General features: G+C 45.3%; 106 protein-coding genes, 2 tRNA genes and 1 pseudogene (1 of these 109 running past the window's edge). 74 read left to right on the top strand and 35 right to left on the bottom strand.

Annotation, left to right across the window (positions count from 1 at the left end):
* From V512_RS01610 to V512_RS01600, 3 genes are all read right to left on the bottom strand, one after another.
* On the bottom strand, window positions 1-254 hold the 5' end (the start) of the coding sequence (locus V512_RS01610) for an HAD-IC family P-type ATPase (RefSeq protein WP_099828710.1). It extends 2,422 nt beyond the left edge of the window; only the first 254 of its 2,676 coding nucleotides appear in the window; its start codon is at window positions 252-254; its stop codon lies beyond the left edge, outside the window.
* Window positions 255-320: 66 nt separating this feature from the next.
* Window positions 321-1,310: a GNAT family N-acetyltransferase gene (locus V512_RS01605; protein WP_165775320.1), complete on the bottom strand. Its 990-nt coding sequence runs from the start codon at window positions 1,308-1,310 to the stop codon at window positions 321-323.
* A gap of 179 nt (window positions 1,311-1,489) precedes the next feature.
* Window positions 1,490-1,894, bottom strand: a complete 405-nt coding sequence (locus V512_RS01600) for a DUF4332 domain-containing protein (RefSeq protein WP_099828708.1) — start codon at window positions 1,892-1,894, stop codon at window positions 1,490-1,492.
* A gap of 897 nt (window positions 1,895-2,791) precedes the next feature.
* Here V512_RS01600 and V512_RS14470 point away from each other — a divergent pair.
* The gene (locus V512_RS14470; protein ID WP_133117305.1) at window positions 2,792-3,133 is read left to right on the top strand and encodes a hypothetical protein; all 342 of its coding nucleotides are present in this window, start codon (window positions 2,792-2,794) and stop codon (window positions 3,131-3,133) included.
* Between the two features lie 12 nt (window positions 3,134-3,145).
* A pseudogene (locus tag V512_RS01595) lies at window positions 3,146-3,466 on the top strand (Pr6Pr family membrane protein); the annotation flags it as partial.
* Window positions 3,467-3,574: 108 nt separating this feature from the next.
* Here V512_RS01595 and V512_RS01590 read toward each other — a convergent pair.
* The 3 genes from V512_RS01590 to V512_RS01580 form a co-directional block, all read right to left on the bottom strand.
* Window positions 3,575-3,841 carry a hypothetical protein gene (locus tag V512_RS01590; protein WP_099828706.1) on the bottom strand — a complete coding sequence of 89 codons (267 nt, stop codon included), beginning with the start codon at window positions 3,839-3,841 and terminating at the stop codon, window positions 3,575-3,577.
* A gap of 884 nt (window positions 3,842-4,725) precedes the next feature.
* The gene (locus V512_RS01585; protein ID WP_099828705.1) at window positions 4,726-5,712 is read right to left on the bottom strand and encodes a hypothetical protein; all 987 of its coding nucleotides are present in this window, start codon (window positions 5,710-5,712) and stop codon (window positions 4,726-4,728) included.
* A 29-nt stretch (window positions 5,713-5,741) separates the two neighbouring features.
* Entirely contained in the window at window positions 5,742-6,674 is a 933-nt protein-coding gene (locus V512_RS01580; RefSeq protein WP_243392209.1) for a 6-bladed beta-propeller, read from the bottom strand.
* Window positions 6,675-7,018: 344 nt separating this feature from the next.
* Between V512_RS01580 and V512_RS01575 the strand changes: the two genes are divergently transcribed.
* From V512_RS01575 to V512_RS01555, 5 genes are all read left to right on the top strand, one after another.
* Entirely contained in the window at window positions 7,019-8,161 is a 1,143-nt protein-coding gene (locus tag V512_RS01575) for an alanine--glyoxylate aminotransferase family protein (RefSeq protein WP_099828704.1), read from the top strand.
* Window positions 8,161-9,084: a hydroxyacid dehydrogenase gene (locus tag V512_RS01570; protein ID WP_099828703.1), complete on the top strand. Its 924-nt coding sequence runs from the start codon at window positions 8,161-8,163 to the stop codon at window positions 9,082-9,084. The genes V512_RS01575 and V512_RS01570 overlap by 1 nt, the downstream gene beginning before the upstream one ends.
* 32 nt (window positions 9,085-9,116) lie before the next feature.
* A complete protein-coding gene (locus V512_RS01565) occupies window positions 9,117-9,296 on the top strand; it encodes a ferredoxin (protein WP_099828702.1) in 180 nt (59 codons plus the stop codon).
* A gap of 194 nt (window positions 9,297-9,490) precedes the next feature.
* Window positions 9,491-10,834, top strand: coding sequence for a chromosomal replication initiator protein DnaA (gene dnaA, locus V512_RS01560; protein WP_099828701.1), 1,344 nt, complete (start codon window positions 9,491-9,493; stop codon window positions 10,832-10,834).
* A gap of 145 nt (window positions 10,835-10,979) precedes the next feature.
* Window positions 10,980-11,354 carry an FMN-binding protein gene (locus V512_RS01555; RefSeq protein ID WP_099828700.1) on the top strand — a complete coding sequence of 125 codons (375 nt, stop codon included), beginning with the start codon at window positions 10,980-10,982 and terminating at the stop codon, window positions 11,352-11,354.
* 108 nt (window positions 11,355-11,462) lie between these two features.
* Here V512_RS01555 and V512_RS01550 read toward each other — a convergent pair whose 3' ends face one another.
* Window positions 11,463-11,942 (bottom strand): DUF4440 domain-containing protein, encoded by a 480-nt coding sequence (locus V512_RS01550; protein WP_099828699.1) that lies wholly within the window; start codon window positions 11,940-11,942, stop codon window positions 11,463-11,465.
* A gap of 181 nt (window positions 11,943-12,123) precedes the next feature.
* Between V512_RS01550 and V512_RS01545 the strand changes: the two genes are divergently transcribed.
* The 20 genes from V512_RS01545 (at window position 12,124) to V512_RS01450 (ending at window position 34,171) form a co-directional block, all read left to right on the top strand.
* The gene (locus tag V512_RS01545; protein ID WP_099828698.1) at window positions 12,124-13,113 is read left to right on the top strand and encodes a DUF1175 family protein; all 990 of its coding nucleotides are present in this window, start codon (window positions 12,124-12,126) and stop codon (window positions 13,111-13,113) included.
* 15 nt (window positions 13,114-13,128) lie between these two features.
* Complete coding sequence (locus V512_RS01540) at window positions 13,129-17,610, top strand: MG2 domain-containing protein (RefSeq protein ID WP_099828697.1); 4,482 nt, start codon at window positions 13,129-13,131, stop codon at window positions 17,608-17,610.
* The gene (locus V512_RS01535) at window positions 17,607-18,164 is read left to right on the top strand and encodes a hypothetical protein (protein WP_099828696.1); all 558 of its coding nucleotides are present in this window, start codon (window positions 17,607-17,609) and stop codon (window positions 18,162-18,164) included. The genes V512_RS01540 and V512_RS01535 overlap by 4 nt, the downstream gene beginning before the upstream one ends.
* The gene (locus V512_RS01530) at window positions 18,157-19,938 is read left to right on the top strand and encodes a M3 family oligoendopeptidase (protein ID WP_243392203.1); all 1,782 of its coding nucleotides are present in this window, start codon (window positions 18,157-18,159) and stop codon (window positions 19,936-19,938) included. Before V512_RS01535 ends, V512_RS01530 begins: the two co-directional genes overlap by 8 nt.
* A gap of 98 nt (window positions 19,939-20,036) precedes the next feature.
* Window positions 20,037-21,401 (top strand): MATE family efflux transporter, encoded by a 1,365-nt coding sequence (locus V512_RS01525; RefSeq protein WP_180977930.1) that lies wholly within the window; start codon window positions 20,037-20,039, stop codon window positions 21,399-21,401.
* Between the two features lie 136 nt (window positions 21,402-21,537).
* Window positions 21,538-22,995, top strand: a complete 1,458-nt coding sequence (dnaX, locus tag V512_RS01520; protein ID WP_099828739.1) for a DNA polymerase III subunit gamma/tau — start codon at window positions 21,538-21,540, stop codon at window positions 22,993-22,995.
* Window positions 22,996-22,997: 2 nt separating this feature from the next.
* Entirely contained in the window at window positions 22,998-23,363 is a 366-nt protein-coding gene (locus V512_RS01515) for a YbaB/EbfC family nucleoid-associated protein (protein WP_099828695.1), read from the top strand.
* A 12-nt stretch (window positions 23,364-23,375) separates the two neighbouring features.
* On the top strand, window positions 23,376-24,371 hold the full coding sequence (gene gap / locus V512_RS01510; RefSeq protein ID WP_099828694.1) for a type I glyceraldehyde-3-phosphate dehydrogenase: 996 nt from the start codon (window positions 23,376-23,378) through the stop codon (window positions 24,369-24,371).
* 60 nt (window positions 24,372-24,431) lie between these two features.
* Complete coding sequence (gene tpiA / locus V512_RS01505) at window positions 24,432-26,399, top strand: triose-phosphate isomerase (RefSeq protein WP_099828693.1); 1,968 nt, start codon at window positions 24,432-24,434, stop codon at window positions 26,397-26,399.
* Between the two features lie 92 nt (window positions 26,400-26,491).
* Window positions 26,492-26,728: a hypothetical protein gene (locus V512_RS01500; RefSeq protein WP_099828692.1), complete on the top strand. Its 237-nt coding sequence runs from the start codon at window positions 26,492-26,494 to the stop codon at window positions 26,726-26,728.
* An 11-nt stretch (window positions 26,729-26,739) separates the two neighbouring features.
* A complete protein-coding gene (locus V512_RS01495) occupies window positions 26,740-27,021 on the top strand; it encodes a cell division protein ZapA (RefSeq protein WP_099828691.1) in 282 nt (93 codons plus the stop codon).
* Window positions 27,011-27,838, top strand: a complete 828-nt coding sequence (gene murI / locus V512_RS01490) for a glutamate racemase (RefSeq protein ID WP_099828690.1) — start codon at window positions 27,011-27,013, stop codon at window positions 27,836-27,838. The genes V512_RS01495 and murI overlap by 11 nt, the downstream gene beginning before the upstream one ends.
* Window positions 27,835-28,797 carry a gluconeogenesis factor YvcK family protein gene (locus tag V512_RS01485; RefSeq protein ID WP_099828689.1) on the top strand — a complete coding sequence of 321 codons (963 nt, stop codon included), beginning with the start codon at window positions 27,835-27,837 and terminating at the stop codon, window positions 28,795-28,797. The genes murI and V512_RS01485 overlap by 4 nt, the downstream gene beginning before the upstream one ends.
* Window positions 28,794-29,720 carry a DNA-binding protein WhiA gene (whiA, locus tag V512_RS01480; RefSeq protein ID WP_099828688.1) on the top strand — a complete coding sequence of 309 codons (927 nt, stop codon included), beginning with the start codon at window positions 28,794-28,796 and terminating at the stop codon, window positions 29,718-29,720. Before V512_RS01485 ends, whiA begins: the two co-directional genes overlap by 4 nt.
* The gene (nrdR, locus tag V512_RS01475) at window positions 29,721-30,182 is read left to right on the top strand and encodes a transcriptional regulator NrdR (protein ID WP_099828687.1); all 462 of its coding nucleotides are present in this window, start codon (window positions 29,721-29,723) and stop codon (window positions 30,180-30,182) included. It begins immediately after the preceding gene.
* A 17-nt stretch (window positions 30,183-30,199) separates the two neighbouring features.
* Entirely contained in the window at window positions 30,200-30,673 is a 474-nt protein-coding gene (gene greA / locus V512_RS01470) for a transcription elongation factor GreA (protein WP_099828686.1), read from the top strand.
* A 12-nt stretch (window positions 30,674-30,685) separates the two neighbouring features.
* Window positions 30,686-32,191 carry a lysine--tRNA ligase gene (gene lysS / locus V512_RS01465; protein WP_099828685.1) on the top strand — a complete coding sequence of 502 codons (1,506 nt, stop codon included), beginning with the start codon at window positions 30,686-30,688 and terminating at the stop codon, window positions 32,189-32,191.
* 10 nt (window positions 32,192-32,201) lie between these two features.
* Window positions 32,202-32,663 (top strand): GatB/YqeY domain-containing protein, encoded by a 462-nt coding sequence (locus V512_RS01460; protein ID WP_099828684.1) that lies wholly within the window; start codon window positions 32,202-32,204, stop codon window positions 32,661-32,663.
* On the top strand, window positions 32,660-34,030 hold the full coding sequence (locus V512_RS01455; RefSeq protein ID WP_099828683.1) for a GlmL-related ornithine degradation protein: 1,371 nt from the start codon (window positions 32,660-32,662) through the stop codon (window positions 34,028-34,030). Before V512_RS01460 ends, V512_RS01455 begins: the two co-directional genes overlap by 4 nt.
* Before the next feature lie 65 nt (window positions 34,031-34,095).
* Window positions 34,096-34,171, top strand: a tRNA-Gly gene (locus tag V512_RS01450).
* 1 nt (window position 34,172) lies between these two features.
* On the opposite strand, the gene V512_RS01445 is transcribed toward V512_RS01450, so the two are convergent.
* Complete coding sequence (locus V512_RS01445; RefSeq protein WP_243392202.1) at window positions 34,173-34,682, bottom strand: dihydrofolate reductase family protein; 510 nt, start codon at window positions 34,680-34,682, stop codon at window positions 34,173-34,175.
* A 115-nt stretch (window positions 34,683-34,797) separates the two neighbouring features.
* Between V512_RS01445 and V512_RS01440 the strand changes: the two genes are divergently transcribed.
* The 6 genes from V512_RS01440 to disA all read left to right on the top strand — a co-directional run bounded on the left by V512_RS01440 (window position 34,798) and on the right by disA (window position 43,039).
* Window positions 34,798-36,732, top strand: coding sequence for a hypothetical protein (locus V512_RS01440; protein WP_243392201.1), 1,935 nt, complete (start codon window positions 34,798-34,800; stop codon window positions 36,730-36,732).
* Window positions 36,733-36,741: 9 nt separating this feature from the next.
* A complete protein-coding gene (locus V512_RS01435) occupies window positions 36,742-37,413 on the top strand; it encodes a methyltransferase (RefSeq protein ID WP_243392200.1) in 672 nt (223 codons plus the stop codon).
* Entirely contained in the window at window positions 37,410-38,048 is a 639-nt protein-coding gene (gene tmk / locus V512_RS01430; protein WP_180977931.1) for a dTMP kinase, read from the top strand. The genes V512_RS01435 and tmk overlap by 4 nt, the downstream gene beginning before the upstream one ends.
* Before the next feature lie 5 nt (window positions 38,049-38,053).
* Window positions 38,054-40,546 (top strand): ATP-dependent Clp protease ATP-binding subunit, encoded by a 2,493-nt coding sequence (locus V512_RS01425; protein ID WP_099828680.1) that lies wholly within the window; start codon window positions 38,054-38,056, stop codon window positions 40,544-40,546.
* 101 nt (window positions 40,547-40,647) lie between these two features.
* Window positions 40,648-41,973, top strand: a complete 1,326-nt coding sequence (gene radA / locus V512_RS01420) for a DNA repair protein RadA (RefSeq protein WP_099828737.1) — start codon at window positions 40,648-40,650, stop codon at window positions 41,971-41,973.
* Window positions 41,960-43,039 (top strand): DNA integrity scanning diadenylate cyclase DisA, encoded by a 1,080-nt coding sequence (gene disA / locus V512_RS01415; RefSeq protein WP_099828679.1) that lies wholly within the window; start codon window positions 41,960-41,962, stop codon window positions 43,037-43,039. The genes radA and disA overlap by 14 nt, the downstream gene beginning before the upstream one ends.
* On the opposite strand, the gene V512_RS01410 is transcribed toward disA, so the two are convergent.
* The 4 genes from V512_RS01410 to V512_RS01395 all read right to left on the bottom strand — a co-directional run bounded on the left by V512_RS01410 (window position 43,020) and on the right by V512_RS01395 (window position 46,009).
* Entirely contained in the window at window positions 43,020-44,306 is a 1,287-nt protein-coding gene (locus V512_RS01410) for an amidohydrolase (RefSeq protein ID WP_099828678.1), read from the bottom strand. The genes disA and V512_RS01410 overlap by 20 nt on opposite strands.
* A complete protein-coding gene (locus V512_RS01405; RefSeq protein ID WP_243392199.1) occupies window positions 44,303-45,049 on the bottom strand; it encodes a WecB/TagA/CpsF family glycosyltransferase in 747 nt (248 codons plus the stop codon). The genes V512_RS01410 and V512_RS01405 overlap by 4 nt, the downstream gene beginning before the upstream one ends.
* A 68-nt stretch (window positions 45,050-45,117) precedes the next feature.
* A tRNA-Leu gene (locus V512_RS01400) sits at window positions 45,118-45,207 on the bottom strand.
* Window positions 45,208-45,307: 100 nt separating this feature from the next.
* Window positions 45,308-46,009 carry a DUF3298 and DUF4163 domain-containing protein gene (locus V512_RS01395; RefSeq protein WP_099828676.1) on the bottom strand — a complete coding sequence of 234 codons (702 nt, stop codon included), beginning with the start codon at window positions 46,007-46,009 and terminating at the stop codon, window positions 45,308-45,310.
* 394 nt (window positions 46,010-46,403) lie between these two features.
* Between V512_RS01395 and glpX the strand changes: the two genes are divergently transcribed.
* The 11 genes from glpX to V512_RS01345 all read left to right on the top strand — a co-directional run bounded on the left by glpX (window position 46,404) and on the right by V512_RS01345 (window position 56,879).
* Window positions 46,404-47,417, top strand: a complete 1,014-nt coding sequence (gene glpX / locus V512_RS01390) for a class II fructose-bisphosphatase (RefSeq protein WP_099828675.1) — start codon at window positions 46,404-46,406, stop codon at window positions 47,415-47,417.
* A gap of 141 nt (window positions 47,418-47,558) precedes the next feature.
* Complete coding sequence (locus V512_RS01385; protein ID WP_099828674.1) at window positions 47,559-48,146, top strand: glutamine amidotransferase; 588 nt, start codon at window positions 47,559-47,561, stop codon at window positions 48,144-48,146.
* Window positions 48,147-48,167: 21 nt separating this feature from the next.
* On the top strand, window positions 48,168-48,998 hold the full coding sequence (gene proC / locus V512_RS01380; RefSeq protein WP_099828673.1) for a pyrroline-5-carboxylate reductase: 831 nt from the start codon (window positions 48,168-48,170) through the stop codon (window positions 48,996-48,998).
* Window positions 48,982-50,223: a glutamate-5-semialdehyde dehydrogenase gene (locus V512_RS01375; RefSeq protein WP_099828672.1), complete on the top strand. Its 1,242-nt coding sequence runs from the start codon at window positions 48,982-48,984 to the stop codon at window positions 50,221-50,223. Before proC ends, V512_RS01375 begins: the two co-directional genes overlap by 17 nt.
* Window positions 50,223-51,284: a glutamate 5-kinase gene (proB, locus tag V512_RS01370; RefSeq protein ID WP_099828671.1), complete on the top strand. Its 1,062-nt coding sequence runs from the start codon at window positions 50,223-50,225 to the stop codon at window positions 51,282-51,284. Before V512_RS01375 ends, proB begins: the two co-directional genes overlap by 1 nt.
* A 243-nt stretch (window positions 51,285-51,527) precedes the next feature.
* Window positions 51,528-52,868: a TldD/PmbA family protein gene (locus V512_RS01365; RefSeq protein ID WP_099828670.1), complete on the top strand. Its 1,341-nt coding sequence runs from the start codon at window positions 51,528-51,530 to the stop codon at window positions 52,866-52,868.
* A 12-nt stretch (window positions 52,869-52,880) separates the two neighbouring features.
* Window positions 52,881-54,116, top strand: coding sequence for a metallopeptidase TldD-related protein (locus V512_RS01360; protein WP_099828669.1), 1,236 nt, complete (start codon window positions 52,881-52,883; stop codon window positions 54,114-54,116).
* Between the two features lie 33 nt (window positions 54,117-54,149).
* Complete coding sequence (locus tag V512_RS14870; RefSeq protein WP_243392198.1) at window positions 54,150-54,536, top strand: Gfo/Idh/MocA family oxidoreductase; 387 nt, start codon at window positions 54,150-54,152, stop codon at window positions 54,534-54,536.
* Window positions 54,499-55,161, top strand: a complete 663-nt coding sequence (locus V512_RS01355) for a Gfo/Idh/MocA family oxidoreductase (RefSeq protein ID WP_243392197.1) — start codon at window positions 54,499-54,501, stop codon at window positions 55,159-55,161. Before V512_RS14870 ends, V512_RS01355 begins: the two co-directional genes overlap by 38 nt.
* A gap of 10 nt (window positions 55,162-55,171) precedes the next feature.
* Window positions 55,172-56,137: a Gfo/Idh/MocA family oxidoreductase gene (locus V512_RS01350; RefSeq protein WP_258394193.1), complete on the top strand. Its 966-nt coding sequence runs from the start codon at window positions 55,172-55,174 to the stop codon at window positions 56,135-56,137.
* A 79-nt stretch (window positions 56,138-56,216) separates the two neighbouring features.
* Window positions 56,217-56,879 (top strand): class I SAM-dependent methyltransferase, encoded by a 663-nt coding sequence (locus tag V512_RS01345; protein ID WP_099828667.1) that lies wholly within the window; start codon window positions 56,217-56,219, stop codon window positions 56,877-56,879.
* Between the two features lie 745 nt (window positions 56,880-57,624).
* Here the strand turns inward: V512_RS01345 and V512_RS01340 are convergent.
* Window positions 57,625-58,629, bottom strand: a complete 1,005-nt coding sequence (locus V512_RS01340; RefSeq protein ID WP_099828666.1) for an SIS domain-containing protein — start codon at window positions 58,627-58,629, stop codon at window positions 57,625-57,627.
* 137 nt (window positions 58,630-58,766) lie between these two features.
* Here V512_RS01340 and V512_RS01335 point away from each other — a divergent pair, with 137 nt between their 5' ends.
* From V512_RS01335 to V512_RS01280, 12 genes are all read left to right on the top strand, one after another.
* Window positions 58,767-59,576, top strand: a complete 810-nt coding sequence (locus V512_RS01335) for an alpha/beta hydrolase (RefSeq protein WP_099828665.1) — start codon at window positions 58,767-58,769, stop codon at window positions 59,574-59,576.
* Window positions 59,577-59,748: 172 nt separating this feature from the next.
* Window positions 59,749-60,771: a 3-oxoacyl-ACP synthase gene (locus tag V512_RS01330; protein WP_099828736.1), complete on the top strand. Its 1,023-nt coding sequence runs from the start codon at window positions 59,749-59,751 to the stop codon at window positions 60,769-60,771.
* Between the two features lie 11 nt (window positions 60,772-60,782).
* Entirely contained in the window at window positions 60,783-61,529 is a 747-nt protein-coding gene (gene fabG, locus V512_RS01325) for a 3-oxoacyl-[acyl-carrier-protein] reductase (RefSeq protein WP_099828664.1), read from the top strand.
* The gene (locus V512_RS01320; protein ID WP_099828663.1) at window positions 61,526-62,704 is read left to right on the top strand and encodes a TetR/AcrR family transcriptional regulator; all 1,179 of its coding nucleotides are present in this window, start codon (window positions 61,526-61,528) and stop codon (window positions 62,702-62,704) included. The genes fabG and V512_RS01320 overlap by 4 nt, the downstream gene beginning before the upstream one ends.
* Window positions 62,701-63,999 (top strand): acetyl-CoA hydrolase/transferase C-terminal domain-containing protein, encoded by a 1,299-nt coding sequence (locus V512_RS01315; protein WP_099828662.1) that lies wholly within the window; start codon window positions 62,701-62,703, stop codon window positions 63,997-63,999. Before V512_RS01320 ends, V512_RS01315 begins: the two co-directional genes overlap by 4 nt.
* A gap of 10 nt (window positions 64,000-64,009) precedes the next feature.
* On the top strand, window positions 64,010-65,209 hold the full coding sequence (locus V512_RS01310; protein ID WP_099828661.1) for an acetyl-CoA C-acetyltransferase: 1,200 nt from the start codon (window positions 64,010-64,012) through the stop codon (window positions 65,207-65,209).
* Between the two features lie 100 nt (window positions 65,210-65,309).
* A complete protein-coding gene (locus V512_RS01305; RefSeq protein WP_099828660.1) occupies window positions 65,310-66,545 on the top strand; it encodes an ABC transporter substrate-binding protein in 1,236 nt (411 codons plus the stop codon).
* A 70-nt stretch (window positions 66,546-66,615) separates the two neighbouring features.
* Window positions 66,616-67,545, top strand: coding sequence for a branched-chain amino acid ABC transporter permease (locus tag V512_RS01300; protein ID WP_099828659.1), 930 nt, complete (start codon window positions 66,616-66,618; stop codon window positions 67,543-67,545).
* Window positions 67,542-68,480 carry a branched-chain amino acid ABC transporter permease gene (locus V512_RS01295; protein ID WP_099828658.1) on the top strand — a complete coding sequence of 313 codons (939 nt, stop codon included), beginning with the start codon at window positions 67,542-67,544 and terminating at the stop codon, window positions 68,478-68,480. The genes V512_RS01300 and V512_RS01295 overlap by 4 nt, the downstream gene beginning before the upstream one ends.
* A gap of 1 nt (window position 68,481) precedes the next feature.
* Complete coding sequence (locus V512_RS01290) at window positions 68,482-69,198, top strand: ABC transporter ATP-binding protein (RefSeq protein WP_165775319.1); 717 nt, start codon at window positions 68,482-68,484, stop codon at window positions 69,196-69,198.
* Window positions 69,198-69,902 (top strand): ABC transporter ATP-binding protein, encoded by a 705-nt coding sequence (locus V512_RS01285; protein ID WP_099828656.1) that lies wholly within the window; start codon window positions 69,198-69,200, stop codon window positions 69,900-69,902. The genes V512_RS01290 and V512_RS01285 overlap by 1 nt, the downstream gene beginning before the upstream one ends.
* A 55-nt stretch (window positions 69,903-69,957) precedes the next feature.
* Entirely contained in the window at window positions 69,958-70,902 is a 945-nt protein-coding gene (locus V512_RS01280) for an alpha/beta hydrolase (protein ID WP_243392207.1), read from the top strand.
* Window positions 70,903-71,085: 183 nt separating this feature from the next.
* On the opposite strand, the gene V512_RS14865 is transcribed toward V512_RS01280, so the two are convergent.
* Complete coding sequence (locus tag V512_RS14865) at window positions 71,086-71,190, bottom strand: ArsR family transcriptional regulator (RefSeq protein ID WP_243392196.1); 105 nt, start codon at window positions 71,188-71,190, stop codon at window positions 71,086-71,088.
* A 705-nt stretch (window positions 71,191-71,895) separates the two neighbouring features.
* On the opposite strand from V512_RS14865, the gene V512_RS01270 reads away from it, so the two are divergent.
* From V512_RS01270 to V512_RS01250, 5 genes are all read left to right on the top strand, one after another.
* A complete protein-coding gene (locus V512_RS01270; RefSeq protein WP_243392206.1) occupies window positions 71,896-73,068 on the top strand; it encodes an ROK family transcriptional regulator in 1,173 nt (390 codons plus the stop codon).
* A 12-nt stretch (window positions 73,069-73,080) separates the two neighbouring features.
* A complete protein-coding gene (gene xylB / locus V512_RS01265) occupies window positions 73,081-74,556 on the top strand; it encodes a xylulokinase (protein WP_099828654.1) in 1,476 nt (491 codons plus the stop codon).
* Between the two features lie 14 nt (window positions 74,557-74,570).
* On the top strand, window positions 74,571-75,893 hold the full coding sequence (xylA, locus tag V512_RS01260; RefSeq protein ID WP_099828653.1) for a xylose isomerase: 1,323 nt from the start codon (window positions 74,571-74,573) through the stop codon (window positions 75,891-75,893).
* Window positions 75,894-76,461: 568 nt separating this feature from the next.
* Window positions 76,462-77,091: a YkgJ family cysteine cluster protein gene (locus tag V512_RS01255; RefSeq protein ID WP_165775318.1), complete on the top strand. Its 630-nt coding sequence runs from the start codon at window positions 76,462-76,464 to the stop codon at window positions 77,089-77,091.
* Between the two features lie 105 nt (window positions 77,092-77,196).
* Window positions 77,197-78,441, top strand: a complete 1,245-nt coding sequence (locus V512_RS01250) for a hypothetical protein (RefSeq protein ID WP_099828652.1) — start codon at window positions 77,197-77,199, stop codon at window positions 78,439-78,441.
* 83 nt (window positions 78,442-78,524) lie between these two features.
* Here the strand turns inward: V512_RS01250 and V512_RS01245 are convergent, their stop codons facing one another.
* Window positions 78,525-79,034: a winged helix-turn-helix domain-containing protein gene (locus tag V512_RS01245; protein ID WP_243392195.1), complete on the bottom strand. Its 510-nt coding sequence runs from the start codon at window positions 79,032-79,034 to the stop codon at window positions 78,525-78,527.
* A 160-nt stretch (window positions 79,035-79,194) separates the two neighbouring features.
* Between V512_RS01245 and V512_RS01240 the strand changes: the two genes are divergently transcribed.
* Window positions 79,195-79,974, top strand: a complete 780-nt coding sequence (locus V512_RS01240) for a hypothetical protein (protein WP_099828651.1) — start codon at window positions 79,195-79,197, stop codon at window positions 79,972-79,974.
* Window positions 79,975-80,056: 82 nt separating this feature from the next.
* On the top strand, window positions 80,057-81,715 hold the full coding sequence (gene hcp, locus V512_RS01235) for a hydroxylamine reductase (RefSeq protein ID WP_099828650.1): 1,659 nt from the start codon (window positions 80,057-80,059) through the stop codon (window positions 81,713-81,715).
* 189 nt (window positions 81,716-81,904) lie between these two features.
* Here the strand turns inward: hcp and V512_RS01230 are convergent, their stop codons facing one another.
* The gene (locus V512_RS01230) at window positions 81,905-84,019 is read right to left on the bottom strand and encodes a hypothetical protein (protein ID WP_099828649.1); all 2,115 of its coding nucleotides are present in this window, start codon (window positions 84,017-84,019) and stop codon (window positions 81,905-81,907) included.
* 347 nt (window positions 84,020-84,366) lie between these two features.
* Here V512_RS01230 and V512_RS01225 point away from each other — a divergent pair, with 347 nt between their 5' ends.
* The 3 genes from V512_RS01225 to V512_RS01215 all read left to right on the top strand — a co-directional run bounded on the left by V512_RS01225 (window position 84,367) and on the right by V512_RS01215 (window position 87,328).
* Window positions 84,367-85,404 (top strand): acyltransferase family protein, encoded by a 1,038-nt coding sequence (locus V512_RS01225; protein WP_243392194.1) that lies wholly within the window; start codon window positions 84,367-84,369, stop codon window positions 85,402-85,404.
* A gap of 488 nt (window positions 85,405-85,892) precedes the next feature.
* Entirely contained in the window at window positions 85,893-86,852 is a 960-nt protein-coding gene (locus V512_RS01220) for a hypothetical protein (protein WP_099828648.1), read from the top strand.
* A 59-nt stretch (window positions 86,853-86,911) separates the two neighbouring features.
* The gene (locus V512_RS01215; RefSeq protein WP_243392193.1) at window positions 86,912-87,328 is read left to right on the top strand and encodes a hypothetical protein; all 417 of its coding nucleotides are present in this window, start codon (window positions 86,912-86,914) and stop codon (window positions 87,326-87,328) included.
* Window positions 87,329-87,341: 13 nt separating this feature from the next.
* Here the strand turns inward: V512_RS01215 and V512_RS14860 are convergent, their stop codons facing one another.
* From V512_RS14860 to V512_RS01145, 15 genes are all read right to left on the bottom strand, one after another.
* Window positions 87,342-88,004 carry a metalloregulator ArsR/SmtB family transcription factor gene (locus tag V512_RS14860; protein ID WP_243392192.1) on the bottom strand — a complete coding sequence of 221 codons (663 nt, stop codon included), beginning with the start codon at window positions 88,002-88,004 and terminating at the stop codon, window positions 87,342-87,344.
* A gap of 213 nt (window positions 88,005-88,217) precedes the next feature.
* Window positions 88,218-88,421 (bottom strand): hypothetical protein, encoded by a 204-nt coding sequence (locus V512_RS14855; protein WP_243392191.1) that lies wholly within the window; start codon window positions 88,419-88,421, stop codon window positions 88,218-88,220.
* Window positions 88,422-88,554: 133 nt separating this feature from the next.
* Window positions 88,555-89,349, bottom strand: coding sequence for a zinc transporter ZupT (gene zupT / locus V512_RS01205; RefSeq protein WP_099828646.1), 795 nt, complete (start codon window positions 89,347-89,349; stop codon window positions 88,555-88,557).
* A 127-nt stretch (window positions 89,350-89,476) separates the two neighbouring features.
* Complete coding sequence (locus V512_RS01200; RefSeq protein WP_099828645.1) at window positions 89,477-90,016, bottom strand: 2-oxoacid:acceptor oxidoreductase family protein; 540 nt, start codon at window positions 90,014-90,016, stop codon at window positions 89,477-89,479.
* On the bottom strand, window positions 90,013-90,765 hold the full coding sequence (locus V512_RS01195; RefSeq protein WP_099828644.1) for a thiamine pyrophosphate-dependent enzyme: 753 nt from the start codon (window positions 90,763-90,765) through the stop codon (window positions 90,013-90,015). The genes V512_RS01200 and V512_RS01195 overlap by 4 nt, the downstream gene beginning before the upstream one ends.
* A gap of 9 nt (window positions 90,766-90,774) precedes the next feature.
* Window positions 90,775-91,833, bottom strand: a complete 1,059-nt coding sequence (locus V512_RS01190) for a 3-methyl-2-oxobutanoate dehydrogenase subunit VorB (RefSeq protein ID WP_099828643.1) — start codon at window positions 91,831-91,833, stop codon at window positions 90,775-90,777.
* Between the two features lie 13 nt (window positions 91,834-91,846).
* The gene (locus tag V512_RS01185; protein ID WP_099828642.1) at window positions 91,847-92,071 is read right to left on the bottom strand and encodes a ferredoxin family protein; all 225 of its coding nucleotides are present in this window, start codon (window positions 92,069-92,071) and stop codon (window positions 91,847-91,849) included.
* Window positions 92,064-92,738 carry a cobalamin biosynthesis protein CobQ gene (locus tag V512_RS01180; protein WP_099828641.1) on the bottom strand — a complete coding sequence of 225 codons (675 nt, stop codon included), beginning with the start codon at window positions 92,736-92,738 and terminating at the stop codon, window positions 92,064-92,066. The genes V512_RS01185 and V512_RS01180 overlap by 8 nt, the downstream gene beginning before the upstream one ends.
* Window positions 92,735-93,820: a butyrate kinase gene (gene buk / locus V512_RS01175; RefSeq protein WP_099828640.1), complete on the bottom strand. Its 1,086-nt coding sequence runs from the start codon at window positions 93,818-93,820 to the stop codon at window positions 92,735-92,737. The genes V512_RS01180 and buk (V512_RS01175) overlap by 4 nt, the downstream gene beginning before the upstream one ends.
* Window positions 93,820-94,719 (bottom strand): bifunctional enoyl-CoA hydratase/phosphate acetyltransferase, encoded by a 900-nt coding sequence (locus V512_RS01170; protein ID WP_099828639.1) that lies wholly within the window; start codon window positions 94,717-94,719, stop codon window positions 93,820-93,822. The genes buk (V512_RS01175) and V512_RS01170 overlap by 1 nt, the downstream gene beginning before the upstream one ends.
* Entirely contained in the window at window positions 94,716-95,771 is a 1,056-nt protein-coding gene (buk, locus tag V512_RS01165; protein ID WP_099828638.1) for a butyrate kinase, read from the bottom strand. The genes V512_RS01170 and buk (V512_RS01165) overlap by 4 nt, the downstream gene beginning before the upstream one ends.
* A 12-nt stretch (window positions 95,772-95,783) precedes the next feature.
* Entirely contained in the window at window positions 95,784-97,013 is a 1,230-nt protein-coding gene (locus V512_RS01160) for a PLP-dependent aminotransferase family protein (RefSeq protein ID WP_099828637.1), read from the bottom strand.
* 235 nt (window positions 97,014-97,248) lie between these two features.
* Window positions 97,249-98,472 (bottom strand): NADP-dependent malic enzyme, encoded by a 1,224-nt coding sequence (locus V512_RS01155; RefSeq protein ID WP_099828636.1) that lies wholly within the window; start codon window positions 98,470-98,472, stop codon window positions 97,249-97,251.
* A gap of 4 nt (window positions 98,473-98,476) precedes the next feature.
* Window positions 98,477-98,977, bottom strand: a complete 501-nt coding sequence (locus tag V512_RS01150) for a FumA C-terminus/TtdB family hydratase beta subunit (RefSeq protein ID WP_099828635.1) — start codon at window positions 98,975-98,977, stop codon at window positions 98,477-98,479.
* Entirely contained in the window at window positions 98,964-99,785 is an 822-nt protein-coding gene (locus tag V512_RS01145) for a fumarate hydratase (protein WP_207759727.1), read from the bottom strand. The genes V512_RS01150 and V512_RS01145 overlap by 14 nt, the downstream gene beginning before the upstream one ends.
* Window positions 99,786-100,151: 366 nt before the next feature.
* On the opposite strand from V512_RS01145, the gene V512_RS01140 reads away from it, so the two are divergent.
* From V512_RS01140 to V512_RS01125, 4 genes are read left to right on the top strand one after another with little or no spacing between them, the layout of a single operon-like run.
* On the top strand, window positions 100,152-100,631 hold the full coding sequence (locus tag V512_RS01140; RefSeq protein WP_099828634.1) for a glutathione peroxidase: 480 nt from the start codon (window positions 100,152-100,154) through the stop codon (window positions 100,629-100,631).
* Entirely contained in the window at window positions 100,628-101,113 is a 486-nt protein-coding gene (locus V512_RS01135) for a MarR family transcriptional regulator (RefSeq protein ID WP_279300408.1), read from the top strand. Before V512_RS01140 ends, V512_RS01135 begins: the two co-directional genes overlap by 4 nt.
* Before the next feature lie 12 nt (window positions 101,114-101,125).
* Window positions 101,126-101,857 carry a sulfite exporter TauE/SafE family protein gene (locus V512_RS01130; protein WP_099828633.1) on the top strand — a complete coding sequence of 244 codons (732 nt, stop codon included), beginning with the start codon at window positions 101,126-101,128 and terminating at the stop codon, window positions 101,855-101,857.
* A gap of 20 nt (window positions 101,858-101,877) precedes the next feature.
* Window positions 101,878-102,582, top strand: coding sequence for a methyltransferase (locus V512_RS01125; RefSeq protein ID WP_099828632.1), 705 nt, complete (start codon window positions 101,878-101,880; stop codon window positions 102,580-102,582).
* 1 nt (window position 102,583) lies between these two features.
* Here V512_RS01125 and V512_RS01120 read toward each other — a convergent pair whose 3' ends face one another.
* Together V512_RS01120 and V512_RS01115 are read right to left on the bottom strand one after the other, a co-directional pair.
* Window positions 102,584-103,645, bottom strand: a complete 1,062-nt coding sequence (locus V512_RS01120; RefSeq protein WP_243392190.1) for an amidohydrolase — start codon at window positions 103,643-103,645, stop codon at window positions 102,584-102,586.
* Window positions 103,646-104,054: 409 nt separating this feature from the next.
* On the bottom strand, window positions 104,055-104,618 hold the full coding sequence (locus V512_RS01115; RefSeq protein ID WP_099828630.1) for a hypothetical protein: 564 nt from the start codon (window positions 104,616-104,618) through the stop codon (window positions 104,055-104,057).
* Between the two features lie 100 nt (window positions 104,619-104,718).
* Between V512_RS01115 and V512_RS01110 the strand changes: the two genes are divergently transcribed.
* The 3 genes from V512_RS01110 to V512_RS01100 all read left to right on the top strand — a co-directional run bounded on the left by V512_RS01110 (window position 104,719) and on the right by V512_RS01100 (window position 107,298).
* Window positions 104,719-105,474, top strand: coding sequence for an SDR family oxidoreductase (locus V512_RS01110; RefSeq protein WP_243392189.1), 756 nt, complete (start codon window positions 104,719-104,721; stop codon window positions 105,472-105,474).
* A gap of 246 nt (window positions 105,475-105,720) precedes the next feature.
* On the top strand, window positions 105,721-106,284 hold the full coding sequence (locus V512_RS01105; protein ID WP_099828628.1) for a DUF2202 domain-containing protein: 564 nt from the start codon (window positions 105,721-105,723) through the stop codon (window positions 106,282-106,284).
* A 189-nt stretch (window positions 106,285-106,473) separates the two neighbouring features.
* Window positions 106,474-107,298, top strand: coding sequence for a DegV family protein (locus V512_RS01100; protein WP_099828627.1), 825 nt, complete (start codon window positions 106,474-106,476; stop codon window positions 107,296-107,298).
* A gap of 828 nt (window positions 107,299-108,126) precedes the next feature.
* On the opposite strand, the gene V512_RS01090 is transcribed toward V512_RS01100, so the two are convergent.
* Window positions 108,127-109,920 carry a S9 family peptidase gene (locus V512_RS01090; RefSeq protein WP_099828625.1) on the bottom strand — a complete coding sequence of 598 codons (1,794 nt, stop codon included), beginning with the start codon at window positions 109,918-109,920 and terminating at the stop codon, window positions 108,127-108,129.
* 904 nt (window positions 109,921-110,824) lie between these two features.
* Here V512_RS01090 and V512_RS01085 point away from each other — a divergent pair.
* Window positions 110,825-111,982 carry a DUF4097 family beta strand repeat-containing protein gene (locus V512_RS01085; RefSeq protein ID WP_243392188.1) on the top strand — a complete coding sequence of 386 codons (1,158 nt, stop codon included), beginning with the start codon at window positions 110,825-110,827 and terminating at the stop codon, window positions 111,980-111,982.
* 562 nt (window positions 111,983-112,544) lie between these two features.
* Here V512_RS01085 and V512_RS01080 read toward each other — a convergent pair.
* Complete coding sequence (locus V512_RS01080) at window positions 112,545-114,344, bottom strand: bifunctional 2',3'-cyclic-nucleotide 2'-phosphodiesterase/3'-nucleotidase (RefSeq protein WP_243392205.1); 1,800 nt, start codon at window positions 114,342-114,344, stop codon at window positions 112,545-112,547.
* Between the last annotated feature and the right edge of the window lie 999 nt (window positions 114,345-115,343).

Raw genomic sequence — 115,343 nt, 5'->3', positions numbered from 1 at the left:
TCATCGGGTTCACCAATTATCACGGAAATGAATCCGGCAATCAGGAGTATGTAGATCAAAGGGTCCTTGAACTGCGAGAGAATTATCTGGAGGATAGTGACGGGTTTTTTCTTCGGGAGTTCATTTGGACCGAATCTGTTTAACCTCTCTTTGACTTCTTCTGATGAGATTCCCTCCTTCGAGCTATCCAGATTCTGGAGAGTTTCCTCTACCGAAAGCTTATACCACTTTGTGTTTTCAATACTCTTCTGCATTGTTCCCCCCTGCATCAACAGGAATTCGAGTTTCCTGGTTTTGAGAAGGCCCTCAATGAACTGACCTCAATTGCTCTGGGTGATGAAATACTTCACCCAAGGTCTGCAATATCTAGAAGTATCCTTGAATCCAAATTTCCTGTAGAACTCAACAGTAGAATTCATGAATGATCTTTCAATGTCAAATGATTTCATTCTTCTAATGCCTTCCAAAAGTAGTTGAGTTGCAAAACCGAGATTTCTGTAGTCAACGTGTGTGCCGACCGGTTCAAAGTTTCCATATCGGTTTTCCAGATCGAGCCAAATCGTACAAAAGGAAACATGCTCGCCATTGGGACTTACAACAAAAAGGTCTAGCTCTCTACCGTAATCAGGAGCTTTCTGAATCTCTCTGAAAGCGTCTGCTGGAGGCCAATGTGAAGGTGGACAAAAACCATGAAAGGCCATCGCCTTTGCTCTTGATCTCTTGATCGGATCGTCTTCTTCAGCAATACTGAGTACTTTGTATCCTACCGGAAAGGAAGGAGTCTCTGCATCATCGTGAATCTCATAGACAATGTAGGGAATAGGTGTCTCCAGTCTGATGTAGCCTTTCTCCTCCACCACCGATTCAAGATCGTCAAGATCTTTGACATAGAGTTTCACGAACCCATATCCATTTGCCCAGTCTGCAAGGTTCTCTTCAATGTAATCGATAATCTCAGGACAAAGAAACCCGTAATTCGGATGGATTTGTGTCCAGGCTTCTCCGGGCTCTTCGTTTTCGGAATGTGCTACAGCAACTACTTCTCCATCGCCGGTTTCCCAGATTCCAATTCCGTTTTGCCATAGAGGAAGATCGTCTCTGTGGTCCACATGTGGTCTCGTCGGAACGCCGAAATAACTTGTTGAATAGTACTTATGGAGAGGTATGATGTGAAATCTACAGATATTCCACCTGTCAATGGTCCAGTTGAAAGGTCCTCCACAGAGTGGGAAAGTCTCTATTATCAGGTTTCTTATTCTCATGTAGTCACTCTCTGGGACATAGCTCCTCATGGTGACATCTTTCTTCAAAGAGATCCCTCCCTGAACATAGCATGAGACTTTCTGCACCGAATAATTGTGAATTATACCATAGCAGCAAATCCAACAACTCTCCCCAAGTCTCTCGCTACAGTACAACCAAAAGAAAGGGCCGGAATTCACCCGGCCACTTTTCATCAGTCTCGAGCTGCTGAGCTTATCTGAGGAGCTCAGTATTGAATCGCTCTAGGAAGCTTCTTGGCCTGCTCAATCCAATTCAGAATCTGTTTCTTGGATGGTAATTTGCGCACGAGTCTCTTTGCTGCATTTACTTCCACTACCTTTTCATAAAGGTTATCACCGTTTCTCTTAGAGAGTTCTGGCACTGTGTCGACTCCAGCTGCTTCAAGTAGTTCAGAGTATTCTCCCCCGATTCCCTTGATTCTCATCAAATCTGCGTGATTCACCCAGGTAAGGATGGTCTCTTCAAGAATATCGGTTTTCTTAGCAAGTTCGGCTCGTGCCTTCTTTGTTTCGCAGGTCTTCAGAAGCGCTTCGATTGAATTTACACCCGCATCCTTGAGCTTCTTTTCAAACACGGGTCCGATCCCTTCTACAATAGTGAGTTTCGCCATTGATCTTCCTCCCTTCTATATAGTGGTTTTGATTTCAAACTATCCCGCAACTGCTCTGCCACAACCACATGATTCACTTGGCCATTTCTTGAGCAAGTCCCCAACGGAGGAACTCTCGCAATCAACAACTTGCCCCTCTTTGCTCTTGTCAAGCAAATCGGATGACATCCTCTAAACATCTCCGCTGCTGCCCTATTTACAAAGCAATCACTTGTTGGCGCGGAATCAATATTTTCATCTTTTTTCTCCTTGTCAAGGACCACCAGAAGCAACTATGCCAGTTGCCTAAGAATGCCTGAAACACGATTGGGCTATAGTTTTGTCGGCTCCCAAGATTCTTCTTCATTTCATTTTCCACATAGTCCAGCTAACGCATCTCAGACTCTTTGGTCTTGTGAACGGCTGAGATGGATATACGGACATTCTCTGGAGTATCTTCCCGATGCTTCTTCAACCCCTTGCTGAGAGATTCAAAACCTGGCTCAGTCGAGGAGTAGAGCAAAAGCCCCTTTAGGAGCGTAGGGACACAGGTTAAGTGCGTTCTCTGACCTTCTCCGGAGTTGTATTAACGGATCGGGCTAGTTCCGAAGCGTCATCTTCTTCACAAAGCTGCTTCAGCTCGAGATCAAATAGTCTCACAAATGGCCTCCCTCCTTTGAAATTAGGTAACACCAATGTTATTATACTTCCTTGTTATAAAAAGAAAGGTACTTGGAGAGAGTCGACACTCGAGGAAATCAATACTCCTGGATTCAGTCCTTCCGAAATCTAGTAATACGGACTTTAAGACTTGCAGACTCTATAATTCAGTATGTTGGCTGTGAATCATTGGAGCTCAAAACTCTTCCGAGAGCTGAATTACGAGCGAACCGAATTCTTCGATACTAGGAGCTCAAAGTGAAAAGGAAAGTGAATCTGATTTCTCAATTATCGTTGTTCTGTATCTCTCTTTCTGGAATAGCCTTTCAACTGTTATTGTCCAGGAATCTTTCGGGAGCACTGATGCAATTGAGCTACTACGCTTTGCAGACGAATCTGATAGTCGCAATAGTCGCCCTCTTGAATGCAGTATTCTCCATAAGGACAGCAAAATCACAAATAACAGCAGGATTACTGAGCATTATCACGGGTGGTTCGGTGTTGTGGATAACAGTGACTATGACTATTTACCATCTCCTTCTTTCGGACCACTATTGGCCCAGAGGACAGGCTCTGTTCGCTAACAACCTTTTGCACTAAGTTACACCGCTTCTCGCGATAATCTTCTGGCTAATCTTTGAAGAAGGGAAATCATATAGGTTTTTCTATCCCTTACTCTGGGCGGTATATCCTCTTTCCTACGCGGTTGTTTCGGTGATTCGAGGAGCCATAACAGGTTTTTTCCCTTACTGGTTTCTAAAACCCGCTGCGGCCTATCCAAACGGAATTGGTTCATATCTAAATCTCTTCATCTTCACTCTTGTTGTCGGTTTGATTTTCATCGCGACCGGCTATCTAATGGTCTTCTTGAACCATCTACATCTTTCTGGCGGTCGCTTTACAAATCTATTCAAGAATAATAACCAAATTTGATTAGAAAACTGGCCTAAAAGTCAGTTTGCATTGATTCATATCTCTTGTCCTTATGTAAGTTAAGAAAAGGAGGGCTGGGCCCTCCTTAAGAGAACTAACAACTCGCTGTTAGCGTGTTCCCAAACCTTTGCGGTATCCTCTTCCTTCGCCGAAAGACTTCTCCGCTTCAGAACTACCATTTCTCAAGCGTTTCTGAAGCATCTCTCCGTCATTAGGACATGACTCTCCTACATTGGCTTCAGTTCTTTCAGCAAAACGCGGACACTCTTCGGAAGCAAGTCTAGCGCCCTTGTTTCCTCTGAGTTGCTGACCAACAGCATAGGTTAGAGTTGCCGCCAGGAAAAGTATAAGTACGATTATGACTACTTTCTTCATCCCTATGCACCTCCTTCATTCAAGCAGTACACAAGATATTACTATCCATTCCTTAGAGTTTCCTTAGATTCTCAACTTGGACTTATATTCTGCAGCAAACACTTGGACGGAGCGAATAGCATCACCTAATCAGCAAACAGATCGTGGAGTTCCAAGTAGATTTAATTATGCTGTTCATTGAATAATCGAGATTCGATATCACTGCTTTGACCGGATCCCTTCAAGAACAAAGAGGAAATACGAATTGAATTAAGTGATCTCTCCTTTCTTCCCTAGAGTAGTTGAGCATCTCTAGTTCCAGAACGTATGCTAGAACTCCCTCAATGCATTAGCATCTGTATTCCAAAGCTTTGTAGGTGATTGCATTTTCCAATTGTCGCTTTGCTAGAAGAGTTTTCGTAATAAACACTAGGGAGAGTTTGAAAGGATTTTCACTCGTTAACAATGTTCTGCTTGAAACGGAATCACTCAGGGCAAAGGCCATTCAGGAAGCCTCCACTCGTTAACAACGTTCTGCTTGAAACCCGTGAATCAATGTTCTGACATTCTGTGTTCTTGGGGACTCCTTGGAGCTCCTAGTAACCGCTTGGTCTTTCCTGCACTATCATTCTATGATTTCCCTAACGGTATTGTTCATCTCGTGAGGAATGAGAACCTCCAAGTAACCTTCTATAACATCCCTCCTTTATTGAAGGGTGACCTAAAACTACCCGCTAGCAAAGCCCCTTGAAAATCGTGACGCACTTATCTTTCGGTTCCACGATTCCACCGCTCAACAAAAACCTAGAAATAGAGTTTTGTCGATTTCATGCCGATTGTTTCGTAGATCTGTTCAGTTTGAAGGCGGAAAAGAAGAGGGCCCTGATGAGCCCTCTCTACAAAATTCAGTAGTAAATCAATTCAAGAAGCAGGTAGAAGGCATTTATGCTTTCATAGTATCCATCTATCTCCCAGTAATAGAGATCGTAGCTGCCATCGTCATATACTTCGAATTGGCAGTACACTTCTGCTGGAATCCCTCCAAGGTCGAAGGTTCCATAGAACTCTACAATATCGAGATCATCTGTTGATAGAAAGTAGTCCCAGTATGGATCGTAGAAGAAACTGTCAAAGGCTTCCCCTAGCGTCATCCAGTTGTAGTACACGTCGAAATATGAGTTCTTGACGTCCGTGATTTTCGATGCAAAGATTGAGTTCAACAACGTATTAATCAACGTATCGTCCTGAGTAACATCGTCAACTCCGAGGTAAGCGATCTCGAAGGTCCGTTCATCGACGTTTACTATGAACTGGAAGAGAGCTTCAACAAGCTCGTCGTTGCTGTAGAAGAAGCCCGAGAACTCTACAACGTCTAGATTGTCGGAAGTAAGGAAGTAATCCCAGTAACTATCGGCGAAAAAGCTGCTGAAAGACTCTCCTATTACCCTGTCGGGGAATTCGTAGAAGAAACCGTCTCTTACTATGGAGATTGCTACAGCAGCCCTATCGGGAAGAAAGATCCTCTCCAAAAAAGCGTACTGGCCGCTATTATCCTGAGGAACTCCATTGATCTCCCAATAGCTCAATGTGAAGGTAGAGTCCTCTTCTACAACCGAGAATCGCATCAGAACCGTTGAACTTCCCCTATATTCATCCGCGAAGCTGCCGCTGAACTCAACAATGTTTTGCGTTCCTTCCTTCAAATGCTTCCATCTTGACATCTCGAAGAATGAGTCAAAGGCTTCGCCTATGGGCACATCGGGGAAATTATTGAAAGTTCCGTCGGTTACAATACTGATGAACTTCGCACTGTCTTGTGACAATAACCGCTGGGAGAAAACGGAGCTGGCGATAAGGACTATCAAAATCAGCAAAACAGAAAACTTCTTCATAAACCAACCTCCTTTGTCCTATACCTTGATTAGTAATTGATCTTGAATCTTTGAATCCTATTTCCTAATTGCTCCAGTACAAACACATTGTCTTTACCGTCGACACATATATTGAAAGGCTTCGTAAATAAACCACTTGTAGTTCCTACACCTCCCCACTCAAAGAGGAAGTTTCCGTCCGGATCAAGAACTAGTATCATACTTGTCATTTTGTTTATAAAGAACAGATTTCCAAAACGATCTACCACAGACTCTCCAGGCTGGCCCCAGTTGCCTTCATAGGTTGAGGCCCAGTTTGAAATGTAGTTCCCTTGGGAATCAAACTTCTGGATTCTTCTCATTATGTCGTCCGATACGTAGATGTTTCCATTGCTGTCAACACTCAACCCCGATATTGAGGCGAGATTGCCGGGGTTCATTGCCTCGAACATGTTTACCTTTGCGCCTACTGTCAGCAGAAGAGTTCCTTCCCCATCGAAAACCTGAACTCTTTGATTGAAAGCATCGCCTACATATATTGTGTCTGCGCCATCGATTGCAATATACATAGGTCCGTCAAACTGACCGGGTTCTGCACCTTTACTTCCCCATGACTTCACAAACTTGTTCTCGTTATCGAACTTCTGAACTCTGCCATTCTGGGAATCAGCGACGTATATACTGCCTTTAGAATCTACAACAACATCATGCGGGAAAAGGAATTCACCTCGCTCGCTGCCAAACCTTCCGAAGGACATTTGGTGTTTTCCGGTGCTGTCGAAAACCTGAATTCTATGATTAAGTGTGTCGGCTACGTAAATGAAATCTTTCCCGTCTGAGGCAAGCCCCTGAGGGTCACTGAACTGTCCGTCCTTGTTTCCTTGAGACCCCCATGACTTTTCGAAAGTCACGGACAAACCTAGCAACGAAATAGAAGAAATAATCAGAACCGTAAGAATGGCAAACCACTTCAAAAAATCCACCCCTTTTGGCATCTCATTTTGCCTGTCTGATCTTATCATCCCTGATGCTCAAAACAGAACGATTTCATACACTCGTATCGGGTGATTCCGGGTCTTCGGTCGCAAATGAAAATGAAGGAGCGAGGAAGGCGCAAAACCAAGTATAAACGTGATGTGATGCTTCTACCAACAATCATTGTCTTTGTTTGAGGTTACCGGGCGTTGCCACATAAAGCTACGTGTTCTAAACTATAGATGAGATGTCGTTGATTATTCCTCATAATCGATGGTGATTCAATTTAGCAAGTATATACCCTCAAGATAGAATGAACACCAAAAACCAAATTGAATTGGAGGTGCCTCAATTGGCAAAGATGATTAAGAAGAATTACCTACTTGCTCCTGGGCCCACCCCGGTTCCTATCGATGTACTACTTGAAGGTGCTAGGGATACTATTCATCACAGAACTCCACAGTTCAAAAAAATCTTTGAAGATGCGGTAAGCGGCACTAAGAATGTCTTCAAGACGGAGAATGATCTATTCATTCTAGCTTCTTCAGGAACAGGTGCCATGGAAATGGCCGTCACGAATATTGTAAATCCCGGCGAGAAAGTCATAGTTTGCAGTGTTGGAAAGTTTGGCGAAAGATGGCTTGAGCTAGCAAAGACTTTCGGTGCAGATGTTGTCTTGTTGGAGAGGGAGTATGGAGATTTCTACACTCCGGAAATGGTTGAAGAATCCCTTAATGCCAACCCGGATGCGGTTGCAGTTCTGACGACTCTTAGTGAGACATCCACAGGTACTGTAATGGATATCGAAGGTATCAGCAAAGTTGTGAAGAAGGCCGGCAAGCTGATTGTGGTTGATGGTATAAGCGGTCTTGTTGCAGAGCCATTGCTAACGGATGAGTGGGGACTGGATATCGTTGTCTCCGGTTCTCAGAAGGGTTTCATGCTACCTCCTGGACTGGCCTTCATATCATTCAGCAAAGAAGCCGTTGAAAAGGCTAAGAACACGAAATCGACAAGCTACTATTTTAATCTGAAGAAATATCTCAAAGACCCTCTTCCATGGACGCCCGCAGTTAATTTGATCTATCAGCAGAGCCTTGCAGTAAAAATGCTCCTTGACGAAGGCATGGAGAATGTGTGGGCACGACACGAACTGATGGGAAAGGCAACAAGAGAAGCCATAAAAGCTATGGGGCTGGAGCTTTTTTCCAAGAGACCGGGAAACGTCCTCACTTCTGTCAAAGTACCTGAAGGAGTCGACGGCGGCAAAATCGTCTCTATTATGAGAGACGAATATGGCGTAACAATCGCAGGAGGACAGGGCGCGATGAAAGGAAACATCTTCAGAATTGCACACCTCGGCTATATGTCCGACTATGACGTAGTAATTGCCCTAACGGCTCTTGAGAAAGTCTTGCGAAGACTCGGCTTCAATGTCGAGTACGGGACCGGAGCGAAAGTCGCTATGGAAGTATTCGAAAAGGAGGGTGCGTGATGCTTCGACTTCATGCTAACGATCCTCTAGATAAAACTGCGATGAAGATACTCGAAGACAGCAATCTCTTCCAGATATCTGCAGAGCATCTCGATAAAGATCAGTTGCTTGAGATAATGCCTGAGGTTGAAGTGCTCGTTGTCAGGAGTGCGACGAAAGTCACATCAGAGATAATCGAGGCAGGGAAGAAACTCAAGCTAATCGCAAGAGCTGGAGTTGGGTTGGACAATGTAGATGTCGAGTCGGCAAGGAAGCACAATATCCTTGTCAGAAATACACCTGGCGCGAACGCGATATCGGTGGCTGAGCTGACTTTTGGATTGCTTCTTGGACTGGTCAGACATATTCCAAGAGGTACTTACGGAATTAAGGAAGGAAAGTGGGAGAAGAAGGAGCTCAAGGGTACCGAGATCTTTGGCAAGACTATAGGATTGATCGGGTTTGGAGCAATAGGCAGAGAAGTAGCAAAGAGAGCATTGGCATTTGGAATGAAAGTCTGTGCGTACGATCCTTTTGTTAAGGAAACCGATTTGGAAGTCGATCTGACGGACACCATTGACTCACTTATTGAGAGATCGGATATAATATCGCTCCACATACCCCTCACTCCCGAAACGAAACACATAATTGGTGAAAAAGAGATCTCCCTGATGAAAGACGGCGTTATTATTATCAATGCAAGCCGAGGTGGGACCATAGATGAACAGGCACTCTACAACGGATTGGTTTCAGGTAAGGTTTCTGGAGCAGCCCTTGATGTTTTTGAGGTAGAGCCGCCGTCCGACGAGTTGAGAAGGAAACTTATCGGACTGGGGAACGTCATTTGCGTTCCTCATGTAGGAGCAAGTACATCGGAGGGTCAGAAGAGAGTTGGCCTGGAGATGGCCAAGATAATCGTTAAAGAGTGTAAGGGCATGATATAATTCACAATGATTTTTCTGGTGGAGGTGTGAGTGTGAAAGTATATGTAGACAAAGATACTTGTATTGGCTGTGGCGTGTGCGAAGGAATATGCCCCGATGTCTTCAGAATGAATGATGATGGAAAGGCAGAGGTGATTGTTCCGGAGACAGAAGCGGCTTGTGCTCAGGATGCCGCTGATTCCTGTCCAGTTCAGTCAATAAAAGTAGAATAGTTTCCAATTCTTAACGATCACATGTAGGGGCAGACAAATGGTCTGCCCCTTTCTATAGTGGAACACAAAATTTGTCTATTTTTTCTGCGTGTTAAGTCTGGTATAGTAGTAATTGCTTCGGAGCTACATATTATTCGTTATTTCCTATTATGCGGTTCGCTTCAGGGTTACAGCTATTATCCGTGGAGGTCGTTGTGTCTAATTCTATAATAAGCACTCTTAAGAAGAAGGTCTCAAAGAAAACGTGGGACAACTGGTTCTCCACATTTGAATTGAAAGAAGTCGAAGATGAGAAAGTGGTTTTCTCTGTTGCCAATCTATTCATAAAGGATTGGCTCCAGACAAAATACGGAGGAGTCATTTCCGATTCAATATCAAGTATCCTTGGAAAGAAAATGCCTTTCGAAATAATCTACAAAAGCAAAGAGACCCCCTCTGAGGAGCAAAGCGATTCAAGAGTTTCCGGTTCTCTGTTGAAAAGAAAGCCGCTGATGATTTCCAACCTAAACCCGGAATACACATTCAGAAATTTCGTTGTTGGGAGCGAGAATAAGGCGCTCTACCAAGTTGCGCTTGATGTTGCCCAGAATCCGGGCAAATATAATCCCTTCTTCGTATACGGAGATGTTGGGCTGGGTAAGACACATCTCCTTCAGGCAATCGCTCAAGAGACGATGAACAGTTTTCCTGACAAGAAGGTGCTATACATAACAAGCGAGCAGTTTATGAACGACATGATTCAATCGATAAAAGAAAACAACATTCAGAAATTCAGAGACCACTACAGAAAGAAATCCGACATTCTTTTGATCGACGATATCCAGTTTCTAATTGGGAAGAAAGGAGTTCAAAACGAGTTCTTTCATTCATTTAATGAGCTTCACGATTCGGGAAAGCAGTTGATAATATGCTCTGACAGAAATCCTGAGGAGCTTGATACTTTCCACAGCAGGCTTAAATCAAGATTCCAGATGGGCATGCTTATGTCGATCCAGGAGCCCCAGCCTTCTACGAGATTTCATATTGCTAAACAGCTTGCTCAGAGAGAGTCCGTTTTACTTCCGGACGATGTGGCGAAAGTTTTGGCCGACAATATCGACGGAAACTTAAGAAGACTTAGAGGCGCAATCATAAAGTTGATAGTTCACAGCAGTGTTTTCAGATCACAGATAGACCTTTCTCTGGCAACTCAAATACTTCAGTCTTTTACGGGATCAGTAAATGTTCCAGTATCTCAGAGACCGATAGACCAGATCTATGCTGCTATTGAGAAGATTATGAAAGTTACCAGAAAGGAGATTGAATCGGGAAGTCGAAGTAAAGATATAGTTCTTGCCAGACAGCTGACAATGTACATTCTGAAAAATCACTTCGGCAAACAAGTAACGGAGATAGCAAGGGAAACCGGGAAGCAGCACTCAACAGTGATTCATTCTCTGAAGAAGATTGATAAAAGCGTCATGATGGGTAAGGGTGCCACAAAGCTCTTGTTTGATGACATTATCGGGATACTCTCTTCGAATTCCGCTGCCGTTTGACCTCTTGGACCTGAATCAGAAATGAGGTACGTGATTTTCGGAGAATAGCCGATAAAAGTAATCCGAATATTTCATTCAGGAAATCTCTCGGGTTGGGATGCGAGGGACAATTTCTTTATAAGCTTTTTATGGATGGGAGGTATCGATGAAATACACGATTAGCGTTTCGATTTTCTTGGCTCTCGCTATGGTGATAATCGGAGTAGTATTTAACTGGCAAGTCAATAGGCCTGAGAAGATTTCACAGATCAATTCACAACCATTTGGCAATCTGGAAGATGGAGTGTATGTTGGAAGAGAAGGTTACGTTGGACTTGAGGTTGAAATACTGGATGGGAGGATAATTGAGATAAGAATTGTTCAGAATCGTTCAGATAGGTATGCTAGAAGTGCAGAAGCCTTAACCGAAAGAATTGTTGAAGCTCAGAGTCTCGATGTAGATGTGATTACCGGAGCCACAGCAACAAGTGAGTCAATTGTTGCAGCGGTAAAGGCGGCAATAGGCGAAATCGAAGATTAGATCACCGTTCAAGAAGAACAGATAGATTCCAAAGCAAAAAGCCGATATCGTGCGCTGCATCGTCTTACGAGTTTTGTTAGAAATTAGAAATATGAATACATATTGCAATTACATACTAGCAGGCTCAAAGAAACTGATAATCGGATTGTTGAATTCTCCGGAAATCTTCCATTGACTATCAATTCCCGTCAAGAAGATCGTACTCTCGCCGCTCTTTGAATACTTCTCTTCCCCAGATGAATAGTCGAGAGTGAAGAACACAGTCATTGTTGCTTCTCGGGAGTCTCTTTCAACTCTTTCTACTTCAACAGTGTAACTAATGCCATCGTAGAGTTCGAAGAAGTCCGCATAGAAGGAGGCAACGGTGTCTTTTGGAAGCGTTCTTCCTAATGGACTTCCCGAAGTGGCGATCCAAATCTCTTCTGCGTAGAGCTCAAGAATTCTGTCTTCCCTGCCCCTGTTGATCTCACGCTCCAGCCTCGCAATCAAGCTGTCGGGTCTTGCCAGTATATATCCAACGCAACCAGAAGTGAGAATCATAGAGATAATCATCACCACTGTAGCAAAAAAGGCTCTTCTCCTTATCATATCGTCACCCCCGCTCATCTTCTTCTCTTAATAATAACAGATTTGCTTATCCAAGGATCTTTCAAAAGAATAAGTGAACCTACAAAGAGGGGGATCTTAACTATCTGCTTTTCCCGAACAAAAACCTCTATCCAAAGTCCTATCATTGAAGGAGTATGATGGTTTACAGAGGGGGATTGCATTGAAAAGAATCAGTCTTGTGTATTTCGTTCTGGCTCTCTTGATAACTACTTTCCTATCTGCGACATATTTGAGTTTTAGAGGTAGTTTTGAACGGATAGTTGTTAATAGAAACGGTATTAGACGTGGCGACGCTTTCACAGTTAAGGTTCCTGATTCGCTTTTCGGAAGGCCTTCCTTAACATACGTGAGAGGAGCAACCCTGGAAAGCTTGTCAGCCGATCGAGGGTATACTCAATACTCTTTCGTTGCTGACGATAGCGACGCGGTAGTTGTTATTTCGTTTCAAGGACTATTCAAAGCACGTAAGACTGTCTCTCTAGAGTTCGAGGATTTCATCGATATCAATTCAGATGGCTTCCCCGACAATCTAGTGCTTGATTTGGAAGATACAGAGAACTTCAGAACTTGGTTTGTGAATATTTCAGCTTATCAGGTTATTGAGTTTTCCAGCAGGTGGAGCTCTCAAGAGAGGGATTGCAGCGGGCTAATAAGATTCGCAGCTAGAGAGGCTCTCAAAAGGCATGATGAACAGTGGTTTCTTGATTCGGGTATTGACAAAGAGCTTTGGTACGAAAAGACAGGAATAGACTTGCAAGCGGTACCTGACGTTAAGAAGTACAACTACCCGGATATACCAATTCTGAAGAATAGAATCTTCATAAGTAACACCGGAGAATTCACTTATTTTGCCGATGCTTACAACCTGATTCGTAGTAGTATGGTATTTAAGGGCAGAGATCTCAGCGTTGCAAGACCTGGAGATATACTCTTTTTTCACCACCCCTCTCCATCAACTTTTCACTCGATGATATACACTGGCGATGGGTTGATCTATCATACCGGACCTCTTTCCGAAAGTGATTCAGGTGTTCTGAAGCTCTGGAGAATAGATGATTATTTACGAACGATGCCTTATCAATGGTTGCCAATATACAACAACGAAAACTATCTCGGGGTATATTCCTTCAAGTTTCTACCCCGCAAGTGATGGAGAGTGAAGGCAATGAGAAGAACCTTGGTGTTTCTTATTATTCTGTTATTCACAGGTTTAACGGCACTTGCTTTTCAGATTCAGCAGTATGGTTATGAGCTTAGATCATCTTTCGTAGAGTTGTACTCTATGGACTATCTACCTACAATATACACAGACGGCAAGGATAGTTACATCGATATCAAGATTTATGATTTGGACGAGCAGGATCTTACTGGGGCGATCACCATCGGGGATGTCGGAATCTCCGGCGATCCACTCTACGCTTTCAGGCAGACAGTAAAGGAGAAACAAAGGATATACTTGCCCGAGAAAGCTCTAATGGGCCTGAGACTGATTGTTGTTTCGTCGCAGTCAGGAAGTGCCAAATTGATGACAAGCTATCGTATGGTTGGAGCTCAGCTGCTTGCTTATGAAGATGGAGCGATGATGAGACTCTGGAAAAAGGAAGATTCCAGCTTCATTGATAGCTTCTCCCTTTACAGACTCATAGACGGGGAGTTATTGGGACGGACAGAAAATGGAGTGTTCGTTTTTGACTATCTTCCCACGACAGGAGATGCAATACTTGTTCAGTCTGCCAATGGATCGATCCTGTGGAGGCCGGGCGAGTATGATTACTATTTCTCGTCTCGAAACATCTCTCTGATATTTACTGATCGACCGGCATACAAAGCCGGTGAAGTTGTTAATTTCAGAGCTTTCATAAGGGAGATAACATCTTCGGGCTATCAAATACCTAGAACTAATTCTGTAGAAGTTGAAATAGTAGATCCATTAAACAGGAGCGTCTTCACTGAAGAGTTGAGCCCGGATAACCTTGGCTCTGTTAGTGGTACGTTCCGAACATACTCCGAAATCACCAGGGGATCCTACAGGATTATCATCCGGTGGGAAGGAAACGAGGACTACTATTACTTCCAGATTGCCGACTACAAAAAGCCTACGTTCTTCACAACAGCGGAATCTGCATCAAAGGCATTCAGAAAGGGAGAGGCAGTTACAATCAACGTTTTGTCCGAGTACTACTTCGGAGATCCCGTCTCGCTTGGCAAAGTAGACTACACGATATACAAGGGCAGTCAGTATATTGACAATGGATCTGCGAGACTTGATGGCCTGGGTAAAGCGGTGATTGGCTACTCTGAAGAGCTTGAGAGCGGTTCATACTACGCGGTTATTACTGTCTCAGACGATACCGGTATGCAGTCACGAAGTACGGTTGACTTCAAGGTAGTACAGGGAACATTCGATTTCAATGTTGACTACAGATTCACCGATAAAGAAGCACTCGTGAAAATCGAAACAAGATTGAACAACGATACTCTTGTTTCCAAGGCATTTGAGATGAAGGCGTGGTATGAAGAACCTGTAATTCTAATGGACGAAGGAAAACAGGTTGAGAAGAAGCTTAAGATCAACATTTTCAGGGAAGAACTTTCCACTGACAGTGGTGGAAGGGCAGAGATTCTGATCAGTCTTAGGGACGTCCCGCCGGATACGGTTGTGTATTTCGAGGCCAACGGGGCCCCTTCAAATGAACCGGAAGTGGTTAACAGATATTCAGTCTATACTAGTGGGTACTATGACTACTACGGGTCTATTCTGGTGGATTCAGTTGAGTCTGCTGCTCCTGGCTCCAAGGCAAGAGTATCATTCTATACATCATCTCCAATGGATCTTTGGGTCATTGGTGATTTTTCGGGTGAATTCAAGCAGTTTCCTTTCAGTTCTACGGAGGGCAAGAACACTATCGAAATAGAGATCCCCGAGAACTATGGTTACGAGAACTTCATGCTCTTTATCGTTGGATATAAGAACTATCAGATTATTCAGTCAAGAGTCATCGAAGTTGAGATTGCTTCAAGAGACCTTTCAATCAATGTGCTTACTCAGGATAGATATGAACCTGGCGATACCGTCAATATGAAGCTGCAGGTCCTCGATGATGAAGGGAATCCCGCCGTTGTAGGACTGACGGTTTCAGTAGTATCTCAGGCAATGCTTTCTCTCTTTGAAGGCGATTCCGATCGGTGGAAGGAATCACTGGGCAGTCCCTTCAACAGGGGTTTCAACACTGTAAGTATAAACGACCTGTATTATTCTGCCTACCCGTCAATAGCCAAGCTAGGAGATCTACTGGAATCTCAACCACCCGCGGCCGAATCTAAGGTAATTGGTGGTGCTACTTTCGGGATGGGCGATCGTGGTGGAAATGGCGAAAGCTTGACTTCGGACGTGAGAGCCAGGAAACTTTTCAGCGACAGCGCCTTCTGGTCTGTTGGAACTTTCACCGATGAGAGCGGCTTTGCGGAACTGTCGTTTGTTGTACCGGAAGATCTCGATACATGGACTGTCAGAACTCTTGCGGCCGACTTTTCGGGAGATTTCAGCTACGAGAAGTCTAGTTTCGAGACTTGGAAGCCCATGACCGTTAGCAGTTTCCTTCCGGAGTTTCTGATCGCTGGCGATACAGTGAATCTAGTCTTTTCCGTGAAGAATAATCTTGACACTCGTATGCCTGTCATCACCGGTTTCTATGTTGATGATGAAGTCATTGAAGAGAAGGGAGCAACTATTGACGCCTTCGGAAGTCTTTCCTTCAGCTATGAGATGGTTCTAAGAGATCTCTTGCCTTCGGAGAAGGATGAGAGTCTCAGAGTTAAGTTTGTTGTTGAAGGAAGTCGCGGCTCCGACGGTGTTGAATACGAAATTCCTTTGAAGCCAAGGTACTCATATATCCGATTTGGCGACCTTGACTTTCTTGAAGGGAATAGAGTAATTGAATTTATGGAAGACTCAATTGGTAGTGTTACCATCTCTTCCACAATTGATCCAATTCTTCTTGAAGCAATAAGGTATCTGGTAGATTATCCCTATGGCTGTGTGGAACAGACAATGAGTAGGCTTCTTCCAGCATTGGCGGCTTCTCAACTACTTGCAGGTGCCGATGAGTCTTTTGCAGACAAAGTCTCGGTTGTAGTTGGCGATGGTCTTGAACGCCTCTTTGGCTATCAGCACTACGACGGAGGTTGGGGTTGGTGGAAAGATGACCAGAGCACTCCATTCATGACGTCTTACGTGATGTTAGGTCTATATCTTGCCACAGAAAACGGTTACGATATAAATAGGGATGTAATCGCGATGGGGTACTCGGCATTGAAGAGTCTTAACAGAGACAAGCCGGATCCTTTCCTTCAGTATGTCATTACACTGTTCAGCAGGAAACTGCGAGACCCGATAAGCTCAATCGTAGATTATAAGAATGATGTTGCCTCGATCGTTTTGACCGCGCTGACATACGAGACTCTAAACATGGACGCCAAGGCGGTTGCATTTTTTGAGGAGGCCATGGAGTATGTCGACCTAGGCGCATCTGACGTTATCTCGGGTAGCAGTTTCAACTATTTCTTTGACGATACGGTTACTCTCTCTTTCCTTCTGAAAGCTGCGGTAGATCTAGATGTACCTTCCGCAACAGTTGCAGAAATTTCCAAAAGACTCCTGAAGATGGGAAACGGCAGTTATTGGTATAGAACATCATCGACCGCTATGGCTATTCTCTCGCTTTCATCAGTTAGCAGCTCGCTTTCAAAGGATGCGGAAGTTGAAGTGGTTTTTGAAGACGGGGATGTAGTCTTCGAAGGCGGGTTGGAGGATTCAATAACAATACCGATTACCGGAAAGACAATTGTTATTGAAAGCTCTGAAATGGTAGCGGTATCGATTAACGGCGAAACGGCAGTTAGGTCAGAGGAAATCAAAGCTGAAAACGCGGGTCTGATTGTCGAAAGGGTTCTGAGAAGAAAGGTAGCCGTGCCTATGGATGATACTCACGTTCTCACCACACCTCAGATAGACTCGCCCGCCGTAGTTACTTCGATCAGGACGCTGTCGGCTGACGAAGTAGGTTCTCTTGAAATAAGTGCCTCCAAGACTATTGAAGGGATGGTTGTTGCGATAGTAGACGGTGAGCTGAAGCTTTCAAACTTTGGACTCGGTCTCAAGATCTACGAAGGCGATGTTCTCGGTATTAGCAATGGCGAGATAATCGTCAGGTCGGTTGAATACAGTTACTACAATGACGCCACGATGGAGCTTTTCGCTGTTAAGCTTGGTGAACCCGGCCCGATAAGAGTCGGGGAGACGATAGTCTCCGAAGTGAGAATAAGGATTCCCGATACAGTTCCCTATGTTGTGGTCGAAGATATGTTGCCCTCCACAGGAATCTCCGTTGAGGAGAACATTGAGGGTGACACACTCGGATACACAAAATTCTACTATTTTGACTACTACTGGTGGGGATACACCTTCAAGGATTCAAGATACGACCGCATAGCCTTCTTCTTCAATGACGGAGGAGAGTTCGTGACGAAAAGCAGCTGGAGAATTCTCACCAGAGGGGAATTCATTATTCCTCCTGTACAGGCATGGGCAATGTACGATGCAGACTATCGGGCAAACACAGAATCGGTAATGCTGAACGTTGAATGAAAGCACTAGCTATTGTTGTCATTTTGCTACTTCAAGTGACGGTTTTTTGTTTCACAAGCGCGTATGTCTCATGGGAAATGCCAGAGCTTGAAGGCTATAGAAGCTTGCTTGAAAGACTAACGGGAAGATCCGTAAATGGTACCTATATTCTAATTATCGCTTCCTCGGCTGGAGAGTTCTCTGAACTCTCCGGCATAGCTTATTGGTTTCTCGCTGCAGCAACTGGAAACACGATTATTGTGCAGCCGCTTACTCTAGTTCAGAACCTGCCGCGAACGCTTGCACATGAGATGAGCCATCTCATTCTGAGGGATTACCAACTTCCCTATTGGCTAGAAGAAGGTATTGTCTGTTATATTACGGGTGAGTGGGTTGGTCGAGAAGAAATCATTCTTGACGAGGTGAAGACTCTTGATTACTCGAAGATGGATTTCATGACATATCGTTCGTACAGTTATACTTGTTGGGTAGAAGTATCCAGGCTTCTTCGCAATAGATCTTTTGGAGAATTGATTGCAGAATTTGGAGAAGGAGGTAAACGAAGAATTGAGTGAGGGGAAACTGGTTCAGTGGGATCTCACAAGATTGTACGGTTCGCCGGACGATCCCTCCCTGGAAGAAGACATACGAATTCTGATAAGTGAGAGTGATAAGCTTATTAAAGACTTCAAAGGGAGAATTCAGACCGAGAGTGTCAAGGCTAGCGAACTGAAGATAGCTATTGAAAGAGAAGAAGACCTTATGAACCGTTTTTTCAGATTATCGATGTTCTCGTTCTTGAGCCACTCAACAGACTCTAAGGAACCAGCTGTTCAGAAGCTCCTACGTAAGATAGATGATCTTGAATCGCAACTTGAAAGCAAGCTTCTCTTTCTGAAACTCGAACTTTCGAAAGTCTCCGAGGACTTCTTTAATAGTCTTATGAATTCTACCGAACTAGCAGATTACAGACATCATCTCGATCTCATTCGAACTCAAAGGAAGCACATGCTTTCTGAGCCGGAAGAAAGAATTATGGTTCTAAAAGAGATAACGGGCAAGAAGGCGATTCTGAATCTCTATGATGAATTCACATCGAGTTTTACGTATAGAATTACTACCGGTGCATCGGAAGAGACGCTCACAGAGAGTGAAGTGGAGACTTTAAGAAGAGATCATGATTCGGAGCTTAGAAAGAAGGCCTTTGAAAGCCTCTTTAGAAAGGCGAAGGAAAACAGTATTGTTCTGACCAATCTTTACAATTCTCTTTCCAGAGATTGGGACTTGGAAGCAGACAAGAGGGGATATGATTCCCCTATTTCAATGAGGAACGAACTGAACGAAGTCTCAGATGAGGCAGTGAATTGTATCATCGACGCCACCACTGATGGTTATTCTGTTGTTCACGACTATTACCGACTGAAGGCGACAATTATGGGGAGGGAAGCCCTTCTCCACAGCGATATATATGCTCCTGTTGGAACTTCAGACAGGACATTTGATTGGCAGGAAGCGAAGAAGATGATTCTGGAGGTTATGGGAAACTTTGATCCCCGGATTGAAAGTATAGTTGCTAGATTCTTCGATGAGGATTATATTCATGGATCGATCATGCCGGGAAAGCGAAGTGGAGCTTACTGCGCGTATGCCTCGCCAAGAATGCATCCGTATGTGCTTGTCAATTACAATGGCAAGATGAGTGACGTTTTGACACTAGCACACGAACTAGGCCACGGCCTTCACGGCGTTCTGGCGTCCAAACAGACCCTAGTTAACTATGATACGCCGCTTACAATGGCCGAAACAGCCTCTGTTTTTTCTGAAATGCTTATGACGGACTTTCTTTTGAAAAACATTGAAGAAAGAGAGGAGAAGATCTCTTTTCTGGTCAACAGGATTGAAGAGATATTTGCAACAACCGCAAGGCAGAACATGTTCACCAGGTTCGAGATCTCTGCCCACGAGAAAATGTCAGGCGAGTATCTGGCGTTTGAAGAACTATCCGAGCTTTACTCCAAGGAGCTCAAACTCATGTTTGGGGACACCGTTGATTTTCTCCCGGAAAGCGAGTTCGAATGGGCTCGCATCCCTCACTTCTTTCATACCCCTTTCTATTGTTATGCTTACAACTTCGCCCAGCTTCTCGTAATTTCTTTGTACAGGAAATACCTTGAGGACGGGGCTGTCTTCAGAAGAAAGTATATCGCTTTACTTGAAAGCGGTGGATCGGAATCTCCCAAATCTCTTCTGCAGAAAGTAGGCATAGATGTCTCAGATCCTGTCTTTTGGCAAAAGGGAATTAGTTTTATCAAGGAGAATTTCCTTGATACACTGAGGAAGATGATCTAGACCTGTTCCGATCTCTAGAAAGGGTGTATAATTCCTGTGTCCATTTTGGACTCGGGCATTCTTTCACATTTCTTCACAAGGTAAGCTAGGGGGCAAAAATGGCAAGGGATCTTACTCAAGGGAGCATTCTGAAGAATCTTCTTATAATGTCTGTGCCCACAATGATAGGGTTCAGCGCACAGATGGTTTACGACATTGTAGACATCTTCTGGATTGGGCGCATCTCAGGCGAAGCAATTGCAGGAGTTACGATTTTCACCACTCTTTTTTGGATTGTGGATATTCTGAATTCGATAATCGGGCAGAGCTCAATCTCCTTGATCTCTCAGGGCTTCGGAAAAAAGGACTTCGAAGGAACAAGTAAGGCGATAGAACAGACAATTACTTTCAAGTTCATTGTTGCTCTGATTTCCGCTGTTCTAGTTGCCTCCTTCCTAAAACCATCGCTAGGATTCTTTACTGACGATATGAAAGTAATGAGATCAGCTCTTGATTACGGCTATATCAGACTTTTCTTCCTGCCAATGATGTTTTCGTCTTACTCCGTCAACACGGCTCTCAGATGCATAGGGGACGCAAAGAGTCCAATGTACATAATGATGTTCACGAGTGTTCTCAATATTTCTCTCGACCCAATAATGATGTTCGAAAAGATTCCGGGGACATCGATTCCCGGATTTGGCCTGGGCGTTTTTGGTGCGGCCGTCGCTACGGTAATCGCTCAATCGGCAGCATTTCTACTGGGATTCTACATTCTTTTCTCAGGAAAGGAAGGCGTAAAACCAAGACTGTCCGGACTTTTCAGGCTTGATAGAGCTATAGACAAGAAGCTCTTGACTATAGGGCTTCCAACTGGGCTGGAGGGGTTCTTCAGGAACTTGTCAGCTGTAGTAGTTCTGAAATTCGTTGCCTTCTACGGGACCGCTGCGGTTGCGGCGGTAGGAGTAACGGGGAGGCTTTTTGGACTAGCGTTTATGCCTCTTGTAGGGCTTAGCATGGGCGGCTCTGCGATGGTCGGTCAAAACCTGGGAGCTGACAACGCCGACCGTGCAAGAGCCACAGCCAGAACCGCTGCCTTAATCGGGTTCTTTTTCATGTTTTTCTTTGCACTAATAGCCTTCTTTGCAGGCGAGCATGTTATCGCTGTGTTCAATAAGGATCCGGAGATAATTGCTTACGGTGCCAGTTTCCTGAAATACGGCTCACTCGGCATTTCTGTCTTGGCATACGGTTTTGGTCTCTCATCGGTCTTCGGAGGGTCCGGGTACAACTTCCCGTTTGTAGTGGGGAGCGTAGTATCCAGGTGGCTTATTCAAGTGCCAATATTGGTCATTGCAGTGTTCGTGTTGAAGGCCGGCATAGTTTGGGTCTGGCTTTCATATGTATTCTCGGATATTGCAGAGGCTGCGGTGATGGTCTTTTACTATTTAAAGGGTAAGTGGGTGAAGAGAAGGGTCTACTAGCGAAAGTCGAATTCATTCCCAAGTGCTGCAGATGGATGAGTTAGTTATGAATTTCACTAACTGTTTCACTTCGGTCATCTTTGCAGCAAACAAACTTTGGGTGATCTGCTATAATTCAGATGAACGGGTGATTAAGATGTCTGAGGTTTTGTATAGGAAATATAGGCCTAGAAAATTTAGTGAGCTGGTTGGGCAGGATCAAGTGAAAGAGATCCTGGGAAGAGCAATAGAGAAGGATTCGGTTTTTCATGCTTACATATTCTCTGGCTCTAGAGGTACCGGGAAGACAACTAGTGCAAGGATCGTCGCCAAAATGCTGAACTGTCTTGCAGAGGATTCTGAGAAGCCTTGCGGTATTTGCGATTCATGCAAAGCGATTGATGCTTCTTCACACATGGATGTCATTGAGCTGGATGCAGCTTCTTACAGAGGCATTGACGAGATCAGGAAAATCCGGGATGCAGTATCGTATAGACCTGTCATGGGCAGATTCAAAGTGTACATAATTGATGAATTCCATATGCTGACCAGGGAAGCTTTCAATGCACTTCTTAAGACTCTTGAAGAACCTCCCGATAAAGTGATTTTTATTCTTGCAACTACCAATCTTGAGAAGGTTCCTGAAACAATTCTTTCTCGATGTCAGATCTTCTATTTCAAACCACTCATCGAAAGAGACATAGCTACTTATCTGGAAAGAATCGCGAAATCTGAAGGTCTGGAATATGACGACAAAGCATTGAGGTTCATTTCGAAAGCCGCACACGGAGGCATGAGAGACGCGGTTAATCTTATGGAGAGAGTTGTCTCTTATTCGGGTGATGTTAGTGAAGAATCTGTTAGAGCTACTCTTGGTATTCTGCCCGAAGAAGTTGTTAAGGAGTTCATTACTGCATTTTCTTCGGGAGAGCCGGCTTCGATATTGAAAATCTCTGAAGAGATCCAGTCTGCAGGATATACTTACGAAGTCTTCCTTGAACAGGTGATCGATACTGTGAAGGATCAGCTGATCGCTGAATCAACTGATGAGCGTTTCAAGCTCTTGCTTTCTTTATGGGAGATCACTAAAGAGCTCAAATTTGCCGAGGATAAGAGAGGAACATTTGAAGTAATGGTCCTTCTGAAGAGTGGTTATGAGAAGTCGGCAATAGGGAGAATTGGTAACTCTGAAAACGTAAAAAGCGAAGTTTTTGAAACGAGTGATAAGACCGAGAAAGCTCCAAAAAGAGACACTACAGAAGAGAATAGTTTGTCCAAACTTATCGACCATCTTCGAAATAACAACTTCGTTCTGCTCTGGACTCTTCTAAGTCTTTCGAAGGTTACTAGAAGCGAATCTGGCGGGGTATTAACTCTGGAAGCGGACAGCGACTATTCTTACGATCTTCTGAAAGATAGACTTGAGTCGCTGAACGGGATTGCAGAAGATTTAATCGGGAAACGATTCCTTCTCTCCAATGAATCAGTTGGAGGCAATCTCTTTGAAGGTCTGGATAAAGATTCTGAGGAATACGTTAACTTTGTGATTTCGAACTTGGGGTTGAAGGACGACATAAATAAAGGAAAGATAAAGATAGAGCTTGAGGAGGACTAACAATGGCAAAGAAATTTAGAGGTCTCGGCGGTAAGAACTATGGAGGTTCCAGGAAGGGATCAAACATGAGTGAACTTCTGAAACGGGCTCAGAAAGCACAGGAAGAAATGGAGAGCCTGGAAGAAACCTTCAAGACTCTGGAGGTGACGGCTTCTGCCGGAGGAGGAGCGATAAACGTTGTTGCAACTTGCGACTATCGCATTAAGTCGATCGAGGTCGAGCCTGAGATAAGAGAAGAGGATTTTGAGATTGTTCAAGATTTGATAATTGCGGGGATAAACGAGGCGTTAGCAGAGGTAGCGAAGAGAAGAGATGAAGAAACGGCTAAGGTTACAGGATCGCTCAATCTACCTGACAATATACTTTAGGAGGTGTAAGAGATGTACAAAGTAGCAATCAACGGTTTTGGAAGAATTGGAAGACTTGTTTTTAGAGAGATGGTAAAACGCGGGGATTTCGATGTAGTTGCAATCAATGACCTAACCGATGCAGCTACCCTGGCTCATCTTCTCAAATATGATTCGGTTCACGGGAGATTCAAGGGTTCAGTGGAGGCTAAGGATGGAGCGATTGTTGTAAATGGCAAGGAGGTTAAAGTCTTCGCAGAGAAGAGTCCTGCAAACCTTCCCTGGAAAAACCTTGGCGTTGAACTGGTCATTGAGTCTACAGGCGTCTTCAGAAACAGAGAGAAGACAATGCCCCATATTGAAGCCGGGGCAAAAAAGGTATTGATTACTGCCCCTGCAAAGGGTGAAGTGGATGCGACAATTGTACTTGGTGTCAATGACGATATGCTGAGGCCGGAGATGAAGATTGTCTCTAATGCCTCCTGTACAACTAACTCTATTGCGCCAATAATAAAGATCTTGAACGATAGTTTCAAGATTCAGAAAGGTTATTTGACGACTGTCCATGCTTATACGAACGATCAGAGAATTCTTGATTTGCCTCACAGTGACTTGAGAAGAGCGAGGGCTGCTGCCGCCAATACGATTCCCACTTCAACAGGCGCCGCTAAGGCAGTAGGGCTTGTCATTCCTGAACTCAAAGGCAAGCTTGATGGAATAGCTATGAGAGTTCCTGTAACTGACGGTTCAATAACTGATCTAACCGTGGTTCTCGAAAAAGATACAACAGTGCAGGAAGTAAATGCGCTCGTGAAGAAAGCGGCGGAAAACGAACTGAAAGGAATAGTCGAATATACTGAAGAAGAACTCGTTTCCTCGGATATTGTCGGAACAACGGTGTCCTCAGTATTTGACAGCAAGCTTACAGCAGTGATGGGTAACCTGTTGAAAGTTTGCGCTTGGTATGACAATGAATATGGCTATTCTTGCAGGGTAGTCGATCTTGCTGAGAAAATGATGAAGATGTAATTCTCGATTTTTTCTGACGGGGCCTGGAGGCCCCGTTTTATTGAGGAAAGGAGGTAAGAGATGTCTGGAGTTCTAACACTAAGAGATGTTGATTTGAGTGGAAAGAGGGTGCTTGTAAGGGTCGATTTCAACGTTCCTCTAGATAAAGAGACTGGCGAAGTGAGTGACGATACTAGGATTGTGGCTGCAATACCAACGATAAAGTACGTAGCCGAAAATGGTGGAAAGACAATCCTTGTTTCCCATCTGGGGAGGCCCAAGGGCAAGAGAGACCCTAAGTACTCAATGGAAAAGGTTAGCAAAAGTCTGGAAAGGTTAATCGGCAAGCCCGTTGCCTTTGTTCCTGATTGCATCGGAGATGAAGTGGAGAAAGCTGTCTCAAAAATGAACAACGGAGATATTCTTCTTCTGGAGAATGTTAGGTTCTACCCTGAAGAAGAGAAGAATGATCCGGAGTTTTCGAAGAGGCTCTCTGCGATCGCAGACATTCACGTAAACGACGCTTTCGGAACAGCACATAGAGGTCATGCATCGAATGTGGGTGCTGCCCAGTACTTGACCAGTGTACCTGGTTTCCTTATGCAGAAGGAAATCGAAATGCTTGGCATGGCCGTTGAGAGTCCCAAGCACCCCTACGTAGTCATTTTAGGAGGAGCAAAGGTTTCCGATAAGATCGGAGTCATTACGAATCTTCTGGAGAAGGCCGATAGAATACTAATCGGCGGTGCGATGATGTTCACATTCCTTAAGGCTCTGGGGAAGCAAACTGGTGACTCCCTGGTTGAAGAGGACAAGATCGAGCTGGCAAAGGAGATAATGAGGAAAGCCGAAGAGAAGAAGGTTGAGCTCGTCCTCCCTGTTGACACGGTTGTGTCCAAGGAAATCGCTGCAGGTAGTGAATCGAAGACGGTTCTCATAGATGAAGGAGTCCCATCCGGCTGGAAGGGACTTGACATCGGGACATCAACTATTGAGCTATTCAGAAGCAAGCTGGTTGACGCCAAAACCGTTGTTTGGAACGGTCCAATGGGGGTCTTCGAGATCGATGATTTTGCGAAAGGAACCGAATCGATCGCGAAGACGCTGGCTTCGCTCAAGGGTGCAGTAACGATTATCGGAGGCGGAGACAGCGCAGCCGCTATCAACAAGTTTGGCTTGGCCGACAGAGTTTCTCACGTATCAACCGGTGGCGGGGCTTCTCTTGAGATGCTTGAGGGAAAAGAGATGCCTGGTATAAGGAGTCTAGCGACTAAGGAAGGTAAAAAAAAACGTAGAATAATGGTCGCCGGAAACTGGAAGATGAACAAGTCGCCTAATGAAGCGCGAATGTTCGCCGGTTTCCTTGCATCTTCAATCGGTAACGAGAAGGCCGTTGATGTTGTAGTATTTCCAACAAGCCTTTCAGTTGCCGGGGTGGCAGACATTCTCAAGGACACGTCGATTAAGGTCGGAGTCCAGAATGTCTATCCTGCAGATAGTGGAGCCTTTACAGGCGAGATTTCTGTGCCTATGCTTTCGGACCTTGCGGTGGAGTACGTTCTTGTTGGTCATTCAGAACGAAGGCACATATTCGGCGAGACAAGCGAGATGACTAACGAGAAAATCAAGGCAGTATTAAGAGAGGGCCTAGTTCCAATATTCTGTGTTGGGGAAACTCTTCAAGAACGGGAATCAGGCAGGACGGAGCAGGTTCTCGAAGAACAGATCAGAAAAGGTCTTGCCGGCCTTGACAAGAGTGAGGTTGAGCAAGTGATCATAGCGTATGAACCAGTATGGGCGATCGGAACTGGTGTTGTGGCTACTCCCGAACAGGCCGAGGCCACCATGAAGTACATAAGGAGTTTATTATCGTCGCTATACGAGTGCAGCGTGGCAGAGCGAACAAGAATTCTCTATGGTGGCAGTATCAAACCGGATAACTTTGATTCCCTAATCGCTATGGAAAATATTGACGGTGGTTTGGTGGGAGGGGCCAGCCTTCAAGAGAGCTTTGTCCAACTGGTAGCAATAGCAAAGATTTACGCTTAATCAGAGCGATATAGCAACCGCCCGTTCGGGCGGTTGCTCGCGTTTTCTTTCTCTGTTGAGGTGTTATAATCTCAAAATAGGGGGTGTTGTTCTTGGACAGTTATCAGGAGCTTGAACTAGTCGTAGACAAGATGGTTGAAGAATTCAACCGTCTCAGGAAGGAAAACGAACAGCTCTGGACGCAGCTCGAGACAGCACAGAAAAAAGTTGAGGAATCCGAGCTAAGAATCCGGGAACTTGAACTCCGCCTTGAAAGTGAGTCAAGGACAATTTCTTCATTAATAAAAAGGGTAAGAGGCAGCCTCGTCGAAGACAGCAAGAAGGTATAAGGAGTCGAACAATGAAGCGATCAGTCACTCTGGACCTCGGAGGAAGGAAGTACACTTTTCTTACAAGCGATCCTCAGGAACTCGTGGATCAGGTCTTTTCAAAGATTACGGAGATGTACAATTCAATAAGCAAGAACGAAGAGGAAGTCGGCTATGAGAAGTTGCTTGTGGGGATTTCGGTGAACCTTGCACACGACCTTGCAAGAAGTCAGAATGAACTGCTTAGGCTAAAGGCGAAATATGAAGAGGTTCTTTCGGAATACTTCCAGGGACGTGACGAGGTTGAAAAATAGTCTGAGGATCGGTGTCTTCGATTCTGGAATTGGTGGCCTCACAGTTGTTAAAAGACTATTGGAAGCCTTTCCCGAGGGAGTAAGCCTGCACTACTTTGCCGACACTGCGCGGGTACCCTATGGCTCAAAGCCAGTTGAGACACTGAGAAGGTATGTCAGAGAGATCTTCGACTTTTTTGCCCAGTTGGGTGTCGATGCAATCGTCACTGCCTGTAACACTTCCGATTCTATACTCTCTCAAAGGGAGAAGACGGAGCTGACTACTCCATACTTCAGCATCATCGATCCAACAGCGAAGTTTCTTGGGGAGACTGCACCCGACAAGTCGACAGTTGCAGTGATCGCAACTGAGAATACTGTGAAGAAGTCTCTCTATTTAAGAAGGCTGTTTCGTTATGAAAGCATCAGCAAAATCTTACAAAGGGCCTGCCCGCTTTTCGTTCCTTTGATAGAAGAGGGAATCTGGGAGGGTGAAATCGTTGATTCGATCGTCAAGTATTATTTGGCAGACCTCGCTAAGATTCAACCGGACTTCTTGATTCTTGGATGTACTCATTATCCGTTTATTAGGAGTTCGATCGAGTCGCTTTTGTCTCCCAGGACAAGGATCATAGACCCCGCGGAGTACATTGCCAAGAATGTTGCCGATTGGGCAACGATTTCCTCGCATCATTCATCTACTGTTGAGTATTATGTAAGCGGTAATATTCGCTTTTTCCAGGAGATTCTTGGAAGATATCTAGGAAAGGCGGAAAACGTCAGGGGCGTTGACCTTACGTCTTCAGGGATTGCTTTGAAGGAACGAGTTACATCATGAGCAAGACGGTTTTGATAGGTGGCGGAACTGGTCTCTCTACCTTTGCAAGGGTCCTAAAGCATTACGATAGTAGTTTAACGCTTGTAGTTGCAGTTACGGACGATGGTGGAAGCTCAGGATTTCTCAGGGAAGCCATGAGCATGCCCCCGCCAGGGGATGTAAGGAATAACGTGATTGCTTTGGCTGATGATGAGGAATTCCTAACAAAAGTCTTTTCGTACAGATTTGAGGCTCGCGCTATGAATGGTCATTCTCTTGGCAATATAATTATTGCAGGTCTTACTGAGATGTTTCAGAGCTTTCCAGAAGCGGTCCTCGCGGCCTCAAGAATGCTGAAAATCAAAGGGAGAGTCTTGCCCGTAGCCGACGATCTTGTGCATCTTGTGGCTGAGATTGATTATGGATCATTCATTAAGGGAGAGTCAAGGATATCGGCTGCCGGAAAGAGAATAGAAAGGGTATTTCTCGATAAGGCTGTGAAGGCACTTCCAGAGGTATTGGGCGCAATAGAATCTGCAAAGACGGTAATTGTGGGCCCCGGCAGCCTGTTTACAAGTGTTGTACCCAATTTCCTGGTTTCCGGGGTCAGAGAGGCCTTCGGGAAGTCCAAAGCAAATAAGGTTTACATATGTAACATTATGACCCAACCTGGTGAGTCTACAGGTTTTTCACTTGCCGATCACGTCAATGTCGTTGAAGACTATAGTGGGGTGACTTTTGACATGATCTTTTGGACTGAAGTGGGAGAAGTAGAGCCTGCCGTGCTGAATAGGTATTATGAAAGGGGCTCTATGCCGGTGAGAAACGATATGCTTACCGATACTCGGGTTAGGGTAGTTTCAGGCGGTACTGCAGAGCTGATTGATGACGGACGGAACCGTCTGGTCGTTCGTCATTCGAGAGACAGCATTCTGTCGATCCTGAAAGAGCTGAATCTATTGGGAGAGGAAAAGATGTGAGCTATGCCGACAAACTCAAAGAAGAGCTTTGTCATCTCCCGTTGGACGACCAAGACGAGTGCAGATCTGAATATCTGGGTTTTGTTAAGTCGAGAGGGACATTACGATTAAGAGGAAGTACCGCTTTCCTTGTTATCCCGCTTACATCTATAACGAGTCTTAAAAGGCTGTTTCAGATTTCGAAGAAGCTTTCCATGCCGATTCATGAAACACAGGTAATAGAAGAAATCAGATTAGGAAGAAAGAGAGGCGGAGAGCTTACTTTTCGCTTTGAAGAGGTAGAAGAGTTCCTCCGAAAGAATGGCATTTCAGTCAGAGATGACTCCATACCAAAACCCGTTAGAGATGATCCGGTCTACTTCGGTGCGTTCATCAGGGGACTGTATTTGGCTGGAGGTTCGATTGTTGATCCATCCAAGGAGTATCACCTGGAAATAACGCTTGATACTACTGAGGCTTTTGTTAGTTCACTGAAGGAGTACATATCAGACAATTTCAACATTAAGATCGGAATAGTAAGAGTAAGAGATAAGTTCAAAGCATATGTGAAGTCGTCGCTTGACCTAATAGAACTGCTTTCTCTGATGGGGGGAAAGAAGACGGTGACGAGACTTTCGAGCGCGATCGAAGTAAGAAAGATCAGGAGCGATGTAAGCAGGACTCTGAATTTCCTTACAGCAAATGCAAACAAGTCTGCTCAGGCAATGGCAAAGCATGTAAGAGCCATAAGAATCATCGATAAGAAGTACGGCATCGACAGATTGGATGAGGATCTTCGTCAAGTTGCAATCCTCAGGATTGAAAACGAGGATCTTAATCTGAGAGAGCTGGGCGAGATTATGAATCCGCCGATGAGCAAGTCAGCAGTATATAATAGGTTGAAGAAGCTCATGGCATTGGCGGAAGAGTTGGGAGATAGCTAGATGAAATGTCCTTTTTGTGGTGGAGATTCGACAAGAGTTCTTGATTCAAGGCCGACCGATGAAAGCACTTCCATTCGGAGAAGAAGAGAGTGCGAGAGTTGTGGTGCAAGATTTACTACCTACGAAAGGTATGAGAAACTTCCTTTCTTAGTTGTTAAGAAGGATGGAAGGAGAGAGAAGTTCAGCAGGGAGAAACTCCTAAACGGGCTACTCAGAGCCTGTGAAAAGAGGCCCATATCTGTAGACACAGTCAACAGGATAGTAAATTCAGTAGAAAACGAGGTAGTGAAATCGGGAAAATATGAAGTAATCTCAAGCGAGATTGGTGAAATGATAATGGCGGAACTTAAGTCCCTGGATAGGGTTGCCTACGTCAGATTTGCATCTGTTTACAAAGAATTTAGGGACATAGACCATTTCATGGATATAATTGAGGAACTCAGAGACGATAGAGATCGTTGAATGGAGGGATTCAGTTCGTGAAAAAGCAGGTTATCTACCTCACGCAGGAAGGTTTCGACAGAATGAAAGAGGAGCTCGAGAGCCTAAGGAAGAAGCTCATGTATGATATTGCGGAGCGGATTAAGGAGGCAAGGGAGCTCGGAGACCTTAGCGAAAATAGCGAATACGACGAGGCTAAGAACGAACAGGGAAGAATCGATAGCAGGATAAAGCAGCTTGAGGAAATTCTGAATAATGCCGAGATTATTGAAGATGACGGAGATACAAGCTCTGTGAAGCTCGGTTATGTAGTTGAGCTTCAGAATATAGAGACAGGCGAAAAATCTCAGTTCAGAATTGTTAACGCACAGGAAGCCAACATTTTCGAGGGAAAAATCAGTTCCGATTCTCCGATTGGACGGGGAATCCTGACTCACAAAGTGGATGAAGTGGTAAGGGTGAAAACCCCTGCAGGCTGGGCTAAGTACAAGATTCTTACCATCGGCAAGTGATGGGGGATATTTATGGGCGAAGAAGCACGAAGACAAAGAATAGAAGAGATTAATCAGATGCGCAATGAAGGAATCGAGCCGTTTCCGTATCGTTTCGACAAGACTCATTGGGCAGATCAAATCAAGAGAGAGTTTTCCTACCTCAAGGACTCCGAAACAAAGGAAGATACGACTGTAAGAATTGCGGGAAGAATCGTGGCGATGAGAAACCACGGAAAATCAGCCTTCTTTGTTATCCGAGATAATTCCGATAGGATCCAGGCCTATGTAAGGCTTGATGGGGTCGGTGCCGAGAACTTCGAAGTCTTCAAGAAATTTGTGAATATCGGAGATTTCGTCGGAGTAGTCGGTTTCCCATTCAAGACCCATACAGGTGAGATGTCGGTCTTCGTCAAGGAATTTGAAATACTCTCAAAGGCGATACGAACGATGCCCGAAAAATGGCACGGAGTGAGGGACAAGGAGATAATCTACAGGCAGAGATACGTCGAAATGCTTTCAAGCGATGATGCTCTCAGAAGGTTCAAGGTTCGTTCGGAACTGTTCAGGCTTGTTAGAGAGTTTCTTCAGTCTAAGGATTTCATCGAAGTGGATACACCAATGCTCCACTACTTGACGGGAGGGGCATCAGCAAGGCCTTTTAGGACTCACATAAACGTTTTTGAATCGGACATGTATCTTAGAATCGCCGAAGAGCTATTCCTCAAGAGGTATCTCGTTGGTGGATTTGAAAGGATATTTGAAATCGGAAAGAATTTCCGCAATGAGGGAGTATCCTACAAGCATCATCCTGAGTTCACTATGATGGAGCTGTATTGGGCTTATGCGGACTACAACGACATAATGGACATCACTGAAGAGATGATCAATTACGTCGTGCGCGAAATCACGGGTTCTGAAAAGATTACATATCAGGGAAAAGAAATCGACTTTTCCAGACCATGGCGAAGAGTGAGGATGGCAGATTTTATCAAGGAGAATCTAGGCGTAGATATTTTGAAAGACTCCGATGAAGAACTAATAGCCATTTTGAAAAAGAACAATACTGAACTCGAAATCAAGGAAAGGGGCCACTTGATTGAGAAGCTCTGGGATCTCGTGGAACATAATCTTGTGAATCCCACTTTTGTGACCGAGCATCCGGTGATAATCTCTCCATTGTCGAAAGTCCACAGAGAAGATTCTAGAGTGACCGAAAGATTCGAGTTGATAATCAGCTCAATGGAAATGGCCAACGCCTTTAGTGAACTGAACGATCCAATAGAGCAGTACAACCGTTTTCTTCACCAGGCTAGCTTGAGAGATATTGGAGATGAGGAAGCTCAGATGATGGATCAAGACTTCATAAGGGCTCTTGAATACGGAATGCCGCCTACTGGAGGCTTGGGGGTGGGTTGGGATAGAGTAATCATGCTTGTTACAGATTCGCCGTCAATAAGGGATATCATTCCGTTCCCGCTCGTGAGACCGATCTCTTTTGATGAAGAAGAGTCGCTAAGCGACATCGAGGATCTGTAGAGGTGATTTTATGAGTCTGTTCGATCGAATCCAACAAGAGATGAAAGAAGCCATGAAATCCAGGGATACCCTGAAAACCAACACACTTAGGGGAGTTATCGCTTCAGTGAAGACATATCTTGCGTCTTCTGAAGAAACAAGAGGCGCAGAAGTTACCGATGAGTTGCTGATAGATCTCATTGCGAAGGAAGCTAAGAAACGCGAAGAATCTATTGAGGCTTACGAGAAGGCCGGGAGAGACGATCTCGTTGCAAGCGAATCGGCAGAGCTGGAAATCCTTAAGCGATTTCTTCCTGAAGAAATGACCGTTGATGAAATTCGGAAACTTGCATTGAAGACGATTGATGATTTAAAGGCCAATAATCCGTCAGATCTGGGCAAGGTAATGAGAGAACTGATGGCCAGACTGAAGGGAAGAGCAGATGGCAAGCTGGCCAACAGGATCGTAAGGGAGCTCCTTGAAAGCAGATGAGAATTGAGTTCCTGACTGCTGAAATCGGGAGCACCACTACGGTGCTCTCTGCTTTTTCTTCTGACGCTTCTGGATCAATGAGGTTTCTTGGACAGGGTGAATCCTATACTACAGTTGATGAGCAAGATGTGACAATTGGGATAGAGAAGGCTTTGAGAGCTCTTAAGATATCTCTTCGCATTGACAGTCTTGAATGGGATGCATTCCTCGCATCTTCGAGTGCGGCCGGCGGACTCAGAATGACGGTTCATGGACTTGTTTATGATATGACAGTAAAAGCCGCCAGAGAAGCGGCGCTTGGGGCTGGCGGAGTTATAAAGTTGGTAACTGCTGGCAAGCTCTCAGAAAGAGACCTGAAGAGGATAATGGAAACAAGTCCTAAATTGATTCTTCTTGCGGGCGGGGTAGACTATGGGGAGAGAGAGACGGTAGTGCGCAACGCTGAAGTTCTGGGAAACATAGATCACGAAATCCCCATTGTCTATGCAGGCAATTCCGCGGCAGCCGATGAGGTGGAGGAGATAATCTCGCAGAAGGGGCGAGATGTTCACATTGTAGATAATGTGTACCCTCGTATAGATGAACTCAATGTCGAGCCTACCAGAGAAGTAATCAGAGAGGTTTTCTCGAAAAACATTGTAAAAGGACCTGGTATGGAGAAGATCTACTCAATGATCAACAGACCAATAGTTCCTACTCCAGCAGCGGTAATGCTTGCAACAGAGTTATTTTCCAGTTTTCATGGGGACGTTGTTGCTGTAGACATAGGAGGGGCTACAACGGATGTCGATTCCGTTACAGATGGAGACCCCAAAATCGCTTCAATGCTGGTTTCTCCTGAACCGAGATCCAAGAGAACAGTTGAAGGAGATCTGGGGATCTACGTTAATGCCCGTCACGTTGTTGAACACATAGGCAGGGACAAACTGAAAATCGAGTTTCCTCATCTAGATAAAATCGTGAGCAACCTTACTCCCTATCCCAAGGACGCTAATGATGAGGCGTTCTCTGCTCGTTTGGCAACGTATTGTTTCGAGACTTCAATCAGAAGACATGCCGGAGGCCTCAAGCAGTTCTTTGGGCCAACTGGAAGAATAGAAGTGGCTTACGGCAAGGATCTTACTGCCGTTAGGTCAGTAATTGGCACAGGAGGAATTCTCAGCAGGTCTCGGTTTGCCTCGAAGATTATGGAGAGTATAAGAAGTCTATCGGCGAAACATGAAAAGGAACTCCTTCCAAGAAAGGAAGTCAGTCTTTTCAGGGATAGAGACTATATTCTTGGAGCCATAGGTCTGATATCTACTGTAGACTCTTCGTCTGCTGCGGATCTTGCGAAAGCTTCTTTAGAAGAACTTGTAGACATTTGATTGGAGAACGATCCTTCTAGAGTGATTGACAAGCATTTCACCAGGGTGATAGAATCTCCATGAATGCGGGTGTAGCTCAGTTGGTAGAGCATCAGCTTCCCAAGCTGAGGGTCGCGGGTTCGAGTCCCGTCGCCCGCTCCATCTATTTCACATCATAGACCATAAGAGTTGCTTCACCGAGTTGACGGGACTCTCTGAGTTTCATTTCCATTTTGCGACTAAGGTTTTCTCCCAACCCTTTGATTCCCTTGCTCAAGATGGGTTCAAACGTGATATGGAGTTCGTTGATTAAACCTTGATTGGCGAATTGATCAAACGTTTCTGTTCCACCTATTAGGCATACCTCCTTGAAACCTCTCTTCTCAAGCTCTTCAAGTAGTTCAAGGATCGTAGTCGAAGTAAAGAGCAATTCCCTCGAGTTCCGGTATCTCTCCGGATGCCTAGTCAAAACTACATTAAACCTTCCGGATAGAGGTTTTCCGATTGCCTCGTGGGTTTTTCTACCCATAATGACTACTCCTATTCTTGATGTTAGAGATTTGAAGTACTTCTTATCTTCGCTGGATGTCCATTCGCTTCTGTCGTCATGAGACAGCGCAATTTTACCGTTTACCGTGCTTGCAAATACTGCAATAACTCGCAGGTTGAACACCTCCCGATCCGCATTTGGTTTCATTACTCGTTGATTGTATCTTTTTTCCCCAACTTCTGGCAACATTTCGAGAGTCAGTTTCAGAAAGATGTGTTATTCTTCTTAAGATGGGAGTGTGAAGGACATCAGGAAGATTAGGTGGCTATTTGTCGTTACGTTGTTGGTCGTAATACTTGGTGCCTGCAGTGACAGTACGAGTCACAGCTTGTCAATAGTGAACATCGAATGTGAAGGTACTATGTGTTATTTGAAGCTGGATGTGTCTTCTCCCGGCAGAGACCTTCCTTCGGTTCTGGTTACCGTCGGTCGATCGCCCCTTGACGGCAATGATGGAATGAAGTTCAAAGGCTCGGAGATCTCCTTTGAGCTGAAAGAGCATGGTACTCATTCGATTTATGTGACTCTGATCAAGGGAAAGAGATTCTTGACTACGCCGGCCTATGCGAAAGCAACCGTAAATCTTCAGCCACCTAACGCTCCGGTATTTCGATGGAATCTCGCACAAGGAGAGTTGACTCTGACTTTGGAGACAGAGACTAATGGTTCAGTTACCGACTACCTTATTCTCGTTAACGATACCGAATACGGTTCATCGGATGGGGTCTTTACTTTTCCTATTGAGAGGGACAACGAATACATAGTACAAGCATTCTCAAGATCTGGTTCCATCACTTCAAAACCCTCAGTAATTGATTTGAGACTTTCTGAGGATTTTCCTCCTGTCGTCGACCTGTCAATAGGACAACCGTATTTGGGAGGGTCATTTGGAGCAGCAATAAGCGACGATTGGGACAGCGTTGCCGATCTTTCGATTAGGGCCTATATTGAAGAAAGTGGAATCCCCCTTCTCTTTGACGGGACAAAGTTGATTCCGGAGATACCTCTTCCGGAAGGACAGAATACTCTTGTAGTTCAAGTGATAGACTCTTCCGGCAACAAGACCGAATGCAGAAGACAGATTCAAGTTATTCGCAAGACTTCGGTTGATCTTCCCGAGCTCTATATTGAAGAGGGTACAATCAGAAATGCGAGATGGAGTGCTTCAGAAGGTCCGGTCGAATTGCAGAGATACAGAGATGGCGAATGGATAACACTTTCTACTCATATGCCAAACGAAAGGTCTTCTGTGATAACCAAGGAAAGCATATCTGAGAATGGCGACTTGTACAGAATTGTTTTCGAGTCAGATAGAGAGAGATTCATGCCTTCAGTTCCGGTGTTCGCGAAAGAAAGTCTGTTCAGGAGATTCAGCACTGAGGTTATCTCGTCCTTCTTGGGAATGGACGCTCTACTAGTTGGAGGTAACGACTACAGATTCTACGGGAACATTGTTGTAAGAGACGGATCGGTGATGAGAGCCGAATCTGGCTCTTCTCTTACAATTCCTAAGGGTAACACCCTTTTGGTGAGCGGAGTTCTTGATCTAGAAGGACGGAAGGATCGAATTTCGGTGAACCCGGGAGGTTCAACCGGTACTATTGAAGTTGCAAATAATGGGGTTCTGATTGCGAGAAGCGTTGATTTCAACAACACCAGAATACTGGTTAAGGAAGCTGCTGTAGTTGTCTTTGAGAATTGCACCTTTTCCAGAGGGCTCGAGATAGAAGGAGCGCGTACTGTCCAGATATACGGGAGCAACGTTAAGGGCGAAGTTGTCGTTGAGAACGTTAGAGAAATGCTTATTCATATTAGCGACTTTTCGGGAACCGAAGTCACTTTCAGCAATCTCGGAATGGCAATGCTCTCCAGGAGCGATATGAAGTCTCAGACCCTTCGAGTTATCAATTCGCGGATCGAAGTGGTTGATTCTCTTATCGAATCGAAGAGTGTTCTGGTGAACAAGACCTCCCGATTCTCATTTATCGGAGGTCCGTTGATCGATACAGTAATTGAAGTCTCCGGTGCGTCTTCTCTTCATATTGATGAACCTCAAATAATCGGAAGTGTTACGATCGACATTAAAGAGCTGTCGCGTCTATCCGTTCAGAAGAAAGTGGAGGGTTTACTCGAGATTCTTTCAGATGAAAAGTCTGCAATCAAGGTGTTCTGAGCTATGGGAATGAGTTTTAGAGAATTCGATCCGCATGTTCTTGAGCGGTTGAAACTGGATTTCACTTCTCCACATGCTCGTGTAAACCACGGCACGGTATTATTATCCTGGTTTATTGATCCTCCAAAGGGTTCTAGGACTGTTCTTGAACTGGGTTCTGGGAGTGGAGCAATATCGATCTTTCTTGCGAAGACCTTCGGCCTGAAGGCTACCGGGCTGGAGATCGATAGAAATCTCCGCGATATTTCGGTCAAGAACTCATATTCGAACTGCGTGCAAGAACTCACAACTTTCATCAATTGCAATATAGAAGAATACTTGAGAGACAAAAGTGAAGAGGTCTACGATGTAGTGATCGCTAATCCGCCGCATTTCGTTCACTCAGGAGTGGAAAGCCCCGATGAAAGAAGAAACATTGCAAGAAGGACCGATCGTGAATCCGCGAGAATATTCGCCTTTGCCACAGGTAGACTCTTGAAGAACAGAGGCGCGTTCTTTTTTCTGCTGCATCCTAGAGATATGACGAAGTGGTTTCGTCTTCTGGAGGATCAAGGTCTTGGGATTCACAGAGTACGTTTTGCACATGGATCTCTCGACAAACAAGCTCAGCTAGTTCTTTTGAGCGGAAGAAAGGGTTCATCGTCTGAAGTCGTTGTAGAACCTCCAATAGAGATGAGGTGAAAGCTATGTTCGTTAGTATAGAAGGAATAGACGGATGTGGAAAGACTACTCAAATCAAACTCCTCGAAGAGTATTTGAGTCTATTAGATGTGGAGTTTGCAATTGTCAGAGAGCCTGGAGGAACTAGAGCTGGCGAGGAGATCAGGGAGATACTTCTCCACAAGGATTATCCTTTATGCGCCGAATCGGAATTGCTCCTATTCATGGCTGCCCGCGCTCAGATTGTCAGAGAGGTCATAAAGCCAGCTCTTGAGAGCGGTCGCATAGTCATCGCCGACAGGTTCATGGACTCATCAGTTGCTTATCAAGGAGTCGGAAGATGTCTTGGGCGTGAGATTGTACAGTTGATGAATTCTTTTGCTGTGGCAGACACATTACCTGACATTACCTTGTATATTGATGTACCGGCTGATGTTGCTATCTCGCGGATGAGAAAAGAAAGGAAAAATGATAAAATAGAAGTGGAGAGTTTAGAGTTTTTCGAAAGAGTAAGAAAAGGATACGAAGAATTGATGGCTGAGAATAGAGAGAGATTTGTTGTTATAGACGGAACAAACAGTGAAGAGAGAGTGCAACAAGACATCAGAAAGGCTTTATCAGTTTTCTTAGGAAAGAGGAAGCCAAATGGGAGGTGACGATAATGTACTTCGACAAGTTTTCTGAAGGCGCTGCTCAAGTATTTGTGACAGCCCAGGACGAGGCTAGAAGTCTCGGCCACCCTTACGTTGGAACTGAACACCTCCTCCTAGCGATCATCAAGGTTGATAATGAGCAAACAACTAGGATTCTGAGAAACTACTCGATTACATACGAGAGAATCTCCAGAGAAGTTACTTCGATGGTTGGAACGAATGTACATCAGTCTGTAGTTGGGGCTCCACAGATGACCCCGAGAGCAAGGAGAGTTATCGAGCTAGCAAATGACGAGTCGAAGATGCTCGGGCAAGACAAGATTGATGTGGAACACATTATGCTCGGAATCGTTCGCGAAGGAGAAGGAATCGCGGCCCACATTTTGAAGCAGATGGGAGTGAACTTGTCGCAGCTTAGGAGAGAGATCATTGAAAACATCACGGGCGACTGGGAAGAAGGAGGAAGTGAGCAGCCTGATAATGTTTTCGTTCAACAAAGTCCGACAATGAGTTCAGCGATTAAGCAGCTTGAGGGCTTTGGCACCGATCTTACTGCTATGGCCAAAGCGGGAAAACTAGATCCGATTGTTGGTAGAGAGATTGAAAGGCAGAGGCTAATGGAGGTTCTTTCCAGACGGAAGAAGAACAATCCTGTCTTGATTGGAGAACCTGGCGTCGGAAAGACTGCGATTGTTGAAGGACTTGCACAAATGATCGTTGATGAAGAGGTTCCCGAGACACTCAAGAATAAAGTCATTTTTGCACTGGATGTAGCTTCACTCATAGCCGGGACAAAGTACAGAGGTGAATTTGAGAAGAGACTGAAGAAACTCATCCATGTTGTGAAATCCAACGGAAACATCATTCTGTTCATAGATGAAGTCCATACGATAGTTGGCGCTGGTTCGGCTGAAGGTGCCGTAGATGCTGCAAATATCCTAAAGCCAGCTTTGGCCAGTGGGGAGATTAGATGTATAGGCTCGACAACTCCTGATGAATACAGGAAGTACATAGAAAAGGATGCAGCTCTGGAGCGGAGATTTCAGAAAATCTATGTGACCGAGCCGTCTCCCGAACAGTCTGTAGAGATTTTGAAAGGTATAAGACACAAGTATGAACTTCACCACAAAGTTCGTTATACAGATAAGGGCCTGGAGGCGGCGGTAAGTTTGTCACATAGGTACGTGTCTGACAGATTCCTTCCTGACAAGGCAATAGACATCATTGACGAGGCAGGTTCCAGGGCTAGACTGAAGAAACTCACAGTACCGAATGAGTTGAAGAACATGCAGGGAGAGATCGAGGTTCTTAAGATAAAGAGAGAGACAGCTGCAGCAGATCAAGAATATGAGAAGGCGGCTCAGCTTAAAGAGAAAGAACGTCTGATACAGCAGAAATATAGAGACGGTTATAACGAATGGAGAAGCAGGGTCGATTCCGAGATTGTAACTCTCGATGATGATGAAGTCGCCGAGATCGTATCCAATTGGACTGGGATTCCGCTCAGAAAACTTGAGGAGACCGATAGCGAGAAGTTGCTGACTCTTGAATCCGCGTTACACGAGAGGATAGTATCCCAGGACGAAGCAATTACCGCCGTTGCAAAGTCAATTAGGCGTGCTAGGAGCGGTCTTAAAGATCCTAGAAGACCGATTGGAGCCTTCCTATTCTTAGGTCCTACAGGAGTCGGAAAGACTGAACTAGCGAAGGCCTTAGCCGAGTACTTGTTTGGGGATGACAAGGCCCTTGTCAGGTTCGACATGTCGGAGTATATGGAAAGGTTCTCCGTTTCCAGGCTTATTGGAGCACCTCCAGGTTATGTTGGTTATGACGAAGGCGGAACCCTGACAGAACGAATAAGAAAGAGGCCTTTTTCGGTGATACTTTTTGATGAGATTGAGAAGGCACATACCGATATTTTCAACATTCTTCTACAGATAATGGACGATGGTAGACTTACCGATTCGCAGGGTAGACAGGTCGACTTCCGGAATACCATAGTTATAATGACGAGCAATTTAGGCGGGGAATTCATAAACAAAACGAAATCTTCGATAGGTTTTGTCGAGTCTATTCAGGAGGAAAAAGAATATGAGGCCATGAAAACTTCTGTCCTCGAAGAGGTAAAACGAACTTTTAGACCTGAGTTCCTTAACAGACTCGATGAGGTAGTAGTATTCCATCAACTAACCAAAGTTCAGATAAAGTCGATAATCGATATACTAATGAACGATATGAGAAAGAGACTTAAGGAGAAACGCTTGACATTGCTTCTTTCGGAAGCAGCTCAGGACTTTCTGGTCGATGAAGGGTTCAACCCTGTATATGGTGCTCGACCACTGAAGAGAGCTATCCAGAAGTACGTTGAAGATCCTCTTTCCGAAGAACTTCTCAGAGGAAGATTCCAAGAAGGGGATCTAATAACGGCTGAAGTTGACAACAGAGTTCTCGTCTTCAAGAAGAAGAAGGATGAGAAAACTGAAGTGAAAGCAGTTACCTAGAGCTCATTCCAGATAAGATAGAAAGGGGGGCAGTTTCTCGCCCCCCTTTCTGGAATCTAAGGATAGGGGGTGCAATAGCCGCAGCAAAGCGGTTGTAAATGATGAAGAAGAGAAGAAGTTACGTTTGCGAAGTCTGTGGTTATGATTCCCCTGCCTGGTTCGGCCGTTGCCCTTCCTGCGGCGAGTGGAATACCGCGGTGTCTTTTACTGCAGAAGGAAGCCGCGAAGAAGCTTCCTCGATTGCAGACCTAGAGGCTAGACCTCTCTCTGAAATCGACACTAGAGAATCCTTGAGAATAGACACTCACATCGAAGAGTTGAACAGATCTCTTGGCGGCGGTATAGTACCCGGTAGCGCAATTCTTGTCAGTGGAGAACCTGGAATTGGGAAGTCTACTCTGATGCTGCAACTATCAGACTTGGTGGCAGATGAGAGACCCGTTCTTTATTTATCTGGGGAGGAATCTGTCCATCAACTGAAGTTGAGGGGCGACAGACTTTGGCTACTAAACAAGGAACGAATAGAAGTTGTATCCACTAACGAAATAGACGCTCTCAGATCGCTTGAGATTGGAAAGTACGGTATGCTGGTGGTAGATTCATTGCAGACCATAAGGGTGTCCAGCGCTCCTTCATTACCCGGTTCTGTGGTGCAAGTCAAGGAGTGTGCAAACATGCTCGTTTCACTGGCGAAGACCTCTGAAATACCTGTTATGATAGTATCTCACATAACTAAAGGTGGGCAAATCGCTGGTCCAAAGCTTGTGGAGCATCTTGTCGACACAGTCCTTTATTTCGAATCAAGCAAGACGGGATACAGGTTCCTTAGAACCGTGAAGAATCGATTTGGTCCATCCGATGAAATCGCCGTCTTCGAAATGACTGCGGAAGGGCTGAAAGAGGTTCCTGACATAAGTAGCCTCTTTGTTGAGGATTACACAAGTGCTCCCGGCAACGTAGTATCGGTTGTCTACGAAGGCTCAAGATCCTTTCTGGTAGAAGTTCAGGCGCTCGTTTCGAAACCAGTATATGGAACCCCCAGGAGGCTATCAACCGGAGTGCCACTAGAAAGACTGCTTCTCGTAAGCGCCGTGCTGAATAAGAGGGCGGGTATTCCACTGGACAGTCTTGATCTATACCTTAACGTTGCAGGAGGGCTTCAGATAGAGGATACCGGTGTTGACTTAGCAATTGCAGCAGCTTTGATATCTTCGTACTCCGATACATCATTGTCTGAAGGTGTAGGCTTTTTTGGTGAGATCGGCCTCGACGGGACCATTCGCTCAGTATCTTCAACAGAGAAGAGGCTGGAGAGAGCTAGAAAATCATCTTTCTCAAGGATAGTCTCGCCAGAGGGAAGAAATGGTATAAAAGATGTGAAGCAACTCTTGAAAATCATCGGAGGTATGAAGAGTGGAAAGGAGTGAACTAATAGAGAAAATCAAGAAGATTGCGCCGGGGACTCCGTTAAGACATGCTCTCGATGATATACAGGATGCCAGCGTGGGAGGTCTGATTTTCTTTGTCGATGACTACAAGAAGTATGGTCAGCTTATGCAGATAGGGTTTCTTCTGAACTGCCAGTTCAATCCTAACAAGTTGTATGAGTTAGCCAAAATGGATGGTGCGATCGTGGTGGATGATGATCTCACAACGATAGTTGGAGCTAACGTTCAGCTGATTCCCGATCACACGATCCCGACCAATCAGACAGGCATGAGGCACAGGGCTGCCGAAAGAATGGCTAAAGAGACTGGCAAGATGCTTGTTGCAGTTTCAAAGAGAAGAAATACGATGACTATCTTTTTGGGCGATTACACTTATACCTTGAACAGTGTTGAGACGCTTACCTCCAAAATAACTCAGACAATAAGAACGGCAGAGAAGTACAAAGAGGCCTTCATTGAGGCGCTGCAGGGAATAGAATTCATGGAGCGAGCAGGTTCACTCACGCTCTTTGATGTTGTTAAGACAATACAAAAGGGACTGATGGTCCTTCAAATTTGCGAGGAAGCAGAGTTTACAATAGCCGAATTAGGTAACCACGGAAGATTTCCTGCATTGCAACTAGCAGAGATTTTGGTGAATGTTAATGAAGAAATCGAAAGTCTCGTCCTGGATTTCAGTGAACAGTTGCTTGATCAGGATAATCTTGAAGAGGCAATTGGAAAATTGAGGAATCTAAGCGAAAAAGAGATAAGCAGTTTCGGGGTAATATTGAGACATCTTGGATACGAAATTAACACTGCCTCTCAGGCTGTTGAGTATTTCATTAGATCAAGAGGAATACGTTTTGCTCGGCATATACCTAGAATTCCTCTTCAGGTCGCAATAAACCTGGGCAAGGAATTTGGGACGCTATCTAATCTTCTTGAGGGAACGGAAGACGAACTGATGGATGTCGACGGAATTGGCGAAAAGCGTGCCTCTGCAATAAGGCACGCAATTGAAGTTTACAAGAAGTCCGGCGAGATCACAATTCCAGGTTTCTGAGCTCCTTAGAGAGATCTTTAAGCTCTTTCTTCGAAATCCTCTGAGGGAAACCTTTGTCAAGAATCAATTCCCCTGAATTCCAAACCTTATCAAAACTCGTGTCAAAGGACGATTTCAGGACCAATTGAAGTGTTATAGGCAAATGAGGATCGAACTTTTCCAGGTCAAGGCAGGACCTCGACAACGCCAGGTCGGCCGAATAGCCTTCTTTAAGCACTCCCGTACTTTTTCCGAACAACCTCTGGAACAACCTGTGGTTGTTATCGAAGAGAGTCTTTCTTATCTCATAATCGATGACATAATTGTCGAAACCCCTGTGGTACCTTTCAGTAAGAATAACTTCCTTTGCCTCTCCAAACATATCCGAACCAATGAATCCTGTGCCCAAACAAACTTGCATCCCCCGACCGAGTAGGTCGGATATGTTTGACTGAAAGCTACCTGCGTACATTTCTGATCTAAGTGATTTCGTCACGAAGATTCTCCGGGAAGAGATAATATCCATGTCAGTTTCGCTTAGATTACCTCCGTAGATGACACCACATTCGGGTCCAAGGATACCGTTTTTCAGGAGTCTCTCTATAAGACTCTCTCCCCACCTGAGAAGACAAGTCTCATTCTCTCTCTTCATGTCGAAAATGAAGAGGTTCAGATTCATCCCTTTTTCGTACAGCTCCCTCAATTTTCTCAGGCTATCTTCGCTATAGGTGGCAAGCTCACTTACGTAGACTATTGGGCAGAACGTGGAATCGCGAGTAACGCTTTCCCAGCGCCCCGCGACGTTGTCAATTGTCTCCTCGGTCAATACAGGTCCGACAGCAAGGTAAACTCCGTACTTGGCTGCGACTTCCTTGTAGAATGTTGGATCGATTTCAGGATGATCGACTATTGGGCTGCTGATTGCGACAGAACCACTCCTGATTGCTTTCAATACGGCAACTTCCGCAGAAAGCCTTACTAAAGAAGGGTTAATCTCGCTTCTGACGGATTCCAGCAGATTGCTGAAAAAGCTTTTGTTAGTCTGATTATCTTTAAGAAGTTTCAATGGATATGGGGAGATGCTGGAATAGACGCTGTAATGTGCATTAAAAAACGAAGGCAAGAGAATTCCCTTTTCGCCGTCGATTATCTCTTCGTCTTCTTGGATGCTGTACTCTCTCCTCGGTCCGACAAAAGTGATCTTCCCATTCTCAAATCTAACCAAAGCATCATCCACAAGAGGGTTCTTTAGATCATTTGTGAATGCCAAAACATTAGTTACGATCATCTGGAACCACCTCTTCTTGATTTGAAATAGGATCTGATAACGTAACACTCAAAGCTGAATAATTTCGGGATAATCTTGAGTCGTTTTCCTGGTTCTTGAAATATCCTGTACAGCCACTCAAGGCCGGCTTTCTGCATGAACAAAGGAGCTCTCTTCAGATCGCCTGAGATAACATCAAACGATCCACCGACTCCCATCAAAAGCATGGCATTAAGTCTGTCAAGGTTCTTCGCAATCCAGATATCTTGTCTTGGAACACCCATACCGACAAAAACAATATCCGCTGATGAATTGTTTATTTTCGAAACGATTGTATCACTTTCCTCTCGTGTGAAAAAGCCGCTGTGATACCCAACGATGTCTATTAGTGGAAATCTTTGTTTTAGTTTTTCGGTAGTCTTTGTTACGATACTCTCTTTCGACCCCAGAAGGAATATCTTTTGACCCGCCTCGGATGAAAGTTCGCAGATTTTCAGCATTAGGTCTATTCCGGGTACTCTTTCAATTCTTTGTTTTGAAATCAGCTTGATCGCTTTCAGCACACCGCTGCCATCGGGAACTACATAATTGACTGTACTCAGAGCCTTCTTGTATTCTTCGTTGTTGATGTATTCATAAGCAATCAAGGCGTTGAGCGTAAGCACATGTGATCTCACTCCCAATTGCGTTCGCTGTATGAGCTCATCGGCTGCAGAAAAGAGGTCTTTTTCCTGGAGATCAAAATCAAGGAACTGCAAACACACACCTCCACACTTCATTAAAGCACAAATGAAAACCTTTTCAACGAAAAGAGGAAGGCTAAGCCTTCCTCTGGTGCCGAGGGCGGGAATCGAACCCGCACGGGGCTCTCAACCCCAGCGGATTTTGAGTCCGCCGCGTCTGCCAGTTCCACCACCTCGGCCAGCAATAAAACTTTACCATCAATGATTATTGGTGTCAACGAGCGTTCACTCAGAGATAAGCATAGAAATCACTTTGGAATGCAAGCTAGGTAAGAGTCATCAGTTGCCAAGCAACTCCTCAAGCGAAAAACAAAACTCAGGCATTCCAACTGCCCAGGGACCGATTTCGTACGGTTGGAAGTAAATGCAAAGCCTTCCTCCCTTAAGGTAGAAGCCCTGATCCGACGTGACTCCTTCAAAGTACTCAGGCCAGAGATCATCGCGGGCAGAGATTTCTTCCTTAATCAATCCGTTCAATTTCTCTTCAGTTTTTTTGCTTCCGAGAATGTTGTGCAAAGCAACAAGTCGGGACTTCTCCAGATCGATGTTATACGTTCTTCTCGATGCGTTTGGATGTGCGCCTCCGGTGAACTCACTGAAGACCATGTCTATGCTTAGAATTCCATCACTAAGATAAGCGGAGTAAACAACATAGACATCGAAAGTTCTGAATGGCCACTCAGAAGTCTTAGACTCTTCAAAAGCTTTCCGGGCCAATTCCTCGATTTCGCTTCTATACTGGGATATTTCACCCTCGATAGTAGAATTCAGAAACTGCTCGAAAGGTCTGTCTCTAAGTCCATTGACTGAAGGTATCTGTACATTTACGGCACAGATTTCGGAATCCTCAATTACATTCTCTCCAAGAACGGAGATCAGTTTCCCTTGAGAAACAAAGATCTGCTCAGGAAGATCGACCGTATAGGAGAAGACAACGGCCAGTGCAATAAATAGATAGCCTGCTATCAACAGCTTACGCATACAATTCCCTCCTTTTGATCACTTAAAAGACCGGTCCAGTATTCTTCACAACCGGAAGCGTTCTCCTGCGATCATCTAGAAAGATCATATCACTGAAAATCGGGATTAGTTGCCTATCAAGAAAGTGTGGGTCGTGATCATTGAGAGATCAATGGATACAGATATTGATTGCCGCAGAATCAGGAAAGATTCTAATCGTCCAAGCTCTGTTATCGTTTCTCACAACGGTCTTCTGTACAGAATGAGCAGTGATTTGCAGCAAATATCGGTTCCGAAAAAGCACAAACGCTTCGCAATGTTTCTGACAACTACAGAATTCGAAAACGGGCGCTGAAATCATTCAGCAAAAAAGCCTTATTCCGGTGCTATGATTATCACATGGGGGGTGATAGTCTTGATTGCAGAAATAACCCTAGATATGGTGAGGGTGACAGAGGCGGCGGCCCTTTTTTCTAGTGTTTATCTTGGCCGCGGTAACAAAGAAGCAGTAGATCAAAGAGCTGTAGATGCAATGAGAGGTATTTTAGATTTGCTCGACATGAAGGGAACCATAATCATTGGCGAAGGAGAAAAGGACGATGCACCAATGCTGGCTGCCGGAGAGCATGTTGGAAAGTGGAATGACGACGATCCGGAAGTCCTTATCGCTGTTGACCCGGTAGATGGAACCAGGTTGGTTGCGAATGGAAGATCTAATGCGTTAAGCGTGATTGCAGCAACCGAAGGAGGCAAGGTAGCTCCCTTACCAACCTACTATGTAGACAAATTGGCGGTTGGAAAGGAGCTTGCAGGAAACCTGGATATCGACGCAACTCCACGAGAAAACCTCCGTATCGCGGCAGCTATCCTTGGTGTCAAAGTATCGGAACTGACGGTGACAATGCTCGATCGAGAGAGAAACTACCCTCTCGTTGAAGCCGTTAGAGCTGTCGGTGCAAGAATCAGACTGATCAATGATGGAGACATTGCTGCGGCAATCGCGACTGCTCTTCCTGATGGAGGGACAGAAATCTACATGGGCGTTGGAGGCTCTCCAGAAGCAGTTCTGGCTGCAGCGGCACTTCAGTGTATGGGTGGTGAGATCCAGGTGAAGTGCTGGCCAAGAGATTCAGAAGAGATTGAAAAGGTAGAAAATTCTTCGTTTGAGCTTGATAGAGTCTATCGAACAAAGGATCTGATTGATGGTGAGGAGGTTGTCTTCAGCGCTACCGGAATAACTGACGGTTCATTCCTGAAGGGTGTTCGCTTCACCCATAACCAGGCTATAACCGATTCTATCGCCATGCGATCAAGCACCAGAACGGTTAGGAGAATAAGGGCTTATCACGAAATCGCCTATAAGACCATCACAACGAAATCGGGAGGTGAAGTCTTCATTTTCAACAGCTTGCTTGGTAAGAGAGGTTAGTAGTTTATCCGCAGTTCTTTACTTCCCTGAGTTTGAAGGTCTGAAGTCGTTTCAAATCATAAATGATCTGCTTTTCATTTTGCGGACAGCTACCACAAGATAAAGTGCTATAATTGCCGCAAAACAGAGGGGGGAGACTCTGTGATTTGCATCTTGGTGAACGACACCGATTTTGGGACATCTGTATCGCCTGTTGAAAGCGCTTTGGAGACAGCAGGCGTAGCATACAGAACCTGGAGGATATTTCTTGAGGGCTTTCCTGAAGATGGATCGGGATGTGATGGTCTGGTTCTGTCAGGAGGCTTCTCGATGAGCGAGTATTTCGATGGTGGTTCTCTTTCTTGGGGAGCCTCATTTGTTAAGGATTTTCATGGTCCTGTTCTGGGTATTTGTCTGGGAATGCAAATCTTGGCTCGGCTCTTTCAGGAATCCTTGGTAGCCTCGCGTGAGCTCGGAGTATCAAAGGTTAGGTTGGACACTTCGAATGAGCTGTTCATGGGAATGAAATCGGAAGTGAATGCCTATCAGCGTCACAACTATGGCCTTCCATACATTCCCGGTGGCTATTATCAAATTGCATGGGGGGAATCGACCTTCATACAAGGGATAGCTTCTCTTGACGGATCGCGATTCGGTGTGCAGTTCCATCCAGAGGAAATCGAACTTGGTTCTGAAGAAGAGTTGCTGAGAATCTTCTCCAATTTCTCGACTATAGTTAATTCTCGCTAGACAGCTATTCAGGAGGGGAAAATGAAAATAGGCATTATTGGTGTTGGCAACATAGGTGGTATTTTTGCGAACAGACTGCTTCACGAGCTGCATGACCTTGAGAAGCTTTACTTGCTGGACAGAAATCTCGACAGACTCTCCGGTCTTTCTGCCGAAAGTGAAAAAGTGGTAATCGCAAAGAGTCCAGATGAAGTTCTTTCCAATTGCACCCACGTGATCATTTCGGTGAAACCTCAAGACTGTGGGGAGCTATTCCTGGAGATAATTAACGGAAAGAACGACGGTCCGGTGGTTATCAGTACTATCACCGGGATAGAAATCAAGGTCATTTCGAAGAATACAGGACTGGAGAAGATTGCAAGGATCATGCCAAATGTTCCGAGCGCTATCGGACGAGGGATGACGGGATTCGTCTGCTCGACTTCTTTGACCGGAAGGGAGAAGAGAGAAGTGGAGAGAATTCTTCTTACGATGGGCGACATAGTTGAGGTCCGTGAAAAGGACCTCGCAGCTGTAACGGCTTTGAGTGGAAGCGGTCCTGCATTCGTCTTCGTGATAGTGGAATCGCTGATCGATGTTGGTTTGAAGATGGGCCTTTCCTATGATGTCGCTAGAGAGCTAATTTTAGGAACTCTCGGAGGGTCTGTTGAACTCCTCAAAGTTAAAGGCAATCACCCGGGCGAATTCAGACATCTAGTAACTTCCCCAGGAGGAACAACCATCGAGGGAATTTACTCCTTGGAAAGGGAAGGACTTAGGGGAACCATAATGAAAGCGTTGTTTGACACTTACCTAAGAGCAAGAGAGATAAATTCCGAACTGGAGGTGACCGAAGATGGATCTGCTAAGTAAGGGAGAGAGAGTTAGGAATGCCTCCAGAAAACTCAGGCTGATCACCACACAAGAGAAGAACGCTGCAATTTCCATGATTGCTAAAGAGATTGAATTGCATAAGGATGTGATTCTCAGAGCAAATGCTGTCGATGTCTCCAACGCCAGAGAGAAAGGAACGAAGGAATCGCTGATAGACAGGCTAGCGCTTTCTGAAAGTAGAATACAAGCCATGGTTCAGGCTTGTCGCGAAGTTATAGTGCTGCCTGACCCGGTAGGCGAAATAGAGAGTACGCGGCTACAGAAAGACGGCCTTCGAATTTCGAAGGAAAGAGTGCCGATAGGAGCCATCGGAATGATATTCGAGTCAAGGCCCAATGTAACTGTTGATGCATCGATCCTTGCCATAAAATCGGGAAATTCTATCCTTTTGAAGGGAGGAAGCGACGCTATTAACTCGAACAAGGCCATAGTACTGATAATGAAGAAAGCACTTTCTCTGGCCGGGCTTCCGGATGGTTCCATTGAGTTGGTTGAAGATACTTCACGCGAAGTAGTGAAAGAGATGTTGGAGATGAACCAGTACCTTTCTCTTATAATCCCAAGAGGTGGCGCTGCTCTCATCAAGTTCGTTGTTGACAATTCCAGAATCCCGGTTATAGAAACCGGTACTGGTAATTGTCACATCTTCGTCGATTATAGTGCTGATTTGGAAAAATCGGTTTCGATTGTCGATAATGCGAAGACTCAGAGGCCAGGCACCTGCAATGCAGTCGAGACATTACTTGTCCACAGAATGATTGCGGCCGAGTTTATTCCTCGGGTCGCCAGTGTTCTTACCGCAAAGGGAGTAGAGCTCAGAGGTTGCGCAGAATCGATAAAACACTGGAAAATGAATCCTGCGACCGAAGAGGACTACTTCGATGAGTTTCTCGATCTAATACTTGCAATAAAGGTCGTAGAGAACGTAGAAGAAGCTATACAGCACATTGAGAAGTACTCATCGGGACATTCGGAATCGATACTAACAAATGACTACTGCAACTCCAGGCAATTCCTTAGATGCGTAGATTCTGCTGTTGTCTACGTAAACGCTTCAACAAGATTTACGGACGGTGGAGAGTTTGGGTTCGGGAGTGAAATAGGTATCAGCACCCAGAAGCTACATGCACGCGGTCCGTTTGGCCTGAAGGAACTTACAAGCTACAAGTATACGATACTAGGGGATTACCAGGTGAGAAAGTAATGTCAAGAATCGTGTTGAAAGTCGGATCAAACCTCCTGGTAAAAAGAGATGGCGAGATCGACAAGAAGTACATAACAGAGCTAGCAAGGGAAATAGCTATTCTGAAGTCGTCAGGTAATCAGGTTGTTCTTGTCTCTTCAGGGGCTAAAGCAGCGGGCTTCGGTTATCTTGAAGGGAGAAGAACATCTAGCGATTTGTACATGAAGCAGGCTCTTTGTGCTGCGGGTCAGGTTCAGCTAATGAAACTATACGAAAACGTGTTTGATCTTTTTGGCGAGAGAATAGCTCAGATCCTGGTCAACAGAGACGATTTTGGAGACAGGAAGCGATTTCTTAACCTGCGGAATACTCTTATAGGGCTGATAGAATTGGGTCTGATCCCTGTAGTGAATGAGAACGACACAACATCTACCGAAGAGATAATGTTTGGAGACAATGACATTCTCGCCTCGATGTTTGCAATAGGATGGCAGGCCGATCTTCTGATACTGATGTCCACTGTAGAGGGAATCGTAGACGAAAACGGTGAAGTGATTTCGGTGTTTGATACATCTAGGAGACTAAAGAACATAGAGAACTCCTCGTGGGGTACAGGAGGCATTAAGACCAAAATAAGAGCTGGACGGGCCGCATCTGCAAGCGGTATTAGAAGCTGCATCTGTAATGGGAGAGACTTGAATAACATAGAGAGATTTGCAAAGGGTGATGACATTGGAACCGTATTTCCCTCGATAGAATCGCCAGGTGCCCGGAAAACGTGGATTGGATTTCTCTCTACTCCGAAAGGGAGTATTAAGATCAACCGAGGCGCAGAAGGCGCAATTGCAAGAGGAAAGAGTCTCTTGGCCATAGGCGTGGAAGAAGTATCTGGAGACTTTTCTGAAGGCGAGGTGGTTAGTATACTCTCGGTTGATGGGTCGGAAATTGCGAGGGGAATCTCTAACTTCACCTCGCTTGAAGTCGATAAGATAAGGGGAGTTAGAAGCGACAGGATATCATCGATTCTCGGTCACGACTGCGCAAAAGTTGTGGTCCATATTGATAATTCTTACCGTATCTGATAGCTCTGACTGAGCAAAGATTAGCTGCCTTCTACAGAGGGAAGGAAACCGGGATCAGCGAACTATCACTGTAATAGTAAACCGCCTCATGAAATGCTTGACGACAGCTTTCTAGCTTTGTTTTCCGGTCAAGCCGGTGAGAATCTGTGAGAGACGCTTATTTGGCGCTAAGCCGAGAGCAATTGACTTGTTTCTATTGACATCGTTATATACTCTTACTGAAATAGTCGCTGGAGGTGAGATATGTTTGATTTTCCCGAATATGTTTACTCTGATGTTAGGGTAGAGGAAGTCTCGAATAGCAATATAGTTGTTACTCTAGGAAGAACGGATAACATGAAGGAACAGAAATACGTTGCGGCTTTCATCAGGATTTTCGATGGAGAGAGGTGGTATTTCAGTTCTACTACGGACCTGAACTCTGTTCAAGGTGAGATCTACAGGCTAGCAGATCTTGCTAAAAAGAATCCCTCTATCGAAGCGAACCAGATAGTTCAGAAGTTTCAGGTAAACAAGGGTTCGTTTTTGAGATTCGAGAAATCATCGGATATCTCAACTATACCTCTTAAGGAGAAGCACGATATTCTTTCTACCTATTTTCCCATAGTCGAAGAAAGTGGTCTCGTGAGATTTTGGAGGGGCCAATACATAGACCAGAGAGTTGTCAAGAGCTTCTTCTCAAGCAAGGGAGCAGATTTGAAATTCGATTATCAAAGGGTGGGCTTCAGAATGCTCTATCAAATGGCCGATGGAGAAGAGCAGCTTATGGACAGATTCGACCTTGCCGGTAACGAGTTAGAATCGATCAAAGAACTTGCCGAGGACGTCAGGAAGTCAGTTGAAGCTTCTGAATACTTCATAAGAAACGCAAAGTCTGTGATCCCTGGAAGATATCCGGTGGTTCTTTCTCCAGAGGCGGCAGGTGTGTTTGCGCATGAGAGTTTTGGTCATAAGAGTGAATCAGACTTCATGCTCGGAGACGAGACGATGATGAAAGAGTGGAAAATAGGCAGAAAGGTTGGCAGCGAAATCCTTTCAATAGTAGATGATGGAAATAAACCTGGAGTAGGTAACGTTGTTTTCGATGACGAGGGAACAAAAGCTGAAGAAACTTACTTGATAAAAAACGGTTGTCTTTCAGGGAGGCTTCATAGTGCCGAGACTGCTGCCGCTCTAGACGAGGAGTTGACGGGAAACGCCAGGGCCGTGAGCTTTGAGTTCGAACCTGTGGTTAGAATGACGACTACCTACATCCTGCCGGGAAGGCTCTCCTTTGATGAATTACTTTCAGGTATCAAAGAAGGACTCTATGTCGATTCACTAAACCATGGTTCAGGAATGTCTACATTCACTCTCGCTCCCTGCAGAGCTTATATGATCAGAGATGGAAAGATCGCTGAGCCTGTGAAGATTTCTGTTGTGACGGGAAGTGTTTTCCAGACTCTTAACGAAATAGAGGGACTAACCGAGGAATTCAAGCTTCTGTCATTTGCGCTTGGAGGATGTGGAAAGATGGAACAGTACCCTCTTCCCGTTGGATTCGGCGGACCGTACGTGCGTGTACGTTCGTTGAATGCTCACTAGGAGGTGCTGACTATGACTAAAGAGAGACTTGTCGTTCATTATACAGAGAGTGCTGTGAAGATAGTTCAAACTCGGGTTACTTCAGTAAGAAAGAAAGACATTCTTCGAACTTCAATTCGTCTTTACGATGGTAAGTCAATGGGTGTTGCCGGTGCTTTTGGAAATTGCGATGAGCGAGAGCTCATAAAAAAAGCAAGAGAATCTCTCGAGCTTGGAATTCCTTATGCTTGCGAACCTTGCAAAGAACTAAAGAGAGAAGAACAGCACGAATCAGATCTTCAGAACGAGGCGGAGCTTCTGGAAGCTGCAGAAGATATCCTTGAGAGACTGAGAAGAGATCAGCCACAATTCAGTTTCAGTCATTTATTCAAGTCGGCTAAGGTAGAGTCTTTTCTGGAGAATGATCTCGGTCTTGATCTGAGATCGTCTCGAGAATCTCTCAGCATGGAACTAGTCATAAAGGACAAACAGTCATCTAACATTATCGATGCAATGACAGGATACGAAGGAAGAGAGTTCCGAAAGGATTCGTTTGTAGGACTGACTAATATGATTTGTGATGCATACAAGAACCAGCTCCACGACATAGAAGAAGGAGTATATCCGGTAGCTTTCATGTCGGGCGACATGACGTATTACAAGAAACTCTATGAGTCTTTGAATGGGATGCTGTTTGGTTCTGGCGGATCCCTTTTGTCAGGGAAAGTCGGTGAGAAGATCTTTTCCGATAGAGTCACTCTCTTGCAGACGCGTAACGTCGATGATGGTTTCTTCGAACCGTTTTTTGATCTAGAAGGGACTGTAAATCAGTTGGATAGATTTGCTCTTATTGAGAGCGGAGTGCTAAAGTCGCCATATACGGATAAGAAAACGGCTACAACTTTTAATCTACCTCATACTGGTTCTGCAGGTGGAGAGTACGATGGTTTGCCGGAGCTGGGGATACCGAAGCTTAAATTCGCTGAATCACAGGAAACTGCAAAACAGCTTCTCAAAGGTGAGAAGGCTATCTTCATTCTTATTGCCAGTGGAGGAGACTTCACACAGGACGGGCGCTTTGCAACCCCGGTTCAACTTGCCTTCCTGTTTGATGGAGAGAGGTTTGTCGGAAGGCTCCCCGAGCTGAGTTTGAGTTCTCATATGTATGATATGTTTGGCAAGGACTTTCGCGGGGTCTCAAACGACGATTTTCTGGGAGCGGAGAATTCGAAGATGACGATAATAGATATGAAGGTGAGCAAACTGTAGCGTTTTTCTTCCCAATAGTACTGGAGGTGTGATGTGCGCCCGACAGCAATAGTTGGAGCCGGAATGATGGGAAACGTTCATGCTCGGTCATATAGAACGATAGATGAAACGAGTCCCTTATCGATAGTCGATCCAGTTGGAAGCAGAGCGAAGGTTATCTCCGACAAATATCGAGCAATCGCTGCAAGTTTTGATGAAACCCTTGCAGATGACGAAATAGAAATAGTTGATATCTGCACGCCGACTTTCACCCACAGAGATCTTGTAGTCAGAGCTCTCGAGGCGGGCAAGCATGTCTTCTGTGAAAAGCCGGTAGCACTGAAGATTGAAGACGCCGTGGCAATGGACAAGGCGGCCAAAAAAAAGCGGCAGAGTATTTATGGTGGGCCACGTCGTACGCTTCTTTCCGCAGTATGTTAAGGTTAGAGAACTCGCTTCCTCAGGTGACGTTGGCGAAATCGTAATGGCTAGACTTTACAGAGGAGGATCCTTTCCCTCGCACGGTATAGATAACTGGTTTGCAGATATCACCAAAAGCGGCGGGGTCTTCATCGATCTCTCCATACACGATTTTGATTTTCTTAGAAAACTGCTTGGCCCGGTGAGAACCGTCGAAGCGAGGTCCGTAGAACTGAGCTCGACAGTGAAAAAGCCTTCTTTCGATCACGGCATGGCGATTCTGAGGTTCGAGTCCGGCGCACTGGCCCACATCGAAGGCAGCTGGGCCGAACCGGCCGACATGCCGGTTGGATTTGGAACATCTTACGAATTCATCGGCACTAAGGGAATGATCACGAACAGCTACGAGAGAGAAACTACGCTTCGCCTTCAAACCTCAATCGACGGCAAGCCCCTATACTCTCAAGAGAATCCGATCTTGAATGATCCATATACCGAGGAGCTGAAATCGTTCATACTATCGATAGAGGAAGGCAAAGAAGTCCCGGTGAGCTGTGAAGAGGCTACAGAATCGTTGAGAGTTGCACTGGCAGCCAACCTGTCGGCGAGACTGTTGAGACCGGTAGAACTCTCGGAGGTGTCGTGAGACGACGAGAATTTCGATTCTTGGAATAGCTCACATGCATGGCTACAGCTACGTAAAAGCGTTAAAGGGGAAAAGAGATGTTGAGATTGTTGGGATATATGACCACGACAGGTCAAGGATGGCAAGAGCGAGCACTACTCTTGAGGTTAAATCGTACGACCACCCCGAAGAGCTTGTAGCTGCAAGTGACGGAGTAATAGTTGCAAGCGAGAACTCAACTCACAGAGAGTTCGTGGAAATCGCTGCACGATGTGGAAAACATGTATTGTGCGAAAAGCCGATTGCCACATCTGTTGAAGATGCCGAGGCTATGATAGACATTTGTCATATAAATAACGTTAGGCTTCAGATGGCTTTTCCGGTGAGATATAGTGCCTCCGTAAGAAAGGCCAAAGAGTTGATCAAGAATGGTCTTTTGGGTGAAATCGTCAGCCTTGTTGGAACTAACCACGGGAGAATGCCTGGAGGCTGGTTCGTAGATCCCGAACTTAGCGGTGGCGGCGCTGTCATGGACCACACCGTTCACGTTGTTGACACCGTAAGATGGCTCCTCGACTGCGAGTTCAAACAGGTTTACGCCGTATATGACACCCTGATTCACGATACACGTGTCGAAGACTGCGGACTGGAGATGTTCAGACTTTCAACGGGCCAGTACATGACGCTTGACTGCAGCTGGTCGAGACCGAGAATCCATCCTTACTGGGGTGATGTGACTATACACATTGTGGGAACCAGAGGTACTCTCTTTCTGGATATCTTCAACTCTAAGATTGAAGTAAGTTCCAGCGAGAAAGGAAATCGCTGGGAAAACTACGGAGATGATCTCGATCTGCTTTTGACGAGAGAGTTTCTTGAAGTGATTCATTCTGGGAAGGAACCTTTTACTAATGGAGAAGACGGGTTGAGAGCTCTTGAAGTGGTCTCTGCTGCCTACAGGAGCTTTCGGGAAGGAAGGGAGATCGAGATTGTTTGATTCGATCTTCTTTTTTCGCCTTGCTTATTCATAAGGCGTATAATCTAGGTGATATGATAACAGTCATGAGGTGAGTTGTTTGGAGCAGCAGTATGACCGTAGAAAACTTGAACAGGAGTTTGACAGCCTTCCCGAAGCTTCGCCTATAGCAGATATCGACCCATTCAAGGGAGACATAATCGCAATGGTGGGAGCTCTTGCTCTTGATTTTCTTGAGCTTGGAGCGGATGACGTTCTGCTAGATATTGGAACCGGGCGAGGGAGGTGGGCCGTGGCAGCCAGTCCGTACTGCAAAAAAGTAATAGGTATAGACATAAGTAAAAGGATGCTCGAAGACGCAAGAATGAACGTTGCAAGCGCGGGAGCAGAGAACGTAGAGTTCTTTAGAGGATCTTTTGAGGACCCGTGTGAAGAGACTGATATTTCGCAAAAGAATGTGAACAAGATAGTCGCTATATACTCTCTTCACCATCTTACTGATTCTATGAAGGCCGAGGCAATCTCAAAGCTTTCAGCGATGCTTAAACGTCCTGGGCGGATTGTTGTCGGCGACATCATGTGGTTCGATGATCCTGGCAAGTACAGGGACGATTGGGATGAAGTCTATTTTGATGACAGCGAGACAGATCATCCGGCGAGCATCTCGTTCATGCGAGAGATCTTTGAAAAATCTGGTGCAGAAGAAATCGAGATTCTTCAAATTCATCCGTTGGTGGGGTTGATATGCGCCTCCTTTTCCTAGCGGTATCTTCAAGATAAGTATATTCTGAAAGTCTTAAAAAGCCTTGAACCGCGAAGCTTTTATGAAAACTGGAGCTTCGCTTTTTTGTGCCAAGTCGAAGAATTCATGCATAAGAGAAGTCTTGATCAATGAATCCGATTTAGGTGGTATCTTATACCCGGATTCTTACCTCATCGCTGCCCACATCATCATCTTTGGAGTTCAGTCACCTTATTCCTGAGTTCCTGAACTAGTAATCGTTATCAATAGACCTGATGTCGCATTTCTGCGCTATTGATTATAAGTCCCCGCAGAGCTTGAGAGACCGCTTGCGGCTCAAAGACCCGCTTGTCAATAAACGCTGCACGCTGAGCGCTGCGAAAAGCCAAGAAGCAAAAATAGAGACTGACCGGTTTCTGTGGTCTATACCATTCTTCGCCTCTTTTGTTCTGTCATTCTGCAGTGATACTATACAGGATCTGCTTTCTCTCCTTGCTTATGGCATCTCGAATATGGTTTTTCTCGAAACGAGCTCTCGGTGTTGGTCCCTCTTAGTCTTGCACTCGTTCCTTCAGAGACACCCTCCGCCAATGCGTAGTCCTCCCTCAAGGGAGGACTTAGGATCTCAGGATCATCAAGAGCCAAATACAGCATGTATTGTCGAGGGCGAAGGAGCATGATATGATTTCTCACTTACTCCCTAACCTATGGGTAGTGATGAGGACATCGTACGGGTGGAAACTTCTGCAACAAGTACTCTATATTTCTATTCCTTCGTCGTTACTTTCGTTCCGTAGACTCCTGCCCCAGGATCGAAACCCCGGTTTCTCGCTATCTCTTCAACGGACTTCTGAAGAACATTCATCATCGGAATTGGGGCAAGCACTTCGTCTAGACCTTCGGAAACATATATGGACTCTACACTCTCTTTCTTTAAATTCGTTAGCGTTATTAGGTCACACTTGTCTGAAATATCTCTGTGTAGCTCCTGCATCAGGTTTTGGGTTACACCTTCCGGATTCATAGTGAGTACAACCGGTCTGTCAATCAACAGATCAACAGGGCCATGCCTGAAGGCTGCTCCTGCGTAGAAAATCAAGCTAATCTTAGCGACTTCGGCAAACATAAGTCTTGCCATGCTGCCAACTCCGATGCCGTATCCTCTTGCGACAAGAATCTTCTCCCTCTTCTCAGAAAGAAGAGTGGCGAGCCAAGACAAATCAAGAGAAATCGCCTCTTCTATTCTTGAAGGCAGTTCAGAGAAATTCAACGATCTTCCCGTCTTTGAAGCAGCAATCAACAACATTAAGACTACGCTGTTTACGAAAGTCTTGGTAGCACCCATAGATCTTTCATTTCCGGCCTCGAGGAGGAAAACCCTTTCACCTGGAAAAAAATTAGCGGCACTGCTCTGTTCATTGTTCGTGATCAATACCATCACTGGAAGTAGTTCCGTGTTATCTTCAATGAACCTCAGCAGCTCAGCGCTTTCACCAGACTGACTGATCAGGAAGATGGTGGAATACAGTTTGAGGAGCTCCCTGGATGAGTAAGATATAAGTTCGGACATTTCAAGACTTGCGGCGTCTACCCCTGATGATTTTAGAAAGGAAGCTGCCGTCTCCGCCGCATGGAGTGAAGCTCCCATCCCTGTAAAAAGTACCCTCTCGAAATTAAGACTCTTCGCCTTCTTCGAGATAATGTCAGAAGAGGAAAGGAGTCTTCTAACGGCATCTGGTTGCTCTAGCATATCCTGCATGAATTTCGACATGTTTATCATCCTTTCATTGTGGGAATTCTCGATCCTAAAGGACTTGATAATAGCTCACCATTAAGAGTTTATCATCACGGAAGAGTGTTTTGACTAATCGGTGGTATTGGTGCCATAATTAGTGCGGAGGTGAAGCTATGTCGTTACTCACAACAAAAGATGGTACCCGGATATATTACGAAGAACATGGAGATGAGAACAGACCATCGCTTGTCATTCTTAACGGGATAATGATGTCCACGCATTCATGGGCAACTTTTCTGACAGATTTCTCCAAGCATTTCAGACTGATACTCATGGATTTCAGGGATCAGGGACGATCCGAAAGGAAGCAGTCACAATACCATATCTCTGTTCACGTGAATGATCTTGTCGATCTACTTGACTTTCTGAATATCTCTAAAGGAAATATAGTAGGTCTCTCTTATGGTGGACAGGTGGCGGAGATGTTTGCAATAAAGTATCCAGAAAGGGTCAAATCATTGGTCCTCGCGAACACCCCTGCAAGAATCACACCTTACCTTGCTGAGTTGGGCGAAGCGTGGAAGGAAGCCGCAATGCTATACGATGGGGAGAGGTTCTTCAAACTTGCAATTCCGTTTATATACTCCGACTTGTTCTATAACAGAAACCTGAACTGGCTGAAAGAAAGGCAGAAGACCTTTAAGTCAACTCTCAATCGGGAATGGTTTGAAGGTTTCATTAGGCTTGTCTCTTCAAATCCTGATTTCAACGTGCTGGATGAGCTTCACAAGATTGAGTGTCCAACGTTACTTCTTGGTGCTGATAAAGACATTATTACTCCAATTGAAGAGATAGAGATGATTCACGAAAACGTAAAAGGCTCCGAGTTTTTGGTTATTAAAGATGCGGGTCACGGAGCTTTCCTCGAAAAGTCAGGAGAATTCATTACGGCTGTAATAGGCTTTGTTCTAAAGAATTGTTAGTAAACAAGACAATGTAGAAGTTATTCATCTTACTTCGACAATAATCCTCGTTAAACGGCTCAAATCGAACTTAGAATCTCAAAGGGTTTAGTGTATTCTAAAAGTGAGAGATGATTCATCTTTCATTTATGAGAGATGAATCACGCCACGCAAAGTGTGAGGGGTGATCTTGGTGAGTTCAGTTCCGGTAATTGGCATAGCGGGAATCGGGACATACATACCCGACAGTTACATGACGCCCGACCAGATAGCTGAGGCGACTGGAATTCCTCGAGACGTGATAGAACTGAAGTTCGGGGTGAAGAGGAGATTGCTTCCAGGACCAGAAGACACAACGAGCAGCATGGGAATAAGAGCCGCAAAGAAAGCTCTCGAAAACTCCGGTACTCATCCCAAAGATGTCGATTTGATAATCTGGAATGGAGCTCAACACAAGGATTATCCTTGCTGGTTGGCCGGATTAAAGGTGGCCGACGAGATTGGGGCAACAAATGCCTGGTCGTTCGATATGGAAGCCATGTGCGGCTCGATGATGGCTGGCATGGATATCGCAAAGAGTATGATGATAGCGCGAGACGACGTGGAAACAGTGCTCCTTGTAAGCGGCTATAGGAATGTTGATCTGATGAATCTCTCCGAGCCCTCTACTTCTTTTATGCTGGATGTTGGAGCAAGCGGAGCGGCAGTAGTCATGAAGAAAGGGTATAACGAAAATGTCGTTCTCTCTTCCGCATTCAAAGGTGACGGCTCCTTTTCCGAACTTTGTGTCGTCCCGGTAGGCGGAACAAAAAAATGGCCGATGAGCAGAGAAGATGTGTCGGAATACCATTTTCGTGTCCAGGGAGACACGGCAGAATTCAAGAAGCGCCTTGGAGAGACGACAATGCCCAACTTCTATTGGGTTATCAGAGAGTCTCTAAGAAAGAGCGGTTATTCAGAAAGAGACATTGACTATCTGGCGATATTGCATTTCAAGAGATCAGCCCATTTTGCTGTTCTTGAGGAACTCGGACTCAAAGAAGAACAGAGCACATACCTCGATGACTATGGCCATCTTGGACAAAATGATCAAATTCTCTCAATTGAATTGGGTTTGAGAGAAGGAAAGATCAAAGACGGTGATGTGATCGTTATGGTCGGCGCCGGATTAGGCTTCGTCTGGGCCGCAACAACCGTAAAATGGGGCAAAGTTTAGGAGGCGCAAAGGTGAGAATGGAAGGTAAGGTTGTCATCATTACTGGTGGCGCAAGAGGTATTGGTAAAGCAGCAGTTGAGAGATTCACGAGAGAAGGGGCGATAGTCTATGCCTGCGATATGGATATTGAAGGTCTTGAAGGCTTGAAGAATGAATTCGCTGAGCTCCCGGGAAAGGTAATACCAAAGAAGCTGAATGTGACGGATAGAAAGGCAATAGCTGATTTGGTCAACGAAATCAAGAGTGAGTATGGTCACATTGATGGGCTTGTTAACAACGCCGGAATCACTAGGGATGCACTGATCCAGAGAATGACGGAAGAAGATTGGGATCTAGTTATCGACGTGAATCTGAAGGGTGTATTTAACATGACACAGGCCATTGCGCCTGTGATGCTTGATCAAGGTTATGGTGCAATTGTCAACACCTCTTCAGTTGTCGGAGTGTTTGGAAATATCGGTCAGTCAAACTACTCCGCCTCCAAAGGAGGAGTAATAGCCATGACAAAGACATGGGCAAAAGAGCTTTCTCGAAAAGGAGCCAAGATCAGAGTTAATGCTGTCGCTCCAGGTTTCATTAAGACTCCAATGACTGAGAAAATGCCCGAGAAGATAATGACAGCGCTCGAAGAGAGGATACCGTTGAAGAGAATGGGTCTTCCCGAGGAGATTGCAAATGTGTACTTCTTCCTGATTTCTGACGAAGCAAGTTACTTAACCGGTCAGGTTATCGGTGTCGACGGGGGACTCGTGATTTGAAGATCTCTCGAAGTGAGAGAACAAGATTACAGATAAAGCAGGCGGCTGAAGAGCTGTTCAGTCGTCTTGGTTTTGAGATGACGTCTGTTGCCAATATATGTAGGACCTGCGGATTGTCTAATGGAGCCTTTTACAGACATTACGCAGGAAAAGAACAGGTGTTTAAGGAAATTGTGCAGGACATTAAGGCTGAATTCGAGGCCGCAACAACCTCGATAACCGGTCGTGATTCCAGAGAAAGACTCTTCAATCTGTATAGAACTGTCTTCAATATTCTTTGGGGATCGAGGAAGAAATTTATCGCATTCCACGAAGCCGAGTATAGATTTCCCGATGTTGAGAGTTCGGTCGACAAGATCTATAAGGATTCTCTTCTTTCAACTGTCTCTATAGGCAAGTCCACACTTTCAATGCCCGAGTTGTGGTTTCTTGTTGGTAGTTCGAGATTTACTGCTATCTACTGGATTATCTACAACGGAACAAGGGTTCCTGATTCCACTGTAGAGTCGTTGGTTGATTTTACTCTGGGTGGATTTGTTAAATCTGAGCAATTTGACAGAGAAGCACTTGATTTCACTTTTGACAGAACAAAGGCAAGCGGAGGTACCAAGGCGAAAGAAGTCATTCTTCTTGCTGCGGAAAGGCTTATGGGCGAGAAAGGGTATTTCGAGACTTCGATTTACGATATCACGAGTAGGGCAGGTTACGGTCAAGGTACATTCTACTTGCATTTCGAAAGCAAAGAGAAACTCCTTCAGGAGCTTGTTTATCAGGCAAACAGGAATCTCAGGAGAACAATGAGAGACGCCGTTTCCGGCGTTGAAGGAAGACTAAACAGAGAGATCAGGTCTTACAAGGCGTTTCTTCTGTTCATGGATGTTCACAAGGAGCTCTACAACATCGTGAGAGAGTCGGAATTTGTGCAGCCGGAGACAGGCCGCTTCTACTATGAAAGACTCCTCACATCATACATAAGTTCGCTTGAAGAGGCCAGGTTCAAGAATGAGATTAGACAGATTGACTCGCGAGATCTTGGAGTCTTCTTGATGGGGATCGGACATTTCATGGGTCTGGATCTTCTCTTTAGGAATGAAAAGGAATACGAGAAATGGGACGAGCATCTGATAGAACTTGCTTCGCTAATGGCAAAAGGGTACGGAGGTGCTTTTAGTTGAATTGGAAGGATGAATATAAGAAGAAGAGAATTAGCATAGAAGAAGGCCTCAGGAACGTAAGATCTGGTACAAAAATCGTGACCAGCATGGCCGCTATGGAAGCTCGGGGTCTTCTTGAAAATCTCCACAGGGTTGATGGTGTCGAAAACGTAGCCGTAGCAACTTGTTTGAACATTGGCGAGTACCCCTTCTTTGTTAACAGAGAGTACGAAGGAAGATTCCTTAATGAATCATGGTTCCACTCGACGGGTGCTAGGAAGGCAGTTAGCAACGGACTGAGGACTGTAACCTACATTCCGAATAATCTACATACTGCTGGCGTGGAACGTATTATGGCCAACAAACCCGACATATTCTGGGGAGTCGCATCTCCCATGGACAAGAATGGTTACATGACAGTTTCCCTTTCTACCGTTTACGAGAGGGACATGGTTGAGAACGCGAAAATGGTGATCCTGGAAGTAAACGACAGGGCTCCAAGAACCCATGGGGACACACATGTTCACATAAGTGAAGTTGACTATGTGATAGAGAACAGTTTTGATATTCCTGAGCTTCCCGATACCGAACCCTCGGAGACGGAGATGCGAATTGGCGAGCATATATCGTCATTAGTTGTAGATGGCGCCACTCTGCAGATCGGAATCGGCGGTATTCCAAATGCCGTTGCCAAGTTGATGGAAGACAAGCATGAACTTGGAATACATACCGAAATGTTCACGGAGTCCATGATTCATCTCTTCGAAAAGGGAGCGATAACGAATTCGAGAAAGAGTCTCTGGAAAGGAAAGTTCATTGCTACTTTCGCCCTTGGAACGAAGAGAATGTACTCCTTTGTGGAAGACAATCCTGGGGTTCTTTTGCTTAGAGGGAGCTATGTGAACGATCCATACGTCGTTGCGCAAAACGATAACATGGTATCCATAAATACTGCCATATCCGTTGATCTAACAGGACAGGTGTGTTCGGAAGCAATCGGAACAAGGCACTATAGTGGCACAGGAGGACAGCTTGATACTCACAGAGGGGCCTCTATGGCGAAGAACGGAAAGGGGATAATTGCTCTGAGGTCCACCGCCAAGAAGGGAACCGTTTCCACAATCGTTCCTCTTCTCCCTCTGGGTTCTCCGGTAACTGTGCCTAGGCAGGATACTGATTATGTTGTCACTGAGTTTGGAATCGCGAGGTTGAAGGGTCTAAATGTCTTCCAGAGAGTAGAGTCTTTGCTTAACATCTCTCATCCCGATTTTAGATCTGAGTTAAGAAAACAGGCCAGCGAGGTTGGATTGATTTAGGAGGTTTTTGATGAAGAAGGTCTTCATAGTTGGTGCAAAGAGAACAGCAATAGGTACTTTCGGAGGGGCTTTGAAAGATGTTCCGGCGGTCGAGCTTGGTGTTACTGCATCAAAGGCTGCGATAGAACAATCAGAGGTAGACCCCAAGAACATCGAAGAAACCATAATGGGTTGCATATTGACTGCCAATCAAGGTATGGGACCGGGAAGGCAGGTCTCAATCGGAGCAGGCGTACCTATCGAGAGTCCCGGATATCTAGTGAACATGCTATGCGGATCCGGAATGAAATCGACGATGATCGGGGCCCAGGATATCCTTACGGGCGAAGCCGATCTGGTCTTGACAGGTGGTATGGAGAATATGTCTATAGCCCCTTACATGCTGGACAAGGCAAGGTTTGGTTACAGGATGGGCAGCGGCTCCATAACGGATCACATGATAAGAGATGGGCTAACGGATGTTTTTAACGATTATCACATGGGCGTTACTGCGGAAAATCTCGCAGCAAAATACAGCATAAGCAGACAGGAGCAAGACGAATTTGCACTTGAAAGCCAGAAGAGGGCAAAAGAAGCAATCTCCGCAGGAAAGTTCAAGGATGAAATCATTCCCGTTGTCATAAAGCATAGAAAGGGAGACATTGTATTTGATACCGATGAGCATCCTAGAGATACAAGCATGGAGATTTTGGCGAAGCTGAGACCTGCATTCAAGAAGGATGGTTCAGTAACGGCAGGGAATTCATCGGGAATCAATGACGGTGCAAGTGCAACCGTCCTGGCAAGTGAAGAAGCAGTAACGAAGTACGGGCTTAAACCGATTGCAGAGATAGTCTCATTTGCTCAGGCGGGAGTCGATCCAGCATATATGGGATACGGTCCTGTTCCAGCCGTTGAAAAGGCTCTCAATAAAGCTGCGATGACCATCAAGGATGTAGGGCTTATCGAGCTCAATGAGGCTTTCGCTTCTCAGGCGCTTTCCGTGATTAGAGGACTTATGGAGATCTACGGAGTCACAAAGGAATGGCTGATTGAAAGAACCAATGTTAATGGAGGTGCAATTGCTCTTGGTCATCCCATTGGAGCCTCAGGGAACAGAATCATCGTTACGCTCGTCCACGAAATGGAGAAGAGAGATCTCGAATTCGGGCTTGCTTCCCTTTGCATCGGCGGAGGAATGGGAACCGCAGTAGTTGTCAGGAGAGTCTAATTTCTGAATCACAGGTAATGCCGCTTTTTGGGAAAGAGTTTTCTTGTTCCAACGTTCTTTTGAAATCATCTGGAGTACAACCTACGTAGGAGGTGGGAAAGTGAAAAAGGTATTTTTGGTTCTACTTATGGCTGCTGTAACTTCACTAATCGTTTTTGCAGCTACTCCGATCAAGATCGGTGCTGTTCTTCCCTTGGGTGACATCACCGGAGATCAGGCTGCAAAGGCAATGAGACTTGCAGTAAGTGAAATCAACGCAGAAGGCGGTTTACTAGGACGACCTCTGGAGTTGATAGTAATTGATGACGAAATGACACCGGAGAAGGGTGCGGCAGCGATCTCCAGGCTTGCTACCGTTGATAGAGTGGACTTTTTTGTCGGTGGTATGAGCACTGGAGTTCACTTCGCGCAGATTCCTGTTATGAAGAGCTTTCAGAAGGTCACAATCTGGATAGGTGCTGCCGGTTCACAATGTGAGGTTGCAGTCGGTCCGGACGCAGACTGGTATTTCCATCTGCATCCATGGGATTATCAGCAGGGAGCCAGCTACGGCCAGGGTTGGACGGATCTAGCCGAAGCCTATCCTGATATTGAGATCAACAAAGTCTTCCTGGCGTATGAAGAAGGAGCTTTCGGCACCGGTTCTCATGAAGCATATTTGGTCCTTCAGGCACTGGCTGCAGAAGGCCAGGGAGCTTGGGCAGAAGTCATGAGCGACTACATGGGAGTTTCGTTCAAGAGTGCTGCACTTGGCGGAGGAGATTACCGAGCGATGCTTCAGCAGGCGAAGAAATATGACCCGGATCTTTTCGTTTGGGCGGGTTATGACGCGGATGCTCTTCCAATGCTCCAGCAGGCAAAGGAAGTCGGGTTCTCACCAAAGTTCTTTGTTGGAGCACCTCCAGGATGGCCGGCACATTTCGGCGACTCTCCCCTGGCAGAAGGAGTTACCCTATACGGAATGTGGGCTCCAACGATCAACAGAATCAGCCCCGTAGCCGAGCACTTCTGGAATGCCTACATTGAGATGTTCAAGGAAGAGCCGGCAACTTACTTTGCTCCTCTCGGTTACACGAACATTTACTTCCTTGCAGAAGGAATCAAGGCTGCTGGTACTATTGAGAAGTCTGCACTTATCAAGGCCCTAGAGCAGGTGGAATATGCGTCTCCAATCGGTGATGTCTTGAAGATTGCGCCAAGTAACGTCATAAAGCACCAGGGCTTCACTGCTCAGAAGATACTTCAGTGGCAGGGTGGCGAACAGCACGTAATATGGCCTCTAGAGTTAAAGACAGCTGAACCTGAATATCCATTCCCTTCCTGGGATGGGAGATAGTCTGATTTAGGTCGGGCAGCAATGCCCGACCTTATTATCTGAAAAAGTTGCTACCAGGGTGGTGAAAGACTTGGAAAAGATCTCTTTCTTGAGAAAGCATAGAGGCATTTTGATACTTGTCGCGATACTTGTGGTTGTCGCGATCTGGAGGCCGCTAGCCGCGATTTATGGCGTTCAGAGAGGTAGTCTTTATGCACTGATAGGGCTTCCTCTGGCTCTAACTCTCGGAGTAGTCGGAATAATGAACCTTGCCCACGGCGATTTGCTATCGCTGGGAACTTATATTGTTTATCTATTTGCAGTCAATACCGGTATGGATCCTCTTGTTTCGATAATCCCCGTGTTTTTCCTGCTATTCATTCTAGGAGTTGTTATCTATAAGCTTACGGTAACCAGGGTTCTTAAAGCAGGACACCTTAACCAGCTGCTTCTCACTTTCGGGATATCGATGATAGTTCTGGAACTCATGAAGGTTATCTGGACTACCCGGCCAAGAAGCGTCTATGTTGACTATTCTTCGTCCTCAACGACGATTGCCGGCGTTAGATTCGGTACTTACGAGTTGCTTTACGTTGTGTTAGCGTTTGCAGTGCTAATCGCTCTTCAACTCTTTCTAAAAAAGACAAGATTAGGGCAGGCTACCTTTGCAGTCGGTCAGAATCCTCGCGGAGCAAAGATTGTAGGGATAAACACCGATTTCGTCTATCTCTTTGTTTTTGGTTTATCGGTCGCCATACTTGGTATTGCAGCAGGGGTAATGGTGCCGAGATTTGCAATCTTTCCCTCTGTGGGCGCGGCATTCACTATGAAATCATTCAGTCTAGTTGCAATGGCAGGTCTCGGTAACCTAACCGGGATTCTGATAAGTGGTATTGTTCTAGGAGTGGGAGAGGCAATCGTTCAATCGATTCCCGGATATGCCGGTTGGTCTGACATCGTGTTCTTTGGAGTACTGATAGCAGTTATCATGATTAGATCCTTAAGGAGGCAATCACTATGAAGATTATTAAACCGATTCTCCTTCTGATTGTTCTCGCAGCGGCTGTGATGCTGCCACTGCTCACGGAAGCATACTTCATAAGTGTTGCCATAACGATACTTACGTTCATGACTCTTGCATTAAGCTGGGACATGATGTTACGAACGGGTCAATTGTCATTTGGCACAGCAGGCTTCTTTGGTCTGGGAGGATACGCAGGAATCATCGCTGCAGCTGATCTTGGAGTAGATCCTATCACAGGAATCATAATCGGTGGACTTGTCGCCGGAGTTGTATCGCTGGTTCTGGGTATGGCAATCCTCAGACTTAGAGGTCTTTACTTCGCTATTACTACAATGGCTCTAGCGAGCGTTTTTATGGTCATCATCAGGAACCTTCACAAGATCTCGGGTGGTCCGAGCGGTAAAGTCGTTTTGAGCACCCTCTTCAACTACGATTCGAACAAGGTCTACTGGTTTATGCTGGGTGTTGCCTTGATTACAATAGTAATTTCAGAAGTATTCCAAAGAACCAGAATACACTTCGCCATTGACTCTATCAGGGCGGATGAGACCGTTGCTAAATCTCACGGAGTGAACATATACAAGTATTTGATATTCGTCTTTGTTGTAACTTCGATGATTCAGGGTGTGGTCGGCGCGACATACGCTCTGCAGTATGGCTTCGTTTTCCCCGAGAGCAGCTTTTCGGCTCATTATCTTCTCTTGCCGATAGCGATGGCCCTGGTTGGGGGAATCTACTCAACAATAGGTTCAGTAATTGGAGCGATAATTCTTGGGCTATCCTCTGAGTATCTTAAACTGATCATGCCGTACGGCCACCTGATAATCTACGGTGTGATTATTGTTGTGGTAGTCCTCTTCTTACCCAACGGTGTATATGGCGCAATCAAAGATGTTCTTGGTTTCAGAAAACGCCGTCTGGAGGAACGATAACATGAGTATACTCAAAGTTGAAAAAGTAACTAAGCGCTTTGGCGGGCTTGTAGCTGTAGATGATGTCACAATGGAGATTCGGCAGGGCGAGATTCTAGGGCTAATAGGTCCCAATGGCGCAGGAAAGACAACGCTTACAAATGTGATATCGGGACTACATACTGTGAGTGAAGGCAGAATATTCTTTGATGGTACGGATATTACTTTTCTGCCTACTCACAAGAGATGCCATTTGGGTATAGCCAGAACTTTCCAGATTGCGCGCCCCCTTAAGAATCTCACCGTAGCTGAAAATGTTATGGTTGGTGGGCTGTTCGGAAACGGAGAAAAGCTAAAGGATAGTCGAAAGAGCGCAATTAAGCTTTGCGAAACGATCGGTCTTGCTAAACCTAACGAAGTCCTTGATAAGATAACTGTCTTGGATATCAAGAAGATCGAAATCGCCAGAGCTATGGCAACAAAGCCAAAGCTTCTTTTTCTAGACGAGGTTATGTCGGGTTTGAATATGGATGAAACCAGAGAGATGATAGACACTGTAAGAAAGATTAGAGATACAGGTGTGACAATCTGCATAATAGAGCACGTCATGAGTGTAATTAGAGAGATTACTGAGAGAGTTATTGTGCTAGACAGAGGAGCAATTATCGCTGAAGGTCCATATAGTGAGGTTTCACAGCAACACAACGTGATCACCGCTTATTTGGGGGAGGATGCCTGATGCTTGAAGTCAAGAACGTAAACGTCTCATACGGGAGAATTCAGGTTGTAACGGACTTCTCTTTTTCCGTTGGAGAAGAAGCCGTTGGACTTTTCGGCCCCAATGGAGCGGGAAAGACCACCCTGATAAACTCAATCATTGGTTTGGTTAAACCTACGAGCGGAGAAATACTGTTTGAAGGGGAATCTCTCATCCCGTACGAAACCCATACGATAATAAGAAAAGGTATATCTGTAGTGCCTCAGGACGGTGAGCTCTTTCCTATTATGAACGTTCTCGAGAACCTGAAGATTGGAGCTGCCTACATCAAGGAGGCGAGAGATAGAATTGAAGAGAGGCTTGATTTTGTATTCAAGATCTTTCCGATTCTTAAGGAACGCGCTTATCAGCTGGCGGGAACTATGAGCGGAGGTCAGCAGAGAATGCTTGCAGTGGGCCGTGCTCTGATGGCGGTTCCTAGACTTCTGATTCTAGATGAGCCTTCAGTGGGACTCCAACCTTCTCTGGTTTCAGAGCTCTTTGAGAAACTCTTAGCCATAAAATCTGAAGGAGTCTCTATGATTCTCTCTGAGCAAAACGTTAGGCAGGGTCTGAAAGTAATCGACCGGGGTTACGTCATAGAGAACGGAACTCTTGCAATCGAGAGTACTGCGGAAGACCTTATGCATAATGAATATGTCAAGCGCTCTTATCTTGGTTTGTAGGGTAGACTAAGAGGCTTCTTAGAAGTGATTTGAAATGCGAGAGAAGCAGTTGGCAGTGGTTCTGATGACCTACCTGGTCTTCATGACAATCGGTTTTGAGAGAAATGCTTTTGCGCTGGAAGTTGGTGAAAGTGCTTCGATTGTGTTCAAAGATGTTAATACGAAAGATAATGATCGAGAAACCAACTTGCTAGACGGGAGGGAGTTATTCATGAAGAGGCAGATTGCTAAGAAGTACGTTAAAGTTGTCGACAAGAAGATCTTCTATCTTGAAACCGTGGATTCTGAAGGAATTCCAGTGGTCTTTGTCCATGGAAACTTCGCCTCGAGCAAATGGTTCGAGCCTTCTCTAGAGATTCTTCCGCGGAGATTCAAAGGTTATGCAATTGACTTGCCGAATTTCGGAAGGTCGGATAGGCTTGAAGAAGTAAGTATTGAAGATTACGCGAACTATGTTATTGATTTCATACTTGAGATGAAAGTTGACCGAGTAGTATTAGTCGGTCACTCTTTAGGTGGAGCGGTTGCTCAGAGCGTGGTTGTGAAGAGACCCGATCTGATCGACCGGGTTGTTCTTGTCGATCCGGCTCCGCCTGACGGACTTACTACACCTGAAGAGGCCTATCCATATCTTGAGATGTATAAGGGCAACAGAGACCTCCTGAAGAAGGCTCTTGTTGGGGTTATGCCGACAAGAGCGGAGGACGAGTTTCTAGAGGCTCTGGTTGAAGAGGCGCTCCTGATGGACGGAAGGTGTTTTGTCGAAAATGCCAGGGCTCTTGACAGATACGATTTTACTCAAGAGCTAAAAGGGACCGAAGTTCCCTTTCTGATCATCGTGGGAAAGCTAGATCAGATAATCTCAGAAGAGATGGCGAGGAGATTTGAAAGAGTCATTAAGAATGTGCAAGTAAAGGTCCTTGAAGAGTATGGACACAGTATTATCGTTGAGAACACGGAGCTGTTCATGGACTTGTTCATTGATTTCGTTGGTAAATGATTCTCTTTCAAATGATTACGGGGCCTCTGGCCCCGTTTGTTTGGAGTGAAAGTTCATAATCGATATTCATTCGGTCTTTTCCTTGAGTAGTCTGTCTAGTCTATCGCTGGCCAATCTCTTAATTTCGTCGGCCCTAACGGTGTATTTCACATGTTCACCATCATAGACACTCTCCAAAAGCCTTCACTTCTTCAGTTTTTCGAGGTGGTTGCTTAGATCTCCGGCGGAGATCTTCAGTTTCTTTGCAAGCCTAACTGGACGATGTGGCTCTCTGCTCAGTTCTCTCAAAATAGCAAGTCTCTCCTTGCTGGCAAGTGCGTCAGAAAAATCTATACACTCCAACGCTCGTCTTTTTCTCTGAATGGTACTTCTATTCTGTCATAGCCAAGAATGAAAAGATACCTGTCTTTATTGATCATCAAACTTGCCTGGTCGAGACCAAGAAAAGGAGAGACACTTAGTTCTAGAGTAGTGACTGTTTCAAGAACATCAAAAGACTGACAACATTTTGACTCTCAAGGTATGATGTCCCATCCTCTTCAACATGTCTTTCGAGCAATCTCAGATATTTACGGTTAGATTTCCTTACATCATCCCTGATCTTAATGAAAACATTTTCAGGAACCATTCAAATAGATATAAGATGTTATATTCTGCAGCAAACAAATAAGAGATCCTCTTTTGTCTGAGACGGGTTTTCAAGCAGTTCAAAGAGATTTGCTTTCTGAACAGATGGTTTTTTTCTGTGTCTTCATTCTTTCCCTCTGTTAGAATTGTCATGCAATAAGGTTGAATTGTTCTCAAACAGTGAAATAAGAACTATCAGAGGATACCAACAGTGAAACTCTTTCTTTTTTTTGCGGCAATAAATAAATTAGGAAAAGACAAGTTAAGAGTGATATTCCTTAACAACCGCCTGTAAATGCTCCTGTTGAGATTTATTCTAATCTGTATTAGGTAGTAAGCTAGAGTAGAAAGGGGGATTTCGCCTTGGTGGGAAAGAAGCTGGATTCAGAAAACATTGGAAGATCTAATAGAAAGCTGATTCTTCATTTGTTGAGGAAGAGTCCTGTCACAACTAGACGAGACCTTGCAACTGCATCGGGTCTGAACCCCAGTACCATAACAAAAATAATAAAGGACTTTTTGTCTGTTGGGCTCTGTGAAGAAGTAAGTGCGGAAGAGACCGGTCGTATTGGAAGAAAGGCCATCGTTCTTCGCCTCAACAGAAAGGCCTTCATGTCTATTGTAATAGATATTGGCGTCGAAGAGACTACAGTAGGTAAAGGATTCTTCGATGGGTCTGTTTCGGTCATGAGCAAATTCAGAACACCTCCCGATTTCTATGAGTTCATGAAAATCCTTGCCGAGAAGGCTTCGGTAATTTCCAAAAATATCCCTAAGTATAGATTTCTCGGTTACTCCGTATCAGTCCCTGGAATTGTCGATGTTGAGAACTCAAGAATAGTATACGTTCCTCATCTGAACTGGAAGGATCTTGTGCTCAAAGAAAGGCTATCCAGACGCTACCCTGTATTTCTTGACAATGAAGCAAATCTCTCTTTGATTGCAGAGAAGTGGAATAACCCCGCTCTTGCAAATGCAGGAGATATCGTTTTTGTATATGTGTCAGAGGGAATCGGTTGCGGGATAATGTTCGACGGGCAGATTTATAGAGGCCGGGACTACTCTGCGGGCGAATTGGGGCACATGACGGTTCAGACAGATGGGAAGCAATGTTATTGTGGAAACTTTGGTTGCTGGGAGACTATAGCTTCTACCGAAGCAATAGTTGGTCGGGCAGAAGAGATGGGATTTGCTCTGAGAGGAAGTAGTAACAACGAGAAGTATCTAGGTGTGTTGAGTTCGTCAGATCCAGAATATAAGTACCTTCTTGAGGAGGTTGAAAGAAGCCTGGGTGTAGGGATAATCAACATAGTTAATTCACTTGATCCCGAAGTTGTCGTTTTGGGCGGCGTCGCGTCAATGCTTCCCGAAAGATCTTTGCGCAACCTTGTTGATCTGGTCAATTCAAGGGTTCTATACGCCACCGGACAGAACATAAGAGTCATAAGAAGCGTACTTCACGAAAAGGGTAGAGCAAGTTCTAAGATGATTGGGGCGGCTCTTCACATAATTGATAAGAAGACCATCGATTTTGTTTAAAGGAGTACGACTATGAGCATTTTCTTAGGAATAGACATAGGAACAAACTCTGTGAAGGGAATAGCGGTCGACGAAAACGGGAGGATTATCGCTTCTTCCACGGAGGAGATCTCAATGGAGACGCCGAGGCCGGGCTGGGCTCAACAGAACCCCGAGATCTGGTGGAATGCAGCCGAAGTCGTCTTAAAGGATCTAGTTCAAAGCAACAGAGTTATTCCCGATGCGATATCAATCAGCGGACAGATGCATTCATTTGTCGCATTAGATGAAGATGGAGACGTTGTGTATCCGGCGATTCTCTGGTGTGATCAGAGAACTGAAAGACAGTGTGAAACAATTACCGAGTTGTATGGCGGGGAGAAAAAGATCGTTGAGAGATTTGGAAATCCTGTGTTGACAGGGTTCACGCTTCCCAAGATCCTCTGGCTTGCAGAAAACGAGCCCGATAAGTTCAGGAAGATACGTAAGTGGATGTTGCCAAAGGACTACATAGTCTTCAAACTCACGGAAAGATCTGTGACTGATTTCTCAGATGCTTCCGGTACTTCTATGCTCGATCTTGAAGGCGGCTTCGACAGAAGTATTATGAAGATCGTAGGTATTGAGGAGTCAGCAAGTCCGGAGTTGATCGAATCGGCCAAGATAGCGGGAACGGTAACAAGCGCTTCGCTTCCTGAGCTGAGAAACGTTCCCGTTGTAGTAGGTGGTGCCGACAACGCGGCATCGGCTTACGGATGCGGTGTCGAGAATCCGGGTGACGCAATGGTCAGTATCGGTACCTCTGGAACTGTTGTTGCACTGACTAGGAAGGGAAGACCCGACCCCAAAGGTGCGGTTCATCTCTTCCGGCATGTTACCGGCAATGACTTCTATCATATGGCCGTGATCTTGTCCGCGACAAACTCCTTAAACTGGTTCAAAGAGAGGTTTGGTGCGGGCCTCTCTTTCGATGCTTTGGAGAATCTAGTAAAAAATGCGCCAGCGGGTTCGAACGGAGTTGTGTTTCTTCCATACCTGAACGGCGATCGGACTCCTCATCGTGATCCGAATGCAAGAGGTACCATATTCGGCTTGTCATCCTTCCACAGCAAGGGGGATATTTTCAGAAGCATCTACGAGGGTGTGGTTTATGCCTTGAGAGAAGGGGCTGAGCTGATTGAGGGCCTAGGGTCAGACATGAATGATGTGAGAATCGTCGGGGGAGGTTCGAGAAGCGATACTTGGTGCCAGATAGTGGCAGATAACCTTGGGAAGACGATTTGGCTTCCCGAAGTCGATGAAGGTCCCGCGTACGGTTCTGCTCGCCTTGCTTCTAAGGCATTGGGTCTGGATTCTTCATCGTGGATAAAGATGAAGAGAGAATACAGACCAAACGAAAACGCGAAGAGTGTATACGACAGGGTATTCAGGATATACAAGGATCTATATATTAGCATGAAAGAACGTTTCGGAGAGATTAGCCGCTTGCAGCAGGAAATTGTCAACTGAAAGGAGGGACTGCAATGAGCATTTTCGACAAGATAGAGAGAATTCAGTACAAAGGGCCGGATAATCGCGACCCGCTTGCGTTCAGTTTCTACAACCCTGAAGAGACAATCATGGGGACCACTATGAGAGAGTATCTGAGATTTGCTGTGGCTTTCTGGCATACCTTCAAGGGTGATGGACTAGACATGTTCGGTCAGCCGACAGCGAGAAGAAGCTGGGACAGCGTTAAGGATCCTATGACTCTGGCAAAGCTTAAGGTCGATGCAGCGTTTGAGTTCTGCGAAAAGCTAAGCATTGACTACTTCTGTTTTCATGATCGAGATATTGCCCCTGAGGGAAATACTCTGCGGCAGACAAACAACAATCTCGATGAGATAGTGAGACATATTTCCGATCATCTAAAAACAAGCAACGTCGGAATACTTTGGGGAACGGCAAACTTGTTTGCGCACCCGAGATTCATGCATGGGGCTGCCACATCTTGCGATGCGGATGTCTATGCCTATGCTGCTGCTCAGGTGAAGAAAGCGATTGAAGTTACAAAAGAGCTGGGCGGTAAAAACTACGTATTCTGGGGAGGAAGAGAAGGGTATGAGACTCTTCTTAACACCAATATGAGTCTAGAGATAGAAAATCTTGCCAGATTCTTTCACATGGCTGTAGATTATGCGAAGGAAATCGGGTTCGAAGGCCAATTCCTGATAGAACCGAAACCCATGGAACCTACGAAGCACCAGTACGATTTCGACGTGGCAAATGCATTGTCTTTCCTGAGAAAGTACGGTCTTGAAGAGCACTTCAAGTTCAATGTTGAGGCCAATCACGCAACCCTTGCCGGACATGACTTTCAGCATGAACTGAGATTTGCCAGGATCAATGGTCTTCTTGGAAGTGTTGATGCAAACCAGGGAGACTTGCTTCTAGGATGGGATACGGACCAGTTTCCGACAGATGTCTACTCCACAACACTAGGAATGTACGAGATAATCAAGAACGGGGGTCTCAATCCCGGTGGTTTGAACTTCGATGCTAAAGTGAGAAGGGGTTCTTATGAAGAGAAAGATCTCTTTTCAAGCCATATAGCTGGTATGGATACATTCGCTCTGGGACTGAAGGCCGCCGCCAAACTCTTGCAGGAGGGCACGCTGGAAGACCTCTTGAAAGAAAGATACAGAAGCTTCGATTCAGGAATAGGAAAGGAGATTGAAGAAGGTAGAGCCAGCTTCAAGTCGCTTGAAGAATACATCATAGATAAAGAGAGTCCCCTTCCGGAGCCTTCTAGACAGGAGTATCTCGAAAGATTAGTCAACTGGTCGATCGTTTCTGCAGGTAGATAATTGGAGAACTCCTTAGCAATCTTGGAGAGCAGCTGCTTGAGGCTGCTCTCCTTTCGGAATGTAGAGGAACCCGCTGAGTTTCTAGAGATGTCAGTGCGCGTTGCTCTAGATCCGAATTTCAGTTCTATAAAAGGTTCACGCGTGAGAATGATTCGCGGGCGTTGACGTGAATCAGCCGGCGCAAGCAAGCATACACAAAGTACTTTTAAATGCCCACAGATTCTGTCAAAGAGGAAAACCGCAACAGCCACATCTTTTGTGTTTCGATTAGTTCAGCTCTTCTTAGGTTGAAACTCATATCTTCGTCTTTCCGTAATCTCGGCAGATGCGGATCTTCCAACCATTCCAGATCGACGTTGATACAGGCAGTTTAGCAAGCGAAATGCCAACAAAGCTCTCACGAGAAAGTACAGAACAAGCGCCTTGCTTAGGAAGTATAACTGCCTCTTTGTGATAGTTTTGTCATCACACACTCGCGATAACTCCATGCAGAATTTACTTGTGAAGGATTGATTTGCGCTGCTAGAGGTGAGAAGATTTCTCCAGCGTGTCTGGAGGAGGAACGTCATTGATAATCGATCTGTCGTTCAAAGACTTATATGGAAAGGCACTCGAAGTACAGGAGCTATTTGATTCAGTTGAAGAGCTAACAAATCAAATCCGGATCGAAACCGGTTTAAGATGCCCCCCTTCCTGCAGAGAATGCTGTAGAACTCGCGGCGATGCTATTCAGGTAACAATCACCGAATTTCTTCCGCTTTCTTTGAAACTCTGGAATGAGGGTAGAGCCGAGCTGTTTCTTTCGACATTGGAGACCGTTTTGGACGACGATAGTTGTATTCTTTTTGAGAGCTCACCAGAATTGAGCAAGGAAGGCGGATGCACAGAATACAGATACAGGCCACTGCTATGCAGGATGTTTGGTTTTTCAGGTGTAATGGACAAGTTCGGTAAGGTAGTTCCGGCGATATGCAGGCTTTTGAAGACAAACTGTCCAGAATGTGTCAGCAAGCTACTTGAAAGGATTTCTGAAGGGTCGCGAATTCCAGTATTTTCCGAGTTCTCCAGTCGTATTCAGGGAGTTGATCCGTATATGGGAACAAGGACTTATTCAATTAACGTGGCTCTGAGAAGAGCGCTTGAGTATGTGGGCATGAGAGTTGACTACACGACAAAAGGTTTCGACAGAACGGCGTAAGTTCGTATTAGGGTCCCGATTTGAGTATCATAAACTAAGCTCTGGTAGTAGAATTCTTCTAAGAAGTCTTTGCGTTTGAGACTCAAAGAAAGAGGAGGCGCACGTATGAAAAGACTGTTCATTATGTTTGTGATGATTCTTGTTGCTGCTACCCTTTCTGCTCAGCTCGGATTGAGGACCCTTACTCCCGAGCCTACAGAAACCATCGAAGCTACTGATTTGGAGGCGGTTCCTCCCGCTCCGGAAGGGTTGCCTGCTCTTACTCTAAGAACTGTAGATTCACTACTGGTAACCTTCAGAGAAGGGTGGAAAGGCCCGGATGATCCTGCGTGGAAGACCGAGACAATTGGCACTTCGAAAATAATGATACCCGATAGTTACTCGATCTTCCAGGAGAAGATGGGTTTGAACTACGACGCTCAAATCTTCGATGAAGACAACGCTTTGTTCGGTAGGCTCTTCTTCTATCAGCTTGAGTCTTATGAGCGTGAAGAGTTGGTTGAGGCGGTGGTCGCTTCTCTTTATGGCGAGAGCGCTTCGACTGACAGGGCATATGAAGAGACAGTAGAACTTGAGAGCGGGCTCGTTGCTTATCTTGCATCATTAAAGGTGAGACCGGAAGCAGAGTATCCATTCATTGCCGTGTACTATCCATCTGAGGAACTGGATGTGACGGAACCGGGACCGGTAACGATGTTCGTTTTCGAGCTCGCGAATTACCAAGGTTCGGAACTCGAAATGGCGAAGGAAATCATTTCCAAAATCGTTGGAAGCTTTATCGATGTGGAAGAAGAATTGGAAGAAGAAGTAGTTGTTCCTGAATTGGAAAAGAGTGAACATACAGATCTTTTCGTCAAGATGATCGACTCACTTCTCAAAGAAGATGATATTGATATCAATATTGATGACTGGCTAGAGGTTGAAGGCGACTATTTCGGATTCTTGATGCCGCCAGAATTCTCAGTGCAGTTTTACCTTTCCGACTATTTTGAGGTGGCCGATTTAGGATTGCGTGGAACTATTGTCGGCAAGCTTTTTGTCGGTGAGACAGACGAACCTGCAAGTACTGAAGGCGTACTTAGTGAGCTTGTTTATGAGTATCTTGGTGGATTTGGTAATTTCGAGGTAGTTGATAGCTATTCAGGAAATATCGGTCGGGAGTCAACAGTAAACGTTTTCGCTCTGGACTTCTCTGGACAACTCTGCTGGATAGCACTGTTCTCCGAATCGGTTGATGCCGAAGTGTTCGGTCCAGGAGAGTACTTTGCTTTGGTTGGACTGGCCGATTCGCAGGATGCAGAAAACTGGGCTAAATGGTACACCGGAATTCTCGCAACGCTAGACTTCTAGTTCGTTTGCAAATGACGATTCGACAGGCGCACCTGAGAAGGGGCGCCTGTCTTTTTGGTTTACTTTCAAGGGAAGTTAGTCAGTTACTGGTCAGTTTTCTCGGCAGTTTCTTTCTCTTCGGTGTCGAAAAGCCACTGTAGGAATTGTAAAAAACCGCTTCCGGCAGACTTTATAGCGCTCTTAAGAGCATCCGCAGCTGTACTTGCTTCTTTTCCGTAAACTGTAATTCCAGAAGAGTTCTTAGTGTGATCCTCAAAGGATGCTAGGTTCTCTTTCAGATAGTTAGTGAGAGACCTCTCTTCCTGAAGCTCTCTCCTAAGCTGTTCGTTCTCCTCTTGAAGGGTGTGAACTCTTTCTCGAAGTTCGGATACTTCTTCGGAGAGAGAACTTTTGGAGTCCGCTTTTCCTGTAGCCCTGTGCGCGGCTTCAACAACTGTCAGACCTTGCGAAGTGAAACCGGGCATCTTCTTGACGACTTCAACCACTTCCTCATTGACTTCATCAATCAGTCCTTCTTCAATGAGGACCTTAACGTAGTTCCTCACCGTTTCGTATTTTATTCCACTTGCTTCAGAGAGTTCTTTGAAATTCACCTTAGGTCCCCCCAACAGAAGCGTCTTTGTTTTCATACTCAGTATATCAGAATTGGGAAGATAGAGCGGAGTGTTGTTGAGTTTGAGCGTTTGACGATATCCTTTTGCCAGTAATTTGATATGATTAGCATAGGTCAAAGAGCAAAGCGAGGAGAGAAGCATGAAAAAAGCATTACTGATTTTCATTTCAACCTTTGTCGTACTTACTGCACTATCAGCAGTCTTCATGGAAGAGGAATTGACTGCAGAACAATTCGGTTTCGTTGGAGATCTGAAGAGTGTCAGAGTCGAAATCGCCAGGTTAGGTGCCCAGTTACTGGTTTCGGAACCCGAGACGCTTTCTTTTAGCGAGTCGGGTTTGCTGATCGCCAGTGAAAGAAGTAGTATGAAGATCATCTACGTTTATGACGAGTTTGACAGGCTCGTCAGGAAGGAATTCATAGACGATGAAGGTGAGGTCTTCCAGACGGTTGAAGTCATCTATGACGATGAATTCTATGAAGCCATTGCCTTTGACGGCACTGGGAATGAACTTGAGAGAACTCGTTACTGGTTGGATTTGGTCGAAAGAACGCTTTCCTTTTCCATATCAACGGAAACAGGGTCTTCAACTAACACTCTCTACTTCGACGACAGCGGAAGAAAGACAAAGAGTTATTCCATTGTTAGAGAGAGCGTTGAAGACCTTGGTACGGATGTGAATATAGTCGTTGAGAGTAGATTCACTTATGATCTGAACGGATTTCTCAAGAGCGAGACTACCATAGTAAGAATCAGAAAAGAAGGCATGGAACACGCCACTGAATACCGAACGAGGGTTGACATACTTCTGAGAGACGAAAACGGCAACCCCGCCCGTGAGCTTAGAAGAACGGAATTTCAAGATGGCTCCAATCCTCCTGAGGAGTTCATTTACTCAAGAGAGTTCATATACTATTGATTCGGATGATGTGTAACATATGTTACCGATACAGCCCTCACAGCGGATGTAAGATAGTTATGATAGCGAAGGAGGGATTCACTTGTTCTGTTTTCAGTGTTCAGAAACGATGAAGGGAACAGGGTGCACCGTCAAAGGTGTTTGTGGAAAAGAGCCGGAAGTGGCAAATCTTCAAGATCTTCTCATCTGGATTCTAAAAGGAACTTCGTTTTGGGGAGTGAAAGCGAGAGAAGTCGGGATAAACGATTCCGACACAGGCCTCCACATCGCTGAAGGACTGTTCACAACAATAACAAATGTCGACTTCGATTCTGTGAGCCTTGGTAAGAAGATCGATAAGGCTCTGGCCGCAAGAGACAGGATCGAAGTGATGTTCAGAGAATCATTCAAGAGAGTACATGGTAAGGAGTTTGACGGAGAAGTTCCAGAAGCCTGCACCTGGAGAGTCTCCGGTGGGCTTGATGTTTACGAAATGAAAGGTGCCGAAGTTGGCGTTATGGATACAAGAGATGAAGACATCCGCTCACTCAGGGAGCTTCTTACTTACGGACTTAAGGGAATCGCCGCTTACACTGATCACGCGTACATTTTGAAACACTCGGAAAGTTCGATCCTTGATTTTCTTCAGGAAGGAATGGCGGCCTGTCTCGACGATTCGCTAAGTGTCGACGACTATGTGTCCCTTGTTTTAAGAGCAGGAGAGTATGCGGTGAAGGCTATGGCCTTGCTGGATGAAGCGAATACGACAAGCTACGGAAATCCCGAAATAACTTCCGTATATACGGGAAAACTTGAGGGACCTGGAATTCTGGTGAGCGGACATGATCTCCTGGATCTCGAAGAGCTCCTGAAGCAGACCGAAGGAAAGGGAATAAACATCTACACTCATGGCGAAATGCTCCCTGCAAATGCCTATCCGAACCTTAAGAAGTTCAATCACCTAAAGGGGAATTTCGGTACATCCTGGTACAATCAGCAGAAGGAATTTGAAGAGTTTGGAGGTCCTATTCTAATGACCACGAACTGCATTCAGAAACCGAGGGACTCTTACAAGGAGAGAATATTCACAACGGGCCTTGTCGGTTGGCCGGGCGTTGCACATATCCCTAACAGGATGGATGGTAAGCAGAAGGACTTTTCGCGGATCATAGAAGAGGCTCTCAAAATCGGTGATATAGGTGCCAGACCAGGTAAGACTATTGTTGTGGGTCTTGCTCATGATCAGCTTTCCAAAGTGTCGGATAAGATAATCGACGCGGTCAAGTCGGGGGCGATAAAGAAATTCGTGGTAATGGGTGGCTGTGACGGTCACTCGAAAGAACGCGAGTATTATACTGAACTCGCCGAGAAACTGCCTGACAATATGGTTATCCTGACTGCAGGTTGTGCAAAGTACAGATATAATATGCTTGATCTTGGCGATATCGGTGGTATACCGAGAGTTGTAGATGCGGGCCAGTGTAATGACTCGTACTCACTAGTGGTGACGGCTCTCAAGCTCAAAGATGCCTTTGGACTTGATGACATAAACGATCTGCCGATAGAGTACGATATCGCGTGGTATGAGCAGAAGGCGGTTGCCGTTCTTCTCGCACTTCTCTACATGGGAGTGAAGGGAATACGTCTTGGACCGATTCTTCCCGCATTCGTATCACCTAACGTTCTCAAGGTTCTTGTGGATAACTTCGATATAAAACCAATTACGACGGCGGAAGAGGATCTCAAAGCTATTGTTGGTTAGTCTGTGGCAAGATAAAGAAGAACCATCCATAACAAGTCTTGAGTAAGATTAGGCTCAATATCTCCCAAGCCGGGCGCCGCTAAGTGCCCGGCTTTGTCGGATCCAACGAAGTGTGGGACGGAACCGATCACCTTGGTAACTTGGGTCTCCCCCCCGAGCCACTCTTGTCCTATGGAAACATGATGTCAATTAAGGGAGTATGTTTATTATTCCCAGAACAAGCGCTGCAAGCGACGAGATAACAGCTACCGTCAACCAGATATTATTCGTCCTTTTCAGTGATGCGATCTCGCGCGCTGTTTCTTCTCCAACTCGCTTAACTGCCTCTTCAGTTATTTCAGTGATCTCATCCCTGGTAACAATTACCGCCGTCAGTTCCGATGACAGACTCCTGAGTTCCTGCGCGGTTGCGGCTAGCTCTTCCTTCGTTTTGGATAGATCATTCTGGAGCCGTTGAATTGCCTTCAGATTACTATCTATTGCAGCAACCGAGCCATCAAAATTCCCCTTCATACTGTCGAGATCTACGGATACAACTCCCAGAGATTCTTCGAGAAGTTCTATCGAACGATCAAGGTCAACCAAAAGGGTTCTTACGTCCGAGAGCTCAGAGTTTAGTTCTCCAATACTCCCGGTCAACTCATCGTATGCTTCTCCAAAAGCCTCTATAGATACTCCTGCAGGCGGAATCGATTCTCCGAGACTTATCAAATCTGAGTTGAATCTCACGAATCCCCTAGACAAACTGTCGACTATTCCGCGGAGCTCAAGTATCTCGGTTTCGAGTTCAGCGAAGTTTATTGCTCCGGTTCCAAATACACCGATTTCGAGATCTTCAATCTTTTCCTCAAGAACCTCCAAAGTACCTTCGATTGAAGAACGATGTTCCTCGAGAGTATCAATTCTATTAGAGAGAGTTTTGGCAGTTGATTCTGAAGCGGTTAGTCTAGCTCTTATCTCTTCTAGAGCAGCTAGCGACAGTTCAGTAGCCGATACTCTCTCTTCGATATACAAGAGAGTCTCAGATAATGAACTAACTCTTTCCATCTGAGCTAGAGAAATCTCTGAAACGTATTTTGACAATCCATCGAGTTCCAAAGCCACTTCATTCAGAAGCTCACTATTATTCAGGATGGCTTCGGTGTTGGACTCAAACATTGTTTCAACAACCTCAAATCGATTATCCAGAATATCCAACTCGATTACTAGTCTTTCGTGGATTGATTCTATTTCGCCCGAGTGTTTTTCAACAGAGTTTTCCAGCTCTTCAAATCCATATTTCATTGCTGACAAGACTTCGGAGATCTCATCAATTTTCTCGTTTATGGATAGAATAACTGCAGAGTCGGTCTGTTCTGCTGCAGAGGCTCTCACATCCTCAATCGAGTCCTGAAGGCTATTCACTCTGTCGTTAAGATGGCTTTGTGATGCTGCAAGCGTTTCTATTCTAGAAATCTCGTCACTCCATTCTACAAGTGATAAATAGAGTCGTTCGAGCGAATCACTGAGTTCTTCGAACTCAATTCTAAGCACAGGATTATCGACAACCGCATCTTCGAGAGAAACAAGCCTGTTTTCTATCGATACTGCGAATTCTTCAATGTCGAAAGCTCCCCTGTCAACCGCTGCTTTGTATTCTGCCAGCGCGACTTGAGTATCCAGAAATAATGTGTTTAGCCTCCTGAACTGTAGGTTCAGTCCTTCGACGTTGTCCTGAAGGAAGTTGAGTCTGTCGTTAAGATCGGCCATGCCTTCAACTATTGAATCGTAATCATATGTCTCCTGGACGTCAACTACCGGCGTTGTTTCATCAAGGGTTACGGGTGCCATCTCGACTATCTTTCCAGGTTCTGTGGTCTTCACTCTCCACGGGAGAAGAATCTGTTGTATTCTTATGTCCATAAAGTAGTCCTGAACTTCTGATTTTGAAGTCAATACCAGAACTCCACCAGATGGAAGGGAAAAGGGTAACTGCAAGGGCACGGAGAGATCTTCAACTTTGTAGATTTGATAAGGGACTCTCTCTTCGCTTTCGCTGTCAATTATCGCAACGTTGTTCACTTCTAAGTCCATCACTCTCGTAGATCTGATGATTAGTATGCCCAGCAGATTCTGATCGGCGATAACCTTTGATTCGGAGTCGGTAGCAGCATAAGCAGGAACGAATCTCGCATCAAAGCCAGCTCCAGAGAATGAAACGAAGTCATCACTCCTTGACAAGAGACTGTTGAACAACTCATCATATTCTTGGGCCAGGGTAACTACCGAGATCAAGACAATTAGAAAGATAAGAACTTTTTTCATAAGCATACCTCCTGCCAGACGGCCGCTTGGCCAGCGAATTCCTTCAAACAGACTGTACTTCCATTTGCTTCGGGACCCAATGTGTTTCACTTCCCTATAATGTTAAGTATAACAACGTGAGCCATATAATTCAGCACTCTACTAATCGAAACTTCCAAACACACACAGTCTATCAGAGACAAACACCCTAAGAAACAGCTAATTTTCGAGCATATTTCGGTTTGAAGTACTGATATTTTTTCACACGTCACCACTGTCTGCATTTTACCATTGCCACCAAATGATTAACCAAGCCTCTTTCACCTGTGATATACTGTCAGTGAGATTTTCAGCGGAGTGTGTCGCTCTTGAATAAACAACCAGCAGAATTTGCACTAAGCGGCGAACGTATCGTCTGGATTGATGTTGCCAGGGGTTTTCTTATGGCACTGGTGATTATGTATCACACTCTCCCCCCTCAGTTAGTTGCTAATCTAATAAACCCGGCGGCCTGCACCTTCTTCTTTCTTTCCGGTCTTTTCTCAAAGGAACTGCCAATTAGGAAGGGCGTAAAGAAGAGGCTTAAGCAGCTAATGGTGCCTTACTACACAATGGCCGGGTTCAACATACTAATCTGGCTGATCGTCAAACTGCTGGTGACGCGAGAAGAACTAAATTTCTCCATTGGCTCAGTTTTGGTGAATGTTCTGACCGTTCGTACTGCCGTGGGGATAATTCCACTGAACATCATTCCATTATGGTTTGTTCCTGCCGTTTTCGTCACGGAGATCTACTATTCAGTTCTGAAGAAGCTGAATATTCTACCGATTGGAATTGTTCTGGGTTTCGTGTCGATGTTCTTCTTCTACGGGGCTCTGCCCTTCAAAATTGATGTTGCGCTTGCCGTGCTTCCATATTTTGCCGTTGGTAAAGTGGTGAAGTCATTGGGACTTTCTTCAAAAAGAATCCCTGTTCTCCTTACGGTAACTGCATGTGCATTATTCGTTTCAACAGCTGCTTTTTCTAACGAAGTCTATCTGATGGAAGACTACTTCGGCTCGTCACCTCTTCTATACGTAATTGCTGCACTGGTTGGGATAATAGCTGTATGCGGTCTAGCTCAGATTCTTGAGAAGGTCAAGCTTGCGAGGTCTATCCTCTCTCTCTTTGGCAAACATACTCTTTTCATACTAGGTTATCACATAGCCGCAGGTTTTCTCGTCTATCCCATATTCGATGTGTTCGGGAATCCGATTGAGATCATGCAAAGGTTTTGGTATATATACTGGTTTATGAACATGGCTCTGATCTATCTGATGATCAGATTAATCCCCAAACCGGCTATGATGATTATGTCAGGCACCTTCCTCGTGAAACGCAGGAGTCTTTCCACAGAATTAGTTTAGTGAGAATGATGAGATGAATTGCTTCAGAGTATGCGAAGAGTCAGTTTCGACTTGCAATTTTCGAGACTTATTTGATAACACACAGCGGGACGCTGTGCACATCAGATTCCGTTGTAGAAGACGGGAAAGTTCATGTTCCTTTAAGGGCTATTTCCTTTAGTTTGTTCAGTCTGAATGATAACAGATGATCGCTGGGAATGCTTTATAAATTAAAGAGATTCTCCACCAAACGGAATCCACTCGTAGCGAATGACATTCCGGTGACTGTTGTTCTGTTATTCCTAGCCAATAACTAGCCTATTGGAGGTCGAGCTTTCAGAGAATCTGAGAGTGCTGTCAAAGAGAGTCCTGTTTAGAAAAGGTGATTCTAGCTCTTATACTATTTGTTGATCCAACAGTAAAACTTTACTCTGCATATCGCCCTCTGTCCGGTGACTATCAAAAAATGGTATCATCCTATTTGAAGGCGTGTTTCGGGAGGGATTCCTATGACTGCGTTACTGATCATTATTGCTGTTTTGTTAGGCTATGTTGCTTATAGGCTTATCCTGAGAGAGGGGGGTATATTCCTTGGACCTTATGAGTTTAAGTTCAGGAAAGACCCTGGTCCCGACGAGTTTCTACAACGTTTGAAAGAGCTTCAGCAGGGGAAACAAGATTTCGAGAGTAGGTTGGTGTTGAGTGCAGCCACCAGTAAGTTTCCTAATAACATTGAGTTTTTCAGGCTTGCAATGGACAAAGTCTTCACAGATCTCAAGACGGCCCAGACAGAGAAAGAAGTAGAAGAAATATTCACGCGTGGGGAAAGCCTCATAAAGGAATTTGGAGCGGCTTCCGGCACAGACTCCATATCGCTTCTAACTGAGTATTCGAAGCGACTGGTACAGGCACAGGAAGAGTTTTACTCTTTAAGAAAGGAAAGAGATCTTGAGATCGAGAGAAGACAGCGGGAGAGAAATGAAGCGATTTTGAAAGAGCTCGAGAACATTCTGGAAGGTATCAGAGCGTCAAATGATGAGATGGCCATAAGGGATGCTATGAACAATGCCGCAAGACTTGAAACGGGTATGGACCTCTCGCTGGTCGATGAAAGCCAGAATGAAAGATACAGAGATGTGAAAAACGGCTTCTACAAAATGGCTGAAGAAAAGGTTGAGTCTCTGAGAAGTGCAAGGTACTCCAGATACAACAGAAAAGCGATAGAGAGGTTGAAGAAGCTCCTTGATGAGTTCACTGAGAATGAGAAGGAACTTTCCAGAAGCGGGAGTTCACTCCCTGTAACCTTGAAAGAATACATTGGAACACTGAACACCTCTTATTTCGATGGTCCAACTATGCAGTACTTCAATTACGTCTACGGTTATATTTTCTCGTTGATAGATGAAGATCTGAAGTTTGAAGTAACTAGAATCATGGCCGAGACGGAAAAGGATACTCTTGATATATGAGCGGTGAGAAGAGGATTCGGCTCAAGAGTACTGGAATCCAGCCTCGCTTCGATTTCCAGATGGAAAGGAAAGGTCAGATCCCCGAAAAAGACGATCTTAAAGGCGCGCTCGAGATTTTCGACAGCTCTCTTCCTCTTAAGAGAGCAAACGAATATTCAGTTGAGAGCTTGGTCTCGCTGTCAAGTATAAGAAAGATATATGAAAACCTGGAAAAGAAGCTCGAGATGCAGAAGAGAAGTTTGGAGCCTCACAGTGTAGTTATGAAAGAGGAAGAAGTGACTCTCGTTGAGATAATTCTTAAAGAGACTCCGCTGAAGCAATGGTACACGACCGGAAAGACACTTGGAAGTCTGGCTTCGATTGGAGCAAAAGTCGCTCTTCAACTCCTAAAAAACAAGAAGGACGAAAGGATTTTCAATAGGCTCCGCCTGCTTGAAATAGAGGTGATTCATCGAAAACTGGAAGAGAACACCTAACCTTTATTGACTTCTATAAAGCCTTCAATAGCTCTACCAATCTTAAGACGACAGCCTCCTTGTTGAGAGAGAAATACATCATTTGATTCATCTTCTCCACGCTGACCATACCTGCTTCACGTAAGATGTCGATGTGCTCTCCAATCTCGAAATTAGAAAGATCTAACGCTCTTGCGAGCTCATGTCCGGAAGATTGGCCCATCGATAGATGCCTAATTATGGCGAGTCTTTTCTCATGAGCAAGAGCATCAAAAGTATCGGCAGACGTTTCCAGCTGATTCTTGGGAGTGGTCATTACCTCTCTGAAGCGGAATCCCACAGTATACATATCTTCCTTTACAAAAAGTATTGCTGCGTTTGAGACCAGGAATTCGGAGAAGTAGCTGGGACAAATCACAGCTCTTTCGAGTTCTTCATAACTCGTATAGTCGATGTTCTTTATGAGTGTCTTCAGAAACTTAATGCCGGAAGCTTCAATCTCTTTCTTCAGATCAGTTGCTACTTTTGGAAGCGTCCTTTCGAGCTTTGGTTCTATCACAGAAAATGAGTTTTCGTAAAACCACTCAAACAAGTAAATGAAGTCGTCTTTGGCCTTCTCCGGACCAGAAAGCATCTCGAAGAGAACGGCTTTTCTTTCCGGAGAGAATGACATGTCTTTCGAGACAAAGAGAAGCATTTCATTGTCGTTTTCAATTATTCCTTCGAAGGTGTTAATATCTACCGCGCCTTTTCTCGGACCGTAACCGGAATAAATGAAATGAGCAAAACCCTTTCGGGCATTTCTCTTAAGTGTTCAATTAGCTGTCTTGCATTTTTGAGGCTGCTGTGCGTAATATCCGGAAGAAAGCACATTCCAAAAAAAAGTCTCCCAAGCAAAGAACTCCTTTAGCTACTCAAGTATGTCCGGAGTGAGAATACTCTTTGTTTCGGAAACCCAGTTTTGAATATCCCTATTTGGTTCAAACTTGCCCTTATAGAGTGAAGACTCAAACAACTCATGAAATCTCTCGTTGTTATTCAATCTGAACAAACCATGGAGAAGATCGCAGGCTGTGCTGGAGCAAACTTCCACTTTGTTGTCAATCCAGTTCAAAACTTACCACCCCCCAAGACTCACATTAACGCGAATAGTCTATCACTATAAAGCGAAGAACAACATGAATCTCATTGATAAATGGATGTCTCTTTCTGTCCAAGCACTTGCAACACGATTCTATCAGAATGAACTACAGTATGAGCAGACTGACCGCCATGACCGCCATTCCGGCTATTAATCCCGATATGGAGAGATGGTGTTCTCCATACTTCTCTGCCGAAGGAAGGAGTTCATCTAGAGATATGTAAACCATTATCCCTGCAACTCCGGCAAAGACAATCCCGAATGCAATGTCGGTGAAAAGGATATTTATCAGCGCAAATCCGATCAAAGCGCCAGCCGGTTCTGCCAGACCCGAAAGAAATGAATACATGAAAGCCTTCTTCCTGCTTCCCGTTGCGTGATATATCGGAACAGCCACAGCGATCCCTTCAGGGACATTGTGGATTGCTATCGCAACCGCAATAGGTACCCCAAGCGACGGATCCTTCATGGCAGCAAGGAATGTTGCGAGCCCTTCAGGAAAGTTGTGGACAGCAATGGCAAACGCAGTGAAAAGCCCCATTCTCAAGAGAGTTTTGTTTTTGGCTTGCATTTCATCTACGTCTCTCATTTCGTGAGGATTCTCTGCGGAAGGTACAAGGAAGTCGATCAGGGCAATAATGCCTATACCTCCGAAGAAAGCGATTACATTAATCCAGTCGCTTATGCCACTTCCCACAGACTTCTGGAGAGATTCACCGCTCTTTACAAAGATCTCGACGAAGGATACGTATATCATTATACCGGCGGAGAAGCCAAGCGAAACTGAAAGAAACTTTGTGTTGGTTTTTTTTGCGAAAATCGCAAGAATACTGCCGATCCCGGTGGAAAGCCCCGCAAAAACAGTCAAAAAAAACGCTGGCCAGAAATTGTCAAGTTGCATCGTAATCCTCCATATAGTCCGCTAGAAAGATTATACATTTCTTCATTGGTTTGGCAGTCATTCTGCATAGATTTTTGATTAGCGTAAAGGTCTAAAGAAGACGCGCTCTGGGCGCGTCTTTTCAAGATCACTTAACTGACTTCATGCCTTCTTCTATGGCGCGGATATTCAAATCTACGAGTGCTGCTTTTCTTCCTGTTAGCTTTTTCTCCAGTGCCTTTCTTACTCCATCGAGAGTGACCGTTCCGGCCCTGCCAAGGTATGCACCAAGAACTACCATATTTGCAACCTTGAGATTACCGAGCTTCTCAGCGACCGAGTTTGCATCGATCTTGACGACAGAAATATCGTTTCTACTCGTATCTCTATCAACAACAGATGTGTTTATCACCATGAGTCCGCCAGGTTGAATCTCCTTCTCGAACTTCAGAAGAGAAGGGATGTTCATTACTATCAACTCGTTTGGAGTATTCGTAATAGGTGAGCCAATCGGCTCATCGCTAACGACAACCGTGCAGTTCGCAGTCCCGCCTCGCATTTCAGGACCATATGACGGTAGCCAGGTAGTGTGCTTGTTGTCGAACATTCCCGCCGTTGCAAGAATCTGTCCTATCAGCATCACTCCCTGTCCCCCAAATCCCGCAGCAACCAAGAGATGCTCACTCATTTGAAATCACCGACCTTGTCGACAAATACCCCGACGGGATACTCTTTCTTCATGTTTTCATTTAGCCAGTTGATTGACTCCACCGGGTTGAGGCCCCAGTTTGTCGGGCAAGTCGAAAGAACCTCGACCAATGAGAAGCCCAGCCCTTTTTGTTGTGCGACAAAGGCCTTCTTTATTGAAGCCTTTGCCTTCCTAACTTCCTGAGGAGAACTCACAGCCACTCTTTCCAGATAGACAATTCCGGCGGTTTCTTTCAGCAATTCCGAAACATGAATCGGAAACCCTTCCGTCTCTGCTTTTCTCCCATACGGAGAAGTAGTGGTTTTCATTCCAAGCAAGGTCGTCGGTGCCATCTGGCCGCCTGTCATACCGTAGATCGCGTTGTTGACGAAGATCGTGGTGATCTTCTCGCCTCTATTTGCGGCATGAATTATCTCGGCGGTTCCTATGGCTGCGAGGTCTCCATCTCCCTGATACGTGAATACGATTCTATCAGGCATCGCTCTCTTCATTCCCGTAGCTACTGCTGGAGCCCTTCCGTGCGGGGCAACGGTACCGTCCACATCAAAGAACTGATAGGCGAAGACTGAGCATCCAACGGGAGCAACCATTAGCGTCTTTCCTTGAATGTCGAGTTCATCAATTACTTCTGCTATGAGTCTATGGATAATGCCGTGGTGACAACCAGGGCAATACGAGAATTCGTTTCTAGCAAGTGACTTTGGTCTCTTGTAAGTAGCCTGTTCCATACAATCACCTCATCCTATAAGTCTGACGAGTTCTCTTAACACTTCGTCAGGCGTTGGAACCATTCCTCCGGTTCTTCCATAGAAATGAACCGGAAGAGTTGCTTCGACTGCAAGGCGAACGTCCTCGACCATCTGCCCCATAGACATTTCCACATCCAGACAGAATTTCTTTCCTCTTGCCGCCTCTTTTAACTCTGCGTATGGAAACGGCCACAACGAGATTGGTCTGAACAATCCAACCTTGATTCCCTGTTTCCTTGCCATTTTCACTACACTGCCTAGAATTCTTCCCATCGTTCCATAGCCGACTAGAACGTAATCTGCATCATCAAGATCATGAGACTCATATCTGACTTCCTTTGCTTTTATCTCATCGTATCCCTTGTGGACAACGATATTCATCTCTTCAAGTCTTACAGGATCGATATCAAAGGAAGTTACCTTATGAGGTTCCCTTCCTTCTGTTCCCCTCAATGCCCAACTGGAATGGTCGTTGATTCCATCAAGTTTGACAAACTCGGGGAAGACAACAGGCTCCATCATTTGACCAAGCATTCCATCTGCAAGAATCATTACCGGAACTCTGTAATTGTCAGCTAAATCAAAAGCAGACTCCATAAGATCTACCGCTTCCTGGATGCTGCCGGGCGCTAGAACTATCAAATGATAGTCACCATGCCCCCCGCCCTTCGTTGACTGGAAGTAGTCACTCTGTGCTGGCTGAATATCTCCCAGTCCAGGTCCCCCTCGTACAACGTTCACAAAAACCGTAGGAAGCCTTGCTCCAGCAATATAAGATACCCCCTCTTGCATGAGGCTGTAGCCGGGACTCGAAGTTGAAGTCATAACTCTGTGACCAGTGCTTGCGGCTCCGTAAACCATATTCACCGCCGCTACTTCGCTCTCGGACTGAAGAAATACGCCGCTTACTTCAGGCATTCGCCGAGCCATATACTCTGTAAACTCCGATTGAGGAGTAATCGGATAACCAAAATACAACCTACAGCCGGCCCTTATTGCAGCTTCAGCCATTGCTTCGTTACCTTTAACCATCATTTTTTCGGCCATCTAATTTTCCCCCCTATACTTCTGCTGTCTCTTTGAAGACAGTTATTGCGGTATCGGGACACATCATGTAGCAGAATCCGCAGCCAATGCAATTCTCGAGATCATGCTGCTGTGCCGGATGATAGCCCTTGGAGTTGAACTTCTCAGAGAAGCTCAGCACTTTCTTAGGGCAGAAGTTGATGCATAGACCGCAGCCCTTGCATCGCTCTTCGTCTACTTTCACGAAGTCTTTACTCATTTTCTACCTCCCATGAATTCTTCATATACTTCTCAATCCAAAACTGATCGAACATCCCACTTCCATTTCTCGTTCCGTTCATCAGAACAGTGAAAGCCACAGGTGTTGAGACCCTTTCGGATAATAGCTTAACGAACTTCTCTCCTTCGATAATATTCTCGTCTGTCGTCTCAGATCCAATATTTGAGTTGTTGACCAAATAGTTGATCTTCATTCTAGACTTCTCTTGAAGTCTCAGGAAGTGAGAAGCCGCGTTTTCGACTGTGTCGTTGAACGGCCTGAAGGGATTTATGACATAGTAAGTCTCACAGTCCTCTTTCGGTAGTCTCGTGCTCAGTGAAGAGAGTACTATTGCTCCGTCATCGTTCCCTCCAACGTCGAGGATGACCCTGTAATCCGGATTCTCAACGTGACCGAATACCTCTGCCGGAATTATCGGCAAGTCGGCATGGGCCAGCGTGCCTTTGGGAGCTACGATTTTAACCCCGAACTTAGAAAAGCTCTCTCTCATATCGCGGGATCTATAGTATGGACTTATAGTATCGATGTCGGCGAGGGCCACCCTTTCTCCTCTATCGGCAAGCAGTCTAGCGACATTCAAAGATACTTCGGTCTTGCCGCTGCCAAACATACCCATGAAGATAAGCACTTTCTTAGAAAACTTCATTCTGCTCTCCTGTACTCTTTTGCCATTTCATTTCCTTCAAGGACTCTCAAACAGGCAACGGCAAGGGACAGCTCCTCATTTCCTCCAGGAACAACATCTATTGGCGCGAGAAAGGACAGCTTCTCGGTCAGCCATGGGACCATGAACCTTCTGTCATAGGCTATTCCTCCAGTAATTATGATAGAGTCGATATCACCGCTCAAGGCAGCAGCCATTCTTCCGGCCCACTTAACTATCTGATAGGCCATCGCTCTGTATGCAAGTTCTGCCTTCTTATCACCATCAACAATCGCCTGCTGGATCTTCTGGCAATCGTTAGTTCCGGTGTAGGCAAATAGTCCGCCCTTTCCCTTGATAAGCTTTTTTACTTCTTCTTTTGAGTATCGCCCTGAATAGCATAGCTTTATAAGACCTGTAATCGGAAGTGTTCCGGCTCGCTCAGGACTGAAAGGGCCGTCCCCGTTCAAAGCATTGTTCACATCGACAACCCTTCCTCTCCTGTGAGCCCCAATGGAAATCCCTCCACCCATGTGGATGACAACGAAGTTCATTTCATCGTACTTCTTTCCATATCTCGAAGCCACATCTCTCGCCACTGCCTTCTGATTAAGAGCATGGAAAATCGACCTTCTCGAATAGTCCGGATGACCTGTGAGTTTGGCGACGGGTTCCATTTCATCAACGACTACTGGATCTGCAATGAATGCCGGGATTTCCCTGCCACTTTCTCTAGAGAGTTCATTAGCGATTATGGCTCCTAGATTAGAGGCGTGCTCACCATACTTGGCAGATCTGAGATCATCTATCATTGCTTCACTAACCGCGTATGTGCCGCCTTCGAGAGGTCGGAGCATACCGCCTCTTCCGATTATTGCGTCTATTTCACTGAGAGGGTGTCCTGCTGACTCCAGAAAGTCGACTATCAATTTCTTTCGGAACATTCGCTGTTCATATAGTGAAGAAAATCTGCTCAAATCGTCGGACGAGTGTCTTATGGTATGTTCACTTATCATCTCCAGGTTTCTGAAGAGTGCGAGTTTTGTTGAAGTAGATCCTGGGTTTATAACGAGTATGACAGGCATCATATCACTCCTGCAAGAAGAACATTCAAAGCGATGGATTGGAGTTTTGTCCTGGCGGAATCGGCTCTAGAGGTAAGTACTATTGGTGCTTTACCTCCAACTATGGTACTGGCAAGCTGACTGTCGCAGAGGAATGCCATGGTCTTGTAGAATATATTCCCTGCTTCAATGTCAGGCATAACTAGAATATCTGCGTCTCCAGCTACAGAACTTGAAATACCCTTGTGCTCGGCAGCTTCACGAGATACTGCATTATCAAGAGCAAGGGGCCCATCTACCTCAACATGACCAAACTGACCTCTCTTAGCCATCTGTGAAAGTACCGCCGCATCGAGAGTTGCGGACATCTTCTGATTTACGACCTCTATAGCGGCAATAACTGCCACCTTTGGCTTGTCGATCTCCAGAACCTTTGCAACTGAGGCAGAGTTGACTATCGAATCTCCCTTTTGACCCAAATCAGGGGCAATAACCATCCCGGCATCAGTAACGAGAAGAAGTTTATGGTATCTCTTTGTCTCGAATATAGTGACCAAATTCATCGTTCTTCCTGTCTTGAGACCATAATCATCCTTCAAGAATACATTAAGGAGTTCGCCGGTTTTTACGTTTCCTTTCATCAGGATTTCGGCTTCCTTGAACGAAACAGCTCTTACGGCCTTCTCGATCGATTCTATCTTTGAAGAACAGTCAACTACAGAAAGCTTCTCGTGAAAGCCGATCTCCTCACTGATAGCTTCAATCTTGTTCTTGTCGCCGAACAATATGAACGATGCAATGCCCTCGTCTGCGGCCTCTTTCGCTGCTGAAAGTACCACAGGATCTTCAGCAGCAGCAACAGCGATTACTCCAGGATTCATCTTTGCACGGTCGATTAGCTGTGCAAGACTTGTGATCATGTTGCCACCTCCGGATCAAACTCCTTCGCAGTTTCTATTCCTCTAAGAACTCTCTGTGCGCCAAGAGCGAGAGAAAGAAGCTCGTTCTCTCCAGGCTCGATGACGACCAGAGCGAATTTCCCAACGTAACTCTTTATCTTCTGAACGAACTGGGAGTTGTATGCCATACCGCCTGTCAGAACGATTGCGTCTATTGAGCCGCCTGCTAGCGCGACCATGCCGCCAATTTCCTTACCTATTTGATAAGCCATTGCATCAACGACAAGAGCTGCCTCGGGATCACTCTCTGACATCTCCAGGGCCTTTCTAAGGTCGTCTGTACCTAGATATGCCCGTAACCCTCCTGATTTCAGGTATCTATCTAAGAGTTCCTTCTCGGTGTATCTCCCGGCGAAACACATCTCAGCTAGATCGGCGACCGGGAGCTCTCCCGTTCTAGTTGGACTGAAAGGGCCTTCGTCAGTAGCGTTATTGACGTCGACCACTCTGCCCTTTAGCTGTAGCCCGACCGAAATGCCCCCTCCCAGGTGAGCGATCACCAGGTTCAGGTTATCGACATCTCTACCCAGATCTGCAGCAACCTGTCTTGCGGCGGCCTTCATGTTCAGCGCGTGAAGTCTCGAGATTCTCGGCAGTTGAGGAAGACCTGATAATCGTGCCTCTTCACAGAATTCGTCTACAGAGATCGGGTCCGTTACAAAGACCGGGACTCTTCCTTCTGAGAGGCGAAAACCTATGGGAGCAGCGAGATTAGAGGGATGTTCTACTTCAGCATGGTGCAGAAGAAAGTCAACCATTCTCTCGTTCACTCTGTATGTTCCGCTTTCAAGCGGGGGCAAGATTCCTCCCCTACAGGCTATTGAGTCAAAATCAAGCTCGATCCCTTCGTTTCGCAAGAAGGACTTGATCTCTTCTACCCTTTCCTGAATATCATCATCAACTTCCTTCATCATAGGGACATGCTGAATAGATCCCCTGGCGATCTCGGTATCGTCATTGTAGACAGCGATCTTAGTTGAAGTGGAGCCGGGATTTATGGCCAAGATCTTCATTTAATCACTCCCTCAGAGTAGCTTTTTCTCTTTGCCGTACTCCACAATTACCTTCTTGAGTCTCTTGACTCCTTCGATGATATCCTCTTTAGGAGGCAGACAGAATGAAAGCCTCATTGAGTTCTGACAGGTGTTGTCGAGTGAAAAGGCCTGACCTGGAACGAAAAGTATGTTCTCGGCCTTGCCTAGCTCTAGCATTTCTCCTGTATCGAAACCTTCAGGAAGAGTGAACCATATAAAGAGGCCGCCTTCGGGTTTTGTCCAGTAAAAGCCGTTCATGTCACCAAAGTTTCTGTCGAGTTCAGTTAGCATCAGATCCTTCTTTTCTCGGTAAAGCGCAATCGTTGGTTTTATCTGGGCAAGGAGGTTATGCCTCTGAAGATATCTTGCGGCGATACGCTGTGTGAGGCTTGGCGTACAGAGGTCTGAAGCCTGCTTTGCCATTACCATCTTTCTTATTATGTTCTTATTGCCGATCACTATACCGAGCCTAAGCCCAGGCGACAGGATTTTGCTGAATGTTCTCAACAACAGGACTCTTTCTTGCCCGCCAATCTTGAAGATCGGATCGATCGCTTCTCCTTCGTATCTTAGGTCACCGTAAGGATCGTCTTCAACTATGAGAACATCGTACTTTTCTGCAATCTCAACGAGTCTCTTTCTCTTTTCGTAACTCATTGTTACGCCGCCTGGATTGTGGAAATTCGAGATTGTGTAGATGAACTTCACTTTGTCGAGTTCTCCGCGAGTTTCGATTTCTTTGAGCTTGTCTTCAACTATATCAAGATCCACACCGTCTTCTTGAAGGGTCATGTATTCGTACCCGTTCGACCTTAGAGAAAAGGCACTCGCAGCTCCCAAATATACCGGCTTCGACACGAAGTAAATGCTGTCGTCATCCAAAAAGATCTTACCGACAAGATCTAGCGCACTTTGGGATCCTACTGTGACCAAAAGATTATCGATGTCAAGACCCTCAATGCCGTACTCCCTATTAAGAAGGGAGATGTACTCTTCCCTAAGTATAGGATCACCTTCAGTCTGACCGTACTGAAGTGTGAACTTGTACTCCTTTTCCAGTATTTCCTTTGATATTTCAGCCATCTCTGAACGTGGAAAAGTGTCCGGGTCGGGAACGCCTCCGCCAAAAGAAATCATACCCGGGTTCGAGGTCACCTTAAGCAGTTCCCTGATGATGTTCGATTTCATTCTGAGTGCGATCTTTGAAAACTTTTCTGTCACGATTTACACCCCCTGGTAGTTATCGTAGTAATCATCACAGTAATTCAGTTAGCAATAGCATGCCAAGAGATAACAATTGTATAAATCGCTTATAGAAGGCTAAATACAGAAGCTTCCGTGCTTTTGGCTTCCGTTCGGTGCACACTTTTGCATGCAACATATTGCATACGTGCAGTCGTGTGCATGACGATGGAGGTATTTCCACCTGAAAGAAATGTATACGAGAATTAGACTTTCAGATTCTCTTGAATCCTATTTCAATCAGTTCTTCAAGGTTTATTTCACCGGAGAGCCTCGAACATCTCGAGTCAACAGAAGCTCTTGCAACGGCAAGTGCAACCTTTCTTGCGACTCCCGGTTCAAACGGCCTTGGCAAAATGTAGTCCCTGGAAAGCTTTTCTTCAGGCACGGCCGACGCAAGGGCGTCGGTTGCTGCCAACTTCATAGCTTCGTTTATCTCTCTTGATCGTGTGTCAAGAGCGCCTCTAAAGATGCCCGGGAAAGCTAGAACATTGTTTATCTGGTTTGGGAAGTCTGATCTGCCGGTGGCGACAATTGATGCACCTGCGCTGCGGGCAAGATCCGGCATAATCTCCGGTACGGGATTGGCCAGAGCGAAGATGATCGGTTCGGGAGCCATTTTGCGCACCATTTCAGGTAAAAGAAGCCCGGCAACAGAAGTGCCAATGAAGAGATCGGCTCCCTTCACAGCGTCCTCCAGATTTCCGCTGAGATTGTCGGGGTTAATCTCCTTTACGATCTCTGAATGAAATTCGTTTAGGAGAGTAGCTGGCTGATTCCTGTTTAGTATTCCATTTCTATCGACTGCAACAATATTCCTTGCACCTGCCGCCAGCAGCATTTTGATTGTTGCGCCTCCGGCCGCACCAACGCCAACCGTTACAATCTTTAGATTCTCAATCTTCTTTCCAGCGATCTTCAGCGCATTTCTCAGCGCAGCAACGGCGACAATCGCTGCACCGTGTTGATCGTCATGAAAGACTGGAATATCAAGCATCTTCTGAAGTTCGCTTTCAATGAAGAAGCATTTTGGTGAGGAGATGTCTTCAAGATTTATGCCTCCAAAGGTTGGGGCAATTGCCTTCACGAACGAGATAATCTCCTCTGAACTATGGACATTTATACAGAGGGGAAAGGCATCCACATTTGCGAATTCCTTGAACAGGACGGCTTTCCCCTCCATAACGGGAAGTCCAGCTTCGGGGCCTATATCCCCTAGTCCAAGTACTGCCGTTCCGTCTGAGACTACTGCAACGTAATTCCATTTGTTTGTGTAGTCGTAGGCAAGTTCCTTATCGCTCTCAATCACTCTGCATACATCGGCTACCCCAGGAGTGTAAGCAAGCGAAAGAGCCTCCATGCTATCCACTCTCACTTTGCTTCTTACTTCCAACTTTCCCCGTAGATCCTTGTGAAGTTTCAATGCCTTTTCATTCACACAATCACCTTCTATTCAAAGTAAAAAAATCCGAACCGTTAACATCAGTTGCTACAATCAACGGAAAGTCTCTGACATCAATCTCGAATATTGCTTCAGTGCCTAGATCTTCGTAAGCGATGACCCTCATAGACTCGATCCTTTGCGCAAGCGAAGCGGCCGCTCCGCTTGGAGCGATCAAATAGACTCTTCTAAATTCCTTACACAGATTTGCTGCCAGATCCGATCTTTTTCCCTTCCCGATGGTTGCCAGAACGCCCTTTTCGAAAAGCATTTCCAAAAAACCATCCATCCTGAGAGAAGTAGTAGGGCCGATTGCTCCGCAACTTTCTTCAACTAGCTTGGCCGGACCGGCATAGAATACAATTGCCCCTTCAAGCTCAACAGGGAAAGGCTCGCCTTCTTCGTACAACTTCTTGAGGCGCATCTGAGCTGCGTCTCTCATTACTATGAGTTTGCCTGTAAAGCTGATTTCTTGACCGGGGGACAAATCATCTATCTTCAAAGGTAACTACCCCCTTTCTACAGAGATAACAATCAACAGCCAATGAAACTGGAAGAATCGCAATGTGACAAGGCGCAGTTTCAATGCTAACCGAGTAAGCGGTCATCCCCTCTCCCAGTCCTTGATAACCGATATGGAGGGAATTGATCTTATTCAGAAGTTTCTTCTCAAGTAAGGCGTAGTCAACGTCGGGATTCTTTGAATCCAACTCTCTAGTCAGAGCAAGCTTGGCAAGGAGCATTGATTTCTCTGAGCTTCCCCCGATGCCTATTCCGACCCTGAGTGGAGGACAACCCCTGGCTCCTCCTTCAGAAATTGAATTGGCAATTGTTTCTATGAACTCTTCTTGAGATGTTGTCGGGTTGAGCATGAACAGTCTCGAGAGATTCTCGCTGCCTCCTCCTTTTACGAGGAAACGTATCTCTAATTCTCTTCCGGAAACCATGAAAGTATGCACGACCGAAGGTGTATTGTCTCCGGTATTTTCTCTGTGTATTAGGGGGTCCTTCACAATTGAGTATCGATAGGGATTTTTTGAATACGCTCTCCTGACAGCCGTATCGAGGGTGTCTGATAAGGGTTCCTCAAGAGATACCTCCTGACCGATGAAGACAAAGAATTCAATGAAACCTGTGTCCTGGCACAGGGGAAGCTCCAGCTTTTCTGCAAGTAACGAGTTCTCATTCAGAATAGATGAGAAAGGACCGGTGTAGAGTTTTAGATAAGATTTGATCTTATCATCCATTATTGTGTTTGCCTTTACTAATGCGGTCTCGACCTTTCCCGCTATCGAAGATGCTTTTATCAAGAATTCACCTCATTATCTGTGAAAAGCTTATGATGAGCAACGTCATATTCATTTATAACACTTTGCACACCCGATTGCCCTAATGATCATTTCTCCAAATCGGAAGCATGAAGGAAGTCAGTATTCTCAGCTCGTAACGAAAGCTCAGAAACAGCAAAAGAAAATACTTCAGAAAAGCCTTAGATAGAATACTAACTTGGGCTTCTCCACTTAACTGCAAAGCTATTAAATTTTCACGATCTAGATTCTCCAGCTGTTATGAAATCAATATATGGAAAGACGTAATGCATCATGATTAAATCTACTCAATAGAGAAAGGTTCCATAGTACAACTAAATAGTGTACAATAAGATTGGAGGTGAAAGAATGAGTATTTACGATTTTGAACTGACTACAATAGACGGGTGGAACAAGACCATGGAGGACTTCAAAGGCAAGGTGCTATTGATAGTTAATACGGCTAGCAAATGCGGATACACATCTCAGTACGATGGTCTGCAGAAGCTTCATGATGATTTCAAAGACAGAGACTTTGCCGTTCTTGGTTTTCCATCGAATGACTTTCTTCGCCAAGAGCCTGGCAGTGAAGAAGAAATCAAGGCGTTCTGTGATGCGAATTTCGGTATTACTTTTCCCATGTTCTCGAAAATACATGTTAAGGGAAAAGAGATACACCCTCTTTATGAATTTCTTGTTTCTGGCGGTGGGAAGAAGGAGTTTTCAGGAAAAGTGAAATGGAACTTCACGAAGTTCTTGATTAACAGAGAGGGTGAGATAATTGGAAGATTTGAGCCGAAGGAGGAACCCGAGTCATTTCGTTCTGCAATTGAGGAGGCGGTTAAGTGACCAAGAAAGAAGAGGTTGCGATTCCAAGAGAAGACGAGCTACTTAGGCTTGACAATCAGCTTTGTTTTGCATTGTATTCCAGTTCAAGGGGCATCACAAGGCTCTACAGACCAGTGCTTTCAAAGTTCGGGTTGACCTACCCTCAATACCTTGTAATGCTTGTTCTGTGGGAGAGAGAGCCACTTACAGTTAAAGATCTCGGGGAGAAGTTGTTTCTTGATTCGGGAACCTTAACTCCCCTTCTTAAGAGGATGGAAAGACAAAGCCTTCTTACGAGAGAAAGATCGCAGGGTGATGAGAGACAGGTACTCATAAGTCTAACAGAGAAAGGGAAAGGGCTTAAGGATAAGGCGATTGATATTCCGATGAAGATTGCTGAACAGGTGAATATCTCTCAGAGAGAATACATTTCTCTTATGTCGTCGCTCAAAAAGCTTCTGAAGAAGATCGATATGAGCGAATCAAATGGGTCCTCAAGTTAGCAGAATCACAAAATGACACTGCTACAGCTTGTCACGATATACATTGCGGGCGCCGCAGCTGGTTTTATGAATGTTATGGCGGGAGGGGGCTCAATGGTCACTCTCCCGGTACTTATGTGGGTCGGGTTGCCGCCGCACGTTGCCAATGCCACCAACAGACTGGGCGTGATATTTGAAAGCGGTATAGGAGTAAAGACCTTTCGATCCGGCGGTATGAGGTTTGACAAGTCCATACTTCCGGCGATAGTGTCTGCAACGATAGGTTCAATCATAGGTTCCATGTTTGTCTCGACAATACCGAAGGATGTGCTGGAGAAAGTGATCGCGGTAGCTCTCCTGGCAGTAGTTTTGCTTATGTTACTGAAACCGAAGCGGCTCACTTTTTCGAGACCCTCTGGAGTCCTCTCTACTCTAATCTTTTTCGGTGTGGGCTTCTACGGGGGATTTTTACAGGCGGGAGTTGGTTTCTTCCTTATTGGAGCGATTACCTTTTCGTATGGCTTTGATCTTGTGAGGACGAATTTCACGAAGATTGTTATCGTCTTTATCTACACTGCTTTTGCTCTGGTTATTTTTATCCTTAATGGGATGATTTACTGGTTTCCCGGCCTGGTTCTCGCGGCAGGAAATGTTGTCGGGGCATATTTTGCTGCCAGGCTATCGATAAGAAAGGGCAGCGGTTTTGTGAGATGGATTTTGCTGATAATTGTGGTCGCAAACGCCATTAAGTATCTCTTCTTCTAGAGGAGTGTGACAGATTTTCGATGAGAGAGCTTCTGAGTTTTCTGAAGAGGACAGGTTATCTGACCGACCCTAGACTGGAGTCGGCCTTTATGGAACTTGACAGGAAGGATTTCGTCTCACCCGAAGTAGCGGATGAGGCTTATACAGACAAAGCTCTAGTAAGTCTTGCAAGCTCAGGAAAGATTTGCTCCACTTCTACTCAGCCATCTCTTTTGATAAGCATGATAGAAGAATTGAAACTGAACGAAGACAACAAGGTCCTGGATATTGGGACGGGAACCGGTTTCTGTGCTTGTCTGCTTGGAAAAATGCTGACTAAGGGAAGCGTAGTATCAGTGGAGACCGCCAGAACGGTTGCATCTATAGCCTCGGAAAACGTGCGACGCTACCGCCTGAGCAATGTGAGGATAGTGATCGGTGACGGTAGATATGGCTTCAAAGAAGAAGCTCCATACGATGCTATGATCTCCACCGTAGCCTTACCGGGAATAACCGTGGAGCTGTTCAATCAGATGAAAATCGGAGCGAGATCGATCGTTCCGATACACAGAAGCTATATGAACACACCTGTCTTCTTATTCGAAAAAATAGATGGGACAACTTTGAGAGCTACTTTGAAAACAGGAGCGGTCTTCATGGTAGTGGAAGACTCCAGACCGGACCCTCTTTACACTGATAACAAGTTCTCACTTGAGCTTCGAGAGGGGAGATTTCGAAAGCGCTAGCTTAGCCTTTGGCGACCTTCCAGAAAATCTCAACACCCTTCTCTATAACGGAATCAGCAGGCAAAAACCTTGAATTATGGAGTCCATGATGTTCTCCTCTTCCTGTACCCAACCAGAAAAGCAGCGAAGGGTATTTCATAGCGATCACTCCAAAATCCTCTCCCACGTATTTCATTTCGACCGGGTTTACATCGACCAGGGCGCACAGTTTATCGTAAAGATCACCGTCTACATGAACCTGTGGATACTTCGAACCGATCTCCTGAGAGAACTTTAGACCTCTTTCAGTAGCGACTTCTCTCCCAAGCTCTTCGAGTTCCATGATTGCTTCCTCTGAAAGCTCAAAAGCTTTAGTTCTTACAGTTCCCGAAAGAGTGCAGGAGTCTGCCACCACATTTCTAACTCTGCCCCCCTGTATGAGTCCAAATCTGAGTACGGAATCTCCTCTATCTACCGAATAGACCCTTTGAAGAAAATCCATAGCTCCCTCAATAGCGTCTCTTCCCTGCTTATAGAAAGCAACATGTGCCGACCTTCCCTTGAAAGTGCAGTCCGTTTCGAAGGCCGAGGCAAAGAGAACACCGGCTCTTGTGTAAACAGATCCTTCAGGGAATTCATCATTTACGTGCAGTGCCCAGGCTTCAGTTATTTCGTATTGCTCCAATTTCGATAAGCATTTCGCAGCACCGCCCCCGCCTTCTTCAGCCGGCTGGAAAAGAAAGAGAAAATTTCTATTGAGATCGCATGTTACTATTCTCTCTATAAGTCCAATTAGAATTGTCATATGAACATCATGGCCGCATGCATGCATAAAACCTTCATGTGCAGATTTGAATGGAGCATCTGTTTCTTCAAAAACAGGAAGAGCATCCATATCGGATCGAAATAGAACGAAAGGGCCTTCAACCTTTTTCCATTTTGCCAGAAGTCCGGTGCCCGCAACCTTTTCGTAGGAAACAGATAATCGATCCAGGAGACTCATAATGTACGCTTGAGTCTTGAACTCATTGAATCCAATCTCCGGAATCTCATGTAAGTCATGCCTAATTCTCGATAAATCCATGCTCTCCTCCTTCAAATCGCTTCTTTTGACGTAAAGATAGAAAAGATCTTGCCATCGGAAGCTTGCTCACTAGAACCTCGTCATTATCACGAAGCATCAGAATTTTCACTTTTCAATTTGCCTCGGTCTGTTCATTCGTTCGCAGAGAGAGAGTAAACTGAAGCAAGAGGAGTGAGGTTAGAGGTATGAAAGACAAGTTCTACCAGAGTTTCTCATACGTCACCTTTGACTTTTTGAATACCTTTCCTGGAGAGACAGAACTCCATCATCCTCCTAACGCTTTCCTGACCCCAATCTCTATCTGCGACCGCGTTCTGATTAAGTTATACTGAACACCATTTAACAGCCCGCTCGTTGATTTATTATAAACAAAAGGGCGCCTGAAGACGCCTTTTGATCGAATCCTCAATCAATTAAGGGCGTAGTCCCAGAGAGTGATTGTAATAGAGTCATCGGCGTAATCGTCGCCCATGAAGGTTTCAAGAGCGAAAGGAATGTTTTGATCAATTATCCAGTACCTCGACAACTCTCCGTCCTCGTTGTGTAAAGCGACTTTTGTTCCATTAAACGTTCCATTCTTTCCTTCTACGGAGTATATTCCCTCAGACTTGAGAGTGCCAAAACCATAAAGTTTCGTATTCATCTGTTTTTCCAGGTCAATTGCGTCATAAATGAATGATAGCATTGGATTGAGGAAGATGTACATCATCATTGAGAACTGCTGGTCGAACATCATGTCTGAGGTGGGCTCAGTGTCGAGGGGTAAGAAGTAGATAGTATCGTAATTCAGGATGAAGTGGTTTTCATCGCGATCGACTGTCACCCCGTATATCATTTCCTTGTGCTCTCCATTCTCGAAGTACGAAATCTTATTGTAGACGTACTTCACGTTAGAGTAATCCTGCAGTGGCACCCAAGATGCAAAAACGCTCGCAGCCAGAACCAGCACTAAAATAACCGCAACTTTCTTCACATCGTCACCTTCAAAACTTGGTACCAACATACAACTTTCTGTGACGAGAAAACTCAAATTGAGAGGCTCATGTGGTCTGGATTGGGTATAATTAGCCGAGGTGATCATTTTGAAAAGAGCACTAATAACCGGAGCGTCATCGGGAATAGGCGAGGTGTTTTCCTATGAGCTTGCAAAGCGTGGGTACGAAACGATCCTTGTAGCCAGACGAATAGAAAGATTGCAGACGATTTCCGATCAAATTGAGGGAGATCTAGGAGCTAGATCTATTCCGCTGAAAGGTGATTTGACGGATGAGAACGACCTGGTCGAAGTTTCGAAACTTCTGAAAGACGTAGATCTTCTTATTAACAACGCAGGGTTCGGACTAATTGGTTCCTTTGAGGATATTGAAGCGGATAGAGAAATGCAGATGATCAAGCTGAATATCGGAGCTCTTTACTTCTTGACGAAGAAATATGCGCTCATGCGCAACAGCATTGGCGGAGGAATTATAAACGTCGCTTCTACTGCCGCCTATTTGCCTGTACCGGGAATGGCGGTCTATGCTGCAACAAAGGCCTTTGTACTTAGCTTCAGCGAAGCCGTTAGCGAAGAACTCCAACCCAAAGGCTTCAAAGTAATGGTTCTATCTCCTGGGCCGACTAGAACAGAGTTTTTCGATGTAGCTTCGGGAGGAAGGAAGCAGCTGCCCGGGTCCATGTCCCCCGAAGAAGTTGTGAAAAAGGCACTTGATGCATTTAAAAAAGGAAAGAGAAGCGTGGTAAGCGGGTTGATCAACAAAATAATCGCTTCCGGATCAAGGTTAGTACCGAGAGCAATAGCAATGAAAGCCGCGAGAAGAGTATTTGAATAATAGTGGACTGAAAGGCTGCTATAGAACTCTGAGCAACTTCGTAATTTCCAATGACCTCTGGTCTCAACACACTACTGAATTTCTGCAACGAATATTCATTCAGTTAGGCGAAACTCTTCGATTGTGAGTGAAAAGGGAAGATAAAGCCAAGAGGATTGACCTTCGAGCGATCTCCAGATTCTCAGGAGATTTTAAGTTACACAGGTTAACATCTATTCAAGATCCAAAAAACGGAGGTAGAAAATAATGAAGAGAGTATTATATGCAATAGCGATAGTTTTGATTTTCAGTTCAATGACACTGGCCAGCAGCTTAATGACTGAGGAAGATGGAATTGCTTTCATGAGAGAAGAAGAAAAACTAGCTCACGACGTCTATACCGTACTCTATGAAATATGGGGATTGAATGTCTTCAGTAACATAGCTAGAAGCGAACAGACTCATACAGAAGCAGTTCTTTCTCTGATCGGTGATTTTGGCATGGTAGATCCCGTGGGCGAAAATGAGGTTGGAGTCTTCACCAATGCGACGCTTCAGGAGCTTTATGATGAACTCATCGAGAGTGGAAGTAAGTCTCTTCTGGATGCGGTAAAAGTTGGTCTTCTGATAGAAGAGATAGATATTAAGGACTTGGAAGAATTGCTTGAGGGAGACATCGACTCGAGGACTGCGACGGTATACGAGAATCTGCTTAGAGGTTCTGAGAACCACCTCAGGGCATTCCTCAGGCAGTATGAGAGACTCGCAGGTAGCTATACTCCAGAAATACTCGATGTCGAAAGGTTCAACGAGATTGCATCTGGCAGATAGACTGGCCAGCGAATGGGATTCAATAGGGCGGACAATCCGCCCTTTTCTTTTGGAATTAGATATTCGGTAGTTTTTAGAGACAATTTTCCACCAAAATGGTTTCAAGTATTAAACGACTTTCTGCCCAAACATTGCTCTGGACTCGTAATGACATATAATCTTATTATATGAACACAGAGGAGGGATACGGTGGTCAGGATAGTGACGGACAGCTCATGTGATCTGCCGGTTGAAACGTTGAAGAAGTATGGTATTCCCTTTGCCTCTCTCAACATTTTCGTTGATGATATGACTTTCAAGGAAGATATCGACATCACTCCAGAGGAATTCTGGCGATTAATGGGCAAATCCCGGGAACTTCCAAAGACTTCTCAGCCTTCGCCGGCCGATTTTGCTGAGATCTTTGAGGATATTCAGAAGAAGGGTGAAACTCCACTTTGCATTACTATTTCATCAAAACTCAGCGGTGCCTATCAATCAGCGATCCTCGGCGCCGAAATGAGCGGAGGCAAGGCGATCGTATTCGATTCTCTTGCAGGTTCGATCTCCCATGGCATCCAGGTGCTGATAGCCGCTAGAATGGCTGAACCGGGCGCTGAACTGGACGAAATAGTCGAAGCGCTGGAGGAGTACCGAGAAAACGTGAAGATTATCATCCCTCTCGCGACAGTGGAGAATATTGTCAAAGGCGGCCGTCTTAGCAAATTCCAGGGTAGCCTGGTTAACATATTGAACATGAAGATTATCCTGCACGGTATAAATGGCGAAGTTAAGCTCCTTAAGAAGGTAAGAGGAAGCAGGAGATTTAGAGAAGCGATAATTGAGTTAATAGAAGCTTCCTCAAAGACCGGGAAGAAGATTTTCGGCATAACTCACGTGGATAATCTCAAAGACGCTGAGTTCTTCGCTTCGGAAATTAGGAAACGTGTCCGAGATTCCGAAGTCATAATCGGAAAGATGGGTCCTGCGATTGCCACATATGCTGGAGAGGGCGGACTGATATTGGCGCTCTAAACTCACCATTTAGAGTACCAATAAGGCCCGGAAGACTTGAGATTACAGGTTGCCATGTAGGAACATAAGAACAAGATTTTGAATCAAGCTGGAAGACAGAATAATTCAGAGCTGGGGAAGACCGTGCTTGGATGCAATGCCGATTCGCAGTTAAGCATTTTCTGTAGATCGACAGAGGCCGTACTCTTAGTCGAGAAAGACATAAGATCGAATTTCTACAAGTATTTCAACAAGAGGAAGAATTGGCTTTCTATTAATTCATTAAACGGCCTTGTTTCCATTGGGCTCAGACGAACTAATTCAATAGAAGGATTACGAATTCTGCCCCGCAGCTTCTTAAGAAAGAAGCTGGACAATGAACTCAAGGAGCAATTGATTATTCTCACGATTCCAACTTACAGATTCTTGTGCCAAACTGAGGATGCTTCTCGCACCCTTGTTTTTTTCCGCTGACAGTCTTACTTATAACCTGAAGGATCGAAGATCTCTCCGTCCCCGGAAGTTCAGTGTCAGCAAACAGCAGTTCTTTGAAGCACAACCTGCACAATTCGAAAAAACATCAGTAGATCAAGTCAATGCTGTGCCAGGCTATCTAAAGAACGGCCTTTTCGGCAATAGTTGATTAGGGACTCCTTTATCGTTTTTTTGACCATATTGGGGAACGACTGATCAGCGACGAACAGCTCTTGTTACGTCTCTTCCTATCAAACGGTATGAAAGGATGAAACTCTCGACAAAGCTTCTGCTTATCGTCACGATATGCTGAGTTCTCGTCTTCTCAGATTGAATCCACTCCTCTCCCTCACCAATACCAGTAACTGAATGTCTCTAGCGCAAGTATTTGTCAAGAAAGGCGAGCATCGCATTTGCACCTCTTATCCTATTTGCCTTCTTCTTAAATCCATGGCCCTCATCATCGAACACTACATACTCAACCGGAACCCCATGCTCTTTTAGTCGCTCAACTATCTCATCAGATTCTATCTTAAGTACCCTTGGATCATTTACTCCTTGAAGCACTAGAAGAGGCCTCTCTATTTTGTCGGCGTGAAAGAGAGGGGAAATGCTCTTGAGGTATTCTTCCTCGGTGAATGGGTTTCCGATTTTCCCGTAAAGGAGATCTTTAGCGATCTTCCACCAAGCTGGCACTTCTTTGAGAGTTCTCACCCAGTTCGAGACACCGAAAAAATCTGTACCAACCTTGAACTCCTTTGGCCTGAAAGCAAGTGCCGCAAGAACCATGAATCCACCGTAACTTCCACCGTTTATTCCTATTCTTTCTTTGTCGATGAAATCAAGGGTGGCCAAATACTTGGCGGCGGCTACGCAATCATCCAGATCCGCTTCTCCGTGTTTGTGATCTGCGGCTTTGAAGAAGCTCTTTCCGTAGCCGGAGCTCCCTCTGTTATTGACTGCATAGATAGCATATCCATGATTTGCAATGAACTGGATCTCAGGACTGTATCTTGGCAGAGACTGACCTCCCGGTCCTCCGTGAACCCATACAATCGCAGGCGCTTTCTCGTTCGGCAGAACATTTCTGGGCGGATAGAAAATCCCAGGCACTTGGAGACCGTCGTATGAAATAAAGCGGAGTACCTTTGCTTCAGAGAGGTCATTACTGTTCACTTCTTCGCTCATAGAATCAGTAAGCTGCTCTGTCTCCTTTGTATTGAGGTCTATCATGAAGATATTAGGAGAGGAGGTTGCTGAGTCACAAAGATAGTACAGGAAGCGGCTATCCTTGCTGAAGTATTGATCGTATACTACACCACCCGTCTCAACGGGAGACATCTTAGGGGTATTGTCTTTTGTATCGATTATGTGAAGTTCGGAAAAACCGTCTCTATTAACTATAAGCACAGCACTTCTCCCGTCTTCCGATATTCTCCCGTCGATTATGTCCCAACTAAAGGCAAGGATCTCTTCACGCTCTTTGCTTTCAATATCCGTTATCCAAAGCGTCATGAATTCCCCTTCAATGTCCGATAGACAGTAAAGCTTCATCGAATCTTTTGAGAAGAAGAGAGGTATGAAATTAGCTTCTCCTTCATGGGGGGACAGAAGTGTTGTATCTCCGCTTAGCAAGTCGTGGAGATATACATTCGAGTTGTTTGCAGTCTCGGGCTTATGAAGAGCGAGAAACCTTTCATTATCCGAAATTGGACCCAGTTCATACAAGTCTTTGTTTTCGAAGACCAGCTCACCTGCTAGATCAGCCTTTTCAAACCGATATAGATCGAATCTACTTCTATCAATCTTGTTAGAGTAGTAGTAAACACTATTGCCAACGGAGACGTGAAATCCTGACTTGGTCTTCTCGAAAGGGGTCAGATCTTTGATTTTCTCTTCTGTTCCTAGATAAAGATGATGTAGTTCATCGCCGCCCTTATCCATTGCAAAAATGAAGCTCCCACCTTTGTAGACGTGAGATACCAATGCGTTTTCGGTGAGTGATGTTATCTGTCTGTGCTTTCCCTTCTCCTGATCTAGTTCAAAGATGTTGTAGTTGCCCGTTTTGTCAGAAGAGTAAAGAATCCTTCTTGAATCGGGTGATACCGCGAATGACGCAATGGTCTCGTTCTCCATAAGTTCTTCAATCGAGTACTTCTTCTCAGTCATTTAATTCCTCCTTTAACGTTCTAAAGCGGATGAACAGTGAATGATCATTGGGAATAGTTCTTTATGATCCAAAGGTTCGTTGGGCTCCCTCATTGCAATCATATAATAAGCAGCCATCAATTGCGCTTGATGGTTTCCAAGAAGTTCACATTTCTTGTGAATAGAAGCTACAAAGCCACATTAAGTGGATTTCGTCATCCTCAGGATTTGAGACTCTCTTTTCTACGATTGAGTACTGTATGCTCTTACAATGTCTCTACGCACGCCGAGCCGTCTCTTGAGCCCACTAGATTTACTGAGTATTAGATTGTTGGCTGTAGAGAACCAAGAAATTCGAATACCGTTTTGCGGACCATTTTAGAGACGTGCCATTACCGTTCAATTCTCTTGTTCCCTTGAATCACTGATTTCGGGCAAGGAAATGCCTGCTGCTTTAGGAACGACTTACACTGTCATCTTGTAGATCTTTTATTCTGGATCTAATCATGTACTCGCGCCAAATGCGAACATCTCTTGATAACCAAAAACAAGATGCAGCATCAAGGTGCGGCATGACGGAGTTTTTAGGGTGTCTCGTGTCTGGAGTTTGGAGTGTGGCAAAAAGGAGACGATTTACTCTGTGGTCCTCCCGGGATCTGTCCTTTGACCCTGTCGAAGGACGGGTCCATGAACTTGGGAAGGACCAAGGACGTCTTTTATCCTCGTCCCAGCGTTCAGCGATCAGCGAAAAGCGGCTCTTGCCCCGCGTGCGCCGATTTGCTTTTCTCTCGCCTTCTTGTGAGCGCAGTGAACCTCTCGGTAACGCACTTTCTCGGTCGCTCTTTTCAGCAAACGGGTTCTTGCTCTTGGACGACTGACGGAGGACGTCTTTGATTCTATTCCGTGCGTAAAGAGGATTTTTGACTTGAAAATTCTTTTGTTTGGTGGTATTTTGTCGAGAGTTGATTGGCAGCGATGTACTAATGGGAGTGATGAAATGAGAGAAAGCAACAGAAAGAGAGGGCTGGCCCTTGCGGGACTTCTGCTGGGAATAGGGCTCCTTTTGATAGGTGCGGCAGTGATAATCCGGCCCAAAATCATGGGATTCAGTTTTGGTTCTGGCAGGTCATTCACAGGAATGAAGTTCAACGAAGACTTCTCGGTGACGATCACCGAGAAGCCGAACTCATTGGGAATCGACGGTCTTAACGGAAAGGTCGAAGTAGTGGGCTGGGATAGAGATTATGTTGAAATCAGGGTCGAACAGTCAATTAGGGTTGCAGACGAGAATCTCAAAGAAGAGTATCTTGAAAAGACTAGGCCGAACATCAACGCAGCAGATGGTAAGCTCACTGTGATTGTTCCCAGATTATCGCAAACGAATGAATTCATGGGGCAGGCGACAACAATTTATATGAATATCCCGTCGGAAACGGTGGAAGATATTTTAGTGAATACCAGCAACGGCGCAATGGTTTTCAAATCACTTAATGCCTCAATAAGAGGCAGAAGCAGCAATGGAGGTTTGGAGCTGATCTCCGTCTCGGGAAGCATGACACTTGAAACCTCTATTTCGCCCATTTTTGTCGAGGAATGCGCCGGAGTCATGGAACTTAGATCCACCAACGGTGCGTTTGAAGGAAAGGGAATATCTGGAACCCTCATTATTGAGACAAGTAATGCTCCGATAACAATCGAAAGGGGAACTCTCAGTGTTTCGGCGAATTCCACGAACGGAGCAATTACAGTCACTGAGGTCACTCTTATCGGTGATAGCAATAGTTTTGAAACCTCAAACGCGAAGATTGTCTGCGACGCGATCCTTCCAGATCTCGGTGTTCTTGAACTGCTGTCAACTAATGGAAGTATAGGAATCTTTTTAGATGACTCGATTCGTGCAGAGATAAGCGCATCTACAACCAATGGAACCGTCAATTTGAAGGGGCTTACCGTAGGCGTAATCAGTTCGAGTTCAACTAGCTTGAGAGGGACACTCAATGGCGGCAACGGCCTCCTCATAACTATGAAAACCAGTAACTCGAACATCAGCATCGACAAGCCCAATGCTGAAGATTCGATCTAGTGACAGAAAAGGGTAGATTTGAATCATGGTCCCATTTACCGAACTCATGCGTTGCGTGGATTTCAAATATCCCTAGAGTGGTAAGCCTGATTATCTTCTTCGAACTCAGGATTGAGATCTCAGAAAAAGGGCTCAAAATCACGAGTTGTGACGCTGCAAAGGATCTATTTGCCTGTCGCCTCCCTGGCACGATGTGAATCTGTACAAAGAGTGGGATTGTCAATCGAGTTAAGAAGGTGGATCATAGGATGAAGAATAATCCGAGTTCATTTGCAAAGGAAGCGGAATCTGATCCTTCGGACTGATCATTTAAGTCTCATTGAGCGGAGCAGATATGTCGAATAAAGCGCTATGTCGAATCTCACTAACTACCGATCTGCTCGGGACTGGGTGTGCGAGATGGAAGGGATGCCCATACAGAGTATTTTGTCTTGCTCAACATGCGTTGGCCGCGAAAGCGCGGATTCTCTGTCTACTCATCAATATTAGCTTCGAGAATATGTAAGTGAATGACAAAAAACCGGAGGCATATTTACCTCCGGTTTTGCTCACGCAAGTGATTCTAGTTAGAGACTGTCTGTGGAACGTTTTCTGCTAGCTCTACGAGATCTACTTCGAAGAGTCGATCTCCGATGTACTTTATGCCCTTTATTCCAAGTTCTTCCGCCAAAGTGGCCGCTTCATCACTGGATGTGAATGTGATTCTTCCTGCTGTCTCAAATGGAACTATAGACCAGTTGAAGGAAGGTGAGGGGGTAATAGTACCCTTCTCGATTATGTAGTCAATTATCACGCTTCGATTCTCGACTGTTGAAGAGAGGACGATGTCGGCATCGACTAGATGATAGCCGCCACCACCTGCGCGGTAGTTATTGGTCACGACGAGGAACTCCATATCATCTTCGATTTCTTCGCCTTCATAAGTAAGCTCGACAATCCTCTGGCCGACAGGGTTTCGAACATCGATCTGATAATTGATTCCTTCGATAATGTCGAAGTTATAGGATGAGAAACGTGCCAGAAGGTTCTGGTCCTCAGTACTGCTTGGATCGATCTGGTTGAAGTTTTCGGCACACTTTTCCAGCCAACCCTTGAGTTCGATGCCGTTCACTCTCACGACGTGTAGAGTGTTCGAGTAGATGTAGATGTCGGCCGCATTCATTATCCTTATGTCGCCAGCTTCCACATTGGTGCTCGTTCTGAAGGGCGCTGCGGCCGAAAGCAAAGGCATTCCTTCAAATTCAGTGCCTTTGAAGTAGTCTCTCGCGTACCACAGCTGGGCTTCGTTGACAAGCTGAGTTACTTCGTTATCGATTACTCTGCTGAAGTATCCCGTGATCGGTACTGTTGTAATTCCTACAGGAGCCATAACATAATCAATAGTTGCCTCATGCTGTTCCTTCACAGCCTCAACTATTTCGGAAGCGGCTTCTATCGTTTCATCCACGTACCAAAGCTGCGGGAACGAGGAGAAGACTTCCCATTTTCCGTCTCTGTTGAGAAGCTGGAAATGGATTAGACCAAGGGAGTTTCCCCAGCTGCCAGCCATGGTAACGGGGACTCCATCGATTTTTTCGGCAATTCTCCCGTGACTGTGACCCATGATAATTGCATCTATTCCTTCGACGTTTTCGAGTATAGCTTCAGCGTCTGAGGTTCCCTGATGGAGAGCAACGATTACAAGATCAACGCCTTCTTCTCTTAGCTCAGGAATATACTTGGCGGCGGCGTCTGCAATCGGTTCAACATAGACTCTTCCTTCCAGGAGAACCCTATCCCACATCATTATCTCGGGCGGCAAGAAACCGATGACTCCAATCTTTATCGGTATGCCATCGACTTCTCTGTCAAGCACTACGTAAGGATCGTATCTTAATTCTTCAGTATCGGCGTTATAAAGGTTTGCCGAAAGCATTGGATAATCAGCGGCTGCCATCGCGAGGTCGAGATACTCAAGACCGAAATTGAACTCGTGATTTCCTATTGCTCCTGCATCATATCCCATGATATTCATTGCTCTAATTATCGAGGGGATTTCTCCCATACTTAGGGGTTCGACTCTCGCTTCACGTTCTGCGAGAACGCTTCCTTGAATAGTATCGCCAGTGTCGATCAACAGGGTGTTGCTATAGATCTCTCTTGCCCATTTGATAAGAGTGTAAGTCTTTGCTGCTCCGTAATCCTCGACTTCCTGAACGGTCAGGTAGTCGAAAGGCATAACGTAACCGTGAAGATCGTTTGTCCCGAGAACAACAAGCTCATGAGCCGTGACTTTAGCGAAAACCGTTACAGGGAGTAACAAAGCGAGAATCAGGACGATGACAACTGCAGGAATTCTTCTCTTCCAGTTCAATAGATCCACCTCCAATTAGGTTGGCCAGCACTGTTGTCTGCCGGACGAATGATTGCCCCCTGACCGTGAGAATGCTTTACCGAAGATAATACAGGATTCCAAAGAATGTTTCGAAACAGTACTATTTTACTACAACCTTGTGGCTTCAACTAGAAAGAAAAAAGCACATCTCAGTAAATGGAAGTAGGCTGTCTAATTAACAGGTAAACGGAAGAACCGGGTCTGGGGTCGTGGGGTCTAGGGTCTGGCAAGAGCAGAAGTGATGCTGCATTTGGCAGGAGGCGATTAGAAAGCCAGTCAGGCTCCGCCTGGCCAGTCTCTGCCTCCGGCAGAGGCCAGTCACCTTCGGTGGCCAGTTCCGCTTCGCGGGCAAAGAACCACCTTTAGGAACGGGTTATGTAAATCGGGTTAGGAGGAGCGGGTTATTGAAGCGGGTCATCAGAACCGAGTTTTGAAGAGCGAGGTCCTGTGCAGAACCATTCACAGGATGACAGTCTCTTCTGCTGACGAAGAAAAACCGCTGCGTGCTAAGAATCAAGGACCCCCTGATCTCTGTTAACAGAGACATCATCTCTATTCTCCTCTTTGGTCATCCCGATATGAAACTGATCGGGATCTCGCATCTAGAAACCGCTTTAAGCTGTGGAGATCAGTTGCAAATTGTCAGTTATGAAAGCCAGGAACCAGAAGAGAGTTTCCGATGAGTGCTGTTTTTTCATGACTGGTTGGAGTCCAAACGCTCTTGAATCATCACCTTGCCCAAGAACGAAGAACAGATCTTCGCTCTGGAACGAATAGCAGGTTTTTTATTCGGAGAACGGAGAACCTCTCAACGGTCAACCAGTCCTATGCTCTTTCCAATCGGTGAGTAGCCCGGGGGGATTTCACCCCCAGGCTCTCTCAGAACCGGACTTGAACCTCTCGATTCATCCGGCTCCCATTATCCAGCCGCATAGATTATCCCCATTGTCCATTGTGCAAAGGAGATTTCATACGACCTCATTTTGT

This window comes from Mesotoga sp. Brook.08.105.5.1 (assembly GCF_002752635.1).
Taxonomy (GTDB): domain Bacteria; phylum Thermotogota; class Thermotogae; order Petrotogales; family Kosmotogaceae; genus Mesotoga.
This window is presented reverse-complemented; position numbering and strand designations above follow the sequence as displayed.

Coding starts and splice junctions, on each gene's coding strand:
- V512_RS01600 (WP_099828708.1), bottom strand. CDS start 1,894: ATGGCGAAACTCACTATTGTAGAAGGGATCGGACCCGTGTTTGAAAAG.
- V512_RS01590 (WP_099828706.1), bottom strand. CDS start 3,841: ATGAAGAAAGTAGTCATAATCGTACTTATACTTTTCCTGGCGGCAACT.
- V512_RS01585 (WP_099828705.1), bottom strand. CDS start 5,712: ATGAAGAAGTTTTCTGTTTTGCTGATTTTGATAGTCCTTATCGCCAGC.
- V512_RS01570 (WP_099828703.1), top strand. CDS start 8,161: ATGCTTCGACTTCATGCTAACGATCCTCTAGATAAAACTGCGATGAAG.
- V512_RS01555 (WP_099828700.1), top strand. CDS start 10,980: ATGAAATACACGATTAGCGTTTCGATTTTCTTGGCTCTCGCTATGGTG.
- V512_RS01550 (WP_099828699.1), bottom strand. CDS start 11,942: ATGATAAGGAGAAGAGCCTTTTTTGCTACAGTGGTGATGATTATCTCT.
- V512_RS01540 (WP_099828697.1), top strand. CDS start 13,129: ATGAGAAGAACCTTGGTGTTTCTTATTATTCTGTTATTCACAGGTTTA.
- V512_RS01535 (WP_099828696.1), top strand. CDS start 17,607: ATGAAAGCACTAGCTATTGTTGTCATTTTGCTACTTCAAGTGACGGTT.
- V512_RS01525 (WP_180977930.1), top strand. CDS start 20,037: ATGGCAAGGGATCTTACTCAAGGGAGCATTCTGAAGAATCTTCTTATA.
- dnaX (WP_099828739.1), top strand. CDS start 21,538: ATGTCTGAGGTTTTGTATAGGAAATATAGGCCTAGAAAATTTAGTGAG.
- V512_RS01515 (WP_099828695.1), top strand. CDS start 22,998: ATGGCAAAGAAATTTAGAGGTCTCGGCGGTAAGAACTATGGAGGTTCC.
- gap (WP_099828694.1), top strand. CDS start 23,376: ATGTACAAAGTAGCAATCAACGGTTTTGGAAGAATTGGAAGACTTGTT.
- tpiA (WP_099828693.1), top strand. CDS start 24,432: ATGTCTGGAGTTCTAACACTAAGAGATGTTGATTTGAGTGGAAAGAGG.
- V512_RS01495 (WP_099828691.1), top strand. CDS start 26,740: ATGAAGCGATCAGTCACTCTGGACCTCGGAGGAAGGAAGTACACTTTT.
- V512_RS01485 (WP_099828689.1), top strand. CDS start 27,835: ATGAGCAAGACGGTTTTGATAGGTGGCGGAACTGGTCTCTCTACCTTT.
- nrdR (WP_099828687.1), top strand. CDS start 29,721: ATGAAATGTCCTTTTTGTGGTGGAGATTCGACAAGAGTTCTTGATTCA.
- lysS (WP_099828685.1), top strand. CDS start 30,686: ATGGGCGAAGAAGCACGAAGACAAAGAATAGAAGAGATTAATCAGATG.
- V512_RS01460 (WP_099828684.1), top strand. CDS start 32,202: ATGAGTCTGTTCGATCGAATCCAACAAGAGATGAAAGAAGCCATGAAA.
- V512_RS01455 (WP_099828683.1), top strand. CDS start 32,660: ATGAGAATTGAGTTCCTGACTGCTGAAATCGGGAGCACCACTACGGTG.
- V512_RS01435 (WP_243392200.1), top strand. CDS start 36,742: ATGAGTTTTAGAGAATTCGATCCGCATGTTCTTGAGCGGTTGAAACTG.
- V512_RS01425 (WP_099828680.1), top strand. CDS start 38,054: ATGTACTTCGACAAGTTTTCTGAAGGCGCTGCTCAAGTATTTGTGACA.
- radA (WP_099828737.1), top strand. CDS start 40,648: ATGAAGAAGAGAAGAAGTTACGTTTGCGAAGTCTGTGGTTATGATTCC.
- V512_RS01410 (WP_099828678.1), bottom strand. CDS start 44,306: ATGATCGTAACTAATGTTTTGGCATTCACAAATGATCTAAAGAACCCT.
- V512_RS01395 (WP_099828676.1), bottom strand. CDS start 46,009: ATGCGTAAGCTGTTGATAGCAGGCTATCTATTTATTGCACTGGCCGTT.
- proC (WP_099828673.1), top strand. CDS start 48,168: ATGAAAATAGGCATTATTGGTGTTGGCAACATAGGTGGTATTTTTGCG.
- V512_RS01375 (WP_099828672.1), top strand. CDS start 48,982: ATGGATCTGCTAAGTAAGGGAGAGAGAGTTAGGAATGCCTCCAGAAAA.
- proB (WP_099828671.1), top strand. CDS start 50,223: ATGTCAAGAATCGTGTTGAAAGTCGGATCAAACCTCCTGGTAAAAAGA.
- V512_RS01365 (WP_099828670.1), top strand. CDS start 51,528: ATGTTTGATTTTCCCGAATATGTTTACTCTGATGTTAGGGTAGAGGAA.
- V512_RS01360 (WP_099828669.1), top strand. CDS start 52,881: ATGACTAAAGAGAGACTTGTCGTTCATTATACAGAGAGTGCTGTGAAG.
- V512_RS01340 (WP_099828666.1), bottom strand. CDS start 58,629: ATGTCGAAATTCATGCAGGATATGCTAGAGCAACCAGATGCCGTTAGA.
- V512_RS01335 (WP_099828665.1), top strand. CDS start 58,767: ATGTCGTTACTCACAACAAAAGATGGTACCCGGATATATTACGAAGAA.
- V512_RS01310 (WP_099828661.1), top strand. CDS start 64,010: ATGAAGAAGGTCTTCATAGTTGGTGCAAAGAGAACAGCAATAGGTACT.
- V512_RS01295 (WP_099828658.1), top strand. CDS start 67,542: ATGAAGATTATTAAACCGATTCTCCTTCTGATTGTTCTCGCAGCGGCT.
- V512_RS01290 (WP_165775319.1), top strand. CDS start 68,482: ATGAGTATACTCAAAGTTGAAAAAGTAACTAAGCGCTTTGGCGGGCTT.
- V512_RS01285 (WP_099828656.1), top strand. CDS start 69,198: ATGCTTGAAGTCAAGAACGTAAACGTCTCATACGGGAGAATTCAGGTT.
- xylB (WP_099828654.1), top strand. CDS start 73,081: ATGAGCATTTTCTTAGGAATAGACATAGGAACAAACTCTGTGAAGGGA.
- xylA (WP_099828653.1), top strand. CDS start 74,571: ATGAGCATTTTCGACAAGATAGAGAGAATTCAGTACAAAGGGCCGGAT.
- V512_RS01250 (WP_099828652.1), top strand. CDS start 77,197: ATGAAAAGACTGTTCATTATGTTTGTGATGATTCTTGTTGCTGCTACC.
- V512_RS01240 (WP_099828651.1), top strand. CDS start 79,195: ATGAAAAAAGCATTACTGATTTTCATTTCAACCTTTGTCGTACTTACT.
- V512_RS01230 (WP_099828649.1), bottom strand. CDS start 84,019: ATGAAAAAAGTTCTTATCTTTCTAATTGTCTTGATCTCGGTAGTTACC.
- V512_RS01220 (WP_099828648.1), top strand. CDS start 85,893: ATGACTGCGTTACTGATCATTATTGCTGTTTTGTTAGGCTATGTTGCT.
- V512_RS01215 (WP_243392193.1), top strand. CDS start 86,912: ATGGAAAGGAAAGGTCAGATCCCCGAAAAAGACGATCTTAAAGGCGCG.
- V512_RS14860 (WP_243392192.1), bottom strand. CDS start 88,004: ATGCTTCTCTTTGTCTCGAAAGACATGTCATTCTCTCCGGAAAGAAAA.
- zupT (WP_099828646.1), bottom strand. CDS start 89,349: ATGCAACTTGACAATTTCTGGCCAGCGTTTTTTTTGACTGTTTTTGCG.
- V512_RS01200 (WP_099828645.1), bottom strand. CDS start 90,016: ATGAGTGAGCATCTCTTGGTTGCTGCGGGATTTGGGGGACAGGGAGTG.
- V512_RS01195 (WP_099828644.1), bottom strand. CDS start 90,765: ATGGAACAGGCTACTTACAAGAGACCAAAGTCACTTGCTAGAAACGAA.
- V512_RS01190 (WP_099828643.1), bottom strand. CDS start 91,833: ATGGCCGAAAAAATGATGGTTAAAGGTAACGAAGCAATGGCTGAAGCT.
- V512_RS01185 (WP_099828642.1), bottom strand. CDS start 92,071: ATGAGTAAAGACTTCGTGAAAGTAGACGAAGAGCGATGCAAGGGCTGC.
- V512_RS01180 (WP_099828641.1), bottom strand. CDS start 92,738: ATGAAGTTTTCTAAGAAAGTGCTTATCTTCATGGGTATGTTTGGCAGC.
- buk (WP_099828640.1), bottom strand. CDS start 93,820: ATGCCTGTCATACTCGTTATAAACCCAGGATCTACTTCAACAAAACTC.
- V512_RS01170 (WP_099828639.1), bottom strand. CDS start 94,719: ATGATCACAAGTCTTGCACAGCTAATCGACCGTGCAAAGATGAATCCT.
- buk (WP_099828638.1), bottom strand. CDS start 95,771: ATGAAGATCTTGGCCATAAATCCCGGCTCCACTTCAACTAAGATCGCT.
- V512_RS01140 (WP_099828634.1), top strand. CDS start 100,152: ATGAGTATTTACGATTTTGAACTGACTACAATAGACGGGTGGAACAAG.
- V512_RS01130 (WP_099828633.1), top strand. CDS start 101,126: ATGACACTGCTACAGCTTGTCACGATATACATTGCGGGCGCCGCAGCT.
- V512_RS01125 (WP_099828632.1), top strand. CDS start 101,878: ATGAGAGAGCTTCTGAGTTTTCTGAAGAGGACAGGTTATCTGACCGAC.
- V512_RS01120 (WP_243392190.1), bottom strand. CDS start 103,645: ATGGATTTATCGAGAATTAGGCATGACTTACATGAGATTCCGGAGATT.
- V512_RS01105 (WP_099828628.1), top strand. CDS start 105,721: ATGAAGAGAGTATTATATGCAATAGCGATAGTTTTGATTTTCAGTTCA.
- V512_RS01090 (WP_099828625.1), bottom strand. CDS start 109,920: ATGACTGAGAAGAAGTACTCGATTGAAGAACTTATGGAGAACGAGACC.